The 115,343-nt window shown below is 66.1% G+C and carries 92 protein-coding genes, 1 tRNA gene and 1 pseudogene (2 of these 94 only partly in view); 50 read left to right on the top strand and 44 right to left on the bottom strand.

Annotated elements, in window-relative coordinates:
• From FHS79_RS01865 to dnaK, 3 genes are all read right to left on the bottom strand, one after another.
• A protein-coding gene (locus FHS79_RS01865) for a glycosyltransferase family protein (RefSeq protein WP_184194501.1) crosses the window boundary here: on the bottom strand, window positions 1-216 show its 5' portion. Its footprint begins 171 nt before the window's first position; the window shows 216 of its 387 coding nt (coding positions 1-216); its start codon is at window positions 214-216; the stop codon falls past the left edge of the window.
• A 99-nt stretch (window positions 217-315) separates the two neighbouring features.
• On the bottom strand, window positions 316-1,473 hold the full coding sequence (gene dnaJ, locus FHS79_RS01860) for a molecular chaperone DnaJ (protein ID WP_184194498.1): 1,158 nt from the start codon (window positions 1,471-1,473) through the stop codon (window positions 316-318).
• A 63-nt stretch (window positions 1,474-1,536) separates the two neighbouring features.
• Window positions 1,537-3,432, bottom strand: coding sequence for a molecular chaperone DnaK (gene dnaK, locus FHS79_RS01855; protein ID WP_184194495.1), 1,896 nt, complete (start codon window positions 3,430-3,432; stop codon window positions 1,537-1,539).
• Window positions 3,433-3,610: 178 nt separating this feature from the next.
• Between dnaK and FHS79_RS01850 the strand changes: the two genes are divergently transcribed.
• Window positions 3,611-4,069, top strand: a complete 459-nt coding sequence (locus tag FHS79_RS01850; protein ID WP_184194492.1) for a copper chaperone PCu(A)C domain-containing protein — start codon at window positions 3,611-3,613, stop codon at window positions 4,067-4,069.
• Window positions 4,056-4,532 (top strand): vgr related protein, encoded by a 477-nt coding sequence (locus tag FHS79_RS01845; protein WP_184194489.1) that lies wholly within the window; start codon window positions 4,056-4,058, stop codon window positions 4,530-4,532. The genes FHS79_RS01850 and FHS79_RS01845 overlap by 14 nt, the downstream gene beginning before the upstream one ends.
• Before the next feature lie 27 nt (window positions 4,533-4,559).
• On the opposite strand, the gene FHS79_RS18635 is transcribed toward FHS79_RS01845, so the two are convergent.
• Window positions 4,560-5,327: a PEPxxWA-CTERM sorting domain-containing protein gene (locus tag FHS79_RS18635; RefSeq protein ID WP_243452571.1), complete on the bottom strand. Its 768-nt coding sequence runs from the start codon at window positions 5,325-5,327 to the stop codon at window positions 4,560-4,562.
• Window positions 5,328-5,459: 132 nt separating this feature from the next.
• Window positions 5,460-6,344 carry an alpha/beta fold hydrolase gene (locus FHS79_RS01835; RefSeq protein WP_184194486.1) on the bottom strand — a complete coding sequence of 295 codons (885 nt, stop codon included), beginning with the start codon at window positions 6,342-6,344 and terminating at the stop codon, window positions 5,460-5,462.
• Window positions 6,345-6,457: 113 nt separating this feature from the next.
• Here FHS79_RS01835 and FHS79_RS01830 point away from each other — a divergent pair, with 113 nt between their 5' ends.
• Window positions 6,458-7,099, top strand: coding sequence for a TetR/AcrR family transcriptional regulator (locus tag FHS79_RS01830; RefSeq protein ID WP_184194482.1), 642 nt, complete (start codon window positions 6,458-6,460; stop codon window positions 7,097-7,099).
• On the opposite strand, the gene FHS79_RS01825 is transcribed toward FHS79_RS01830, so the two are convergent.
• Window positions 7,096-7,473, bottom strand: coding sequence for a histidine triad nucleotide-binding protein (locus FHS79_RS01825; RefSeq protein ID WP_184194479.1), 378 nt, complete (start codon window positions 7,471-7,473; stop codon window positions 7,096-7,098). The genes FHS79_RS01830 and FHS79_RS01825 overlap by 4 nt on opposite strands.
• 99 nt (window positions 7,474-7,572) lie before the next feature.
• Here FHS79_RS01825 and FHS79_RS01820 point away from each other — a divergent pair, with 99 nt between their 5' ends.
• Both FHS79_RS01820 and rho read left to right on the top strand, forming a co-directional pair.
• A complete protein-coding gene (locus tag FHS79_RS01820; protein ID WP_184194476.1) occupies window positions 7,573-7,875 on the top strand; it encodes an alkylphosphonate utilization protein in 303 nt (100 codons plus the stop codon).
• A 152-nt stretch (window positions 7,876-8,027) separates the two neighbouring features.
• Window positions 8,028-9,284 (top strand): transcription termination factor Rho, encoded by a 1,257-nt coding sequence (gene rho, locus FHS79_RS01815; protein WP_184194474.1) that lies wholly within the window; start codon window positions 8,028-8,030, stop codon window positions 9,282-9,284.
• A 96-nt stretch (window positions 9,285-9,380) separates the two neighbouring features.
• Here the strand turns inward: rho and FHS79_RS01810 are convergent, their stop codons facing one another.
• On the bottom strand, window positions 9,381-9,731 hold the full coding sequence (locus FHS79_RS01810; RefSeq protein WP_184194471.1) for a UrcA family protein: 351 nt from the start codon (window positions 9,729-9,731) through the stop codon (window positions 9,381-9,383).
• Between the two features lie 251 nt (window positions 9,732-9,982).
• On the opposite strand from FHS79_RS01810, the gene FHS79_RS01805 reads away from it, so the two are divergent.
• A complete protein-coding gene (locus FHS79_RS01805) occupies window positions 9,983-10,408 on the top strand; it encodes an RrF2 family transcriptional regulator (protein WP_184194468.1) in 426 nt (141 codons plus the stop codon).
• Here the strand turns inward: FHS79_RS01805 and FHS79_RS01800 are convergent.
• On the bottom strand, window positions 10,405-10,857 hold the full coding sequence (locus FHS79_RS01800) for an META domain-containing protein (RefSeq protein ID WP_184194465.1): 453 nt from the start codon (window positions 10,855-10,857) through the stop codon (window positions 10,405-10,407). The genes FHS79_RS01805 and FHS79_RS01800 overlap by 4 nt on opposite strands.
• Entirely contained in the window at window positions 10,858-11,298 is a 441-nt protein-coding gene (mscL, locus tag FHS79_RS01795; protein ID WP_184194463.1) for a large conductance mechanosensitive channel protein MscL, read from the bottom strand. It abuts the gene before it with no gap.
• 125 nt (window positions 11,299-11,423) lie between these two features.
• Here mscL and FHS79_RS01790 point away from each other — a divergent pair, with 125 nt between their 5' ends.
• The 3 genes from FHS79_RS01790 to FHS79_RS01780 are packed head-to-tail and all read left to right on the top strand — an operon-like array spanning window position 11,424 to window position 13,536.
• A complete protein-coding gene (locus FHS79_RS01790) occupies window positions 11,424-11,987 on the top strand; it encodes a LemA family protein (protein ID WP_308430111.1) in 564 nt (187 codons plus the stop codon).
• Window positions 11,987-12,868 (top strand): TPM domain-containing protein, encoded by an 882-nt coding sequence (locus tag FHS79_RS01785; RefSeq protein ID WP_184194457.1) that lies wholly within the window; start codon window positions 11,987-11,989, stop codon window positions 12,866-12,868. The genes FHS79_RS01790 and FHS79_RS01785 overlap by 1 nt, the downstream gene beginning before the upstream one ends.
• Window positions 12,868-13,536 carry a TPM domain-containing protein gene (locus tag FHS79_RS01780; protein ID WP_184194455.1) on the top strand — a complete coding sequence of 223 codons (669 nt, stop codon included), beginning with the start codon at window positions 12,868-12,870 and terminating at the stop codon, window positions 13,534-13,536. The genes FHS79_RS01785 and FHS79_RS01780 overlap by 1 nt, the downstream gene beginning before the upstream one ends.
• Window positions 13,537-13,549: 13 nt before the next feature.
• Here FHS79_RS01780 and FHS79_RS01775 read toward each other — a convergent pair whose 3' ends face one another.
• The 3 genes from FHS79_RS01775 to FHS79_RS01765 all read right to left on the bottom strand — a co-directional run bounded on the left by FHS79_RS01775 (window position 13,550) and on the right by FHS79_RS01765 (window position 15,953).
• The gene (locus FHS79_RS01775; RefSeq protein WP_184194452.1) at window positions 13,550-14,164 is read right to left on the bottom strand and encodes a glutathione S-transferase family protein; all 615 of its coding nucleotides are present in this window, start codon (window positions 14,162-14,164) and stop codon (window positions 13,550-13,552) included.
• A 95-nt stretch (window positions 14,165-14,259) separates the two neighbouring features.
• Window positions 14,260-14,586 (bottom strand): hypothetical protein, encoded by a 327-nt coding sequence (locus FHS79_RS01770; protein ID WP_184194449.1) that lies wholly within the window; start codon window positions 14,584-14,586, stop codon window positions 14,260-14,262.
• A 62-nt stretch (window positions 14,587-14,648) separates the two neighbouring features.
• Window positions 14,649-15,953: an MFS transporter gene (locus tag FHS79_RS01765; protein ID WP_274603641.1), complete on the bottom strand. Its 1,305-nt coding sequence runs from the start codon at window positions 15,951-15,953 to the stop codon at window positions 14,649-14,651.
• A gap of 372 nt (window positions 15,954-16,325) precedes the next feature.
• Between FHS79_RS01765 and FHS79_RS01760 the strand changes: the two genes are divergently transcribed.
• From FHS79_RS01760 to FHS79_RS01750, 3 genes are all read left to right on the top strand, one after another.
• The gene (locus FHS79_RS01760; RefSeq protein ID WP_184194444.1) at window positions 16,326-17,591 is read left to right on the top strand and encodes a metal-dependent hydrolase family protein; all 1,266 of its coding nucleotides are present in this window, start codon (window positions 16,326-16,328) and stop codon (window positions 17,589-17,591) included.
• Between the two features lie 40 nt (window positions 17,592-17,631).
• The gene (locus tag FHS79_RS01755; RefSeq protein WP_184194441.1) at window positions 17,632-19,431 is read left to right on the top strand and encodes a DUF885 domain-containing protein; all 1,800 of its coding nucleotides are present in this window, start codon (window positions 17,632-17,634) and stop codon (window positions 19,429-19,431) included.
• A gap of 82 nt (window positions 19,432-19,513) precedes the next feature.
• Complete coding sequence (locus FHS79_RS01750) at window positions 19,514-20,197, top strand: DUF2490 domain-containing protein (RefSeq protein ID WP_184194439.1); 684 nt, start codon at window positions 19,514-19,516, stop codon at window positions 20,195-20,197.
• Here the strand turns inward: FHS79_RS01750 and lepB are convergent.
• From lepB to pyrE, 4 genes are all read right to left on the bottom strand, one after another.
• Window positions 20,194-21,015: a signal peptidase I gene (gene lepB / locus FHS79_RS01745; protein WP_184194436.1), complete on the bottom strand. Its 822-nt coding sequence runs from the start codon at window positions 21,013-21,015 to the stop codon at window positions 20,194-20,196. The genes FHS79_RS01750 and lepB overlap by 4 nt on opposite strands.
• Window positions 21,012-21,434: a holo-ACP synthase gene (acpS, locus tag FHS79_RS01740; RefSeq protein ID WP_341534400.1), complete on the bottom strand. Its 423-nt coding sequence runs from the start codon at window positions 21,432-21,434 to the stop codon at window positions 21,012-21,014. Before acpS ends, lepB begins: the two co-directional genes overlap by 4 nt.
• Window positions 21,431-22,180, bottom strand: a complete 750-nt coding sequence (locus tag FHS79_RS01735; protein WP_184194433.1) for a pyridoxine 5'-phosphate synthase — start codon at window positions 22,178-22,180, stop codon at window positions 21,431-21,433. Before FHS79_RS01735 ends, acpS begins: the two co-directional genes overlap by 4 nt.
• A gap of 94 nt (window positions 22,181-22,274) precedes the next feature.
• Window positions 22,275-22,856 carry an orotate phosphoribosyltransferase gene (gene pyrE / locus FHS79_RS01730; RefSeq protein WP_184194430.1) on the bottom strand — a complete coding sequence of 194 codons (582 nt, stop codon included), beginning with the start codon at window positions 22,854-22,856 and terminating at the stop codon, window positions 22,275-22,277.
• A 137-nt stretch (window positions 22,857-22,993) separates the two neighbouring features.
• Here pyrE and FHS79_RS01725 point away from each other — a divergent pair, with 137 nt between their 5' ends.
• Complete coding sequence (locus FHS79_RS01725; protein ID WP_184194427.1) at window positions 22,994-23,968, top strand: CsgG/HfaB family protein; 975 nt, start codon at window positions 22,994-22,996, stop codon at window positions 23,966-23,968.
• Window positions 23,969-23,977: 9 nt separating this feature from the next.
• Here FHS79_RS01725 and FHS79_RS01720 read toward each other — a convergent pair whose 3' ends face one another.
• Together FHS79_RS01720 and rpoZ are read right to left on the bottom strand one after the other, a co-directional pair.
• Window positions 23,978-26,113: a RelA/SpoT family protein gene (locus tag FHS79_RS01720; RefSeq protein ID WP_184194424.1), complete on the bottom strand. Its 2,136-nt coding sequence runs from the start codon at window positions 26,111-26,113 to the stop codon at window positions 23,978-23,980.
• A gap of 138 nt (window positions 26,114-26,251) precedes the next feature.
• The gene (rpoZ, locus tag FHS79_RS01715; RefSeq protein ID WP_184194420.1) at window positions 26,252-26,593 is read right to left on the bottom strand and encodes a DNA-directed RNA polymerase subunit omega; all 342 of its coding nucleotides are present in this window, start codon (window positions 26,591-26,593) and stop codon (window positions 26,252-26,254) included.
• 229 nt (window positions 26,594-26,822) lie between these two features.
• On the opposite strand from rpoZ, the gene rpsD reads away from it, so the two are divergent.
• The 6 genes from rpsD (at window position 26,823) to FHS79_RS01685 (ending at window position 33,709) form a co-directional block, all read left to right on the top strand.
• Window positions 26,823-27,434: a 30S ribosomal protein S4 gene (gene rpsD / locus FHS79_RS01710; protein WP_184194417.1), complete on the top strand. Its 612-nt coding sequence runs from the start codon at window positions 26,823-26,825 to the stop codon at window positions 27,432-27,434.
• Between the two features lie 443 nt (window positions 27,435-27,877).
• On the top strand, window positions 27,878-30,472 hold the full coding sequence (locus tag FHS79_RS01705) for an Rne/Rng family ribonuclease (RefSeq protein WP_184194413.1): 2,595 nt from the start codon (window positions 27,878-27,880) through the stop codon (window positions 30,470-30,472).
• Between the two features lie 151 nt (window positions 30,473-30,623).
• Complete coding sequence (gene cobA / locus FHS79_RS01700; protein WP_243452570.1) at window positions 30,624-31,406, top strand: uroporphyrinogen-III C-methyltransferase; 783 nt, start codon at window positions 30,624-30,626, stop codon at window positions 31,404-31,406.
• Window positions 31,391-31,681 carry a DUF2849 domain-containing protein gene (locus FHS79_RS01695; protein WP_184194410.1) on the top strand — a complete coding sequence of 97 codons (291 nt, stop codon included), beginning with the start codon at window positions 31,391-31,393 and terminating at the stop codon, window positions 31,679-31,681. The genes cobA and FHS79_RS01695 overlap by 16 nt, the downstream gene beginning before the upstream one ends.
• Window positions 31,681-33,321, top strand: a complete 1,641-nt coding sequence (locus FHS79_RS01690; protein ID WP_184194407.1) for a nitrite/sulfite reductase — start codon at window positions 31,681-31,683, stop codon at window positions 33,319-33,321. The genes FHS79_RS01695 and FHS79_RS01690 overlap by 1 nt, the downstream gene beginning before the upstream one ends.
• The gene (locus FHS79_RS01685; protein WP_184194404.1) at window positions 33,314-33,709 is read left to right on the top strand and encodes a DUF934 domain-containing protein; all 396 of its coding nucleotides are present in this window, start codon (window positions 33,314-33,316) and stop codon (window positions 33,707-33,709) included. Before FHS79_RS01690 ends, FHS79_RS01685 begins: the two co-directional genes overlap by 8 nt.
• Window positions 33,710-34,051: 342 nt before the next feature.
• On the opposite strand, the gene FHS79_RS01680 is transcribed toward FHS79_RS01685, so the two are convergent.
• The 4 genes from FHS79_RS01680 to FHS79_RS01665 form a co-directional block, all read right to left on the bottom strand.
• On the bottom strand, window positions 34,052-38,167 hold the full coding sequence (locus FHS79_RS01680) for a multiheme c-type cytochrome (protein ID WP_373289712.1): 4,116 nt from the start codon (window positions 38,165-38,167) through the stop codon (window positions 34,052-34,054).
• 7 nt (window positions 38,168-38,174) lie between these two features.
• A complete protein-coding gene (locus FHS79_RS01675) occupies window positions 38,175-39,914 on the bottom strand; it encodes a hypothetical protein (protein ID WP_243452585.1) in 1,740 nt (579 codons plus the stop codon).
• Between the two features lie 106 nt (window positions 39,915-40,020).
• Window positions 40,021-41,991: a heme-binding protein gene (locus tag FHS79_RS01670; RefSeq protein WP_184194395.1), complete on the bottom strand. Its 1,971-nt coding sequence runs from the start codon at window positions 41,989-41,991 to the stop codon at window positions 40,021-40,023.
• A complete protein-coding gene (locus tag FHS79_RS01665; protein ID WP_243452569.1) occupies window positions 41,988-43,322 on the bottom strand; it encodes a cytochrome c family protein in 1,335 nt (444 codons plus the stop codon). Before FHS79_RS01665 ends, FHS79_RS01670 begins: the two co-directional genes overlap by 4 nt.
• A 285-nt stretch (window positions 43,323-43,607) precedes the next feature.
• Between FHS79_RS01665 and FHS79_RS01660 the strand changes: the two genes are divergently transcribed.
• Both FHS79_RS01660 and FHS79_RS01655 read left to right on the top strand, forming a co-directional pair.
• A complete protein-coding gene (locus FHS79_RS01660; protein ID WP_184194390.1) occupies window positions 43,608-44,417 on the top strand; it encodes a helix-turn-helix transcriptional regulator in 810 nt (269 codons plus the stop codon).
• A gap of 53 nt (window positions 44,418-44,470) precedes the next feature.
• A complete protein-coding gene (locus FHS79_RS01655) occupies window positions 44,471-45,082 on the top strand; it encodes a LolA family protein (RefSeq protein WP_184194388.1) in 612 nt (203 codons plus the stop codon).
• A 227-nt stretch (window positions 45,083-45,309) separates the two neighbouring features.
• Here FHS79_RS01655 and FHS79_RS01645 read toward each other — a convergent pair.
• From FHS79_RS01645 to FHS79_RS01635, 3 genes and pseudogenes are all read right to left on the bottom strand, one after another.
• Window positions 45,310-46,725: pseudogene (locus FHS79_RS01645) on the bottom strand (flavin monoamine oxidase family protein).
• A complete protein-coding gene (locus FHS79_RS01640; protein ID WP_184194379.1) occupies window positions 46,722-47,096 on the bottom strand; it encodes a c-type cytochrome in 375 nt (124 codons plus the stop codon). The pseudogene FHS79_RS01645 and the gene FHS79_RS01640 overlap by 4 nt, the downstream one beginning before the upstream one ends.
• Entirely contained in the window at window positions 47,093-47,590 is a 498-nt protein-coding gene (locus FHS79_RS01635; protein WP_184194376.1) for a DUF1330 domain-containing protein, read from the bottom strand. Before FHS79_RS01635 ends, FHS79_RS01640 begins: the two co-directional genes overlap by 4 nt.
• Before the next feature lie 63 nt (window positions 47,591-47,653).
• On the opposite strand from FHS79_RS01635, the gene FHS79_RS01630 reads away from it, so the two are divergent.
• Genes FHS79_RS01630 through FHS79_RS01620 form a run of 3 tightly spaced genes read left to right on the top strand, consistent with a single transcriptional unit; the run spans window position 47,654 to window position 50,035 of the window.
• Window positions 47,654-48,442 (top strand): exodeoxyribonuclease III, encoded by a 789-nt coding sequence (locus tag FHS79_RS01630; RefSeq protein WP_184194373.1) that lies wholly within the window; start codon window positions 47,654-47,656, stop codon window positions 48,440-48,442.
• A 10-nt stretch (window positions 48,443-48,452) separates the two neighbouring features.
• Window positions 48,453-49,526 (top strand): GTP cyclohydrolase II, encoded by a 1,074-nt coding sequence (locus FHS79_RS01625; protein WP_341534399.1) that lies wholly within the window; start codon window positions 48,453-48,455, stop codon window positions 49,524-49,526.
• Window positions 49,523-50,035, top strand: coding sequence for a L,D-transpeptidase family protein (locus FHS79_RS01620; protein WP_373289710.1), 513 nt, complete (start codon window positions 49,523-49,525; stop codon window positions 50,033-50,035). The genes FHS79_RS01625 and FHS79_RS01620 overlap by 4 nt, the downstream gene beginning before the upstream one ends.
• Before the next feature lie 2 nt (window positions 50,036-50,037).
• On the opposite strand, the gene FHS79_RS01615 is transcribed toward FHS79_RS01620, so the two are convergent.
• From FHS79_RS01615 to lnt, 9 genes are all read right to left on the bottom strand, one after another.
• Window positions 50,038-52,374: a transketolase gene (locus FHS79_RS01615; protein ID WP_184194370.1), complete on the bottom strand. Its 2,337-nt coding sequence runs from the start codon at window positions 52,372-52,374 to the stop codon at window positions 50,038-50,040.
• The gene (locus FHS79_RS01610; RefSeq protein WP_184194367.1) at window positions 52,374-53,309 is read right to left on the bottom strand and encodes a ribose-phosphate pyrophosphokinase; all 936 of its coding nucleotides are present in this window, start codon (window positions 53,307-53,309) and stop codon (window positions 52,374-52,376) included. The genes FHS79_RS01615 and FHS79_RS01610 overlap by 1 nt, the downstream gene beginning before the upstream one ends.
• A gap of 41 nt (window positions 53,310-53,350) precedes the next feature.
• On the bottom strand, window positions 53,351-53,770 hold the full coding sequence (gene mutT, locus FHS79_RS18630; protein ID WP_274603640.1) for an 8-oxo-dGTP diphosphatase MutT: 420 nt from the start codon (window positions 53,768-53,770) through the stop codon (window positions 53,351-53,353).
• Between the two features lie 5 nt (window positions 53,771-53,775).
• Entirely contained in the window at window positions 53,776-55,200 is a 1,425-nt protein-coding gene (locus FHS79_RS18625; protein WP_243452568.1) for a M48 family metalloprotease, read from the bottom strand.
• Window positions 55,201-55,245: 45 nt separating this feature from the next.
• Window positions 55,246-56,199: an acetyl-CoA carboxylase carboxyltransferase subunit alpha gene (locus FHS79_RS01600; RefSeq protein WP_184194364.1), complete on the bottom strand. Its 954-nt coding sequence runs from the start codon at window positions 56,197-56,199 to the stop codon at window positions 55,246-55,248.
• Between the two features lie 38 nt (window positions 56,200-56,237).
• The gene (locus tag FHS79_RS01595; RefSeq protein WP_184194361.1) at window positions 56,238-57,425 is read right to left on the bottom strand and encodes a glycosyltransferase; all 1,188 of its coding nucleotides are present in this window, start codon (window positions 57,423-57,425) and stop codon (window positions 56,238-56,240) included.
• Window positions 57,426-57,434: 9 nt separating this feature from the next.
• Window positions 57,435-58,124, bottom strand: coding sequence for a tRNA (guanine(46)-N(7))-methyltransferase TrmB (gene trmB / locus FHS79_RS01590; RefSeq protein ID WP_184194655.1), 690 nt, complete (start codon window positions 58,122-58,124; stop codon window positions 57,435-57,437).
• Window positions 58,121-59,386 carry a methionine adenosyltransferase gene (locus FHS79_RS01585; RefSeq protein ID WP_184194358.1) on the bottom strand — a complete coding sequence of 422 codons (1,266 nt, stop codon included), beginning with the start codon at window positions 59,384-59,386 and terminating at the stop codon, window positions 58,121-58,123. The genes trmB and FHS79_RS01585 overlap by 4 nt, the downstream gene beginning before the upstream one ends.
• A gap of 107 nt (window positions 59,387-59,493) precedes the next feature.
• A complete protein-coding gene (lnt, locus tag FHS79_RS01580) occupies window positions 59,494-61,185 on the bottom strand; it encodes an apolipoprotein N-acyltransferase (protein WP_184194355.1) in 1,692 nt (563 codons plus the stop codon).
• Between the two features lie 142 nt (window positions 61,186-61,327).
• Here lnt and FHS79_RS01575 point away from each other — a divergent pair, with 142 nt between their 5' ends.
• Window positions 61,328-62,086: an ATP-binding cassette domain-containing protein gene (locus tag FHS79_RS01575; RefSeq protein ID WP_184194352.1), complete on the top strand. Its 759-nt coding sequence runs from the start codon at window positions 61,328-61,330 to the stop codon at window positions 62,084-62,086.
• Window positions 62,087-62,093: 7 nt separating this feature from the next.
• Window positions 62,094-63,656: an ABC transporter permease/substrate-binding protein gene (locus tag FHS79_RS01570; protein WP_184194349.1), complete on the top strand. Its 1,563-nt coding sequence runs from the start codon at window positions 62,094-62,096 to the stop codon at window positions 63,654-63,656.
• Window positions 63,657-63,665: 9 nt separating this feature from the next.
• Here the strand turns inward: FHS79_RS01570 and FHS79_RS01565 are convergent, their stop codons facing one another.
• From FHS79_RS01565 to FHS79_RS01550, 4 genes are read right to left on the bottom strand one after another with little or no spacing between them, the layout of a single operon-like run.
• Window positions 63,666-66,479: a M16 family metallopeptidase gene (locus FHS79_RS01565; RefSeq protein WP_184194346.1), complete on the bottom strand. Its 2,814-nt coding sequence runs from the start codon at window positions 66,477-66,479 to the stop codon at window positions 63,666-63,668.
• A 47-nt stretch (window positions 66,480-66,526) separates the two neighbouring features.
• Window positions 66,527-67,459: a pepsin/retropepsin-like aspartic protease family protein gene (locus tag FHS79_RS01560; RefSeq protein ID WP_184194343.1), complete on the bottom strand. Its 933-nt coding sequence runs from the start codon at window positions 67,457-67,459 to the stop codon at window positions 66,527-66,529.
• A gap of 36 nt (window positions 67,460-67,495) precedes the next feature.
• Window positions 67,496-69,163, bottom strand: a complete 1,668-nt coding sequence (locus FHS79_RS01555) for an NAD+ synthase (protein WP_184194340.1) — start codon at window positions 69,161-69,163, stop codon at window positions 67,496-67,498.
• A 9-nt stretch (window positions 69,164-69,172) separates the two neighbouring features.
• Window positions 69,173-70,786, bottom strand: coding sequence for an amidohydrolase family protein (locus FHS79_RS01550; protein ID WP_308430087.1), 1,614 nt, complete (start codon window positions 70,784-70,786; stop codon window positions 69,173-69,175).
• Window positions 70,787-70,852: 66 nt separating this feature from the next.
• On the opposite strand from FHS79_RS01550, the gene plsY reads away from it, so the two are divergent.
• The 10 genes from plsY to FHS79_RS01500 all read left to right on the top strand — a co-directional run bounded on the left by plsY (window position 70,853) and on the right by FHS79_RS01500 (window position 82,427).
• Entirely contained in the window at window positions 70,853-71,440 is a 588-nt protein-coding gene (gene plsY, locus FHS79_RS01545) for a glycerol-3-phosphate 1-O-acyltransferase PlsY (protein ID WP_341534398.1), read from the top strand.
• Window positions 71,437-72,549 (top strand): DNA-processing protein DprA, encoded by a 1,113-nt coding sequence (gene dprA, locus FHS79_RS01540; RefSeq protein ID WP_184194334.1) that lies wholly within the window; start codon window positions 71,437-71,439, stop codon window positions 72,547-72,549. The genes plsY and dprA overlap by 4 nt, the downstream gene beginning before the upstream one ends.
• Window positions 72,550-72,627: 78 nt before the next feature.
• Window positions 72,628-75,234, top strand: coding sequence for a type I DNA topoisomerase (gene topA / locus FHS79_RS01535; RefSeq protein WP_184194331.1), 2,607 nt, complete (start codon window positions 72,628-72,630; stop codon window positions 75,232-75,234).
• A gap of 36 nt (window positions 75,235-75,270) precedes the next feature.
• Window positions 75,271-76,341, top strand: coding sequence for a DNA replication/repair protein RecF (gene recF / locus FHS79_RS01530; protein ID WP_184194328.1), 1,071 nt, complete (start codon window positions 75,271-75,273; stop codon window positions 76,339-76,341).
• A gap of 84 nt (window positions 76,342-76,425) precedes the next feature.
• Window positions 76,426-78,045, top strand: a complete 1,620-nt coding sequence (locus FHS79_RS01525) for a SulP family inorganic anion transporter (protein ID WP_184194324.1) — start codon at window positions 76,426-76,428, stop codon at window positions 78,043-78,045.
• Window positions 78,042-78,680 (top strand): carbonic anhydrase, encoded by a 639-nt coding sequence (locus FHS79_RS01520; protein ID WP_184194321.1) that lies wholly within the window; start codon window positions 78,042-78,044, stop codon window positions 78,678-78,680. Before FHS79_RS01525 ends, FHS79_RS01520 begins: the two co-directional genes overlap by 4 nt.
• A 62-nt stretch (window positions 78,681-78,742) precedes the next feature.
• On the top strand, window positions 78,743-79,846 hold the full coding sequence (locus FHS79_RS01515; RefSeq protein ID WP_184194318.1) for an SDR family oxidoreductase: 1,104 nt from the start codon (window positions 78,743-78,745) through the stop codon (window positions 79,844-79,846).
• Window positions 79,847-79,916: 70 nt separating this feature from the next.
• Complete coding sequence (locus FHS79_RS01510) at window positions 79,917-80,663, top strand: SRPBCC family protein (protein WP_184194315.1); 747 nt, start codon at window positions 79,917-79,919, stop codon at window positions 80,661-80,663.
• A gap of 27 nt (window positions 80,664-80,690) precedes the next feature.
• The gene (locus tag FHS79_RS01505; RefSeq protein WP_184194312.1) at window positions 80,691-81,863 is read left to right on the top strand and encodes a zinc-dependent alcohol dehydrogenase; all 1,173 of its coding nucleotides are present in this window, start codon (window positions 80,691-80,693) and stop codon (window positions 81,861-81,863) included.
• Window positions 81,864-81,872: 9 nt separating this feature from the next.
• Complete coding sequence (locus FHS79_RS01500) at window positions 81,873-82,427, top strand: PRC-barrel domain-containing protein (RefSeq protein WP_184194309.1); 555 nt, start codon at window positions 81,873-81,875, stop codon at window positions 82,425-82,427.
• 15 nt (window positions 82,428-82,442) lie between these two features.
• On the opposite strand, the gene FHS79_RS01495 is transcribed toward FHS79_RS01500, so the two are convergent.
• A complete protein-coding gene (locus tag FHS79_RS01495; RefSeq protein ID WP_184194306.1) occupies window positions 82,443-82,595 on the bottom strand; it encodes a hypothetical protein in 153 nt (50 codons plus the stop codon).
• A gap of 141 nt (window positions 82,596-82,736) precedes the next feature.
• On the bottom strand, window positions 82,737-83,465 hold the full coding sequence (locus FHS79_RS01490; RefSeq protein WP_184194303.1) for a PRC-barrel domain-containing protein: 729 nt from the start codon (window positions 83,463-83,465) through the stop codon (window positions 82,737-82,739).
• 194 nt (window positions 83,466-83,659) lie between these two features.
• Here FHS79_RS01490 and FHS79_RS01485 point away from each other — a divergent pair, with 194 nt between their 5' ends.
• From FHS79_RS01485 to FHS79_RS01475, 3 genes are read left to right on the top strand one after another with little or no spacing between them, the layout of a single operon-like run.
• On the top strand, window positions 83,660-85,732 hold the full coding sequence (locus FHS79_RS01485) for an autotransporter assembly complex protein TamA (protein ID WP_184194300.1): 2,073 nt from the start codon (window positions 83,660-83,662) through the stop codon (window positions 85,730-85,732).
• On the top strand, window positions 85,729-89,904 hold the full coding sequence (locus tag FHS79_RS01480; RefSeq protein ID WP_184194297.1) for a translocation/assembly module TamB domain-containing protein: 4,176 nt from the start codon (window positions 85,729-85,731) through the stop codon (window positions 89,902-89,904). Before FHS79_RS01485 ends, FHS79_RS01480 begins: the two co-directional genes overlap by 4 nt.
• Window positions 89,905-89,906: 2 nt before the next feature.
• On the top strand, window positions 89,907-90,974 hold the full coding sequence (locus tag FHS79_RS01475; RefSeq protein WP_341534397.1) for a YihY/virulence factor BrkB family protein: 1,068 nt from the start codon (window positions 89,907-89,909) through the stop codon (window positions 90,972-90,974).
• A 24-nt stretch (window positions 90,975-90,998) separates the two neighbouring features.
• Here FHS79_RS01475 and FHS79_RS01470 read toward each other — a convergent pair whose 3' ends face one another.
• A complete protein-coding gene (locus FHS79_RS01470) occupies window positions 90,999-93,461 on the bottom strand; it encodes a hybrid sensor histidine kinase/response regulator (RefSeq protein ID WP_184194294.1) in 2,463 nt (820 codons plus the stop codon).
• Between the two features lie 114 nt (window positions 93,462-93,575).
• A complete protein-coding gene (locus tag FHS79_RS01465) occupies window positions 93,576-95,429 on the bottom strand; it encodes an HAD family acid phosphatase (RefSeq protein WP_184194291.1) in 1,854 nt (617 codons plus the stop codon).
• Here FHS79_RS01465 and FHS79_RS01460 point away from each other — a divergent pair.
• The 8 genes from FHS79_RS01460 (at window position 95,412) to treY (ending at window position 112,622) form a co-directional block, all read left to right on the top strand.
• Window positions 95,412-95,849 carry a hypothetical protein gene (locus FHS79_RS01460; protein ID WP_184194288.1) on the top strand — a complete coding sequence of 146 codons (438 nt, stop codon included), beginning with the start codon at window positions 95,412-95,414 and terminating at the stop codon, window positions 95,847-95,849. The genes FHS79_RS01465 and FHS79_RS01460 overlap by 18 nt on opposite strands.
• A gap of 132 nt (window positions 95,850-95,981) precedes the next feature.
• Window positions 95,982-98,996 carry a maltotransferase domain-containing protein gene (locus tag FHS79_RS19265; RefSeq protein ID WP_207792177.1) on the top strand — a complete coding sequence of 1,005 codons (3,015 nt, stop codon included), beginning with the start codon at window positions 95,982-95,984 and terminating at the stop codon, window positions 98,994-98,996.
• Window positions 98,993-102,205 (top strand): maltose alpha-D-glucosyltransferase, encoded by a 3,213-nt coding sequence (treS, locus tag FHS79_RS01450; protein ID WP_243452567.1) that lies wholly within the window; start codon window positions 98,993-98,995, stop codon window positions 102,203-102,205. Before FHS79_RS19265 ends, treS begins: the two co-directional genes overlap by 4 nt.
• Complete coding sequence (gene glgB, locus FHS79_RS01445; protein ID WP_184194282.1) at window positions 102,205-104,388, top strand: 1,4-alpha-glucan branching protein GlgB; 2,184 nt, start codon at window positions 102,205-102,207, stop codon at window positions 104,386-104,388. Before treS ends, glgB begins: the two co-directional genes overlap by 1 nt.
• Window positions 104,385-106,484, top strand: coding sequence for a glycogen debranching protein GlgX (gene glgX / locus FHS79_RS01440; protein WP_184194279.1), 2,100 nt, complete (start codon window positions 104,385-104,387; stop codon window positions 106,482-106,484). The genes glgB and glgX overlap by 4 nt, the downstream gene beginning before the upstream one ends.
• The gene (treZ, locus tag FHS79_RS01435) at window positions 106,481-108,193 is read left to right on the top strand and encodes a malto-oligosyltrehalose trehalohydrolase (RefSeq protein ID WP_184194276.1); all 1,713 of its coding nucleotides are present in this window, start codon (window positions 106,481-106,483) and stop codon (window positions 108,191-108,193) included. Before glgX ends, treZ begins: the two co-directional genes overlap by 4 nt.
• The gene (gene malQ, locus FHS79_RS01430) at window positions 108,190-110,199 is read left to right on the top strand and encodes a 4-alpha-glucanotransferase (protein WP_184194273.1); all 2,010 of its coding nucleotides are present in this window, start codon (window positions 108,190-108,192) and stop codon (window positions 110,197-110,199) included. Before treZ ends, malQ begins: the two co-directional genes overlap by 4 nt.
• A complete protein-coding gene (treY, locus tag FHS79_RS01425) occupies window positions 110,196-112,622 on the top strand; it encodes a malto-oligosyltrehalose synthase (protein WP_184194270.1) in 2,427 nt (808 codons plus the stop codon). Before malQ ends, treY begins: the two co-directional genes overlap by 4 nt.
• A gap of 239 nt (window positions 112,623-112,861) precedes the next feature.
• Here treY and FHS79_RS01420 read toward each other — a convergent pair.
• Window positions 112,862-112,936: transfer RNA gene (locus FHS79_RS01420), tRNA-Gly, on the bottom strand.
• A gap of 168 nt (window positions 112,937-113,104) precedes the next feature.
• Between FHS79_RS01420 and trxA the strand changes: the two genes are divergently transcribed.
• The 3 genes from trxA to FHS79_RS01405 are packed head-to-tail and all read left to right on the top strand — an operon-like array spanning window position 113,105 to window position 114,890.
• On the top strand, window positions 113,105-114,010 hold the full coding sequence (gene trxA, locus FHS79_RS01415) for a thioredoxin (protein ID WP_184194267.1): 906 nt from the start codon (window positions 113,105-113,107) through the stop codon (window positions 114,008-114,010).
• Between the two features lie 8 nt (window positions 114,011-114,018).
• Window positions 114,019-114,702: an LON peptidase substrate-binding domain-containing protein gene (locus tag FHS79_RS01410; RefSeq protein WP_184194264.1), complete on the top strand. Its 684-nt coding sequence runs from the start codon at window positions 114,019-114,021 to the stop codon at window positions 114,700-114,702.
• Entirely contained in the window at window positions 114,699-114,890 is a 192-nt protein-coding gene (locus FHS79_RS01405; RefSeq protein WP_184194261.1) for a Trm112 family protein, read from the top strand. Before FHS79_RS01410 ends, FHS79_RS01405 begins: the two co-directional genes overlap by 4 nt.
• 7 nt (window positions 114,891-114,897) lie before the next feature.
• Here FHS79_RS01405 and FHS79_RS01400 read toward each other — a convergent pair whose 3' ends face one another.
• A protein-coding gene (locus FHS79_RS01400; protein WP_184194258.1) for an FAD-dependent monooxygenase crosses the window boundary here: on the bottom strand, window positions 114,898-115,343 show its end. 784 nt of this gene lie beyond the right edge of the window; the window shows 446 of its 1,230 coding nt (coding positions 785-1,230); the start codon falls outside the window, past its right edge; it ends in the stop codon at window positions 114,898-114,900.

The following is a 115,343-nucleotide window of genomic DNA, read 5'->3' as shown; positions in this document are numbered from 1 at the left end:
GACAAGGGCGAAGGGGACTGCGGGGCCGGCGCCGGTGGAAAGGATGACATCGGGCCGCTCGCGGCGAAGGATGCGGAAAGCCTCCCACAGATTGACGAAGAAGCGCCAGTCCCGCTCGGAGTGGACGATGAAATCCGTGCGGCCGACCATGTCCGGCGGCAGCAACGCCTTGTCGTTGAGCACGTAGAAATGCGCGTGCGCGGCATAGGCGGGCATGAGCGCCCGCACTTCGGTCAGATGACCGCCGCAAGACGAGACGATGCAGATTTTCACACGTCCGCCCTAGCGGTTGCCCGGCAGCGGGGGAAGACCACCCTAATCGGTCAGCTCGTTCCAGGCGTCGCGCAGCTTGTCGAAGAAGCCCGATTGGCGGGGCGTGTTCTTGCCACCCTCCTCGGCTTCGAGCTGCTGGAACTCCTGGAGCAGCTCGCGCTGCCGCTTGGTGAGCTTGACCGGGGTTTCCACTTCGATCTGCACCACCAGATCGCCGAAGCCGCCGCCGGCGACGCCGCCATTGAGCGCCGGCATGCCGCGGCCGCGCACGCGGAACTGCTTGCCGGTCTGGGTGCCGTGCGGAATCTTGATGACCGCGGCATCACGGTCCAGCCCGGGCACTTCGATCTCGCCACCAAGCGCTGCGGTGGTGATGGAAATGGGGGCGGTGGTGAACAGCGTCGTGCCTTCGCGCTTGAAGAAGCTGTGCGGCTTCATGTGCACGAAGATGTAGAGATCGCCCGAAGGCCCACCGCGCGCACCGGCTTCGCCTTCTCCCGCGACACGGATACGGGTGCCGTCATCGACGCCGCGCGGAATATTGACCGACAGGGTGCGGCGCTTGTCGACGCGGCCCGCACCACTGCATGTGTCGCACGGATCGGCGATGACCTGGCCGGTCCCATGACAGGCCGGGCAGGCGCGCTCGACCATGAACAGCCCCTGGCGCATTCCGACCCGGCCCTGGCCCTGGCACGTGGTGCAGGTGCGCGCCGAGGTGCCGGGCTTGGCGCCGGTGCCGCCGCACGGCTCGCAATTGACTGCGGTCTCCACTTCAAGGCTGGCGGCCTTGCCGACGAACGCCTCTTCGAGGTTGAGTTCGAGATCGTAGCGCAGATCCTGCCCGCGCGCAGGGCCGCTGCGGCGCTGGCGACCGCCGCCACCGCCCATGAACTCGCCGAAGATGTTCTCGAAAATATCGGAAAAGCCGCCGAAATCCTGGGGTCCAGCGCCACCGCCGCTTGCCTGCTGGGTGTAGGCGGCATGGCCGTAGCGATCATAGGCGGCGCGCTTCTGAGCGTCCTTCAGGCAATCATAGGCTTCGCTGATCGCCTTGAAACGCTGTTCGGCGGCCGTGTCGCCGGGGTTCTTGTCGGGGTGCCAGCGCATGGCCAGCCGGCGGTAGCTGCTCTTCAGCGTGGCATCATCGGCGCCACGCTGCACTTCGAGCAGCTCGTAATAGTCGATGTCGGTGCTCATGGCCGGTGCGATCCCCAGAACCCTGCCGAGCCGTGAGCATCGTCACGACCCGGCGCATGGGGCTTACTTCTTGTCGTCTTCGACGTCGGAGAATTCGGCGTCGACGACATTGTCGTCCTTCGGCGCTTCGGGCGTCGCTTCAGGAGCAGCGGCTTCGGCCTTGTAGATCGCCTCGCCGAGCTTCATCGCCGCCATCGACAGCGTGCTCGTCTTAGCGGTGATCGCCTCGGCATCGCCCGAATCGAGCACGCCCTTCAGATCGACGATCGCGGTTTCGATCTCGGTCTTCACCGCGGCTTCCAGCTTGTCGCCATGCTCGGTGAGCTGGCGCTCGGTGGTGTGGACGAGGCTGTCCGCCTGGTTGCGGGCTTCGGCCACGGCGCGGCGCTTCTTGTCTTCCTCGGCAAAGCGCTCGGCGTCCTTGACCATCTGGTCGATATCAGCAGAGCTGAGACCACCCGAAGGCTGGATGCGGATCTGCTGCTCCTTGCCGGTGCCCTTGTCCTTGGCGCTGACCGCGACAAGGCCGTTGGCATCGATGTCGAAGATCACTTCGATCTGCGGCACACCGCGCGGTGCGGGCGGAATGCCGACCAGATCGAACTGGCCGAGCAGCTTGTTGTCCGCTGCCATTTCACGCTCGCCCTGGAAGACGCGGATCGTCACGGCCGACTGGTTGTCGTCGGCGGTGGAGTAGGTCTGCGCCTTCTTGGTGGGGATGGTGGTGTTGCGGTCGATCATCCGGGTGAACACGCCACCCAGCGTCTCGATGCCGAGCGACAGCGGCGTCACGTCGAGAAGCAGCACGTCCTTCACGTCACCCTGCAGCACGCCGGCCTGAATGGCGGCACCCATGGCGACGACTTCATCGGGATTGACGCTGGTGTTGGGCTCCTTGCCGAACAGCTCCTTCACGAATGCACGCACGCGCGGCATGCGCGTCATGCCGCCGACCAGGATGACTTCGTCGATTTCGCTGGCCTTGATGCCGGCTTCCTTGATGGCATCGAGGCACGGCTTGCGGGTGCGCTCGATGAGGTCGATCACCAGCTTTTCGAGATCGGTGCGGGTGATGGCCTTCACAAGGTGCTTCGGCCCGGTGGCGTCGGCGGTGATGAAGGGCAGGTTGACTTCGGTCGAGGCCGAGGAGCTGAGCTCGATCTTGGCCTTTTCCGCAGCTTCCTTGAGGCGCTGCAGCGCCAGCTTGTCCTTGGTGAGATCGATGCCTTCGGCCTTCTTGAAGTCTGCCGCGAGGAACTCGACCATCTTGGCATCGAAATCCTCACCGCCGAGGAAGGTATCCCCGCTGGTGGACTTCACTTCGAACACGCCGTCACCCAGCTCGAGCACCGACACGTCGAAAGTGCCGCCGCCGAGATCATAGACGGCCACGGTCTTGGCTTCGGTCTTCTTGTCGAGGCCATAGGCAAGGGCAGCCGCGGTCGGCTCGTTGATGATGCGCAGCACTTCGAGGCCAGCGATCTTGCCGGCATCCTTGGTGGCCTGGCGCTGGGCGTCGTTGAAATAGGCAGGCACGGTGATCACGGCCTGCGTCACGGTCTCACCCAGATAGGCCTCGGCGGTTTCCTTCATCTTCTGCAGGATGAAGGCGCTGACCTGGCTGGGGCTGTATTCCTGGCCGCCGGCACCAACCCATGCATCGCCATTGCCGCCCTTGACGATCTTGTAGGGCACCAGATCGGCGTCCTTCTTCGTCATCGGATCGTTGAACGAGCGGCCGATGAGGCGCTTGACGGCAAAGATGGTGTTTTCGGGGTTGGTGACCGCCTGGCGCTTGGCCGGCTGGCCGACGAGACGCTCACCATCCTTGGTGAACGCCACCTGGCTCGGCGTGGTGCGAGCGCCTTCTGCATTCTCGACAACCTTGGGCTGGCTGCCTTCCATCACCGCCACGCAGCTGTTGGTGGTACCCAGATCGATTCCGATAACCTTGGCCATGTCTGTCCCTCTTGCTTCCGGCCCGTGCACTGACGCCCCATGCGGCGGCGACAGCCATCGTCCGTCATCTGTTGTTCAAGTGAGGCGGATATAGGAAGCGGCATTTCGCGCTGCAAGGAGGCGGTGACAGGCCTTGTTGAAACGCCTAGTGCAGCGATCCGAACACAGGAGACCCATCGTGCGTACCCACTTCGCGATCGCCCTTGCCCTGGCTCTGCCGATGCCGGCCGTGGCAGCACCGGCTGCCGATGGCATCAAGGGGGCGTGGGTGCGGATCAATCCCGCACCTGGCCGACCGGCCGCGGGCTATTTCAGCTTCACCAATGGCAACAAACCCGATGTGCTGGTGGGCGCCGATGCGACGGGTACCGACACGAAGGTTGCCCGGGTTGAAATGCACCAGATGACGATGGACGGCGGGGTGATGAAAATGTCCGCCATCGGCAGCTTGCCGATCAAGGCCGGCGAAACGGTCGAGTTCAAGTCGGGCGGCTATCATCTGATGCTGTTCGGCCTCGAAAACCCGGGCAAGGCGGTGCCGATCACGCTGCGTTTCCAGTCCGGCGCGCGGATCAGCGCGCTTGCCGAAGTGCGCAGTGCGGGCAGCGCGCAGCCCAACCCGCATGCCGGCCACTGACACCCAGCTGATCCGCAACCTGACCGGGTCCGAGCGGGTCCTGCTGGCCAGCGTGTTCGGGACGACGCTCGATGCCGATCCGGTGACGATACGGCGGCAGAAGTGGTGGATGCTGCAACCGTGGTGGATCACCATGGCACCCGATGGCCATGTCTGGTGCCATCCCAACGGCCCCAATTGGTCGCCATGCTATGCCTCGGATCGGCTCGGGATGCAGGCGCATTTCATCCACGAACTGACGCATGTGTGGCAGCACCAGCATGGGATCAACCTGTTGCTGAAGCGGGCACCCTGGGCGCCTTATCGCTACCGTTTGCAGGCAGGAAAGCGCTTTGCGGATTACGGGATCGAGCAGCAGGCCTGTATTGTGGCGGATGCATTCCTGCTGCGCGCGGGCCGACCGGTGGCGGGCGGCTCGCTCGCGGCTTATGCCGAGATCCTGCCCTTCGGCGACTGGGGCTGACCCTGTCGCCAAAGGGCAGGAGCAGGATCAGGCAACGACGGTGCGCTGGCGGCGACGCATCGAAGCGCCGACAAGGCCGAAGCCGGTAAGCAGCATGGCCCAGGTCGCCGGCTCGGGAACGGTGTAGCCGCTCAGCGCGTCGAGACGATAGCCTTGGCCGAGATCGCCGCCGAAGCTGACATCACCGCCGACGGCGGTGGTGAACACATAACCGAAATAGGGGGTGAGGACGGGATTGTTGAATGTGAGCGAGACGGTGCCGCCATTGGCGTTCGTCGAGGTGAAGCTGGCAGCACCATCGAGGCCCTGGGCGATGCGCGCCGGAAGGCCGGTGGTGAATCCGATCGAGGTCAGCGCGCCGAGCGCATCGACGCCATAGATGCGCAGTGTATCGTTGGCGTCGACCGAAGAAAGCTTGAGGCCGGTCAACCGCAACGCCTGCGATGCATTGGTGGTGATGAGGATCGCCTCACGCAGGGACGCGCTGTTGGTGTCGATCTGCACCGTGTCGCCGCCGCCGGTCACGCCGATGCCCGGGACGGTGGTGCGGATGGTGAGAGCAGCACCCCCTGCCGTGGTGGAAAGCAGCTGCGACACATTGGTCAGGGCGGTGGTGTGCGCGGGGGTGAAGCGACGGGCTACGGCCGTGAGGGTCGCGCCATCGCCGGCGGCAGTTGCCGACTTTGACGCCACATTGGCGGCAGAACCTGGCGTGCCGAACGCCCATGTGGCTGCACTGGCAGGCGTTGCCAGAAGCGGAACGATTGCAATGGCGGCGGTCAACAGGTGTTTCATCAATATCCCCCTGAAATCATGAATTGGTTCCCTAATGCGTTACGCAAAATTACGCAATATGACCTTATGTTAACTCTTGTACGCTGCGGGGGCTTGTACGCGGCGTCGGCAGATATGGTTGCAACGGCAGGATCAGCCTCGCATCGCGTGATCCGCAACCCGCGCGAGCAGGATATCGAGTGCCGTTGCCGCGGCCGGCTCCGCAAGGGTGGGCGCATGGCCGACGCGCGGCACTTCTGCGACCTGCATATCCGCAAGGCGGCGCGCCATTTCGGCCTGGCTTGCGGCTGTCAGCACGTCCGAAAGTGCGCCGCGCAGGCTGAGCACCGGTAGTCCGGCGAGCTTGTCGAAGGCCGTCCACAGGTCGATGCCGGCATCGCGGCCGGGCAGCCTGAAAGGCTCGGCGATACGCGGGTCATAGTCGAAGATGATCCGGCCCGAGCCGGAGAGGCGGCACAGCCGGTGGGCATGGGCGAGCCAATCGGCGAGGCCCCAATCGGGATGGATCTGTGCCGCGCGGCTCTGCAGGTCGCGTGCGGCGTGCACCCAGGTGGGCCAGCTTGCGGCGCGGCCGACATTGGCGCGCAGCCGCGCCATTCCCTCCGCCTCCAGCGCGGGGCCGATGTCGTTCAGCACCACGCCGGCCATGGCGGCGCGGTGGCCGGTGGCGAGCTGCATCGCCAGCAGCCCGCCCACCGAATTGCCGATCACCACGAAGCGTTGCAGCCCCGCGGACTCTATCAGCCGGCCGAGATCGAGGAGATAAGTGAGCGACACATAGGTGAGGGAGTCCTTCGGCCAGGCGGATTCGCCACGTCCGCGCAGATCGACGGCGACCAGCCGCCAGCGGCCTGCCAACCGTGCTGCAAGCGCCTCGAAATCGGCGGCGTTGCGGGTGAGGCCGGGAATGCACAGAAGGGCGGGACGGTCCGTCGCGCCCGGCCAGTCGCGATAATGCAGGCGCAGGCCGTCATGCGACCAGTACCAGCCGTCTCGATATGCCGCATTCAACGCCATTCCCCGCCCCGACTTTGAAGTTTTTTGACTTTTACTCAGATGGCAGCGTATAGGACCGGGGCCCGGGGGCATAGGAAAGAAGCATAGTGGCCACACGCGCGATCGATTCCCGTTTGTCTGAAACCCGTGCCGAGTTGCGTGTCGATAGCCGCGCCCGGCGCTACGACCCTGCCGAGACCAAGGCGCGCGTGCTTGCCGCAGCTTATATGCTGTTCTCCACCAAGGGTTTTACCGCGACGGGCACGGCGGATATCGCGCGTGAGGCCGATGTGTCGGAGGGCTCGATCTTCTATCATTTCGGCTCCAAGGCGAAGCTGCTGGCCGAGCTCGGCCGGCGCCACGGTGAGCTGATGATCGCCTATATGGAAGGCAATGATGCGCTTGAGGACCTGGAGCCCGGCATCATCGTGCCGCGGGTGTTCGAGTTCGTGCGCACAAACACCATGTGGGAGAACATGGGCGGAGACCCGTGCGACGCCAGCCCGCGCGTGAAGATGATGAAGAATGCCGATGTCGAGCCCTTCTACCATGCCGCCAAGGACACCGTGGTGGAGTGGGTACAGCGGCACATGCAGGCGGCTTTCGCCAAGCGCAGCATCACCGGCATCGAGATCGATATTGCGGCGTCCTTCACCCATCATTTCGTTGGCGAAGCGATCGACCGGATGTTCTGCACCGACGATCCCGCCGAGCATGCGCGCATCGAGCGCGAGACGGTGCGCTTCATGCGCGCTGCGTGTGGCTATGTTGTTTAACGGCTGAGCATCGCGCCGAGCGGCTTGCCGCCGAAGATATGGATGTGCAGGTGCGGCACCTCCTGGTGCGCATCAAGGCCGGCGTTGGCGAGCAGCCGGTAGCCCGGCACCTCCAGCCCGAGCGCCTTGGCCACCCGCCCTACCGCGCGGACGTATCCGGCGATTTCCGCATCCGGCGCCTGCGCCGAAAAATCTGCCCAGCTTCGCCAGCGTCCCTTGGGGATGACGAGCACATGGGTGGGCGCCTGGGGGTTGATGTCGTGGAAGGCGAGCGACCACTTGTCCTCATGGACCTTGGTGCAGGGGATCTCGCCGCGGAGGATGCGCGCGAAGATGTTGTTGTCGTCATAGTCGCCAAGCGCTTCGACGGGCATGGGGCAAGGCCTTTTTCTGATGGGTTTTCCGCAGAGTGGCGGGTGCGGCTTGCCACTGCAAGGGGCGGGGCGCATGGCAGGCCCCGAAGGATGATCGGCATGAGCGACGATGACTATGTCTATGACGACGACAGTGGTGAATGGATGCCCGCGGCCGAACTGGCGGCGAAGCAGGCTGCTGCCGGACGCGTCGAGGTGCGCGATTCGGTTGGCAACCTTCTCGCCGATGGCGACCAGGTAACGCTGATCAAGGATCTCGACGTCAAGGGCGAAGGGCAGACGCTCCGGCGCGGCACGCTGATCAAGTCGATCCGCCTCACCGGCGATCCACAGGAGATCGATTGCCGCTTCGATGGCATCAAGGGGCTCGTGCTGCGTGCCGAGTTCGTCAAAAAGCGCTGAGCCGCTCGGCCATGGCCTTGACCGCGAAGGTCTGAGCCCCTAATTCCGCAGCGTCCGCACCCGTCCTGGCGTGCGGCCGGCTTTGATCCTCCATATCAGCCCATACAGCGCCCGCTTCATGCCGCCGCTGTCTTTTGCAAAGACCCCCTTTCATGCATCTCCATGACCTGAAGAAGAAGACCCCCGCCGAACTCGTGGCCATGGCCGAGGAGCTCGAGGTCGAGAACGCCTCGACGCTGCGCAAGCAGGACATCATCTTCGCCATCCTCAAGACCACGGCGGAAGCCGGCAACGAGATCACCGGCTCGGGCACGATCGAGGTGATGCCCGATGGGTTCGGCTTTTTGCGCTCGGCCGAGAGCAACTATCTCGCCGGCCCCGATGATATCTATGTGAACCCGCAGATCGTCCGCCGCTTCGGGCTGCGCACCGGCGATACGGTCGAGGGCGAGATCAAGTCCCCGGCCAATGGCGAACGCTATTTCGCGCTCAACCGCGTGGTTTCGGTCAATTTCGATCAGCCCGAGGCAGTGCGCCACCGCGTCAACTTCGACAATCTCACGCCGCTCTATCCGGAAGAGAAGCTCAACCTCGAGAATTACGATCCGACGATCAAGGACAAGACCGGCCGGATCATCGATGTCGTCTCGCCGCTCGGCAAGGGGCAGCGTTGCCTGATCGTCGCCCCCCCGCGCGTCGGCAAGACGATGATGATGCAGAACATTGCCCGGGCCATCAGCGCCAACCACCCCGAATGCTATCTGATCGTGCTGCTGATCGACGAGCGGCCCGAGGAAGTGACCGACATGCAGCGGACGGTGAAGGGCGAGGTGATTTCCTCGACCTTCGATGAGCCGGCGACGCGGCATGTGCAGATTGCCGAGATGGTGATCGAAAAGGCCAAGCGGCTGGTCGAGCACAAGCGCGACGTGATCATCCTGCTCGACAACATCACCCGCCTGGGGCGCGCCTACAACACGGTGGTGCCGAGCTCGGGCAAGGTGCTGACCGGCGGTGTCGATGCCAATGCGCTGCAGCGGCCCAAGCGCTTCTTCGGTGCGGCGCGCAACATCGAGGAAGGCGGCTCGCTGACGATCATCTCGACGGCGCTGATCGACACCGGCAGCCGGATGGACGAGGTCATCTTCGAGGAATTCAAGGGCACCGGCAACGCCGAAATCGTGCTCGACCGCAAGATTGCCGACAAGCGCGTGTTCCCGGCGATCGACATCGGCAAGTCGGGCACCCGCAAGGAAGAGCTGCTGGTGGACAAGAACACCCTCACCAAGATGTGGGTGCTGCGCCGCATCCTGATGCAGATGGGAACCGTGGATGCAATCGAGTTCCTGATCGACAAGATGAAGGATTCGGTGACGAACAAGGACTTCTTCGACGGCATGAACCACTGACGCCGACCTGGTGAGCAGGACCCCCGCCGGGCGAGGGAGGGATCGGGAGATGCGAAGGCCCTGCTCGTCCGGGAAGCGCCGGAGCAGCCTGACCGATCAACCGACCGGATCGACCGAAGGGCGCGCGGTGGCGGCCATGCGTGCCGGCTCGGTCGCCTTGATGGCGTCGCGGATGCACTGGCTCTGATGGGTGCGGTCGGCGATGGTGTCACCGCCGTTGGCGCAAACTGAGCGGGCGGCCGCGCGCAGCCGGGTGTCGAGGCGCTTGTGATCGACGGTGCTGGCGAGGTTCAGATCACCGATCGCGACCTTGACGCTGCGCGGTGCATCGACCTGCTGCGCCTGGGCGGGGCCGGCAGCGGCGCCGATGCAAAGGGCTGCACCGATGACGGTGCCGACAAGACCGAAAGCGGCGCGGCTGGCGGTCGACTGTGCGAAAGCGAACATGATGTATCTCCTGTTTGGGACTGCACCGGACCATCCGGCGCCGTCATGCCAGGAGCTTTGCACAGTGCGTGCCAGTTTTCGGTGCGTGCATAGAGTCATGTAAAAACAACAGCTTATCTGTAACGTGCGCTAGATCAGCAATACGCACGTAACATTCTAGTCCAGACATTTGGGAGATTTTACCAAGTTTGCGGATATGTTTTCAGCTGGCTGCGCTTGCTCCTATCCCTAGCTTGTGCATAGAGTTGAACATGTTGACCCAGCGCTCCCGCTATGCCTTGCGCGCCCTCATCTTCATTGCGCAATCGAACAGTGCTGCTCCAGTGCCGATCTCGGTGATTGCCGCCGACCAGAAATTGCCGCGCAAATTTCTCGAGATCATTCTCCTCGAGCTCAAGCATGGCGGGCTGGTGAACAGCTACCGCGGCAAGATGGGCGGCTATCGGCTGGCGCGGCCGGCGAGCGAGATCAGCTTCGGCGAAATCATTCGCTTGATCGAAGGGCCGATTGCGCTGGTGCCCTGCGTATCGGTGAGCGCTTATCAGCGCTGTTCGGACTGTTTCGAGGAGACCAGCTGCGTCATCCGCAAGGTAATGCTCACGGTGCGTGACCAGACGGCAGCGATCCTCGACACCACCACCCTCGCCGATCTTTCGCTCGAACGGCTTGCCGCTTAAGGCTTTGCCCGTCGCAGCTTGATCGCACGGCCGTCGCTGGCCTTGAGCAGTGCAGCCCCGCTGGCATCGAATGCCACGATGGTGACAGCCTCCAGCGTTGTCAGGAACTTTCCCTCGAATTCCATCAGCGCCGGCGCGCAGCCCATGCGGGTGGAGGCAAGCGGGCCGAACTTCACGGCAGCGCCATTTTGCTGCCAATCGCCGGTGAAGCGGTTGCAGCCCGAGCGACCGGTGACGCGGCTCGTCCCGGCGTCCCCGGGATCGAAGGTCAGGTCGACGCGGACGCTTGCGACCATGCGGCCGCCGTTGAGATCCTCGACCAGCCAGGGCCCGCCTACGAGGGTGCCACCGAGCGGCGGTGGCTCGCCCCTTGCGAGCCGTGCCGCTTCGCTGGTGCTGCAGGACGCCAGCAGCATTGCGCCGAGAAGACCGAAGAGCGCTCGCCGCATCTACAGGCTCCGCTTGCGCAGCTCATCGCGGATTTCCGCAAGCAGGGGTTCCTCGGCGCTCGGGCCGGGCGGGGGCGCTGGCGGCGCCACGGCCGGCCTCATCAGCCTGTTGGCAATGCGCACGAGCATGAAGATCACGAAGGCGACGATGACGAAGTTGATGACCTTGGTGATGAAGGCGCCGTAGCCGAACAGCGGCACGCCGGCGGCCTTGAGCGCGTCGTAATCGGTCAGCGAGCCGGCATAGTCGGACGGCACGGGGCCGAGCATGATGAACTGGCTGGAGAAATTGACGCCACCGGTGAGGAGGCCGAGCACCGGCATGATCAGCTCTTCGGTGAATGAGGTGACGATCGTGCCGAATGCGGCGCCGATGATGACAGCCACCGCCAGGTCGAGCACGTTGCCGCGGGCAATGAAGGCCTTGAACTCCTGAAGCATGGTCACCCCCTGTTGAAACCGCCGAGCGCACACTATCTTGTGTCGGACCGGTTGTGGTCAACCGATGTTTGCTTTTGAGGGGACGCTTGATGGCCGCCGTTTTTCGCCGAATTGCCCAGCTCGGGATGCTCACCGCGATGACGGTGACCCTGTCCGGCTGCGGTATCAACACCATTCCCACGCAGGAAGAAAATGTGAAGGCCAAGTGGGGCGATGTGGAAAACCAGTACCAGCGCCGCGCCGATCTGATCCCGAACCTCGTAGCCACGGTGAAGGGTTTTGCCGCCCAGGAGCGCGAAGTGCTCGAAGCGGTGACCCGCGCCCGTGCCAGTGCCACGCAGGTTACGGTCGACCCTACCAAGCTTTCCGATCCCGCGCAGATCGCGGCCTTCGAACAGGCGCAGGGCCAGGTTGGCTCGGCACTGGGCCGGTTGCTCGTGACGGTGGAGAAGTATCCCGAATTGCGCTCAAACGAGAACTTCCTGCAGCTGCAGTCGCAGCTTGAAGGCACCGAGAACCGCATCACCGTGTCGCGCCGCGACTATAATCAGGCCGTGCAGGCCTACAACACCGAGATTCGCACCTTCCCGGCGATCATCGCGGCCAAGGTGATCTATGGTGCCGAGCCGATCGCGCCGTTCAAGGCGACGACCGCCAATGCCCAGACGGCGCCGGCCGTCGCCTTCTGATGGCCGGACGACGGCCGCAACCGGGGCCCGAATGGCGGCGCAAGGATGACGAGCGCCAGCGCAACTATGCGTCGGAAAGCCGGCTGAGCCGTATCGCGCTGATCCTCTTTGCCGTTGCCAGCCTCCTTGCGCTGGTGCTCGGCATCGCGGGCGAAGCGCGGGCCCAGCCGGCCTTTCCGAAGCTGGAAGGCCGGGTAACCGATGCAGCCGGCATCCTGACGCCCGAGACGAAGGCGCGGCTGGAAGGCGAACTTGCGGCGCTGGAAGCGGCGACCGACCAGCAACTCGTGGTGGCAACGGTGCCCGACCTCATGGGCTATGAGATCGAGGAATATGGTTATCAGCTCGGCCGCAACTGGGGCATCGGCCAGGCGGAGAGCGACAATGGCGCGATCCTGCTGGTGGCGCCGAACGAGCGCAAGGTGCGCATCGAAGTGGGCTATGGCCTCGAGGGCGTGCTGACCGACGCAATGACGTCGCAAGTCATTCGCCGCGCCATCATTCCCAAGTTCAAGGCCGGGGACATGGCGGGCGGGATCGAGGCTGGCACGGCTGAACTCGTCCGGCTGCTGCAACTGCCGCCGGAAGAAGCCGCAGCGGCAGCGCTGGCTGCCAAGGCGCGCGCCGAAGAGGCGGAAGCCCCCAACGTGTTTGCGGTGATCATGTGGATCCTGATCATCGTCATCTGGATATTTTTCGCCGTGGCGCGCGGCGGCCGCGGCCGTCGGCGCGGCAGTGCGGTCATCTGGGGGCCGGGTATCGGCGGCGGCTGGGGCGGCGGCGGCGGCGGCGGCGGTGGTGGTGGCTGGGGCGGCGGCGGTGGTGGCTTCGGCGGGGGCGGCGGCGGCTTCGGCGGCGGCGGTTCGTCGGGGAGCTGGTGATGCTGTTCACGGCCGAGGATCACCAGCGCATCAGCAGCGCGATCAAGGCGGCCGAGCGCGCGACGTCGGGCGAGATCGTCGTCATCGTGTCCACCCAGCCGCAGCGCTATCTGGCAACCGCACTCAGCCTGGCAGCGCTGCTGGCGCTGGCCTTGCCGTTCACTGCGGTGGTGTTCGGCTGGTCACCCGCCGACCTCTTGCCGGACTGGGACTCGCTGACGCCGCGCGATCATGAGCGTCGCAGCCTGGAGGCGCTGATCGTCATCCAGGCGGTGACCTTCGGCGTGGTGTTGGGGCTCGGGTGGTTCACGGCGCTTGGCCGCGTGCTGACGCCGCAGGGGTTGCGGCGCGACCGGGTGCATCGCACGGCCCTTGCGCAGTTTCGCGCGCGTGGGCTCGATGCCACGGCGGGCCGCACGGGTGTGCTGCTCTATGTCGATGCATCGGACCATATTGCCGAGGTGGTGGCCGATGCCGCAGTGTTCGCCAAGGTGCCCGCCGACCATTGGGCGGACACCATCGATGCGCTGACAGCTGGCATGAAGGCCGGCAAGCCCGCCGAGGGAATGACCGCTGCCATCCACCTTGCCGGTGGTGTCCTTGCTGCACATTTCCCGCCGACGGCTGGCGACTTCAACGAGCTTCCCGATCATCTGATCGAGATCTGACGCACGCTGGCCTTCAGGCGGACGCGCTCGGGCGGGCAGCGGCACGGGCCTGCCATTCGGGCAGCCAGCTGGCTGTCGATGGCATGGGCTGTCCAATCTGCGCGCCGAAATCGACGAACGCCAGCAGCAGGATGTCGGCCATGGTGAAGCGGTCTCCGCAAATGCATTGGCGACCCTGCATGAGCCCATCAAGCCAGAGCAGTTTCTCCTGCGCCATTGCCTTGAGTTCGGCTGCGGCCGATTCGGAGACGAGCGTCATGCGCGGTGCGAACATGCGGCGACCTTCGGACGCGCGAAAGCCGTTGGCCATGGGTTCGAGAATGTAGAGATCGATGCGCCGTACCCACATGCGCGTCTCGGCGCGCTCTTCGGGCGTGCTGCCGATCAGGGCCGGGGCGGGGTGGATGTCTTCAAGATACTCGATAATTGCGGTGATCTCGGCGATGCAGGCGCCATTGTCGAGTTCGAGTGCGGGTGTACTGCCGCTGGGATTGCGCGCGAAATGCTCGGGCGTGCGGTTGGCGCCGCCCATGATGTCGATGGTTTCCATCGGGATCGCCAGGCCTTTTTCCGCCATCGCAATGCGCACGGCGCGCGGGTTCGGGCCGATCGAATCATAGTATTTCATGGTATCACTCCCCTTCCCGACAGTCTGAAAACCGGGAAGGGGAGTGATGCTTGTTGGCCGGACACGCGTCAATCACGTGTTCGACAAGGGGGAAATCAGCGACGCGTGAAAACGCGACGGCGGCCTTCGTAGCGATACTCGCGGCCGCGATCGTCGTAATAGTAACGATATCCGGAACGGTCTTCGAACCGGTTGCGATCCTCGGTAACGATGCCCAGCACGGCACCGGCTGCGGCACCGATCGCCGCACCTGTCACGACATTGCCACCGGTCACAGCCGCGACGCCCGCGCCGCCGGCGCCGCCGATGGCAGCACCCTGCAAGCCGCGTGATGGGCGACGCTCACCGAACTCATTGGTGGTGCATCCCGCGAGCGTGATGCTGGCAGTGATGGCCATGGCGGCGAGCTTGAGTAAATTCATGCGCAGTCCCTTTGGTATTGGCATTACGAATGGGACAACCGGCCTTGCAGCAAAGGGTTCCGTCAGCTGCGAGCAGCCAGCGCTTCGGCATTGCGCGCCTGGGTTTCAGCGGTGATCGGCCAGCCGCGGATGATCAGGCCGCCGATTCCGGCGATCAGGACCGGCGGCACGATGAACAGGAAGGTGAGGGCGGTGATGGCGTTTTCGCTGTTGGCGGTGCCGAGCGAGGGATCAAAGCCGATCAGCCCGAGCAGCGGATAAGTGAGGCCGACCGGAATGGCGTAGCCCAGCTTCTGCACTGCGGTGAGGAGGGCATAGAAGAGGCCGGTCTGCTCCTTGCCCGAGCGCAGGGTCTCGGCATCCGAATAGTCCGCCAGCATGGCGCGCAGAAGGAAGGCAGGGGCGACATAGGGAATGCCGGCCAGCGCCATGCCGAGCGAGGCCAGCGCCATGTCGTCTCGCGGGATGAACAGCGTGCCTGACTGGCAGATCATGTAGAGGCCCACTGCCCACAAGATCGCCCGGTGCTTCGAGGTCCGGCGGGCCAGCGCCATCCAGAAGGGAGCCGCGACCAGCCCTGCCACGAAATATGGAATGAGCAACAGGCTCGCCTGCGCCGGCGTGTAGCCGCGAGCTGCTTCGAAGAAGAACAGCAGCAGTGCGCCGGCAATGCCGGGGGCGAGGTTGGCAAGCAGGTCGACGATGAGCAGCCGGCGCAGCAGCGGCATGCGGAACGCATCGACCATCTCCCGCCAGCCATGGGCATGGCCGGCATCGGATCGGGAGAGGCGCTCGGGCACGGCGACGATGTTGAGAATGATCGTCGGCACCAGCGCTGCGGCGATGATGATCCCCATGGTCTGGATGCCGGTGGCGCGATCCGCGCCGAACAGCGCCGCACTTGCCGGTGGCACTGCCAAAATGGCGAGCATTCCTACCATGTTGAACGCCATCCACCAGCCAAAGATGCGCGATCGCTCGTGATAATCATCGGACAGCACGGCTCCCCACGCCATGTGCGAGACCAGCACGACCGAATAGCCGACATACATCAGCATCAGCCCTGCAAACGCCATGGGCCCCGAAATGCCCGGCTGCGCAAAGAACACCGCCAGCACGCCGGCGAAGAGGATCATGGCCCCCCCGCCCAGCCACGGCCGGAACCTCCCGAGCCTGCTCTTCGAGCGGTCGATGAGCACGCCCAGGATCGGATCGAGCGGCACATCGATGATGCGGACGATGAAGAAGATGAGGCCGACAACGCCGATATCGAGCCCGAGCGACCCGGCATAATAGGGCGGCAGATGCACGACCACAGGAAGCCCCACCGCCGCCAACGGCAAGCATGGTGCACTGAACGCAAGCAACCGGCCAATCGGCAAACGCAACCTGTTCTCTCCCCTGATACGACCTTCGGCGAGCGCCGATGGAATGGCAAGCCAACGGATAAGCGAGGGCCGTCGATGTTAAGGAAACTTGGCATCGAGGTAGCCAGGTAATTGTCAGGACAAGCTGATGTTCAAGCCAAGGCGCTACATGATCGAGCTAGGTGGGGCGTTGCTGCTCTATGCCGTGTTGCGGCCGCTATGACCCGACGTTGCCGCTGGCCTTTGCCATAGCCCGGCTGTTCGAAGGTCGGATCGAAGATGTTTTCCAACCGTGATCGGCCGCAGGACTTTCATCGTCCCGATATCTGGCTAGAGTCCTCCGCAATCACAACAGGTTGGGGACTGTATATCATGATCGCGCGGATGATGCTGGCAGCGGTACTGCTCGCCGGGCCGGCGCAGGCCGAGACGGTGGCGATCAAGGCCGGCCGGCTGATCGTGGATGCTGCCAAACCGGCGCTGGGGCCGTCGACGGTGATCGTCGAGAATGGCCGGATCGTGGCGGTGCAGCCGATCGACCGTCCGATCCCGGCGGGGGTGCGGGTGATCGACCAGTCCAGCCGCACGGTGCTGCCGGGGCTGATCGACGCGCATGTGCACCTGACCGGCCAGCCCGACCAGCCATTCTGGCGCGAAGCCACCGACAGCGACGAAAAGGCCGTGGCGGTGGGCCTCTACAATGCGCGCGTCACGTTGAAGGCCGGCTTTACCACGGTGCGCGATGCCGGCGCGCCGGGCATTGCGGGCTATGCGGTGCGCGATGCGATCCGAGACGGCATGTTCCCCGGGCCACGCATCCTGGCGGCGGGGTCGGCGCTTTCGATCGTCGGCGGGCATGGTGATGTTTCGGGCTTCCGGCCCGAGGTGAATGCAGCGCTTTCGGGTAGCAGTGTCTGCACCGGAGCGGTCGAGTGCGCGGCCAAGGTGCGCCGCGCCTCGCAGCTGGGGTCGGACGTGATCAAGATCACCGCCACTGGCGGCGTGCTCAGCCAGCAGGGCCGCGGATTGGGCCAGCACTTCACCGACGAGGAAATGAAGTCGATTGTCGATACGGCCGCATCGCTCGGGCTGAAGGTGATGGCGCATGCGCACGGCGCGCGCGGCGTGGAGGCGGCGGCGCGCGCCGGGGTGGCGAGCATCGACCATGGCACCTTTGCCGATGACGCAGCGGTGAAGGTGATGGCAGCGAAGGGCAGCTGGTATGTGCCCACGCTGATGGCGCTCGTCGGGATCGAGGAGCGGCTCGGCAAGGGCGTCTATACGCCGGTGGTGGAGCAGAAGATTCGCGAGACGCTGGCGGTGCGCGGCAAGGCACTGGCGGCGGCAGTGAAGGCCGGGGTGAAGATCGCCTATGGCACCGACAGTGCCGTCTATGCCCATGGCCGCAACGGCGAGGAGGGTGCGGAGATGGTGAAATATGGCGGCATGACTCCGCGCGCCGTGCTGGTTTCCGCCACTTCGGGGGCTGCCGAACTGCTCGGTGTGAGCAGCGAGACCGGGACCATCGAACCCGGCAAGGCTGCCGATATGATTGCAGTCGATGGCGACCCGCTCACCGATGCCCGCGAGCTTGCCAAGGTGAAATGGGTGATGGCGCGCGGCGAGGTGCTTGAGTAAGGCTGCCTTGGTTGACTGATACAGTAGACGGGATTTGACGATGCGCAGCGTGTTTTTGGCCGCGGTGGGCTTTTGCTTGATGGTGCCGCTGGCGGCACCTGTCAGGGCGCAGGCTGCGGAGGCGCCGGCCGACGAGGCCAGCCGGCTGCGCAAGCTGTTTGCCGATTCGGACGAAGCGGCGTTGAAGCGCAGCCCGCTTTCCGCACTGTTCCGCGGCGACCAGCGATACGCCGACCAGCTGGGGGACTTTTTTTCCGATGCCGCGCTCGACGCGCAAAAAGCCGCGGCGGAGGCCGATCTGGCCGCGCTCAATGCGATCGACCGCGACAAGCTCTCGGCTCAGGACCGGGTGAGCTATGACGTGTTCCGCTGGCAGACCGAGACCAATCTCAAGGGCTTTGCACCCGAGCTCGTCGCTGCGACGCAGGGCCGGCCGATCGACCATATGCGCGGCATCCACACCTTCATTCCCGATATCTCTACCGGGGAGAGTGCAGCCCCGTACAAGACGGTCAAGAATTACGAGGATGGCCTCAAGCGGCTGACGAGCTTCGCCTTTCAGCTTGATATGGCGACTGCGCGTTTCCGCCAGGGCATGGCGGCGGGCGTGGTGCAGCCGAAGCTGGTGACGACCAATGTCATCGGCCAGCTCGACACGCTGCTGGTTGGCGGCACCGCGGCTTCGGTGATGATGAAGCCGGTCGGCAAGTTTCCGGACAGCTTTTCCGCTGCCGACAAGGCACGGTTGTCCGCAGACTATGCCAGGGTGGTGGGCAGCGAGGTGAACCCGGCACTGGCCCGGCTGCGGGACTTCCTGAAAGCCGAGTATCTGCCAGTGGCGCGCGACAGCGTCGGGCTTTCGGCCATGCCGGGGGGTGCGGCGCTCTATGAATATCTGATCCAGACGAACACCACGACCGACCTGACGGCAAGCGAGATCCACGATCTTGGTCTCAAGGAAGTCGCACGCATTCGCCAGGGCATGGGTGCGGTGCAGAAGCGCATGGGAGTGAAGGGCGAGCTTTCCGATTTCTTCACCTTCATCCGCACCGATCCGCGCTTCAAGCCGAAGAGCAAGGACGATCTGCGGCTGCGCTACGAGGCAGTGGGCAAGCGGGTGAACACCACCGTGGGCAGCCTGTTCAGCACGCTGCCCAAGGCGCCGCTGGAGATTCGTCCGGTGCCCGAATTCCGCGAGAAGAATGATGCCGCCGGCTCCTACCAGTCGGGTACGCCCGATGGCTCGCGGCCGGGCATCTTCTACTACAACACCTATGACCTGCCCTCGCGCACCACCCAGGGCATCGAGACGCTGTATCTTCATGAAGCCGTGCCGGGGCATCATTTCCAGATCAGCCTGGCGCAGGAAAACGAGGCGCTGCCCGCGTTCCAGCGCTTCGGTGGCAACACCGCCTTTGTCGAAGGCTGGGCGCTCTATGCTGAAAGCCTGGGGCCGGAGCTCGGCATGTTCAAGGACCCGATGCAGTTGCAGGGCCGCTATGATGACGAGATGCTGCGCGCCATGCGCCTTGTGGTCGACACCGGTCTGCACGCCAAGAACTGGGGCCGCGATCAGGCGATCGAATACATGATGGCAAACTCGGCGATGGGTCGTACCGATGCCACCATCGAGGTGGAGCGCTATATCGCCATGCCCGGGCAGGCGCTTGCCTACAAGATCGGCCAGCTGACGATCAGCCGGCTGCGCGCCGATGCCCAGGCGAAGCTGGGCCGCACGTTCGACATCCGCGCCTTTCACGAACAGGTGCTGATGACCGGCGCGCTGCCGATGGCGGTGCTGGAGAAGAAGATGGCGGATTGGGTGGCAGGGCAGCGCTGAGAGCCCGGCCTTGGCGTGGATCTCGAAGTTTGCCGGGTGCGTGTCGTTTTATCGACATATTGCGTGCCTAGGGGGCGGCAGCATGATCCGAAGCGCCCGAATTGCCAGCCTGCGACGGCTGGGCTGCCTTGCCATCCTGTCCCTGGCCGCACCTGCACACGCCGACGAGCAGGTCTGGTTGGCTGGCATCGCGCAGGGGCCGATCAAGGGAAAGCTCATCACCTGGATCGAGGTCCAGCCGCGCTTCACCGATGGCGGGGACCGGTTGGGGCAGACGATCCTGCGGCCTGCGGTCGGCGTGCAGCTCAATCCCGCGGCGACGCTGTTGCTCGGCTATGCGTATGTCGAGAGCAATCCGGATGGGCTGCCGGCGCGACGCGAGCATCGCACCTGGCAGCAGGCGCAGGTGCGGCTGGCGGGGACACCGGGCAAGGCGGTGCTGGTGTCCCGCACGCGGCTCGAACAGCGATTTCTTGAAGGCGCAGACGAAGATGGCTGGCGGTTGCGGCAGTTTCTGCGCGGCCAATACTGGCTATCCGAGAAATGGTCGCTGATTGGCGTGTCGGAGGCATTTGTCGGGCTCGATTCGACGCGTTGGGGGCAACGATCGGGCTTGGAGCAGGTGCGCAATTTTGCGGCCGTCGGCCATGCCATCACCCCCCGCATCACACTGGAGGCCGGCTATCTCAACCAGCGGCTGGTGCGGCCGGGCGCGGACGGCACCAACCATGTCCTCAACCTCAACCTGTTTTACAGGCTGGGCTAATTGTTGAGGCCGATGAGATAGCGGTCGGTTCGGACGGCACCGAGCCAGGTCATCGGGTTCCAGTCGGTCGAGCCATCGAGCGAGAAGGTGATGAACTCGGCGCGGCCGACGACATTCTCGATCGGCAGCATGCCGAGACCGTCGCGGCTGACATCGAAGCGGCTGTCCTGGCTGTTGTCGCGGTTGTCCCCCATCAGGAAGACATGGCCTTCGGGGACGATGACTGGCGGGGTATTGTCTTGCGGCATCTCGCCGACATCGAGGGTGAGATAGCTGCGACCGCCGGGCAGCGTCTCGCGCCAGGTGGGGTAGCGGCAAACCTGGGTGCCGGCCGCACTGGTGGCACGGTACTGGGCATCGACGATGGTGAGGCAATCCGAATTGGGGCTCACGGCAATCTCGGTGTCCGCGACGCGTTCACGCTGCACGGGGACGCCGTTGAGCCAGAGCGCGCCATCCTTCATCTGCACGGTGTCCCCGGGCAGGCCGATGACGCGCTTGATCCAGTCGACATGGTCGCGCGGTGCCTTGACGATGGCGATGTCTCCGCGCGCCGGCATGCTGCCGAGCAGCCGGCCCTGGATCGGCGGCAGCACTTCGATGGAGGGCGACAAATAGGAATAGCCATAAGGGAATTTCGACACGATGAGCCGGTCCCCGATGAACAGCGTCGGCAGCATCGAACCGGAGGGGATGTAGAAGGGTTTGGCGATGAAGCTGTGCACCGCCAGCACCGCGAGCACGAGCAGGAAGAGCTGCCAAAGCTCGTGTGCCCAGTTGGTCGGCTTCTTTGCCACGGTGGTGGATGCCTCGGTCATTCGGGACTCGCGGTAATGAGAACGATCGCCTGCGCCCATGGATGGTCGTCGGTGATTGTCAGATGAATGGTCGCCCTATGCCCGATGGGGGTGATTTGCGCCAGCCTTTGCGCCGCACCGCCGCCGAGCTGCAGCGTCGGGGCGCCCGAGGGGAGGTTGATCACCCCCATGTCCTTGAAGAACACGCCGCGGCGGATGCCGGTGCCGAGCGCCTTTGCACACGCCTCCTTGGCGGCGAAGCGCTTGGCAAAGGTGGCGGCGCGGGTGAGTACGCGGGTATTGGCCTTCGCCTGTTCGACATCGGTGAACACCCGGTCGATGAAGCGGGCGCCGAAGCGCTCGATACTCGATTCGATGCGGGTGATGTTGCACAGGTCCGATCCGAGCCCGAGCACGACGATGCCTGCGGGAATGTTCACGCGCCCCGCTCGGGACGAGCAATGCAACGCGCTTCGTCCATCAATGCACGCATCTGGCGGATGGCTTGCGCCAGGCCGATGAACACCGCTTCGCCGATGAGGAAATGGCCGATGTTGAGCTCGGCGAGCTCGGGCATCGCCGCCACCGGCGCCACATTGTCGAAGGTGAGGCCGTGGCCGGCGTGGATCTCGAGGCCAAGCGACACGCCAAGCGCAGCTGCTGTGTGCAGCCGCTGCAGCTCCACTGCCACCTGTTCGCCGCTGGCATGGGCATAGGGTCCGGTGTGCAGTTCGACCACCGGTGCGCCCAGGGCTGCTGCGGCGTGGAGCTGGTCGGCATCGGGCGCGATGAACAGGCTGACACGCGAGCCGTTGGCGCGGAGCTGCCGCACGATGGGGGCAAGCGTGTTGTGCAGCCCGGCGGCATCGAGCCCGCCCTCGGTGGTGCGCTCGGCGCGGCGCTCGGGCACGATGCAGGCGGCGTGTGGCTTGGCGGCGAGGGCGATGGCGAGCATCTCGTCGGTGGCTGCCATTTCGAGGTTGATCGGCAGGCGCGTGGCGGCCGCCAGCCGCGCCAGATCTGGATCGGTGATGTGTCGCCGGTCCTCGCGCAGATGGACGGTGATGCCATCGGCCCCCGCTTCTGCGGCCACGATCGCGGCGCGCACCGGATCGGGATGCAGCCCGCCGCGCGCGTTGCGGATGGTCGCGACATGATCGATGTTGACGCCCAGCCTCAACATCATGCGGGTCCCTTGCTGCACATTACTGGCGATTTGGCCTTGTGAACGCCGGCGACGGCGAGTGGTGCAAGGACCATGGAAACGACTGCGGTCGATCTCATGCCGCACGGCTCCCAGGCTTTACCGCCGGGAGCGCTGCCAGTTCGGGCGGGAGTGCGTCGGGGGCGTAGCTCGGCACGTCGAGGCGCAGCAGCGGCGTGAAGGGAACGCCGAGATCGGCAGTGCCATTCGAGCGATCGACGAGCGAGGCGGCGTGGATGACATCGCCGCCAGCGGCGCGCACGGCGGCTATCGCCTCGCGGCTCGAGAGGCCGGTCGTAACGACATCCTCCATCAGCAACACCTTCTGCCCCGGTGACAATGCGAAGCCGCGGCGCAGCTCGAACGTGCCGGTGGGGCGCTCGACGAACATTGACAGCACGCCGAGGGCTCGTGCCAGTTCGTGCCCACAGATGAGGCCTCCCATCGCCGGCGCCACGACGACCTCGACCTGAGCTCTGACAGACTCTGGCAGCCGCGAGGCAAGCGCTTCCGCCAGCCGGGCGGCGCGGGCCGGGTCCATCAGCACCCGTGCGCATTGCAGATAGCGAGGCGAGCGCAGCCCGGAAGACAGGATGAAATGCCCTTCGAGCAACGCTTCGGCGGCGCGGAATTCGGCAAGGATGTCGTTGTCGGTCATGCGCGATCCCTAGCACCGTCGCACACGACGTCAAAAGCAACATCTTGGCGCATCCCCTTCCCTTTCCGATGCGTAATTCGTTTGTCTCATGCGCCAGAGTTTGGCAAAATATCTGGGCTGTTGCGGGGGTGTATCGAATGAAAATCCAAATTGCTGGTTCCGTGGTGTTTGCCGCTGTCGCACTGATGGGGCTTTCGAGCCCGGCGGCTGCGCAAATGAAATCCAAGGCAGGCAAGGAAATCGAGAAGGATCGCGCCCAGAAGACAGCAGAACTTCCGATTTGCGCCAAGCCGCTCGGCACATTGGCGCTTGCCGAGCCGGAAAATCTGGAAAACCGCTGGTGGACGAGCCTCGGCCTCAGCTCGCCCGAGGCGCTGATCCGCGTTTATGTCCAGCAGTCCAAATGCTTTCGCCTCGTCAATCGCTCCAACCGCGGCATGGCTGCGATGCAGCAGGAGCGCAGCCTTGCTGCCGCCGGGGAGACGCGGCGAGGTGGCACCTTCGGCAAGGGGCAGATGGTGGAAGCCGATTTCACGGTCATCCCCGATATCGTCACGAGCAACAACAACAAGGGCGGGCTCAAGATCGGCAGCCTGATCGGCGGGTTCGTGCCGGGGTTTGGCGGCGCGTTGCTGGGTGGGCTCGATATCAAGAAGCGGTCGGCCAATGTCATCCTCAATGTCGTCAACAACAAGTCGTCCGAAGAATTCGTGGCGGAGGGCCAATCCAAGAAATCCGACCTCGGCTTTGGCGCGGGCGGCGGCTTTTTCAGCGGAGGGTTTCTCGGCGCCGGCGGCGCATCGGGCTATGACAATACCGAAATGGGGCAGGTGATCGCGCTGGCCTATCTCGATGCCTATACCAAACTGGTCAATGATCTTGGTGGGCTCGAGAATGCCATTGGCGGGCAACAGGCCGAGCGTGCAGTGGCGATGAAGAATTCGGGTCGGATGTTCACGACCGCCGACATCAAGTCCAAGGTCCTGAAGCCGCTTGATTCCGGCGCCATGCTCTATCCGACAGGCAACAAGCTCAATGGCTTGTGGGAGGTGGAAGACGAGCTTGGCAGCAAGGGCTGGGTGCCCGAAGTGGCGATTGCGATCGCGCGGTAGCGTCTGACCTCAGCCGCGTATCCGCTCCACGCTCACCACCGCCGGCAGCTTGCGCAGGGCGGCAATGATGGCGGTGAGCTGCTGCAGCCCTTCCACTTCGATATCGATGATATCGGTGTGGAATTCGCGGTCGCGGTGCTTGAGGCTGAGGTTCACGATGTTGGCACGTTCGGCGGCCAGCACGGACGTCATCGCCGCCAGCGCACCGGTCTGGTTGTGGACGACGACAGCGAGCTGCGCCACCGCACCATCGCTTTCCTCGCCCCAGCCGACCTCCTGCCATTCGCCGGTCTCGTCCGAAAGCACCGAGCAATCAATGGCGTGGACCATGATCGGCTGGCCAGGGTGGCGCACGCCGACGATCCTGTCTCCGGGCACAGGATGGCAGCAAGGGCCGAGTTCGAACGCCATGCCGGCGGAGAGCCCCTGGATACTGACCGCCGCCGGCCCCGGCTTGCCGCGCTTGGTTCGGCGCGGGCGGGCACCGGCGGTTGAACCCGGAACCAGCGCCTCGGCAACCTGCTCGTCGGAAAGGTGGCCGGCGCCCAGCGCCAGTTCGAGCGCAGTCTGGTCCGCCAGCTTCAACCGGCTGAGGGCGCCGGCCATCGTCTCGCCATCGAGGTTGAACTTCATCCGCTTGCACAGCGCTTCGAGCAGCTTGGCGCCCATTGCCACCCGCTCGCTCATGGCCTTTTGCCTGACATGCCGGCGGACTGCGGCGCGCGCCTTGGCGCTGGCGACGAAGCTTTCCCACGCCGGATCGGGTGTCTGGTGCTTGCCGCGCAGGATCTCCACCTGGTCACCATTGGCGAGCACGGTGCGCAGCGGCACGACGCGCCCATTGACCTTGGCACCGACGCAGGATTCGCCGAGATTGGAATGAACGGCATAGGCAAAGTCCACCGGTGTCGAACCCTTGGGCAGCTGGTGGAGCGCACCCTTGGGAGTGAAGACGAACACCTGATCCTGGAACATCGCCAGCTTGGCATTTTCCAGCAGCTCTTCGGGACTCGCCGCATCGGTGAGCACTTCGAGCAGATCGTCGATCCACGGATAGGCCTCGCGGGTGGCGGCCGGCGAGGAGCCCTGCTTGTAGGCCCAATGTGCTGCCAGCCCGAGCTCGGCTTCCTCATGCATCGGCATGTCGCGGATCTGCACTTCGATGCGGGTGTTTTCGCCATAGACCAGCGTCGTGTGAATCGAGCGATAGCCGTTGCGCTTCGGTGTGGAGATGAAATCCTTGAAGCGACCCGGCACCATCTTCCAGCGTCGGTGCACCGCGCCCAGTGCCGCATAACAGGCGGCCTCGTCGGGCACGATGACGCGAAAGGCGATGATGTCCGACAGCTGTTCGAAATCCAGCCCGCGGCCCTGCATCTTGCGCCAGATCGAATAAGGGCGCTTCTCGCGGCCGGTCACTTGCGCTTCGATGCCGCGTTCGGCGAGGAGGACGCCGATCGCCTGGGCGACATGATCGAGGTCGGTGCGGGCCTTGCCGGGCCGCTCGCTGGCACCAGCCGAGGCGCGCAGCCGTGCCAGCCGTGCGGTGATCGACGCGTGCGCCTCGGGCTCCAGATGCATGAATGCCAGCTCGCTCAGCTCGTCCATGAAACCGTACATGCCGATGCGTTCTGCAAGCGGGGCGTAGATGTCCATCGTTTCCCGGGCGATGCGGCGACGCTTGGCCTCGTTCTTGATGTGATGCAGCGTGCGCATGTTGTGCAGCCGGTCCGCCAGCTTGACGAGCAGCACGCGGATATCGTTGGACATTGCCAGCAGGAACTTGCGCAGGTTTTCGGCCTGCCGCTCGCTGTCCGTCTGCGCCTCGATGCGGCTGAGCTTGGTGACACCGTCCACCAGCCGACCCACGCTGGCGCCGAACAGCCGGTCGATCTGCTCCTGGGTGGCGACGGTATCCTCGATGGTATCGTGGAGAATGCCGGTGGCGATCGTCTCGTCGTCGAGCTTCAGCTCGGTGAGGATGCCCGCGACTTCGATGGGATGGCTGAAATAGGGATCGCCGCTGGCGCGCAACTGGCTGCCATGCGCCTTCATCGAAAACACATAGGCGCGGTTCAGCAGGTCCTCATCCGCATCGGGATCATAGGCCTTTACGCGCTCAACAAGTTCATACTGCCGCAACATGGTGGGATATTGGGCGTGGTTTCAGCCGGGCGCAAGCAACTATGCCTCCGGCGGCTGGGGCCTCGGGCCCCAGACCCCAATAGTTAAGCTCGGTCCTCAAAATGGGGTCTGGGGCCCGAGGCCCCAGCCGCCGGAGGCTTACTCGTAATCGGGTCCGAGGTTCTGGTTGCGCGGAGGCTGGGCGGCAGTGATGCGCAGCGCTTCGGCCAATGCGGCGAGCGAGCCGATCGCGTCCGGCGTATCGTCATCGTCGGCGACCATCTTCTGCATCGAGACGATGAGCGCTTCCTTGATGAACGCCGGAGACACGGTTTCATCGGCGATCTCACGCAAGGCGACGACGGGGTTCTTGTCCCGATCGCGGTCGATGGTGAGTTCGGCACCGCTGGAGATGGCGCGCGCGCGATTGGCAGCGAGCAGCACGAGATCGAAACGGTTGGAAACCTTGTCGACGCAATCCTCGACGGTGACGCGCGCCATGGGCAGAACTCCGGAATCTTGAATAGGGGGGCGTCCTGCCGCGTGAGCGCTGCCGAGTCAAGCAATTCGGCTTGACCGGACGGGGCTGCGGGACTAGCAGGCTCGCTTCGCAATTGGCCCTGCACCCCCGGTGAAGCAGCGGCCGCGCCTGGCAGATGGCCGTGCGGTGCGAGGCCGGGGCTTGAAGGCGAGGGCATTTTGCCGCCGCCCAGCAGCAGGTTGGACCATCATGAGCAAGCGCCATAGTTCGAAGTACAAACTCGATCGCCGCATGGGCGAGAACATCTGGGGGCGCCCGAAGTCCCCGGTCAACAAGCGTGAATATGGGCCCGGCCAGCACGGCCAGCGCCGCAAGAGCAAGGTGTCGGACTTCGGCATCCAGCTCAAGGCCAAGCAGAAGCTCAAGGGCTATTACGGCGATGTGACCGAGAAGCAGTTCCGCAAGGTCTATGACGAAGCGGTGCGAATGAAGGGCGATACGTCGCAGAACCTGATCGGTCTGCTCGAGCAGCGTCTCGACATGGTTGTCTATCGCGCCAAGTTCGCGCCGACGATCTTTGCCGCACGCCAGATCGTCAACCACGGCCATATCCTGGTCAATGGTCGCCGCCTCAACATCGGCTCGGCCAAGATCAAGCCGGGCGATGTGGTCGAGCTGGGGGCCAAGGCCAAGGACATGGCGCTGATCCTCGAAGCTCAGTCGCTGACCGAGCGTGACGTGCCGGAATATGTCGCAATCGATGGCCCCAAGGCCACCTATGTGCGCGTGCCGACGCTCGACGAAGTGCCGTATCCGGTGAAGATGGAGCCGAATCTGGTCGTCGAATTCTATTCGCGCTGACCCTTCGCTTCAGTCGTCTTGATGAAAACCGTCGGATACCGAACAGGTGTCCGGCGGTTTTTGCTTTTGCCCAGCACGAGAAATTTCGCGGACTTGCAGCCGCGGGCTGGCACTGCTACTCATTTGCTGTCAGCGGTTTGTCCGCTGCGCTCCCTGAAGGTTCGTCCTGTCGCCTTGATCGGCGGTGTTCGACGAATCGGCCGGGGAGACACGGGCGCCGCGCTGCGGCGGCCCGATTTGATGATCGAGGGGCGGAATGCACGGTAGCAGCATGAGCAGGACAGGAGCAGGCGCAAGCGACCTGCCGACGTCCGCGCGCGCTGGTCACGCCGTGGCCGCCCTGTGCGCATCGCCTGTATTTTTGTCATTCAGTTCAAACATCCAACAATTTAGCCCCCGCCCTGCAGACACTGAAGGGCGGCCGAGGGCCATGGAGCACCATAATGTCACTTCGCATGCTTATCGACGCCCGCCACCCGGAGGAAACCCGGGTCGCCGTGGTCAACGGCCAGCGCATCGAGGAATTTGATTTCGAGGCGGCGGATCGTCGCCAGCTCAAGGGCAATATCTACCTCGCCAAGGTCACAAGGGTCGAACCCAGCCTCCAGGCGGCGTTTGTGGAATATGGCGGCAACCGCCACGGCTTCCTGGCCTTCTCCGAAATCCATCCCGATTATTACCAGATCCCGCGCGAGGACCGCGAAGCGCTGCTGCGCGAGGAAGCCGAGCTGGCGGCCGACCATGACGACCACCATGACGACGAGGATGAGGACGAGGGCGAGGGCGAGGGGGTATCCGAGACCGGCGGCCAGCATGACGAGCCTTCGGATGCGCTGCGCCGCAAGCGCCAGTCACTGCGCCGCCGCTACAAGATCCAGGAAGTCATCCGCCGTCGCCAGGTGCTGCTGATCCAGGTGGTCAAGGAAGAGCGTGGCTCCAAGGGTGCTGCACTCACCACTTATCTCAGCCTTGCCGGCCGCTATTGCGTGCTGATGCCCAACACCGCGCATGGCGGCGGCATCAGCCGCAAGATCGCCAACCCGGCCGATCGCAAGCGGCTGAAGACGATCATGGCCGATCTGAAGCTGCCGCAAGGCATGGGCGCCATCGTGCGCACCGCCGGGCTCAAGCGCTCGGCCGACGATATCCGCCGCGATTTCGATTATCTGACGCGGCTGTGGGACGAGATCCGCGAGCGCACATTGGGCAGCATGGCGCCGGCGCTCATCCACCAGGATTCGGACCTCATCAAGCGCGCGATCCGCGATGTGTACAACCGCCAGATCGAGCAGATTCTGGTCGAGGGCCCCGAGGGCTATGAGGCGGCGACGCGCTTCATGTCGATGCTGATGCCGGGCCATGTCGCCAAGGTGGTGGAGTATGTCGACAATGTGCCCCTCTTCCAGCGCTTCGGCGTGGAGGCACAGCTCGAGGGCATGTACCAGCCGGTCGTGCAGCTGAAATCGGGCGGTTATATCGTCATCAACCCGACCGAGGCGCTGGTTTCGATCGACATCAACTCGGGCCGCTCCACGCGCGAATATGGCATCGAGGAAACCGCGACCAAGACCAACCTCGAAGCCGCCGAGGAGATCGGACGTCAGCTCAGGTTGCGCGACATGGCCGGGCTGGTGGTGATCGACTTCATCGACATGGAAAACAGCGGCAACAACCGCAAGGTCGAGAAGGCCATGAAGGAGGCGATGAAGAACGATCGCGCTCGCGTGCAGATCGGCCGTATCTCGTCCTTCGGGCTGATGGAAATGAGCCGGCAGCGGCTGCGCACCGGCGTGCTCGAAGCCAGCACCCATATCTGCCCGATGTGCGAGGGCACCGGCATGGTGCGCTCGGTGGCATCGGCCGCCCTTGCCGCACTGCGTGCGCTCGAAGCCGAGGCGCTGCGCGGCCGCGCCAGCGACTTCACGCTGCGCGCCAGCGAAGCGGTGGCGGTTTATGTGCTCAACAAGAAGCGCATCGAGCTGGCCGAGCTCGAAGAGCTTTATGGCGTGACGATCCACACCGTCCCCGACGACGACTTCATTGGCCCGAACTTCGTGATCGACGCCGCCGGCTCGCCGCCGAGCAAGAAGGTGGAGATGGCAGCGCTGCCCGCAGTCGTGCGGATCGAGGATGATCCTGATGATGTGGCCGATGCCGATGACGATTCGGACGGCGAGGACGATGGCGAGGCACGCGAAGAGCGCCGCGAGCGCGGTCGTGATGGGGGCCGCGAGCGCGGTGGCCGGGGCAAGCGCCGCCGTCGCCGCGAGCGTGATCCCGCCGATGCCGAGGCTGGCGATGCACCCGAGGGCGAAGAGGCGCCCGAAGCGGCTGAGGATGCCGATGCGTCTGAAGAGATCATCGCCAGCGCTGCCGACGAAACGCCGGCTGAGCGGGACCGCAAGCGTCGCCGTCGTGGCCGCCGTGGTCGTCGCAATCGCGATGGCACCATGGAGGCTGGCGACAATGCGGCCGCCGCAACCGATGAGGATGCCGATGGCGAAGTGACTGCCGAAGCGCCTGCTGCTGCCGAAACCGAAGAGGCCCGGCCGCGTGGTCGTCGCCGTCGCGGTGGTCGCGGTGGATCGCGCGGCGCCGAGACAGCAGCCGCCGCAGCCCCCGAAGAGGAGGCCATCGTCGAAGCGCCGGCCGCGCCGGAAGCGGTTGAAGCCGATGCGCCCAAGCCGCGTGGCCGTCGCCGCAAGGCCGATGCCGTCATTCCGGAAGCCGTAGTGGTGGAAGAGCCCGTGCCTGCGCCCGTGCCTGCGCCCCTGGCCGAGGAGCCGGCTGCCAAGCCGCGCCGCGCTCGCAAGCCCAAGGCAGCCGAAGCAGCACCCGAGCCGGTGGTCGAAACGCCGGTTGCAGAGCCTGCAGAGCCGGAAGCTGCGCCCAAGCCGAAGGGCCGCCGCAAGGCTGCGCCCAAGGTGGCAGAGGCAGAGGCTGTGGAAGCACCAGCCGAAGCCGAAGCCGAGGCACCTGCGGCCGAGGCTGCACCGGCCTCCCCGCGAAAGGGTTGGTGGCAGCGCACCTTCGGCTGACGCTCCGCCGGGCGGGCGGCTGATGAACTGACGCCGCCCGGGGCAACACCCCGGGCGGCGGCGTTGCACAGCGCGGCCAAAACCCTTTCTAGGCAGCGGCATAGATTCTCTCGTTGGCGCTGCTGGCCCTCTCTGGCCTATTCCGCCGGTCATGATGGTTAGCAACACAACCGGGCGGGTCTTCCTCGTCGGCGCCGGGCCCGGTGCCGTTGACCTGCTCACGCTGCGCGCTGCACGGCTGCTCGGGGAGGCAACGGCCGTTGTCCATGACGGACTGGTGAGCGACGCGATCATGGCGCTGGTGCCGGCCTCGGCATTGCGCATCTCGGTCGCCAAGCGCCGCGCGCGGCACACGCTTTCGCAAGCGGCCATCGGCGATCTGCTCGTCGAACTGGCCTTGGCCGGTCACGCCGTGGTGCGCCTCAAGGGTGGCGACCCCTTCATCTTCGGCCGTGGCGGCGAAGAGGTTGATGCCTGTGCGGCGGCCGGGGTTCCGGTCGAAGTCGTGCCCGGCATCAGCAGCGCGCAGGGTGCAGGTGCAGCAACGCTGATGCCGCTCACCCACCGCGACCATGCTTCGATCGTCAGCTTCGTCGCCGGCGAGTGTCGCGGGTTGGCGGCGCAGAACTGGGTCGGCCTTGCCGGCCCTGGCCGCACGCTGGTGATCTACATGGGGTTGGCGGGCTCGGAAGCGATTGCCGACAAGCTGATCGCCGATGGCCTGACGCCCGACACGCCGGTGGCGGTGATCGAGCGCGCCACCAGGCACGACCAGCGGCTGTTCCGCTCACTCCTCGCCGATCTTTCCGGGCTCATCGCCCGCGCCGGCGTCACCTCGCCTGCGCTCATCATCGTTGGCGCCGTCGCCCGCCTGGGCGTAGCCGATTCCGAAATCCTGACATTAGCCGAGGCCGCACCATGCCCCATATCCTGACCGGAAACCGCCTCGAGACGGGCGACGTGCTGTGGTGGGACGGGAGTGACTGGACGCTGCATATCCGCGAGGCAGCACTGATCGAGCCCGCCGCGATCGAGGCGCTGATCGCCGAAATGAAGCCCGCCGAGCGGATCAACGATCTTGCCGCGGTGGAAGTGACGGTGGAAGGCGGCAGCTACCGCCCGACCACGACGCGCGAGCGCGTGCGCGCCATCGGGCCCAGCGTGCGCCCCGATTTTGCCCTTCCAAGCCTGCCTGTGGACACCATCTGATGTATCGCTACGACAAGATCGACCAGGCCATCGTCGATGCCCGGGTTGCCGAGTTCAAGGATCAGGTGGCGCGCCGCCTCAACAATGAAATCACCGAGGACCAGTTCAAGCCGCTGCGGCTGATGAACGGGCTCTACCTGCAGCTGCACGCCTATATGCTGCGCGTCGCCATCCCCTATGGCACGCTCTCGGGCACACAGATGCGGATGCTGGCGCACATCGCGCGCAAATATGATCGTGATTACGGGCACTTCACCACGCGCCAGAACATCCAGTACAACTGGATCAAGCTCGAACAATTTTCCGATCTGCTCGACGACCTGTCCAAGGTCGAGATGCACGCCTTCCAGACCAGCGGCAACTGCATCCGCAACATCAGTTCGGACCAGTTTGCGGGTGCTGCCGCCGACGAGGTTGCCGATCCGCGGCCTTATGCCGAGCTGCTGCGCCAATGGTCGACGCTGCACCCCGAATTCAGCTTCCTGCCGCGCAAGTTCAAGATCGCCGTCATCGCGTCCGAAGCCGATCGCGCGGCGATCCAGCTTCACGATATCGGGCTGCAACTGCGCAAGAACGACGCCGGCGACCTGGGCTTCCGCGTCTGGGTCGGTGGCGGCATGGGGCGCACCCCGGTGCTCGCCAAGGTGATCCGCGAGTTCATCCCCGTCAGCCAGTTTCTCAGCTATTCGGAAGCGATCTTGCGCGTTTACAACCGCTATGGCCGCCGCGACAATATTTACAAGGCACGCATCAAGATCCTGGTGAACGAGCTTGGCATCGAGGAATTCACCCGGCAGGTCGAGGACGAATGGGCGCTGCTGCAGCCGCTGGCGCTCGATGCGCCGCAGAGCGAATATGATCGGATCATCGCGCAATTCCCGGATCCGGCGTTCGATCCGGCCGCACCCGACAGCATCGATGTGTCCAACCCCGAATTCGGCGCCTGGGTGGATCAGAACACGCATTTCCACAAGCAGCGCGGCTATGCGAGCGTGACCATCAGCCTCAAACCGCCGGGCGGCATCCCCGGCGATGCCTCCTCGGCGCAAATGGACATCATTGCCGATCTTGCCGAACGCTATGCGCATGACGAAATCCGCGTGACGCACAGCCAGAACCTGGTGCTGGCGCATGTCCGCAAGGTCGATCTCCACGCGCTCTGGACAGTACTGCGCGCCGCCGGGCTGGCCACCGCCAACCTCGATCTCGTCACCGACATCATCGCCTGCCCCGGCATGGATTATTGCACGCTTGCCAATGCGCGCTCGATTCCGATCGCGCAGAAGATCGCCGCCAAGTTCGAGAATGATGGCGCTGCCCAGCGCGACATCGGCGAGCTGAAGATCAAGATTTCCGGCTGCATCAACGGCTGCGGGCACCACCACGCCGGGCACATCGGTATCCTCGGCGTCGACAAAAAGGGCGAAGAAGCCTACCAGCTGCTGCTCGGTGGCTCGGGCGCGGAAGACGCCAGCTTGGCCAAAATCCTCGGCCCCGGCTTCGACGAGAACGGCATTGTCGACGCCGTCGACCGGCTGATCGGCTTCTACAAATCGGCGCGCACCGGCCCCGATGAGCGCTTCCTCGATGCCTATCGCCGGCTCGGGCCCGCCCCCTTCAAGGACGCCGTCTATGTCTGATCCGCAGATCGCCACCCTCGCCGAGCTGCTCGCCGGCGCCAATAGCAGCGCCGTGCGGATCGAACCCGGCGACGACGCCCGTGCCCTGCTGCCACACCTCGGCCAGCTGACGCTGGTGGAGGTCACTTTCCCGAAATTCCGCGACGGCCGCGGCTACTCGTCAGCGCGTATCCTTCGCGAAGCCGGCTTCACCGGCACGCTCCGCGCCGCCGGCGATGTGCTCGTCGACCAGCTCGGCTTCATGGTCCGCGCCGGCTTCGACGACTTCGCCCCCGACGTGCCGCTCGATCCGGCGGTCGTGGAACGCACGCTGGCGCGCTACCCCTTCGTCTACCAGAAAGCCGCCGACGCGCGGGCCCCGGCTTGGGCGCTGCGCGAGGGCGCCTGACAGGGGTTCAGGATGCCTCCGGCGGCTGGGGCCGGCGGCCCCAGACCCCGGGTGTTGGCGTCTAAGCTGATATCGACTCATCCGTTGTCGGGTCGCGCTCCGAAGCAATAGAAGCCGCGTTCCTGTCATCTACCACCTGCATTGAGGCATGCATCAATGGCGGCTAGTCTGCTTACTGATCATCCGATCCAGCCACCGACGACTGCAGACAAGAGCACTGCGATTAAGAACGCATGTTCACAGCATCGGTGTAAGTTTCCGCATGCGACACTTGCAAGTGGGCGGTGGATGACGCGAAACACAAGGGGTCTGGGGCCAAGGCCCCAGCCGCCGGAGGCCCGCTTACTTCCCAGCCACACGTAGCGGCGACCAGTTCGCCATATTCGGCACGTCGGACACAAAGTACGGCTCACCGTTCGGGCCGATGAAGAGTTTTTGCATTTCGGCGCGGGTGAAGGGGCGGGAGCCGAGGCGGCCGACGACGGCGACCTGGTGGCCGCTTTCGTCGACGGCGCGGTCGCGGTCGAGGCCCTTGGCGATGGCGAGTGCGGGCTGCTTGGTGCGCCGATACGCGATGAGTTCGGGCTTGGGGGCGGCGGAGAAGCCGTAGAAGTTGGGCTGACTTTCGGGGGACTGGAGCTGGAGGACTTTCATGCCGTTCCGGCCGTCCGCGACATAGGCGAAGAGCGAGGCGTTGGTGCTGCCGAGCACGACGTCCTCGGCGTCGGTGAGCCGGCCGTCGGCGGTGTAGCGCATGTAGACGGTCGGGCTGCGCGGCGTCTTGACGTCGACGATGACGAGCCCTTCGGCCTTGGCGGCGACATAGGCGTAGGTGCGGCCGATGTAGACGCGGCGGGCATCGGCGATGGGGACGGTGGCGGATGCGATGTGCACCGGGCGGGCGAGGCGGGTGACATCGAGCAGCTCAAGCCCGCGCGCGGTGGTGACCCAGAGGTAGCGGAACTGCACCGAGGAGCCGCGCGGATCGGCGAGCGGCACGCTGGCGGTGATCTTGGGGTCGGCGGGATCGTCGAGGTCGATCACCACCATCGCTGACGGGGTGGCCACATAGGCGAAATGGCCGGCGAGCGTGATGTGGCGGGCACCGGTGAGGGCGCCGCCGGGGTTGAAGGCGGTCGTGCCGTCCTTGAGCTTGAGGCGGCGGAAGAAGTTGTTGCGCGGCTCGCCGTCGTTGAGCGTGTCGATATCGGTCATGATCAGGCCTTCGACCGCATCGGTGATGAAGGCGTAGCGGTAGATGGGGTGAAAGGGCTGCTCCTGGTTCATGCCGCCGAGCGGATCGGCGGGGACCTTGCCTTCGGCGCGGAGCGCCTGTTCGGCCATCATCTTGTCGTTGCGCACCACGGCGATCGGCTGGGTGGTGGCGATCGCCATGCAGGTGGCGTTTTTCGATTTGATATGGGTGTTGTGGCCGAGCGGCGAGAAGGGGGCGGTGACGATGCGCTCGGAGACGCCCTTGTTGCCGATGTTGGCGATATCATAAGCGCGGAAGCCGCCCTTGCCCTCGGCGACGAACAGATATTCGCCGCGGTTCTGGATGCAGCGCGCCGCCCCGCCGGCACCCTGGTGGACGTTGGCGATCTCCTCGATCGAGTCGGTTTCGCCCGACAGCTTCTTGTCGAAGGTCTTGCCGCGGGTCCAGTTGATGAGCTCGCGGCCGTTTTTCTCGACATGCTGCTTGTAATAATCGGGGTAGGCGAAGCGGTGGAGATAGGAGCCGAACACCGCTTGCGGCTCGCCGAATTCGGTCACGCGCACGGCTTCGAAGCCGCCATCGAGGCCGACCCAGGTGTTGAGGCCGATGAAGTTGATGAAATTGGTGCCGGTGAGCATCAGCTGCGCCATGATGGCGTTGTTGTCGTCCTTCTCGCTGACATGGCAATCCGAGCAGGTCTTCGTCTCTTCCTTGCGCACGGTGTGCGGGAAGTGCGGGGCGAAGGCCTGGGAGGAGAAGCCCGAAGCGGCGATCGGCGGTTGCTGGATGTAGATGCGCTCGCGGTTGATGTTGGTGCTGGTCAGGATCAGCGCCGAGCTTGAGCGGATGGGGGCGACGATGCCACCCTTGCTCGTCTGGTGGCGGCCGAGCTGGAACATGTCGTCGCGCGCCACCTGCGGGTTGTAGGTGGCGTAGTTGCGCGTCTCCTGCTCCTCATATTTGTGGGTGCCGGACTTCCAGTTTGCCTCGATCGGCAAGTGGCAGCCGCCGCAGCTCGTGGTCCAGCTCAGATGGCAGGTGAAGCACGCCATATTGTCGTCGTCATGCGCACGGTCGCCCTTTGCCACGCCGGGGCCGAAGCCGGTGTTGGCCTTGCCGATCAGTTTCGCCCGCGCCGATTTCTCGTTGAAATCGGGGTGGCCGCGGGTGACCGAATCCTTGACGAGGCTGAGCGTCCATTCGAGCTTGGGGTCGCTCACCGAGCGCTGCACCAGCCTGCGAACACCGCCTTCATCCAGCCACTCGAAGCGGCGGCGGCCATCGGGGTTGCGGATGAGGCTGAGGTCCTTGCCTTCGGGGCGCGCGGCGATGTTGGAGGTGCGCAGGCTCGGATAGGCATCGGCGGTGCCGTGGCAATCCTTGCAGCCGATCTCGACGGCGTTGGCGACTTCGCCATGGATGAAGCCATTGCCATGGCCATCCTGAGCGAAGTGGCAATCAACGCACTGCATGCCGACTTCGGCATGGATCGAGAGCATATGGACCGCCTTGCCGTTCTGGCCGCTGCCGCCCTGTTCGGCAGACTTGGAGGCGGGGGCGGCGAACAGATCGGCGCCGGTGCGGTTGAACTTTTCGGGATCGTTGTTGGCAACGATGTTGCCCTTGGCATCGAGCAGATTGCCGTCGCGGTCGCGCTTGTAGACGGCGCGGAAGTTCCAGCCATGGCCATGATAGTCGGCGAACTGCGTGTCCTTGCCCAGCCCGTTGCGGTCCGCAACGGTGCGCAGGAAGTCCATGTCGCGCCACAGCCCGCGCGCCGCGGCGGCCTCGGGGTTGCGCTCGTTGGTCTCGCGGGTTTCGGCGGCCGTGGGGTAGAATTGCTGCTTGTAGGTGCGCTGATAATCCGCGTCGCTCATGCCCTCGGGGCGGGGCAATGCGTTTTCAGGGCCGGGCCACATGTTGGGGGCGTCACTCTCGTAATCCCACATGGTGAAGCCGTAGAAGCTGTTCACGAACACATTGGGCTGGTGCATGTGGCAGTTCATGCACTGCGCGCTGGGGATGGCGCGGGTGAACTCGTGGCGCAGCGGGTGCCCCGGCTCCTCGCGCTTGATCGTCGGGTCGGCGGTGATGCTCGTCCCGTCCCGCCCGTATTTGGCATAGATGGTCGAGTGCTTGGGATCGCGGTCATTGGCATAAACCGAGTGGCAGGCGCCGCAGCCCGAGGTGCGATAATCACCGGGCTGGTCGTTGGTGCCCATGAACCAGGTGAAGGGATCGTTGAGGCGCGTCTTGTGGATGTTGATGACGGGCACGGCGATGCGCAGGCCGGTTCCCGCACCCCGGTTGGACTGGCGGATATCCGGGCGTCCGGGCTCCTCCAGCCGCTGGATCTGGCCGAGCGAGTTGGGCAAGCCGATTTCGGGGAAGATGGGGTTGATGTTGCGGCCACCGCGCTCGAACACACGAAAGATGTCGGCGGGCGGCAGCACCTGCCAGGCCGGCAGCGGCACCATGAACGGCAGCGCACCGCGCGCCCGCTCGGCATCTGTAAGGCCGGTCTTGCTGCCGACGAGCGGCGAGAAGAAGGCGGCGGGCTCGGAGGGAATGGCGTGGCCATCCTTGACCGCGCCATGGCCCTCGCCGTGCATGTCCTCCAGGATCTTCGGCGTCCCCTCGCGGGTGTATGATTCCCCAAAAATGTAGTTCTTGTAGGGCGCGATGCCGTTGTTGTAGGCCGCTCCGCCGAACAGCATGGCGCCGGTGGCCATAAGGCTCCGCTCGGCGGCTTCGATTGTGCCGAGATGGCAGGCGCCGCACGCCTCGCGCGCCACCCGATAGTCGGACGGGTTGACGAACTTCACGAACTCGGGCGATTCCTTGTTGAGCAGCGTGTAGCTGCGCTTGGGGTTGGCCGAGGACGGCCAGTGCCAGCTTTCGGGGTAGCGCGGCAGCACATGCGCTTCGGCCATCAGCTTGTCATAGGCCGGGTCGGTGCGCGCCAGCGCTGCGGGGGCGATGATCTTCACATCGCCGCCGTGGCAATCGGTGCAGCCGAGCACCACCGAGGTGGCGGCGTGCATCGTCTTCTGGTCCGATGCGGTGTGGCACGAGATGCAGCCGGCACTCTTGGCGTCGGCAGCTTCCCAGCTCTGTGCCTTGGGGGCGGGGGCGGCGATCACACGGGCGTAGTTGCGCGTTATCGGCTTCTCGCCTTCACTGGCGATACTGACTCCCGCCAGCGCCAATGCTGCGACCAATGCGAACTTGAGCCCCCTCATGCGCATATCAATAGGCCAGCACGGCGTTGAAGAGCACCGAATAATAACGTTCGTTCCGCGGCGAATTGGCAAAAAGGTCCTTGAAGCCCTTGCCGGGCTGCAGGATGGCGCCCGAGAGGCGGAAGACGAGGTTCTGGTTCATATTGGGCCGGTAGATGGTCGCCAGGCTCAGGTCGGCGCCGATTTCGCGCGGAATGCTCCCTTCCACGCGCAGCGCCTGCAGCGTCGCGGTGTTGGCAAACCACAGGTAATTGGCGTTCGCCGTCACCCGCAGCTCGGGCAGCACCTCGAAATCGGCACCAGCACCCAGCAGCATCGTGCCGGGGTTGGTGAAGTTGGACTGGCCCTGCTCCTTGGACGAGCGCAACGTGTTCAAGATGCCGTTGCGGCCATTGACGGCAATGGCGCGGCCGCCGCCGGCAAAGGGGATGGTCTGGCGGATCCAGTAGCTGGTGTCCGAGCCGGCGAACTGCGGGTTCTCGAAGATCGTGTCATAGCCGCTGTCGGTATTGTCGAAGGGGTTGCCGTCGCCGCTGGCGTAAAGGCCCGAAAGGCGGACGCGGATCCAGTTGAAATCGATGCTCGGCTCGGCAGCCACGAAAAAGGCGCGGATGTTCGACGGCCGGCCGGTGAAGATGTTGTTGCGGTTGGTGCCGAGCAGATAGGTGGCCGATGCGGTGAGGTTGATGCGGCCGATGCGGCCATCGGCATTGTAGCTCAGGTAAATGGCATCGTAGTTCCGCCCGCGCAGCTCGCCGATGAGGGCGGGGCGCACCGGGAAGCCGTTGGTATCGACCTGCACATCGCCCCGCTCACGATTGATGTTCCATGTGGCCGACAACTGCGAGGTGAGGCCCGGCAGCGGCAAATCCTGCCGATAGACATTGGCGGTGAGCACGACATCCCGGCGCGGGGTGCGCGAGATGTCGTTGAGGCCCGAGTTGGTGTCCTTTTCCAGCCGCCAGAAGGCAGCGAGATTATACTGCAGCCGGTTGTTGTCGCGCGTGCCGAACAGCCGCACGCCCAACTGGTTGTCCTGGAACAGGAATCCGCGAAAATCGCTGCTGAACGGCTGGATGCCGACGCGGACCGAGTCGAAATCATAGCGGTCCGAGGTGTTGCGCAAGTGCTTGTCGTAGAACAGCTCCTGCACGCCGACGAACACGCGCGATCGCACCGAGGGGCGCGACGGCTCCACCAGCAGCACCCGCCGCTCGGACACATCGACAAGGTTGTACTGCACCGCCACCGCGGCGCGCAGCTCGTAATCGGGCGGCTTGAACGCGGTCGAGCCCTTGGTAAGGGCGGCGCCGACGATGAAGGTTTGCGCGAACACCGTGCTGTGCTGGCGGCCGAACACGTCGTTGTTGCCGGGGCGCTCGGTCGTCTGGTTGCCGACCGGGGTGGGGAAGCTGCGCGGCTCGGCGACGGTGTCGGAGATCATCGTCAGCTGGAAGAACTTGTCGGTGGTGCCGCACAGTGGCCGATCACCCTTCAGCGTGTTCTGGTTATAGGGGTCCCTCCAGTTCGATTTTACGAGCCCCAGCGTCTCCACCAGCCGCCAGCGATCGGGCACCGGCAGATGATCGCGCGGATAGTTGCTGTCCTCAGGCAGCGCTACCGCACCCGGGTTTTGCTGGCGGACACGGTCTTCCAGGTCGCGGCTGAAAAGCCCTGGCCGGCGGCGACCCTCGATCGGCGCGTTGAGGGCCTCGCCGCCTTGGCTAGCCTCCGGCTCGGCGGCCATGGCATCGTTCGCCGGCGCCAGCCTGTCGTAGCAATCGAACCATTTCGAAAATGGTCCCGCCATCGCCGGGGTGGCCAGCCCCAGCATGGCGCATCCCAGGAGGAGCCTAGAGCGCCTGACAGGCATTCTGCTCGGCCGTGTCGACAAAGGGGGCGAAGGGGCAGTTGACGAAGCGCAGGCGGACCGAGTTGCCGCCGGGTACGGGGACGACGATCTGGTCTGCGCGGATGGCGGCTGGCGGCAGGCCGATGCCGCCCACCCGCACCCCGGCGTTGTGCAGGCCGAGGAAGCTCACCATGTCATCCTGGTCGATGCCGTCCCCCGAAACGCCGATCGCCCCGACCAGCGTGGCGCCGCGGTAGATCGGCACCGCGCCCGGAAAGATCTGCAGCCCGTTCGCCAGCCGGTTCGATCCCCCCGGATGGTTGGGCAGGAAGATGCAGCGCGCCAGGTTGATGTTCCCCAGCGATGCGGCGAGGTTCTGCACGATCAGCGCCGATTGCAACCCGTTGGAGAAGGGCGAGAACAGTGCCAAGGGCCTCGAAAGCGGCCCCGGTGCCCGGCCCAGTTCGCCATCCGGAAAATACGGCCGTGCCACCAGCCCCAGGGCGCGGTTGGAGACCGCAAAACGGCCATCGAAGCTGCCATTGGCACCAGCGAAGAACAACGCCAGCCGCTCCGCGAAATCGCGCACATTGGCGTCGGGCGTGCCGATCGCGGTCTGCACGGCGCCAAGCTCGGCCGACGCACGCGATCCGGAAAAGAAGGCCACCGACCGCGCTTTCTGCAAGCTCACATCGATGCCGAAGATCGGCGCATCGGGGGCTCGCACCAGCCCAAGTGCCACGCCGCGCGTGTCGACCACCGAAATCGACACCTCGCCCCGGCTGTCGAGCGGCTGCCGGATCTGCGCGCGCGATCGGCTCATGATCTTGAACGCTTCTTCCAGCACAGCGCGCACTTCGGTGGCGGTGAGCGGCGTGGCCACCTCCGCCGCATCGGTGCCGCTGCGCACCGGATAGCGGTTGTTGCCCGCGCCGTCGCTCAGCACATAGGCATCGGGATGGTTGAATTCCGCAGTTGTCGCCGGCCGCACGCCGCTCGCTTCGTCGCCATAGGGTGTGCCGGCGATGAGCCCGCCGCCGGTGAAGCCGTTCACCGCAACCAGCGACCCTGCGGTGGTCAGCAGTCCGGTGCTGGCGCTCGCCGGGTTGACGCGCAACCCCTCGGCCTTGGCATCGCTGTAGCGCAGCAGCGTGCCGTCCACCGAAATCCGCTCGGCCCGCACCGTTTCGGGTGCCGGAAACGCCGTGGTGCCGGCCAGCGCAATAAACTCCTCATCATCGACATCGATGTCGACGACCTCCGGGTCGAACCCATAGTCGCCGTCGCCCATCACGCCGACGCCGCCCACGACCACGCCATTCTTGTAGAGCGGAAAGCCCCCGGCATCCGCCGCCAGCCCGAGCGGCGAACGCTTGGGCCCGATCATGGGCGACCCGACGCCGAAGCGCGTGTTCAAGTCAGAGCACGGCAACTGCGAAAACTGCACCCCGAACAACGGCCCCGATTCCAGCCCGCGCGTGTTGGCGCTTGGAGGGAAATGCTCCTGCACGATCATCGATGCGGTCCGCGTCGAGAAGGCATTGCCGCCGCTGGAAAGATAGGCGCCGGTTATCGCCTTGGCGATCGCCGCCAGCTCGGCGCGAAACTCCACATTCTGCACATCGAGGCTGCCCGCCGCACCGCCGGGCCGCGCCCTTGCCATCGGCCGCGCGCCATTCATCCGATAGACCGCCAGCACATTGCCCACCCGGTCGACCACGGCCACCACCACCGGCAGCCCGCGCGCCTGTGCCTCGCCCACGGCTCGGGCGATCACGCTCTGCACGTCCGCCGTTGTCAGCGCCTCAGCGGCCGGCTTTGCGAACACGCTTGTCGGCACCGCCGGCGTGACCGCGCCGCCGCCGGGCGTGCCGCCGGAAACCGGGCTCGGCGCACCACTTCCGGTCTCGCCCGTTCCCCCGCCGCATCCGGCAAGCAGCAGCGCCAGCAACGATGCCCCCACCCACTTCATTGCAGCGCCCGGACCTGCCCGGCGACACCGGCAAGTGCCGAACGCAGCGCAGCCGGCTCATAGGCATTGGCATCGCGTGCCGCAGCATAGGCACGATCGAGCGCGGGTCGCATTGCGGCGGCCTGGGCGGGGGTGATGCGCCGATCCTTGACCAGGCTGGCAATGAGCGTGTCGGCGGCCATGACCGCCTGGGCGCCGCCCTGATAATCGGTCAGCCGCGCGGCATCGCCTTGCAGCACGGCATCGAGCATCGCGAAGGTCTGGCGCTCGTCGAAACGCGCGGCTTCGAAGCTGGCGGCGAGCTTGTCGGCGGTGGCGGCGAGTGCCGATGCGGCCTTGAGGGCGCCGGCACGGTCTCCGCCCAACGCTGTATGGAAGCTGCGGGTGCGGGCATCGAGCTCGCCAGCGAGTGCGGGTGCTGCCACCTTGGCGGCTGCCGCCAGCATGATCAGGCTTTCGTCGTTCCAGACGACATTGCCCGGCGGAATCGGGCGCGCCGGGTTGGTGCGACCGGCGACGCCCACGGTCAGGTCATCGGAGAAGGTGCGATGGCACGAGCGGCAATCGAAAAAGTAGAATTCGGGAAAATTGCCGGCGGCGCGCGGCGGATAGAGTTTCAGCGCGCGGCTGACCGCCATTGCCTGGCCCACCGCCCAGATCTTGATGCCGGGCTGGATGCCCTTGCGCGCCGCGTAATCGCTGTCCTCATCATGGTGCGACTGCAGGCTGGTGAACAGATCGAGCTCGAAGGCGATGCGCGGGTGGCCGGCGGCCATGATGCGGTGGGTGACGAACTGGCCGGGCTTGGCCGAGCCATAATGGCAATCGAGGCACACACTGGCACGAACGCCGGGCTCGTTGATCGGCCACAGCCCGCGCGCCACATTGTCGGCGTGGCTGGCGCCCACGGCGGCATGGCTGGCGAGCCAGTTGACCGAACCGCCGCCTGAACCGCCATGGCAGGCTTCGCAGCCGACACCGTCCGATTGAAGGAAGCGCGGCCCGCGGCCTTGCGCCGGGTCACCATGGCAGGCGATGCATTCGGACGATGCCTGCGGATCACCGATGCCCAGCGTCCGTGCGATATCCTGCGATCGGCGGCCAGTCAGCACGGCCCAGGCGCGCGAATGCGTGCCGGTGAGGCTGGTGGGGTCCTGCCACACCATCAATTCGTTCTGACGCACCCGGGGGCCGGTCGCTTCCTGCCGGCCGTGGCAAGTGGTCGAGCCACAGCTGGCAACTCCCTGGTGCATGGCGGAATCGTGCCGGGCAACGGCTGGCGGTGCGGCTGCGAGCGGCGCCGGGCCTTGGGCGCCCAGGGCCAGCAGCATGACGGCAAACATCGCAACAAGTCGCCGTCGCGGCGAAGCGACACTGCGGATTGCTCCCGAACCCTGCCATCCGCCGGTCATTGCTGCCCCTGTGCCCACCCTGTGACATACGGTAGCAAAGCCCCGGACGGATGCAAAGCAATGACGATCTTGCCGCAGATGGAGGATTGACCCATGCCGCGTTGCGGCCCTAGTATTTTTACCAAGTCCGACCAGCAGGCCGGGACATAATCATGCACAGGGCCCGCCAGATGGCCCGGCATCAACCATGATGGGGAGAGACTGATGGCCAGCGCCACGACGATCGCCAATGAACTCGGCCAGCGGCTCGATGCCGTCACCGTGACCAGCCTGGCCGATATCGGCCGCGCGGCCGAGGCGTTGCGGGACATTACTGCCGATCTGGCCGATCTGCGCATCGCGGCGTGGGACAATATCGCCTCCAAGCAGCCGATGTGCGATGCCGAAGGCCGGGTGCTCGCCGCCAGCGTGTTCGGCTGGTGCCCCGATACCGAATGCTGGTGGACCGATTCCCGCCTTGCGCTTTCCTCACCGCTCCCCCGCGCCTGCCGCTACGAGAGCGACCCGTTCTGGGCCAATGCCCAGGGCTTCCACACCCGCCAACCCAACCGCTACCTCGACCAGATCTCGCTGCATGATTTCGAGAAGCGCGCACTCACGCGCGCCGCCATCGTGGCGCCGGTGCATCTGCCGTTCGGGCAGATCGGCATCGTCAATTTCAACAGCCGCGACCCGGCGCGCGATGATCTTTCGGCCGAATACGAGAGCCATGGCGATCTGCTCAGCCTGCTCGCCCAGCGCTTTGTGGCGGGCTATGCCAAGGCCAACCGCACCCGGCCGAACCATGGCCGCCACAATTTGCCGAGCGATTGCCAGCTGACCAAGCGCGAGGTCGAATGCCTGCGCTGGGCGAGCTTCGGCAAGACCGATCGCGAGATTTCGCTCATCCTGTCGCGCAGTCACGCCACGGTGCGCTTCCATATCCAGAACGCCGGCGAAAAGCTCCACGCGGTGAACCGCTCGCAGACGATCTTCAAGGCTGCGCAGTTGGGCTTTCTTGGGGTTGCCGCTTGAGTTGATGCCCGAGTTCATCAATGCGTAAGTTCAGCGGGCGCAGAGAGTCGTTCATGAAACACGCCCTCGCTCCTTTTGCTGCCGCACTTGCTCTTGCTTCGGCGGCTCCTGTCGCTGCCGCACCGGCCACATTGGCCGACGTGTCACGGTCACTTGCCGCCACCACGAGCATGACTGCGAGTTTTACCCAGACCGGGGCCGATGGCCGGTCGCTTACTGGCAAGATGGCGCTGGCACGCCCGGGCAAGGTTCGCTTCGAATATGACACCGCAAAAATCCTGCTCGTCGGCGATGGTCGGTTGCTGAGTTTTGTCGATTATTCGGTACGGCAGGTGAGCCAATGGCCGGTCAAGTCGACGCCGCTCGGCATCCTGCTTTCGGCAGAGCCCGATCTTTCCGGCGTCGCCACAATCATCGGCGGCAGCGACGAAATGGTCATCGTGGAAGCGCGCGACCCCAAGCGCCCCGAATTCGGCACGCTGGCAATCCGTTTCACGCGAGAGGCCGGCGCGCCTGGCGGCCTTGCGCTTTCTGGATGGACTGCACGCGATGCGCAGGGGGGATCATCCGAGATCCGCCTGACCGAGGTGCGTTACAATGCAGACCTCAAAAAGGCCGACTGGTCGTTCCGCGACCCACGCCGCACGCCCTCGCGTGCGGGCTGATCAGACATTGTCGTCTTCGTTTTCGAATATTGTTCAGCGTCATGGTTTCTGATGTCAGTCGTTCATGCGCCCGCAAGCTAGTGTTGGTATAACGGCTTCACGAATGGCGCAGCTGCTGGAGTTCGCCCCCTGTTATCCAGCAGTGCTAAACGCGCCATTCCATGCGTGACGAGCGCAGACCCGACCCCCGCACCATGCCCCCGGTGCGGGGGTCAACTGTTTCTGGGTCATAGCAGCCCCATGACGTCGATGGCGGCACGCTCGCCGCTTTCCATTGCTCCTTCCATGCCGCGCGCCACCCGTGCGGTGTGCTCGCCGGCGAACACCAGCCGCCCTGCAGCCTGCCCGATTGCATCGGCGCATGCACCGATCTGCCCGGGTGCCCAACAGGCATAGGCTCCGCCTGCCAAGCTGTTGCGCCCCCAACTGACCAGCCTGAGCGGCTTCAGCGCGCCACGCGCTTCTGGCTGCAGGGTCTCGATTGACGATTGCACCGCTTGCATCGCAGCGACTTCGGGCATGGCGTCAAGCGCTTCAGCCCGACGGCCCGACACAAAGGCCAGCAGCGAGGTGACCGCGCCGTCCGCGCCGTTGCGAAGAGGGAACAGCCGCCCTGCCACGGTGTCCGTCCACATGCCCGGCCCCGATTCGCCCCACCAGATGCGCTCTACTCAGAAGTGGACCTGGGTGACGGCATTGTAGGGGAGTGAGTCAATAGCATGCCTCTGTGCCCGGGGCAGGAGCGGACGAATCACCACGCGACGTAGGGCGGGCGCCGGAAGCGCCATCACTGCGGCACGCGCGTGCAGTCGCTGGCCATCGGCAAGCTGCACATCGGCACCCTGCGTATCGACATCGATAGCAGCCACGCGCGCGCCGAAGCGCACCGGAGTCTTGAGGGCTGCCGCCATGGCCGCAGGAATCCGGTCGTTGCCGCCCACCGCCCCGAAGATGCCGGGACCGGCGGCGATCATGCCGGCGAGGCTGGTCTGGATTTGCATCGCCATCAGCGCGTTGAGGTCGGTCGCGTCGCGCGCATAGCCGGGATTGATGCCGAAGCCGAGGCGCAGTGCCGCGTCGCTCCAGCCCTGCGGTGCAAGCAGTTCGGCCACTGCGATATCAAGACGTGTAAACGCGGGTGCGCGCCAATCCTCAGGCCCCTTGAGCGGATTGAGCGCACGCAGGGCAGCGCTGCCGGCCACCCAGGGAGGCAGCGCGCGCAGCCGACCGGCGAAAGGGTTGGCGGCATCGCCCTCCCATGCATTCTGCGCAATCAGCCGGCCGCCGAAGGCGATCCGCAGGCCGGCCGCGGCAGGATCATTGGCGTCTGTGCGCCGCAGCGCCACGCCGAGGCTCTCGGCGCGGTCGACCAGTCGCGCATAGCCGCGGCCGATCACATTGGCACCGGCTTCGGGGGTGCCGGGCACTTGCGGCAAGCTCAGCACCCGCCCGCCGACGCGCTGCGAGGCCTCCAGAACCTGCACGCGCAACCCATGCTCCTCAAGCAGCAGGGCTGCATTCAGCCCGGCCAGCCCGGCGCCGATGACGATCACATCGAGCCCCGCCGTAAGCCCCGCGCTCCGGGCGCGGACCGGGACCGCACTCGCCACGCCCGCTGCCAGCAGGGCGCGGCGCGAGATCATTTGGTATTGGCCTCCAGCCAGCCGATCACCGCCCCCCGGTCCTCGGGCTTGGCGATGCCGGCAAACACCATCCTGGTGCCGGGCACCAGCGTTGCCGGGCCGGCCAGATATTTGTCGAGGGTCGGCTTGTCCCACACCAGTTTTGCGCCCCTCATCGCGTCAGAATAGCCGGCGAAATCGGTGTCGGCTGCCTTGGCACCGATGACGCCGTGCAGATTGGGCCCGATCTTGTGCGGCTCGCCGGCCTTGAAATTGTGGCAGCTCCGGCACTGCAACGCGAGACTGCGCCCGCGCTTCATCGTCGGGTCGGCATCTGCCATCTGCGCTGCCGCAGGGCTCGCGAGCAGGGCTGCCAGCAGAATGAGCTTCACTTCGGCTTGTCCGCAATTTGCGGCACGCCGGCCGCCAGCTCCGGCGTTGCCGTCTTGATCGGCCCGAGCTTGGGCCACCACGCCGACACCCCCGGAGGCGGGGCGGCTTCGGGATAGACCGTCACGGTGAAATCCCCGGCGCTCGGGTCCAGCCGCAGCAGCTTCAGCCGCTCCTGATACTCCCTCGAATACCAGAACGTCCTGGCATGCGCGAAGCAGGGGAACCGGACCATCAACATGCTCTGCTCAGGCGGCGGGGTGCCCTCGAAGGTGGCGATGCTGCGCGGCACGTTGATGTAATAGCCGCCGAGCTTGTCGTAGAGGCCCGAATCCCGGATTGCGGCGCCATAGGCGCGAATCCGCGTCCAGTCCTTGATGTCACCTGCCACCAGCATGATCACTGGCTTGTTGTCGCACACATCAGGATCGAGTGAAGGCGGCGGCGCCTGTGACAGCGCCGGAGCCGAGAGGAACAGGAGCATGAGAGCGCGCATCGCGCGGAGTGTCGCGCGCGCGGACCCTTTTCGCAAGGCCGCGGAATCCCTAAGGCTGGACCGATGAGCATCACCATCGCCAGCTGGAACATCAATTCCGTTCGTTTCCGCATCGATATCGTCGAGCGCTTCCTGGCCGAGACCGGCGTGGATATCCTGTGCCTCCAGGAAACCAAGGTGATGGACGATGCCTTTCCGCACGCCGCCTTCGAGGCGATGGGCTATCGGCACCGGTTGCTCCACGGCCAGCGGATGCACCATGGCGTGGCGATCCTGTCCAGGATCCCGCTCGCGGAAGCCCGCCGCAACGATTGGCAGGACAATGGCGAGGCGCGCCACATCGGCGCCCGGCTGCCGAACGGACTCCTGATCGAGAATGTCTATGTGCCCGCCGGTGGCGACATTCCCGACCGGTTGCTCAACCCGAAGTTCGGCCAGAAGCTCGATTTTCTGGGCCGCATGACCGACTGGTCGGCCGCCCTGCGCGAACCGACGCTGATCGTGGGAGATTTCAACATCGCCCCGCTCGAATGCGATGTGTGGAGCCACAAGGCGCTGCTCGATGTCGTCAGCCACACGCCCCTCGAGGTGGAGACGCTCGAGCGCTTCCAGGCGAGCCATGGCTGGGTCGATCTCGGCCGCCGCTTCATCGCCCCGCCCGAACGGCTCTACACCTGGTGGAGCTACCGCGCCGCCGACTGGAAGGCCTCTGATCGCGGCCGGCGGCTCGACCATATCTGGGCCTCGCCTGACCTGGCGCCGGCCGCAAAGGCGTTCCTGGTGCTGGAGGATGCCCGCAACTGGGGCAAGCCTTCCGATCATATCCCGCAGATCGTGACGCTCGATCTGTGACGGGGGACCTGTGACGCTCGCCGCCGATTATGCCGGCATCGCCGCGTCGGACGCGCTGCGCCGTGGGCAGATCGTGCGGGTGGGCAGCCTTGCCGTGCTTTCGGCCGAGCTGGCCGATGACGCAGCGCTGGCAGCGCTCGAAACCCGGTCACGTGCCGGGCTGATCATCACCGCGCGCCGGGCTGCCGTGCTCAACCTGGCCAACCAGATCGCTGCTGCAGCGGCCGATCCCGAGCCGGTATGGGTCGAGCGGCCGGCATGGCTCGATCTCGAAGCCAGCCGTGCCGTCGCCGACCCGGTGCTCGATCTCGCCACGCCGATGAAGGGCCCGTTCCGCACCCGGCCGCTTGGGGAGGATACCGATTCGGGTCGCGCGGCCATTACGCTGGCGAAGCACGCCGGGTTGATCCCCGCGGTTTATGCCGTGCCGCACGGCGCTGCGGAGGCGGTCGTTGAAACATCCGCTGGCCTTGCCCTCGCACTTCCAGCGCAAGCGGCACGACTTCGCATCGCCTCGCGCGCCCGGCTGCCGCTGGCGCTGGCCCCCGACACACAGGTCGTGGCCTTTCGCAGTGTCGATGGCGGCCCCGAGCATCTGGCGCTGCTCATCGGCGATCCCAACCCTGTCACCACCGTGCTCTCCCGGCTGCACAGCGCCTGCCTCACCGGCGATGTGCTCGGCAGCCTGAAGTGCGATTGCGGGCCGCAGCTGCACGCAGCCCTTGCTGCCATCGCCGCCAACCCCGGCGGCGGCATCCTCCTCTATCTGCAGCAGGAAGGCCGCGGCATCGGGCTCATCAACAAGCTGCGCGCCTATGCCCTGCAGGACCAGGGATTCGACACGGTCGACGCCAACACCCGGCTGGGATTCGAGCCCGACGAGCGGGACTTCAGCATAGCCGCCGCCATGCTGACAGCGTTGGGCGTGCGCAGCGTGGAGTTGCTCACCAACAACCCGGACAAGGTGGCCGGCCTCGCCGCGCACGGTCTCACCGCGTCGCGCCGCGCGCATGCCATGCCGCCCAACCCGCACAACCATGCCTATCTCGCCACCAAGCGCGACCGGCAGGGGCACCAGCTTTGAGCAACCTGACCGCCAGCATCGGCGCCGGTACCCTGACATTCGACAGTGAGACTGTACCTGCGCGCTTCGGGCGCAACGGGGCGTGCGCAGCGGAGGCCAAGCGCGAGGGCGACGGGATGACGCCATATGGTAGCTGGCCGCTCCGCACACTTCTGCTGCGTCCTGATCGCGCGCTGGCGGCACCGAAGACGCTGCTGCCGTGGCGCTGGCTGCGCCGGAACGACGGCTGGTCGGACGATGCGGCCGACCCGGCGTACAACCGGCCGGTTCAGCATCCGCACGACTTCAGTGCCGAGCGGTTGTGGCGTGATGATGGCGCCTATGATGTGGTGCTGGTACTCGGCCACAATGATGCGCCGCCGGTGCCGGGGCTGGGCAGCGCCATCTTCCTGCACTGCGAACAGCCCGATGGCCGCGCCACCGAAGGCTGTGTGGCGGTGGCGCGCGATGTGCTGCTGCGCTGGCTTCCGCTGTTGGCGTCGAATGCCGCGATCGAGATCGGCAAATAGCGTCAGTCCAGCAGGCTTGCCACGGCATCGACAATGGCGTCGGCATCGAGCCGATAGCGATGAAAAAGATCGGGCAGGTCGCCGGTCTGGCCGAAACTGTCGGTGCCCAGGGGTGCCACACGGTGGCCGCGCACGCCGCCGAGCCAGCTCAATGCCGAGGGTGAGCCATCGAGGATGGTGACAAGCCCGGCGCTGGCAGGAAGGGCTGCGAGCAGTTCATCGACATGCGCAAGCTGTGCCGCGGCGCCGGTCCAGCGCGCCGCGTTTGCGGCGGACCAGCCACGGTGCAGCAGATCGGGCGAGGTGACGACGAGAAGCCCCAACTCGGGCATGTCTTCGGCGAGCAGATCGGCGGCCGCAAGCACCTCCGGCGCGATGGCGCCGGAGAAGGCGATTGCGGCGCGGGTGTGCGAGCCGGGGGCGCGCAGCCAATAGCCGCCCTTGAGCGCAGCCGCACGCCAGGAATCGTCTGCGCGCACCGGCTGCGCAATGGCGCGGGTGGTGAGGCGCAGATAAACCGAGCCGCCGTCCACTGCCTGCATGTGATGGAAAGCCCATTCCATCATCGCCGCCAGCTCATCGGCGAACGCCGGCTCGAAGGCGGTCAGCCCTGGCTGGCCCATGCCGATGAGCGGCGTGTTGATCGACTGGTGCGCACCCCCCTCGGGCCCCAGCGTCAGGCCGGACGGCGTGGCGACGAGCAGGAAGCGCGCATCCTGGTAACAGGCATAATTCAGTGCATCGAGCCCGCGTGAGATGAAGGGATCATAGACCGTGCCCACCGGCAGCAGCCGCGTGCCGAACAGCGGTGCCGCCAGCCCGGTGGCAGCGAGCATGAGGAACAGGTTGTTCTCGGCAATGCCCAGCTCGATATGCTGGCCGGCCGCGTGCGCAGCCCATTTCTGCGCCGAGGGAATTTTGGCGCCGGCAAACACGTCCTTCAGTTCCTGCCGGCGGAACAGCCCGCGCGCATTCACAAAGCCGCCGAGATTGGTCGAAACAGTCACATCGGGCGAGGTGGTGACGATCCGGTCCGCCAGCGGGTGGCCCGACTTCGCCAGATCGAGCAGGATGCGCCCGAACGCCGCCTGGGTCGCCTGTTCCGCCCCCTCCGGCACGGCAAGTGCGGGGACAGGAACCGGCGCCGCCAAAGGCTCAGGCGCATGTCCAGCCAGCGAACAGCCATCCACCACCGCTTGCAATTCAGCGGCACTATTGTCCCCCAGCCCGCCCCAGCGCGCCCATTCGTCACCCTCGGATATCCCGAGATCGGCCCGCAGGGACGCGATCTGCCCGGGGTTCATCAGCCCCGAATGATTGTCCTTGTGGCCGGCAAAGGGCAGCCCCATGCCCTTGACGGTATAGGCGATGAACATCACCGGCCGCTCGTCCTGCGCTGCCAGCTCGAACGCCTCGATCAGCGTCTCGATGCAATGGCCACCGAGATTGGTCATCAGCGCCGCAAGTGCCGCATCGTCATGCGCCGCCACCAGCGCCAGTGCCGCCGTATCGCCTGCCATGTCGGCGTTTAGCCGCGCACGCCACGCAGCGCCCCCCTGATAGGTGAGGGCGGCATAATCGGCATTGGGGCAGGTCTCGATCCAGTCCTGCAGCGCCTGGCCACCGGGCTTTCGGAAGGCCGCCTGCAGGCGCTTGCCGTGGCGCAGCGTCAACACTCGCCAGCCGCAGGTTTCGAAAATATCGTCGAAACGCCGGAACATCCGGTCGGCGGTGGTGCTGTCGAGCGACTGGCGGTTGTAGTCGACGATCCACCAGCAGTTGCGCAGATCATGCTTGTAGCCCTCGATCAGGCACTCGTAGATATTGCCCTCATCGAGCTCGGCATCGCCCATCAGCGCGATCATCCGCCCGGCATCGGCTTCCGCCAACTGGCCATGCGCGATCAGATAATCCTGCACCAGGCTGGCAAATGCCGTCACCGCCACGCCGAGGCCGACCGACCCGGTGGAGAAATCGACCGGGATCACGTCCTTGGTGCGGCTGGGGTAGCTCTGCGCGCCACCAAAGGCGCGAAACGCCTGCAATTGCTCAAGGCTTTGCTGGCCGAGCAGATAATGGATCGCGTGCAGCACCGGCCCGGCGTGCGGCTTCACCGCCACCTTGTCCTGCGGCCGCAGCGCATGGAAATACAGGGCGGCCATGATCGCGGTGATCGAGGCGCAGCTCGCCTGATGCCCGCCGACCTTGAGACCATCGCGGCTCGGGCGCAGGTGATTGGCGTTGTGGATCGTCCAGGCCGAAAGCCAGCGCAGCCGCGTGTCGAGCGCCTCCAGGGCAGCAATCCGCGCGGCGCGGCTGTCGGTGGCGGTCTCCAGCATCAGTCGAACAGGCTCGATACCGAGCTTTCCTCGCTCGTGCGGCGCATCGCTTCGGCGAGCAGCGGTGCAATGGTGATGCGGCGAATCTTGCTCGCGGTCTTTACGCTGTGCACCGCGGCAATCGAATCGGTAACGACGAGTTCGGTCAGCGCCGAGCCTTCGACGCGTGCAACCGCCCCGCCCGACAACACACCATGGGTGATGTACGCCGTGGCACCACGCGCGCCGGCTTCCATCAGGGCGGCTGCCGCGTTGCACAGCGTGCCGCCCGAATCGCAGATATCGTCCACCAGAACGCAATAGCGGTCCCGCACATCGCCGATGATGTTCATCACTTCCGATTCGCCGGCGCGCTCGCGACGCTTGTCGACGATCGCCAGCGGCGCATTGCCGAGCCGCTTGGCCAGCGCGCGCGCCCGCACCACGCCGCCGACATCGGGAGAGACGACGGTGATCGCATCGCGCGGCAGCCGGGTGGCGATGTCCGATGCCATCACCGGGGCGGCATAGAGATTGTCCACCGGGATGTCGAAAAAGCCCTGGATCTGCCCGGCGTGGAGATCGACGCTCAGCACCCGATCAGCGCCCGCCACAGTGATGAGATTGGCGACCAGTTTGGCGGAGATCGGCGTGCGCGGCCCCGGCTTGCGGTCCTGCCGGGCATAGCCGAAATAGGGGACGACCGCCGTAATGCGCCGCGCCGAGGCGCGCTTCAGCGCATCGATGCAGATCAGCAATTCCATCAGGTTGTCGTTGGCGGGGGCAGCGGTCGGCTGCACCACGAACACATCCTCGCCGCGCACATTCTCATGCACCTCGACGAAAATTTCCTCATCGGCGAAGCGCCGCACCGAGGCTTTGGTCAGCTCCATGTCGAGATAATGGGCGATCGCCTGGGCGAGCTCGGGATTGCCATTGCCTGCCAGAATCTTCATGCGCGCCGCCCTTTGCTTGGAGTGGGCGGCATAGCCGCCTGCTACCGGCTCGGCAATGTCACGCGCGCGTCACATGCCGCGATGATCGCCGGTACCAGCGGATAATCGGCCGACGGCATCGCCAGTTCCGCCAGATCGCACGCTGCCACCCATTGCAGCCGCTGGTTGAGCCGGCCTCGTGGTTCCCCGCGCCACTCGCGCACGCCGAACAGCAGCATGACTAGGTGAAAGGTCGGATAGGCGTGGCTCACAAAGCCGAGCGGTGTAGGCGACCCGATGGTAACACCCAGTTCCTCGTCCAGCTCGCGCGCAAGTGCGGCTTCGGGTGTTTCGCCGGCCTCGATCTTGCCGCCGGGAAACTCCCAAAGCCCCGCCATCGTGCCGCCCGCCGGCCGCTCGGCAACCAGCACCCGGCCCTGCGCGTCGATCAGCGCGCCTGCGGCAACCTGGACGATGCGCACGTCGCTCAGCCGCGGACGATCAGCTTGACGCGGCTTCCCGGCACCAGGCGCGTATTGGCAGCAATGCCGTTCAGGATGGTGAAGCGCGCCACCTTGTCGTCGGTATAATCCATGCGCGCCGCAAGGCTCGCTACGGTGTCGTTTGCGCCCACACGCACCACGCTGACCCGGCGGCCACGGATGCCGGCAGTTTCCTGCGGTGTGAGGCGACGTACCGAGTTCAGCAACGTCTGGAAACCCGGGTCGCGGCCGGCAGGCGCGATCATAAGCATCTGATACCAGGCATTGTCGTTCCAGCGGTACACCGCGAGCGTGGCATCGACCTCGCCACTGTTCGACCGCTGCCGCACCGAGGACACTGCCGTCTCGATGCCGTTGATCCGCCTGATCTGCACCTGTGGGGCGGACTGCGCGCCGGCCGCCGCCCATATCCTTGCCGAATAGGCGGCAAGCGTCTGGCCTTCGGGCTGGCCACCGGTGGACTGGAATCGCCCGGCATTGCCGCGGGCGCCGTTGACTGCCGTGGGTGTGTTTTCGAGCACGAAACCGCTGGGCGCCTCGAATGCCAGCCCCAGCTGCGGGTGGCGGAAGCGCGTGCCCTCGATCACGCCCTGGGTCGCGTCGTCATCATAGGGCAGGCCGTCGATGGCATCGAGAAAGGTGTCGCGGTTCATTGCGCGTGCGCCCGCACGCGCAGTGAAGGTCTGCGCCTCCTTGCGAATGCGCGCTACGCGCTCATTGTTGGCGGGGTGGGTGGAAAGCCAGCTCGGCCCGGACCCTGATCCCTTCCCGGTCAAACGTGCTTCGAGGCCGGTCTGTGCGCCGAGCGAATTGAGTGAGCTGGCGCTCGACATCGGGTCATATCCAGCCTGGGCCAGATAGCGAAGACCCAGGCTGTCCGCCTGCCGTTCCTGTTCGCGACTGAAGCCGAGGGTATAGAGTTGCGCGCCGGTGTTGGCGAGCTGGCCAACGATGTTGGAGCCTGTCACTGCCCCCAGGATCGCCGCGCCGATGCCGCTGATCGTGGAGCGTTGCTGCCGGCTCTGCGAGTGCCGGGCGGCGACATGGCCAACTTCGTGGCCCATGACGAAGGCCAGTTCGGCCTCGTTGCTGAGCAGCGCCAGCAGCTGCCGCGAAATGTAGACATAGCCGCCCGGCAACGCGAAGGCGTTGTTGATATTGGAGTTGAGCAGCGTGACGGTATAATCCTGTGGCCGCGCCGACATGCCGGATTGCCCGGCAATCCGCTGGCCAACGGATTTCACATAATCCGCAGCACGCCCCTGCATGGCGCCGCCGAACTGTTGCAGCAACTGCGGGTGCGCCTCGATTCCGATCTTGCGCTCGCTGGTGGAAAAGCCTGGCCCTTGTGCCGCCGACGCGCTGGCAAGCAGCGCGAGCGGAATGAGGGCGAGTGAAATCTTGCGCAAGGTGGTGCTCCCGAAGCTGTTGCCCCCCGGCAAATTGAAATCACGCTAGAGCGTGCGGCCCATGGCAAGGAATTTTGCACGCCGGCCCTTGCGCAATGCTGAACCGTCGAGCGTCAGCAGCGGCGCCAGCTCGGTGGCCAGCGCCATCGCCAACGCCGCTACGGCGGCGCGGGGATCGCGGTGTGCACCGCCCAGCGGCTCGGCGACAATCGTATCGATCACGCCCAATTTCTTCAGGTCACCCGCCGTCACCTTCATCGCATCCGCGGCGTCGGCGGCATGGCTGGCGGCCTTGTCGGCAGTGCGCCACAGAATCGACGCGCACCCCTCGGGCGAGATCACCGAATAAATGGCATGCTCGAACATCAAAACGCGGTCCGCCGCCGCCAACGCGACTGCACCCCCCGAGCCGCCTTCGCCGGTAATGGCCGTGATCAGCGGCACAGGTGCTTCGAGGCACGCCTGGGTGGCGCGCGCGATCGCCTCGGCCTGGCCGCGCTCCTCGGCATCGAGCCCGGGAAAGGCGCCCGCGGTATCGACCAGCGTGATGATCGGCACACTGAAGCGCCCGGCCAGCTCGATCAGCCGGATCGCCTTGCGATAGCCCTCGGGCCGTCCCATGCCGAAATTGTGCTTCACCCGGCTGGCGGTGTCGTTGCCTTTCTCATGGCCGATCACCATCACCGGCGTATTCTGCCCGCGCAGCCGACCGAGCCCGCCCACGATCGCATGATCCTCGGCAAACGCCCGGTCACCGGCCAGCGGCGTGAAATCCTCGACCAGCCCGGCCACGAAATCCTTGAAGTGCGGCCGCGCAGGATGCCGGGCGACCTGCGTCTTCTGCCAGGGCGTCAACCGCGCATAGGTCTCGGCCAGCAGCCGCCGCGCCGCCCCCTCGGCATGCCGCGCGCCCGCCTCGTCCCCGGCTGCGCGATAATCATTGGCCCGCGCCTGGATCGTCGCGACCGGCTTTTCGAAATCAAGATAGGTGCTGCTCACGGTTCCAGCGACTAGGCAAGTTCGTGCGTGCGGTCAATCTAGAGGAGGCGCAGCGCGCGTGCCATGCGCCTTCCCAGCGTCGCGGCGACGGCTGGAGCGTCATAGGCAGCATAGCGCGCCCTTACCGTCGCCGCCGCTGCGCGCTCGGGGGCATCATCGTCTGCAAGCGCATCCAGCGCATCGCCGATCGCGTCCGCCGTCCACGCCGCAGGCCGGCGGCCAAGGCCGCGGGCTTCGAGCTGGCGGGCATGCGTCTCAGCTTCAAGCATGTCGGGGAGCAGCAGCATCGGCGCACCGTGGCGCAGCGCATCGAGCGACGAGGCATGGCCGACGCGGGTGACGAACAGGCGCGCCTCGGTGAGCGCGCGAGCGATGTCGACCGGTTCCACCTCGTGGCGGATGGACTCGGGCAAGCGGCCCGCAAACGGCCTGCCGCTCACCCAAACCGTCGGCCAGCCCCGCACCGCCAGTGCTTCCACCAGCGGTGCGGCCTGTACCCGCTCGAAAGGCAGATAAACGAAGATACGCGGCGCGCCTGCCGGTGCTGATGGCCAGTCGGGCGGGGCGGCCAGTGCCAGTCCGTCCATCGGACCATAATAGTCGCTGTCGCGGCGCCCGGCACTGGGATCAACCTCGGGCCAGCTCGTCACGAACGGCGTGGCGGTGGCAAGCAGCTCGCGCACGCTGCCCAGCATCGGCGCCTTGAAATGCCGGCACACCGCCCGGATCACGCGGTTGGCCACGGCATCATCGGCCGCTTCCGGCCCGCGCACCCAGGGCATGATGCTCGGCATCGGGCCGGTGGCAGGCGGGCAGCTGAACGGCGAGCCCAGCCGTGCCGACGGCAACCGGGCCACATGCGCCGCCAGGAGGCTTGCCGGGGCATGCTCGCCGTAAATGCCCACCGGCCGCACGAGCTCGAACAGGGTGAGCCAGGCGCGGACGATCTCGATTAGCCCCTCCTCGCTCATGAAGCCGCCATCGCCGATCACCTGGCCATAGCTGAAGGTGGGCACGGCAATCCGCTGCCGCACCCAGAGCGGCGCCTGCACGACCCTTGAAAAGGCCGGAGGGCCATCTCCCCAGAGCGTCGGAGGTGTCACGACATCGCGGGCCGCAAGCCAGCTCTCATGTCCCATGGCCGCCAGCGCGCGCGCGGCGGGCACCATCAGGCTCAGATGGCCGTTGCCGAGCCCCAATTCCCAACATGCCAGCAGCCGCGCCATGCGCCGAGCTTAGCCGATGCGGCGATAACGGAAATACCAGACTTGCTTGCCCTCGCGCAGCGCCTTCTGCTCGTAGCGGGTCGGCGGCCAGTCGGCAGGGCGGTGGTCCCAGTCCGCCGGGCTGCTGGCAAGCCATTCGAAATCGGCAGTGTGCTGCATCTGCATCAGCGTCCAGTGGCAATAGACCGGATGGTCGGTGCCGACCCGCAGCTCCGCCCCCGGCTTCAGCGCCCGTGCCAGCAGCGCGAGTGGCCCCGGGTTGACGAAGCGGCGCTTGGCATGGCGCACCTTGGGCCAGGGGTCGGGATGCAGCAGGAAGGCGCGGTCAAGGCTGGCGGGCGGCAGCCGGTCGAGCACATCGAGCGCATCGCCATGGTGCAGCCGCACATTGTCCACCCGCGCTTCGCGGATGCCGGCGAGCGCCCCCACCACGCCATCCAGAAACGGCTCGGCGCCGATGATGCCGACATGCGGATGCGCGGCGGCCTGTGCCACCATATGCTCGCCGCGGCCGAAGCCGATCTCAAGCCACAGCGGGCGCGCATCGCCGAACACTGTCTCGGCCGTCACCGGGCCTTCGACGGCAATCTCGAGATCGGGCAGATCGGCTTCGAGCATCGCCGCCTGGCCGATGCGCAGCTTGTGGCCGGCGCGGCGACCGTAGAGGCGGCGGATGGTGGTGGGGTCGGACGCAGTCAGATAGCGCCCCTCAGTGTATCGACCAGATCGAGCCGTTCCCAGGAGAAGCCGCCCTCGTCATCGGGCGTGCGGCCGAAATGCCCATAGGCTGCCGACCGCTGGTAGATCGGCTTGTTGAGGCCGAGCCGGGTGCGGATGCCGCGCGGGGTGAGCGCGAAGCCGAGCTTGGCGCTATCTGCCAGGATCGCTTCGATCCGCGCCTCGGCCACGGTGCCGGTGCCATGCAGGTCGACATGGATCGACAGCGGTTCGGCGACGCCGATGGCATAGCTCAGCTGGATGGTGCAGCGCTTGGCAAGCCCGGCCGCCACGATGTTCTTTGCGAGGTAGCGGGTAATATAGGCCGCCGAGCGATCGACCTTGGTCGGATCCTTCCCGCTGAAGGCGCCGCCACCGTGCGGGGATGCGCCGCCATAGGTGTCGACGATGATCTTGCGACCAGTCACGCCGGCATCGCCGTCGGGTCCGCCGATCTCGAAGCGGCCGGTGGGGTTCACATGGATAACCGTGTCGTCGGTGATGAAGCCGGCGGGCAGCACATCGTTGAACACGCCCATCACATAGTCGCGAAGCGTCTTGTACTTGGCGGCATCGCCACCGCTCTCGACCGTGCCATCGGCCTTCGTGTTTTCCCAAGGGAGGCAATAGTCAACTGCGTGCTGGGTGGAAACGACGAGGGCCATCGCGCGCACCGGCACTTCATTCTCATACTGCAGCGTCACCTGGCTCTTCGCGTCGGGCTCGAGGAAGGGAGCAGCACCCGAGTGCCGGTCCGTGGCCATCCGCTCGAGGATCTTGTGCGAATAATAGAGCGTGGCCGGCATGTAATCGGGGGTCTCATCGGTCGCATAGCCGAACATGATGCCCTGGTCCCCGGCACCCTCGTCCTTGTTGCCGCTGGCATCGACTCCCTGGGCGATATGCGCCGACTGCGGGTGCAGATGATTCTCGAAGTGCAGGTTCTGCCAATGAAAGCCGTCCTGCTCATAGCCGATGCGCTTCACCGCCTGGCGGACCACGGTCTGGATCTCTTCCTGCGCGCCTTCCGCCCAGTTTCCCTCGGAATCGATCATGCCCAACCCGCGCACTTCGCCGGCAAGGATCACACGGTTGGTGGTGGTGAGTGTCTCGCACGCCACCCGCGCCTGCGGGTCCTTCGACAGGAACAGATCGACCACTGCGTCCGAAATCTGGTCGGCCACCTTGTCCGGGTGCCCCTCGGACACAGACTCGCTGGTGAAAATGAAGGAAGTGCGTGTCATGTTCGAATCCCACCTCTGGAGTTTGCAGGGGTGCTACATGCCGTCTGGTCGCTACGCAAGGGGCATAAAGATTGCTTTATATGAAAGCAAAGCTTTCGCTTGCCGGCTTACAGGACCGTTCTGCGCCTCCACAGCACGACGCCCGAGATCAGCAGCAGCCCGGAAAGGCCGAGGGGGATTTGATCGCCGTAGATGGCATAGGGTGTGGCCGGAAGTGGCGGCGGCAGCGTGGTGCGAATGAAGCCGCTGATGCCGGCGTCCTGCTGCGCGAATATGCCCCCTGACGGCCCGATCACCGCGCTGATGCCGGTCGGCGTGGCGCGGGCCAGCGGAAGCCCTTCCTCGATCGAGCGCAGCCGTGCCTGTGCCAGATGCTGCGGCGGGCCAGTGGGGCCGAACCATGCATCGTTCGATATGTTGACGATCCATGCTGGGCGCTGGCCATATTCGGTCACGCGGCCGCCAAAGATGATCTCGTAGCAGATCATCGCACTGAACGGCGGGATGCCGGGCAGGGAGAACGTCTTCGGTCCCGGCCCAGGCGCGAAATCGATGCCGCCGGGTGCAAGCCGCGCCAGGCCGATCGTCTCCATGATGCCGCGCGCCGGAACATATTCGCCAAGGGGCGTCAGATGTGCCTTGTCATAGCGCGCCAAGATCCGTGCGCTCGCATCGAGCACGAAAAGGCTGTTGCGCAGCTTGTCGATGTTGCCTGCGGCATCCCGCTCTGCAGCAACGCCGCCGAACAGCAGCAGATCGCGTGGCCGCAACACGGTTGCAAGTTTGCGGCGCAGCGCAGGGTCTTCCTCCGGGAGCCCGAACACGGCGGATTCGGACCAGATCACCAGATTGGGTCGCTCTGCCAGATCGGCGCCGGCAAGCGTTTCGGAAATCGTGCTGCCCACTTCCTGCTCTGGCGGATTCTGGTCACCGCCGCTGCGCTCCGCGTTCTCGTCGACGCCCGCGAACGGGGCTGCAGCTTGCTGGTCCGAACGTTCCTCTTCCACCGCTCCGCCCATTGTCGAATCGGCCACCGCCTCGCGAGTGATCGCGAGGTAACGCTCCAGATGTCTGGCGTTGGCGCCCTCATCATATTTCTCGTCCTGGCCGATGTTCGGCTGCACGATGACAAGGGTCGGATTGTCGGGGAAATAGACGTTCTGGATATAGGTTCGACCGATCAGGCCGCTGAGCAGCATGAAGGCGGCAATGGCAACGCCCACCCCGCGCTGGGTGAGGGTGCGCTGCGGCCCGAGCAGCAGCCACAGTCCCCCGCCGGCGATCACCATCAAGCCGCTCAGTCCTTGAGCCCCGATGTCACGCGCCAGCTGCGCGATGCCTGGTGACGCCAGCCAGGCCACCCCCAGCGGGTTCCAGGAAAAGCCGCTGAACAGCACGCCGCGGAGCCATTCGGTAATCATGAAGGCACCGGCGAGCACCAAAAGCCGCGCCAGCCCGGGCTGCGGCAACGCGCGTGCCGCCACAGACGCAATCATCGGATAAAGCGCGAGGAATGCAGATAGGCCGAGCACGGCTACCCAGCCCATCGCCGCCGGCATGGCCGACTGGAAGGTGAAGGCGGTGGCGATCCAGGTGAGGCTGGTGGCGAACATCGCAAAGCCCCAGACCCAGCCTGTTGCAGCAGCGTTGCGGCGTGAGGGGGCGGTATCGACCAACCCCACGAGCATGGCAGTGCCGAGGATGGCGAGGATCCAGAAGTCGGTTGGCGCAAAGCCCAGCGCCGTTGCCACCCCGGCGGCAAAGGCAAGCGGCAGGCGCAGGCGAGGATCAAGAAACATGCGCGAAGCAGAGCCTTTGGTTTGGATTGTGACGAGCAATCAGCTTCGCTTTAGCGGCCGATCGGCGTGATTGCCAATGACCTTGCGCCATGTGCGGCCGCGCACCCTTGCCGAAGCCGCGCCAGACCGGCAACAACCTCCGATGGCCGTCACCCTCGAATATGAGCGGATCAACATTTCGCGTGGCGGCCGGCCGGTGCTGGTCGACATCGATCTCGTGCTGCCTGCCGGCGGACTGGTGGCACTCACCGGCGCATCGGGGGCCGGAAAGACGACGCTGCTGCGGATTACCAACCGCCTGCTAGCGCCCGATTCGGGCCGGCTGTTGATCGACGGCGCCGATGCCGCGAACGAGCCGGGGCCGCAGCTTCGCCGGCGCATCGGCTATGCAGCGCAGGGCGTGGGGCTGTTTCCGCACTGGACGGTTGGAGACAATATCGCGGCCGTGCCATGGCTGAACGGCATGGAACGACAGGGGCGCGACCGTCTCGTGCTGGAAATGCTCGATCTGGTGGAACTCCCACAAAGTTTCGCCAGCCGGATGCCAGCGGCACTTTCCGGTGGCCAGGCAAGCCGGGTGGGGCTTGCGCGCGCGTTGGCGGCACGCCCCGGCCTGCTGTTGCTCGACGAGCCCTTTGCGGCTCTCGATCCCGAAACCAGAAACGAGCTCGCCGACCGGATTGAAGCGCTCCACAAGGCTCAGGGGCTGACAACGCTTTTGGTGACGCATGATCTGGCCGATGCGCTCACCCGTGCCACGCGCATCCTCGTGCTCGACGGCGGCAGGCTCGTTGCCGATGCCACGCCGGCAGCACTGGTCGCTGATCCGCATCCGGCGGTTCAGGCGCTCATCGCCTCGCCGCTCGACCAGGCGCGGCGGCTGGTGCGTCTGACCGAATGACTGCGGCATGATTGCCAACGCCGCCTGGGACAGGGCGATCGGCATGTTGCCCGACCGGATGGCAGCGCATCTCGGCGTGAGCGCCGCTGCCGTCGGGCTGGCGCTGCTCATCGCGGTGCCGGTGGTGCTGGTGATGGCCGGGCGCCCCCGGCTGCGCGCCGCCGTGCTCACCGCCGCCGGCGTGGTGCAGACGGTGCCCGCGCTGGCGCTGCTGGCGCTGTTTTATCCGCTGCTGCTCGCCTTGTCCGCGCTCACCGAGCGGCTGGCCGGCTTCGGGGTGCCCGCGCTCGGCTTCCTGCCGTCGATGCTGGCGCTCACCCTTTATGCACTGCTGCCGCTGCTGCGCGGCGGGGCGGACGGGCTGGCGAGCGTGCCCCCTGCCACGCTCGATGCCGCCGATGGCATCGGCATGACGCGCGGCCAGCGGCTGCTGCATGTCGAGCTTCCGATGGCGGCGCCCATCATCATCGGTGGTCTGCGCACCGCTGCGGTCTGGACGATCGGCGCTGCCACGCTCGCCACCACCGTCGGCCAGAAATCCTTGGGAGACCTCATCTTCGCCGGGCTGCAGCTCGAGGATTGGGCGCTCGTCGTTACCGGCTGCCTCGCCGCCGCGGCGCTTGCCATCATCACCGACATGGCGCTGTGGCGGGTGGAGACCGGCATCGCCGCCCGCAAGTGGCGCAAGGCCGGGCTGGGCGGCGCCCTGCTCGCTGCCATGGTGGCGGCGGTGCTTGCGCTGTGGTGGAATGCCCGCCCGCCCGAAACCGCCGAGCGCCCGGTGGTGGTCGGCGCCAAGAGCTTCGGCGAGCAGTATATCCTTGCCGAGTTGATCGCTTCGCGGCTGCGCGAGCAGGGGCTGGCGGTCACCGTCCGCTCCGGCCTCGGCTCGGCGGTGGCATTTCGCGCGCTCACCGCCGGCGACATCGATCTCTATGTCGATTATTCGGGCACGCTCTGGTCGAACGCCCTTGGACGCACCGACGTCGCCCCGCGCGCCAGCATGATCGCCACGTTGCGCACCGAACTGCCCAGGCGCCACAAGGTGCAAGTCGCCGCCGTGCTCGGCTTCGAGAACGCCTATGCGCTGGCGATGCAGCGCACCGATGCCGAACGGCTCGGCATCGCCAGCCTCGCCGATCTCGCGCGCCAGTCCGACCGGCTGCGCCTCGCCACCGACACCGAATTCCAGAGCCGCGAGGAATGGGCGGCACTGCAGCGCGCCTATGGCCTGCGCTTCGCCCGCCTCACCGCCTATACGCCGACGCTGATGGTCCGCGCCCTCATAGGCGGCGAGGCGGATGTGATGACTGCCTTTTCGTCGGATGGCCGCATCGCCGCCGACGACCTGACGCTGCTCACCGATCCCGCCGGTGCGCTGCCGAGCTATGATGCCATGCTGCTCATCGGTCCCACCCGCCCCGATCTCGCCCGCCGCCTGCAGGCCCTCGAAGGCCGCATCGCGGTGGAAGCGATGCGCCAGGCCAATTGGCAGGTCGATCGCGCCACTGACAAGCGCACGCCCGAACAGGCGGCGCGCTGGCTGGCGGGGCGGATCGCCGAAAAATAGACGCCGGCTCTACTCTTTCAGCAGCCCGTTCGCCGGCCGCACCGGACCCAGCCCAAGCGCTTCAAGCCGCTTCGCCTGCGTCTTGGCATCCCCCACGATCACATAGGTCATCCGCTGCGGATCGAACCATTTGCGCGCCAGTTCGGAAACGCGCGCGGTCGTCATGCTCGCCACCACCTCGGCTTCGCGGGCCACGAAATCGGCTGGCAGCCCCAGGTCGCCGATGCCGGCAAGCAACCCGAGCTTGGCGCCCTGTGATTCGAAGGCCCGTGCGCGCGACTTCACGAGAAAGCTCTTGGTCACCGCGAGATCGGCATCGGTGAAAGTGGCGGGATAGTCCCGGACAATCTCCCGCACCAGCTGTGCCGCTTCGAGGGTGACATTGGCACGCACCGGGCTGAAGATCTGGAAACCGCCTTCACGCGATCCCCCGCCAAGCCCCGAGCGGATGCCATAGGTATAGCCCTTGCCCTCGCGCAGCTGCTGGGTGAGCCGCGAGGCAAAGCCGCCGCCGCCGAGGATGTAGTTGGCCACCTGCACCGGATAATAGTCCGGGTCCGCCCGCCGCATCGCCGGGCTCCCGAACAGCAGCACCGACTGCTTGGCATCGGGAAGATCCTGGAACCACAGCGCCGGCGCCTCGGGACGCTTTGCCAGCGGCCATTCGGGGATGGCGACGGGGTTGCCGGTCCAGGCGCCAAGCGGCGCAAAGGCAGCCTGCGCCGCCGCCTGGTCGACGGCACCCACCACCCGCAGTCGCGCACTCGCCGGCGAGATGTTGCGCGCATGAAAGGCCTTGAGGTCGTCCATCGTCAGCGCCACCACCGAGGCCGGCGTGCCCAGCTCGTCCTGGCCCAGGATATGGTCGGGGCCATAGGTCACGCGCGCCATCACCGCCACAGCCAGCTGCGCCGGCTGCGCCTTGTTGTCGGCGATCTCGGCAAGCGTCGCCGCCTTGACGAGCGCCAGCTCGGCCGGGTCCCAGCGCGGCTGGGTCAGCACCTCGGCCACCAGCGCGGCGGTGGCCGGCAGGTTGCGATCCAGCGTGGTGCCGCTGATGATGATCCGCTCATCCCCAGCCTCGGCCTCGAGCGTGGCACCGAGCGACTTCAGAGCATTTTCCAGCTCGGCCGCGGTCTTCGTCCGCGTGCCGCGGGTGAGCATCTGTGCGAGCAGGCTCGCCGCTCCCGGCTTCTTCACATCATCGAGCAGCCGACCGCCATCGATGCTCAGCTGGAAACTGACCAGCGGCAGTTCGTTGTCGACGATCCCCGACACCGGCAGCCCGCCCGCAAGTGCTGCCGTCCAGATCGCCGGTTGCGGCACGCGTGGTTGCGGGCCGGCCGGCGGCTCGACCGTGCGGTCGAAGCTGGAGGGCGTCCGCGCATAGGGCTTCACCCCAGCCTTGGGGTCGACCTCGGCCTCGGCGCCCTGGACGATCTTCTCCTCCTCGATCACCGCCTTTTGCGAGCCCGCCAGTGCCAGCACCGCCCCGCCCTTCGGCAACGCGCTCACCGCCACGTGCGGCCGCAGCGCGCCCCCCGAGCGGAACACCCGGCCATAGACGCGCATCACATCCGCGGCGGTTACCGCACGCAGCCGCTCCAGCCGGTCATCGATGAAGTCGGTCCGCCCGGTCATCGCATGGTAGCGGGCAATGCTGTCCGCCTTTTGCAGCACGCCCTGAAAGCTCCGGTAGAAGGCCGCCTCCTGCGTGGTCTTGACCCGCGCCAGCGCCGTCGCATCGACGCCGTTCTTCTCGAAGCGGTCGAGGGCGGTAATCAGCCCCGCCTGCACCTTGTCGAGTGGTGTGCCCTCGAAGGCGCGAATCTGGATGAAGGCATCGCTCGCCAGTTCGCCATCATAGACGAACGCCTCGACCTTTTCGGTCAGCTTCATTTCCTCCACCAGCACGGCGGTCAGCGGCGAGTCCCGGCCATCGGTGAGCAGCTCGAGCAGCACTTCGAGTGCCGGGGAGTCTGGGTCGGCAATCGGCGGTGCGGGAAAGCCCAGTCCAAGCTGCGGCAGTTGCGCGAAATTGTCCTCATATTGCAGGCGCTTTGTCGTTGTGAGCCCGGCTGGCCGCGGCTTCTCGCGCGCGAAATCGCCTGCCGACTTGTATTCGGCGAAATAGCGCTCGGCGAGTGCACGCACCTGCTGCGGGTCGACATCGCCGGCCACCACCAGCGCGCTGTTGGCGGGCTGGTACCAGCGGGCATAGAAATCCTGCACATCACCCAGCGTCGCTGCATCGAGATCGGCGAGCGAGCCGATCACCGGCCAGCTATAGGGGTGGCTGGCGGGGTAGAGCGCCTTGGCCATGATGAGCTCCATCTGGCCATAGGGGCGGTTGTCATAGCTCTGCCGCTTCTCGTTCTTGACGACCTGCTTCTCCTTGGCGAGCACCGGCTCGGACACGGTCTTGATGAAGAAGCCGAGCTTGTCCGCTTCCGCCCATATCATCTTCTCCAGTGCATCATTGGGCACTGCCTGGGCATAGATGGTCACGTCACGGTCGGTGTTGCCGTTTGCCCCCGAGCCACCGATGCGCGCGCTCAGCCGGTCGAGCCCGCCGGTCCCGAGATTCTCCGAATCGAGGAAGAACAGATGCTCGAACATGTGCGCAAAGCCGGTGCGCCCCGGCGTCTCGCGCGCCGAGCCGACATGCGTGGCCAGCGCCACCGCCGCTACCGGATCGGACTTGTCGACATGCACGATCACCTTGAAGCCGTTCGCCAGCGTGAAGGTCTCGGTCGGCAGCAGCGGCGCTGCAAGTGCCGGGGTCGTGAACAGCGTGGCGGCGAGCAGGACGGAACGGAACATCAAGGCACCTCGGCGAATGGTTCCGGTTGTTTGCCCGAGGCCGAACGTCAGGGCAATGCGGGGCAAGTGAGGCTGATCTGGAGTGGCTCGCGCTGCCAGCCGATCTCGGCGCAGGCGGCCAGCCGGTCCTGCGCGATGGTGAGCTTGGCCCAGCGCGACTGGCTTTCCACCCGCCCGGTCACCACCAGTTCGTCGCTGGGTGCGGTGTCCTCGGGAATCGTCGTGCGGCCGCTCCAGTCGAAGATGCGCGCTGCCACACGGTCGATTCGTACACCGGCCATATCGACCGGCCGGCCGAAGCGTACATCGCGAACCGGCCGCTCGACGGCGCGGCTGATGCGCAGGTCACGGCGCGGTCCGGTCAGCCGGCCATCATGCGCCTCAGCCAGCCAAGCTGCCGCCGCCGCAGTGGCCACGCTTGTCGCCATGCTTGTGTCGATCACGATATCGACCGTGTTGCGGCCCAGCGGCAAGCTGCCGAGCAGCCCGCGCCCGCCCTCCCAGCGCATCGGCAGCACGGTGGTGCGGTCATTCGGCGAAGCAGGGCGGGCAACCAGTCGCACCACATCGTGCGGAAGCTGGCGCGGCGAGATCAGCCCGTCGGCGCCGTCGACATGGTCGGCATCGCTCCACGCCAGCGTGAGCGGCAGCACGCGGCCGGCGTAATCGAGCGGCAAGTCGATGGTATCCTCGCGCAGCTTCACCTTGCCGACCTGGATAGTGGCCCGGCCTCGCTCGGGCTTGCGCCGCCCGATGCGAAATGCAGGGTCGGCCAGCCCCAGCCGGCGCGCGGCACTGGCGTTGAGCTCGACCGATCGGGTGGCACCGGGGTCCACACGAAGGCGCAGCGGCTGGCCTTCGAAGGTCATTGTTACCACCGGCGTCGTCATCGGCAGCATCAGGGGCGGCAGCGGCTTGTCGCGCGCAGACGCCATCGTTGTGGTGACGAGGAGCAGGGGGAACAACATTCGACGGTGCATGAGTAAGCTCATACAGCTGTCGCTTCGGCGCTGCAATCAAGCGGTGCGGAACCCATGGGTGATCGGATAGCGCCGGTCACGGCCGAAGTTGCGGTGGCTGATCTTCACACCCGGCGGCGCCTGGCGGCGCTTGTATTCGGCCAGATGCAGCAGCCGTTCGATCCGCGCGATCAACGCCGGGTCGATATCCTGCGCCGCCAGCTCGGCTGCTGATTGGTCGTTCTCCACCAGTCCGATCAGGATGCGGTCGAGCAGGTCATAGGGCGGCAGACTGTCGTCATCGCGCTGGTCGGCGCGCAATTCGGCAGAAGGGGGCCGGGTTATGGTGCGCTCGGGGATCACGATGCCTTGCGGGCCTTCCGATCCTGCAAGGGCGAGGCGCGGCCGGTGTGCATTGCGCCAGCGGGCGAGCTTGAACACCGTGGTCTTGTACACGTCCTTCAGCACCGAATAGCCGCCGGCCATGTCGCCATAGATGGTGGCATAGCCCACCGACATCTCGGACTTGTTGCCGGTGGTGAGCAGCATCGGCCCGAACTTGTTGGAGAGCGCCATCAGCGTGAGGCCGCGGATCCGCGACTGGATATTTTCTTCGGCGGTGTCGGCGCCGCGGCCCTTGAAGCTGTCGGCCAGCATCGTCTCGAACGCGCCCATGGCGGGGCCGATGGGGATGGTGTCGAGCCGACAGCCGAGCCGCTTCGCTGTCTCGGCGGCTTCCTCCAGGCTCAAGTCGGCGGTGTAGGGGGAGGGCAGCATCACGCACCATACCCGGTCAGCGCCGAGCGCATCGACCGCAACCGCGGCGGTCACTGCGCTGTCGATGCCGCCCGAAAGCCCCAGCACCACGCCGGGAAAGCCGTTTCGGTTCACATAATCGCGCAGGCCGATGATCATGGCGTGCCAGATATCCGCCGGGTCCTCGTCGAGCACGGCGCGGGGGCCGGGTTCGCAACTGAAATGGCCGGAAAAGGTCGGCCTGGTCCAGTGGGTGAGCACGGTTCGCTCCTCCCAGTCGGGCAGTTGCACGACGATGCCGCGATCGGCGTTCATCACGAAGCTCGACCCGTCGAACACCAGTTCGTCCTGCCCGCCCATGCGGTTGAGCCAGGCCATCGGCAGCCCGGTCTCGCCCACACGCGCGACCGCCACCGACAGCCGCTTGTCCACCTTGCCCATCTCATAGGGCGAGCCATTGGGCACCAGCAGCAGCTCCGCACCGGTTTCGGCGAGGCACTCGGGCACATCGGGAAACCACACATCCTCGCAGATCGGCACGCCAAGCCGCGCGCCCCGAAACGCCATCGGCCCCGGCAGCGGCCCGGACACGAACACCCGTGCTTCGTCGAAAGGCCCATAGTTGGGGAGGTTGTGCTTGAGGCTGATCGAAAGCTTGCCGCCATCGAGCAATGCCGCCGCATTGTGCAGCCGGCCCTCCGCGCGCCACGGCAGCCCCACGAGCAGCGCCGGGCCACCATCCTCGGTCACCGCGCGCAGCCGCTCGAGCGAGGCCGCCGCTGCCTCCACAAGCGCTGGCTTGAGCACCAGATCCTCGGGCGGATAGCCGACCAGGCTCAGCTCGGGCGTGGCGACCAGATCGGCATCGGGCTGGCTGGCACGCGCGGCAAGAATGGCATCGGCATTGGCCGCCAGATCGCCGACGCGCGCGTTGAGCTGGGCAAGCGCGATGCTGAGCCTTTTGGTCATGGCCCGGCTTTAGGGCGCTGCCGGTGCGGCTGCAACGGCAGCCTTGGCCGCAGCCACATCGCGCGCCACCGATTCGAGCAGCGCGGGCGCATCGAACACGATCCCGTCGCGGATCGTCCATCGGATGCCGCCAATCCGCTCCTGGGTGTTGGTGGCATCGTTCAGCCGCTCGGTGCCGGTGCCATAAAGCGTCTTCAGATTGGCGAGCGGATTTTCCTTCGTCACCACCAGGTCGGCGCGCATCCCCACCCGCACCAGCCCGAAATCGGGCTCCATCCCCTTGGGCTCCATCAGCGTCGTGGCTCCGTTGATCGTGGCGGCCTGCAGCACTTCGAGCGGCGCAAAGCCCGCTTCCTGCAGCAGTTCGAGCTCGAGGATATAGCCGAAGCCCCAGCTCTGCCAGATGAAGCCGGGGTCCGAGCCAGCCGTCACCCGGCCGCCCATGTTCTTGTAATCATTCACCAGCCGCATGTAGCGCTCATAGAATTTGCGCCAGTTCACCTCGTCCTTCGTCGTCCAGTCGAAGAAGTAGCTGCCATGGTTGTCGCGGTTGGAGAGGAAGAAGCCGCGCAAGATCGGCGGGGTGTAACGCTCGTGCCAATCGGCATTCTTGGCGCGCATCAGGTCGCGCGATGCCGAGTAGATGTTGAACGTCGGGTCGAACACGACCTTGTTGGCTTTTTGCGCCGCCAGATACGCCTTCCACTCGGGCCCGCCGGGCTCGTGGATCTGGTTCCAGATTTCGGCGATGCCACCGAAGCGCTGCTGCTCGTTGTTGAAATTATAATCCGCCGGCGTGTCCTGCACCCGCCTGTCCTTGAGCATCGATTCAAAGTGTCCGTAAAAATGCGTGATCGTGTTCAGCCCGGCGTCCCCGGCGTCACGACCGTTGAACTCGGCGATATTGGGCTGGCTCAGATGCGCCACCGTGCCCAGCCCGACCTTCTTCGCTTCATCGATCGCAGCGCGCACGATCGCCGGCGTCTCGTCGCCGCGATTGAAGAATTTGATGCCATCAATGCCGGCTTTCGCCGCCCAGCGCACCCATTCGCGCGCCTTTTCGGGCGTCTGGACGCGCCCGCCGGTCCAGCCCGAACCCAGCGTCTGATAAACGAAAATCCGCGGCGCCGAGATTGTCCCCGCCGCTGCACGCCGCTTGTCGTCGAGCGCCAGGGCAGCATTGCCACCGTAGAGCGGGTTGCCGCGAATCGTCGTCACGCCATGCGCCAGCCACAGCCGATAGGCATAGCTCGGGTCGGGCATCTTCTGCGCATCGCCCTGGTGGCCGTGCATGTCGACAAAGCCCGGCATCACGAACATGCCGCTGGCGTCGATCTCGCGGGTGGCGCCCGCCGGCGGCCGGCCGGGCTTCATCGGCAGCCCCGGCGTGCCGGCACCACGAATCTCGGCGATGCGGCCGTCCTTGATCACGATATCCGCCGGCCCATAGGGCGGCCCGCCGTTGCCGGTGATGATCGTCGCCCCACGGATGACCAGGCTGGGATATGGTCCCTCGCCCTCGCTGGCCTTGCGATCGGCAAGCGGCAGCATCGCTTGCGAGAACGCGGGAGCGGCCAGCACCGCCAGCATCGTCACCACCAGAACCCGAACCCGCATCGTCATCACCCCCATCGTCACGCCAGCATAAGGCCTTGGCGCGGGCTTTCAATTGCGGCTAGCTTGGGTTCCGTGGACGGGGCGCAACTCATCTGGTTTCTGCCGGGCTATCTGCTCGGCTCGATCCCGTTCGGGCTGCTGCTGACGCGGATGATCGGCATCGATATCCGCAGCGTCGGCTCGGGCAACATCGGCACCACCAATGTGCTGCGCACCGGCAACAAGCGGCTCGCTGCCGCCACGCTGCTGCTCGATGCCGGCAAGGGCGCCGCTGCCGTCCTGCTGGCGCGGTATTTCGCGGGCGATGGTGCCGCAATGCTCGCCGGGCTTGCCGCCTTCATCGGCCATGTCTGGCCTGTGTGGCTCAAGTTCCGCGGTGGCAAGGGCGTGGCAACGCTGCTCGGCGTGGCGCTCGCCGCGGTGCCGCTTGCCGGGCTGGCGGCACTTCTCACCTGGCTCGGCGGCGCCCTGCTCACCCGCTTCTCCTCGGTCGGCGGCATGGCGGCCGCCGTCGCTGCCCCGCTTGCTGCGCTCGCGATGGGCAAGACTCATTCGGCGATCACGCTGGCGATCATGGCCGCGATCCTTATCTGGAAGCACCGGGACAATATCGTCCGGCTGCGCGCCGGCACTGAAAGCCGGATCGGCGCCAAGGGATGAATCTCCCAGCCGATGCGGTCGCAAGGCTGCGCCTCATCCGCACGCCCAGCATCGGCCCGGTCACCTATCGCCAGCTCATTGCCCGCTTCGGCGACGCTGCCGCCGCCCTCACAGCGCTCCCCGATCTCGCAGCACGCGGAGGCCGCCGGCTCGAAGTCGCCACCGCTGCTGCCGCTGAGGCCGAGCTGGACCGGCTGGCAGCGCTCGGCGCCACCGCCATCTTCATTGGCACCCCCGCCTATCCGGCCCTGCTCGCCGCCACCGAAACGGCGCCGCCGATGCTCGCCGCCCATGGCCGGCTCGATCTGCTCGAGGCTCCCGCCATCGGCATCGTCGGCGCGCGCAATGCGTCGGCTGCCGGCATGCGCCTCGCCCGTCGCTGGGCCACCGAGCTTGCCGAAGCCGGCATGGTCGTCGTTTCGGGCCTGGCACGCGGCATCGACACCGCGGCGCATGAGGGAGCACTTCTCGCCGGCGGCACCGTCGCGGTCATCGCCGGCGGCATCGACATTGCCTATCCGCCTGATAATGCAGCCCTCATGGCGCGACTCGCAGAGGGTGGCCTCATCCTCGCGGAACAGCCGCCGGGCGTGGAGCCGCAGGCGCGCCACTTCCCGCGCCGCAACCGCGTCATTGCCGGAATCGCCGCCGGCACGCTGGTCATCGAGGCCGCTCCCCGCTCGGGCTCGCTCATCACCGCACGGCTGGCTGCTGAATTTGGCCGCGAGGTTATGGCCGTCCCCGGCAGCCCGATCGATCCGCGCGCCCAGGGCTGCAACACCCTTATCCGCGAAGGCGGCACGCTGGTGCAATCGACCGCCGATGTCCTCGAAGCGCTGTCGGCGTTCGATGCCCATGGCGCAGGCGGCACGCTCGGCGGCCGTTTCCAGCTTGCCGATGCCGGGGCCGCTTTCATGCCCGTCGCAGCCGAAGCTCCTGCGGATGCCCGGCCGCTGCTGCTGGGGCTGCTGTCCCCCGCCCCCGTCGCCGTCGATGAGCTTGTTCGCCAGTCGGGGCTTGCCTCGGCGGTCGTCGCGCATGTGCTGCTCGATCTGGAGCTGGAGGGCGCCGTGGCCCGCCATGCCGGGGGTCGCATCGCAACCGCGTGACAATTCTGTTCGCTTGACGCATGGGCGGCTCGCTCGTCACCCTCGCGCGTACGTGTGAGAGAAAGTATCAGGCCGGACATGCAGCTCGTCATCGTCGAATCGCCCGCAAAGGCGAAGACCATCAACAAGTATCTGGGCAGCGATTACGAGGTGCTCGCAAGCTTCGGCCATATCCGCGATCTCGCGGTGCGCGATGGCTCGGTGGACCCCACCAATGATTTCGCGATGGACTGGGAGGTTTCCGCCGACCGCAGCCGCCAGCTGAAGGAAATCGGCGACGCCGCCAAGCGCGCCACCAACGTCATCCTCGCGACCGATCCCGATCGCGAAGGCGAGGCGATCAGCTGGCACCTGACCGAATGGCTGGTGAAGAAAAAGCTCATGCCCAAGGGCGGGGCACAGCGCGTCACCTTCAATGCCATCACCAAGGATGCCGTCACCTCGGCCATGGCCCGCCCCCGCGAGCTCGATACCGCCCTCATCGATGCCTATCGCGCACGCCGCGCGCTCGATTATCTCGTCGGCTTCACCCTTTCCCCGGTGCTTTGGCGCAAGCTGCCCGGTGCGCGCAGTGCCGGCCGCGTGCAATCGGTATCGCTGCGGCTGATTTGTGAGCGCGAATCGGAAATCGAAGCACATGAAGCGCGCGAATACTGGACGGTGACTGCCGCAATGGCATCCGCCGCCGGCGACGCGTTCGGCGCCAAGCTCGTCGGCCTCGATGGCAAGAAGCTCGAACAGTTTGACCTGAACACCGAAGCTCTTGCCGAAGCGGCCCGCGCTCGCGTGGCAGCAGCCAAGGTGAGCGTAACGAGCGTCGAGACCAAGCCCGCGAGCCGCAATCCCTATGCGCCCTTCACCACCTCGACGCTGCAGCAGGAAGCCTCGAAAAAGCTTGGGCTTTCCGCCGACCAGACAATGCGCCTCGCCCAGCAGCTCTACGAAGCCGGCCGCATCACCTATATGCGGACCGATGGCGTGCAGATGGCGCCCGAAGCCATCACCGCCGTCCGTGCCGTCATTGCTGAAGATTATGGTCGCGGACCGGATGTGCTGCCTGAAAAGCCGCGCCACTATGCCACCAAGGCAAAGAACGCCCAGGAAGCGCATGAAGCCATCCGCCCCACCGAGCTCGCCGCCCGCCCCGCAAAAGGGGCTGCCAGTGAAGCCGATCGCCTCTACGCGCTGATCTGGAAGCGCACCGTCGCCAGCCAGATGGCCAGCGCCCGCATGGAGCGCACCAGCGTGCTCCTCGAAGATGCCGGCCGCACCTTGGCATTGCGTGCCAGCGGCCAGGTCATCATCAGCCCCGGCTTTCTCGCCGTCTATACCGAAACGCGTGAAGACGTGTCCGCCGATGAAGAGGCCGATGATGACGACCGCCGCCTGCCGCGCCTCACCCAGGGCGAAGCCTGCGCCACCCGCAGCGCCGAGGCCAAGCAGAGCTTCACCCAGCCGCCGCCGCGCTACACCGAAGCCAGCCTCGTCAAGCGCATGGAAGAACTGGGTATCGGCCGCCCCTCCACCTACGCCTCGATCCTGCAGGTGCTCAAGGATCGCGCCTATGTGAAGCTCGAGGCCAAGCGCTTCCACGCCGAAGAAAAGGGCCGGCTGCTCACCGCTTTCCTCGAACGCTTCTTCGATACCTATGTCGGCTATGATTACACCGCCGGCCTCGAAGGCCAGCTCGACGAAGTGTCGGCCGGCAACCAGGACTGGGTGGCGCTGCTGCGCGCCTTCTGGGCCGATTTCGAGGCGCGTACCAAGGAAGTGCTTGAGATCCGGCCCTCCGACGTCACCAAGGCGCTCGATGAATGGCTCGAGCCGATGCTCTTCCCCGAGCGCGCCGATGGCGAGGACCCGCGCCTCTGCCCAAGCTGCAACAATGGCCGGCTGGGGCTTAAGACCGGCAAGTTCGGCGCCTTCATCGCCTGCTCGAACTATCCCGAATGCCGCTACACGCGCCAATTCGGGACCGAGGGCGGTGCCAAGGAATCGAACGGCCCGATGCTGCTCGGCATCGATCCCGCCTCGGGCGAGCCGGTCACGCTCCGCGATGGCCGCTTCGGCGCCTATGTACAGATCGGCGAGGCCGAAAAGCCGCCTCGCGCAAGCATTCCCAAGGACATGCAGGTCGCCGGCCCGGACGATCTCGACACGGCGCTCAAGCTGCTCAGCCTGCCACGGACCATTGGCAACCACCCCGAAACCGGCGAACCGATCACTGCCAGCATCGGCCGCTATGGGCCGTATCTGGCCCATGCCGGCAAATATGCCCGCCTCACCGGCAGCGCCGAAGTGTTCGAGACCGGCATGAATGCCGCCGTCGTCAAACTCGCCGAAGCCGCTGCCGGGCGGCCGGCGCGGGGCACTCCGCAGCCACCGTTGAAAGAACTGGGAGCGCACCCGACGAGCGGCGCCATGATCAAGCTGCTCAGCGGCCGCTTCGGGCCATACTTCTCCGATGGTACCACAAATGCCAATGTGCCCAAGGGGTTGGATGGCATGGAGATTGCTTTTGAAGACGCCGTGGCGCTGATCGATGCTCGCGCGGCGATGCCATCGAAGGGCAAGAAAAAGCCTGCCCGCAAGCCGGCTGCGAAAAAGCCCGCGGCGAAGAAGGCCGGGACAAAGGCCGCTGCGGTGAAGAAGACGGCGACGAAGAAGAAGGCGCCGGTGACCTAGGTGGCCCGGGCTCTGCATCGCTGCTAGGACGCCTCCATGGTGGCCGTGACCCGATTGGCGTTGACCGATGTGCGCAGCCATGCGGCCTTGGCACTGGAGGCGGCGCCCGGGCTGGTGGCTATCACTGGCGAGAATGGGGCAGGCAAGACCAACATACTGGAATCGGTGAGTTTATTGGCACCCGGCCGGGGTCTGCGCGGGGCTTCGCTGGGCGAGGTGGCACGGATCGGTGGGGCGGGAGGCTTCTCGATTGCGGCCACCTTGATGGCCGCTGGCGGCGCGGTGGAGCTTGGCACCGGCACGCTGGCGACAGCGCCCGAGCGCCGGGTGGTGCGGGTGAATGGTGCCGCGAGGCCCGCGAGTGCGCTGGGGGAATGGGTGTCGGTGGTGTGGCTGACGCCTGCGATGGACCGGTTGTTTGCGGAGAGTGCGGGAGGTCGGCGGCGGTTTCTGGACCGGCTGGTGCTGGCGCTGCACCCCGGTCATGCGCGCGAAACCTTGCGCTACGAGGCGGCAATGAGGGGTCGCACACGGTTGCTCACGGGGCATCCAGGGGCTGACTCGGGATGGTTGGGGGCACTCGAGGGGGCAATGGAGGAGCATGGCGGCGCCCTGTTGCGGGCGCGGGCGGACACTGTGACCGCGCTTTCCGAAGCCCTGGCCGACGCACCCGAGGATGGCTTTGCGCGGCCGCTGCTGCGGCTGGAGGATTCAACCCCGGCCGACCTGGCGGCGGCGCTGAAACGCAACCGGGGGCTGGATGCGGCGGCGGGGCGGGCCCTGATCGGGCCGCACCGGGCCGACCTCGGGGTGGTGCATGCCGGAAAGGGGATGCCGGCGGGGCTGGGCTCGACCGGCGAGCAGAAGGCGCTGCTGATTGCCATCGTGCTGGCCCATGCTGCACTGGTGCGGGCACGGACCGGGGAACCACCGCTGATGCTGCTCGACGAGATTGCCGCCCATCTCGATGCGCCGCGGCGCACGCGGCTGTTTTCGCGACTGGCGGAAACGGGCGCACAAGTGTGGATGACGGGCACCGACCGGTCGCTGTTCGATGCGGCCGATGGCGCCACGCGGTTCGATCTGCCGAATCGCTTGCAGCAATAATATAGAGTGTCATTTGCGCTTCCGGCCATAATTTGCTCTTTAGCGACGTGTGGCCGGCAACGGCGTTGTTACTGGGTTTGATGAATGAGAAGCGTGTTTGCCAGCTGGCGGAGCGATCTGCCTGCCTCGATCGTGGTGGCACTGGTGGCCTTGCCGCTGTGCCTCGGGGTTGCGGTGGCGAGCGGCGCGCCGCCGCTTTCGGGGCTGATCGCGGGCATCATGGGCGGGATCGTGGTGGGAGCGCTGAGCAAATCGGCGCTTTCGGTTTCGGGGCCTGCGGCGGGGCTGACGGCGATCGTGTTCACCGCCATCGAGACGCTGCCCTCGCTTGAGGCCTTCTTTCTGGCGGTTTGCCTCGCTGGTGTCCTGCAGCTGATCTTTTCGGTGTCGCGCGGCGGCGTGCTGGCCGAGTTCGTGCCATCGTCGGTGGTGATCGGCATGCTGTCGGCGATCGGGCTCATCCTGATCCTGAAGCAGCTGCCCTATGCGATCGGCTATCGCGGTGATTTCGAGGGGAGCTTCTCGTTCTTGCAGGCCGATGGCGAGAACACCTTCTCGGAGCTGGGAGCAATGCTGCAGCGGGACATCGCCCTAGGCGCATTGCTGGTGGCGCTGGCGAGCATTGCCTTCCTGTTCTGGTGGGACAAGGCGCGGCCCAAGACCGGTGCGTTGAAGCTGCTGCCGGGGCCGCTGGTGGTGGTGGTCGTGGCGGTGGCGGTGAACACCGGGTTCGGGCTCGGTGCGCCGGGGCTGCGGATCGGTGCCGAGCAGCTGGTGCAGGTGCCGGTCGCGGTGAGCCGCGCCGAATTTGCCGCCCTGCTGACGTTTCCGGATTTCAGCCAGATCGGCAACACGGCGGTGTGGACGGTGGCGCTGACGCTGGCGATCGTCGCCAGCCTCGAAACACTGCTCAGCGTGAAGGCGGTGGACGAAATCGACCGCAAGCGGCGGGTGACCGACAAGAATCGCGAACTGCTGGCGCAGGGCGTCGGCAATCTGGCGTCGGGCCTGATCGGCGGCCTGCCGGTGACCAGCGTGATCGTGCGCTCCTCGGCGAATGTGGAAGCCGGTGCCGACAGCAAGCTCTCGACAATGCTCCATGGTGGCTGGCTGCTGCTGGCGGTGGTGCTGGTGCCGACGATCATCAACCTGATCCCGCTGTCCGCACTGGCGGCGATCCTGATCCAGACCGGCTACAAGCTCGCCAAGCCGAGCCTGTTCGTGGCGCGCTGGAAGCAGGGATACACGCAGTTCATTCCCTTTGTGGTGACGGTGGTGGCGATCCTGTTCACCGATCTGCTCATCGGGATCGGCATCGGGCTGGTGGTGGGTTTCGGCTTCGTGATCGCGCGGAACTTCCGCACTGCTATCAGCTATGTCGAGCGCGAGGACATGGTGATGGTGCGCGCACGACGCGACCTCTACTTCATCCACAAGCCGCAGCTGCAGGAAGCGCTGCTGAGGGTGCCCGAGGGCGCCGAGCTGATCATCGATCTTTCGAGCACCAGCTTCGTCGATCTCGACAATGTCGACATCATCAACGGCTTCATCAAGGGTGCTCCCTTCCGTGGCATCAAGGTGCGGCTGAAGGGCGATCCGGCGGGCCGCACGGCACCGCTCATCAATGCGCCGCTGATCGGGGTGATGGGCAGCAGCATCCGCGCCGGCGGGCCGGCTGCGGCACTGGAAGGATCGGCAGCATGAGCGAATACAAGCAGCTGATCCTCGCCAACATGGCGTGGCAGGTGGAAAAGCATCAGGACGATCCCGATTATTTCAGCCGCCATGCCGGGCCGGAGAATCCGGTGTTCCTGTGGATCGGCTCGTCGGACAGCCGGGTGGTGCCCGAGCGCATCACGCGCTCGCCGCCGGGCAGCCTGTACATCCACCGCAACCTCGGCAACCTCGTGTCCGAAAGCGACCTCAACCTGATGTCGGCGGTCGAGCATGCGCTCGTCGACCTGGGGGTGAAGCACATCATCGTGTGCGGCAACCATGACTGTGTGACCCTCGGCCGGGCGCTTCGCGGTGACGCCAAGGACCTGATCGACCAGTGGCTGGCGCCGGCGCGCGAGGTGTATGACAACCATCTCGAAGAAATCGATGCCATGTCGGACGAGGAGAGCCGGCTATCACGCTTTGTCGAGTGTAACGTGCGTGACCAGCTGGTGCGGCTCGCGCGCTCGGGGCCGGTGCAGGCGGCATTCGCGCGCGGCCAGGACGTGAAGCTGCACGGCTGGGTCTATGATTTGCGCGATGGCCTCATCAAGCCATTGATGGAGCTCGATCGCCACTCGGATCTGGCCGATGTGCCGCGGCCTACGAGCGTGCTCGTCTGATTTTCGGCTGAACCATCGCGGGGGTGGCCGGTTCTGCTTGGGACACAAGCGGAGCCGAGACCATGCCGATTTCCCTGAAGCCACTTGCGCAGCAGCGCCTTGTCATCACGGGTGCGACGAGCGGCATCGGGCTGGCGATTGCGGAAGCGGCGGTCGAGGCCGGCGCACGCGTGCTGCTTGCGGCGCGCAACGCCGATGCGCTGGCCGAAATCAAGCAACGGCTGGACAGCCGGCAGCTCGCCGACAAGGTGGTGACGCTGGCAGTCGATGTGGCTGACCCCGATTATGCCGAACGGCTGGTGGCCGAAGCGCGGACGCGGTTCGGTGGCTTCGACACCTGGATCAACGATGCCGCCGCAGCCACCTTCGGCACGCTGGCCGAGACGCCGATCGAGGACCATCGGCGCGTGTTCGAGGTTGGCTATTGGGGAACGGTGACGGGCTCCCTGGCGGCACTGGCGCATCTTCGCGCCAAGAGCCCGAATAGCGGCCTTAACGGGGGCCCGAACGGGAGCGGTGCCATCATCAATATCGGCAGCGTGCTGAGCAACCGCGCGATGATCCAGCAGGGGCCGTATTCGGCGATGAAACATGCGGTGAAGGGCTTCACCGATGCGCTGCGCACCGAGATCATGGAAGCCGAGCTGCCGATATCGGTGACGCTCATCAAGCCGGCGGCGATGCATACGCCCTATCCCGACCATGCGCGCAACCGCATGGATACGCCGGCGAAACTGCCACCGGTGGTCTATGATCCGCGGCTGGTGGCGCGCGCGGTGCTGTTCGCCGCCGAGACCCCGCGCCGCGAACTGACGGTGGGTGGCTTCGGGGCGGGGGCTGCGTTGGGAGACATGCTGTTCCCTGGGCTCCTCGACAAGGCGATGGCGCTGTTTGGCACCAGGGTCCAGCAGACCGACCGCGAAACGCCGCCGGAGACTGAAGACAATCTTTATGAAGCGCGGTCCGATGGAAACATCGAGAACGACGAGCCGCAATATGTGCGCCGGCAGAGCCTGTGGCTGGAAGCGCAACTGCGCCCGCTGGCGGCCGTCGGAATCGCCGGCGCCGGGTTGGGCTTGCTGGTTGCGGGTCTTGCTGCGGCACGGCATCGCGCGCCGGACCGTGCCGCACGCCGCGCCCGGTATTTCGCCCGATACCGCAAGTGATGCAATTGCGGCCGGCGGAACTATCCCGGCAGCCCGGCGATTGAACCCGAGAATAAGGAAAGGTGAAGGAATGGCGGATATCGATGGCGCTCTCGCGCCCCCCGGAACCCGGCTGTCGCCGCGCAAGAACCTGAAACTTGCAGAGCGCGGCCTTTCGATGGCGGCCGGCTCGTTGCTCGGCGTGCTCGCTGCGCGGCAACAGGGCGCCGCCGGCGTGATGCTCGGGCTGGCGGGATCGCTGCTGGTGGCGCGCGGCATGTCGGGCGCTGCACCGGCGAAGCGGCTGCTGGGCCAGCGGCCCGACGAGGCCGAGGTTGCCAAGGCGGCCGGCTGGAAGAGTGCAGCCGTCGCATCACGATCGGTGACGATCAATGCGCCGCGCGCGGTTGTGTGGCGGCGCTTCCGCGACCTGCGAAGCTGGCCCGACTGGGCGGTGAACATCGAGGCGATCGGTCCTTCGGCGAATGGATCGCGGCTGCGGTTCACCACGCAGGATCCGTCCGGCCCGGTGCAGTGGACCGGCGGCGTTACCGAGGAACGCCCGGAGGAACTGCTGGCGATTTCATCGGATGAAGGATCGGCAGTGCCGGTCCGGGTGCGCTACGAATTCCATGATGCGCCGGGCGGCCGCGGCACCGAGATTCATGCAGCCGTGGCTTACGAGCCTCCCGGAGGCAGCCTTGGCCGCTATGCCGCGAAGCTGACGCAGCGTGAGCCCGGCATCCAGCTGCGACGCGATCTGAAGCGTTTCAAGAGCCTGATCGAGACCGGCGAAATTGCTGTCAACGATCCGCAGGGCACCGAACCAAAGGCCTGAACAGGCCGTCAAACCAAGGAGTTTCCGATGCGCGCAGTCCGCTGGCACGGCAAGAAAGATGTAAGGGTCGATAATGTGCCCGATCCCGAGATCGTCAATCCGCGCGATGCGATCATCAAGGTGGCGTCCACCGCCATCTGCGGGTCAGACCTGCATCTTTATGATGGCATGATCCCCTCGATGCAGGCGGGCGACATCCTCGGCCATGAATTCATGGGCGAAGTGGTGGCGCTCGGCCGCGGCGTGACGAACCTGAAGATCGGCGACCGGGTTGTGGTGCCCTTCACCATCGCTTGTGGGCAGTGCTTCTTCTGCGAGAAGACGCTGACTTCGCTTTGCGACAACAGCAACCCTGCCGACAACCAGGATCTGGCCGAGGCCAGCATGGGGCATTCGCCATCCGGCCTGTTCGGCTATTCGCACATGCTCGGCGGCTACGCCGGTGGGCAGGCCGAATATGTGCGCGTTCCCTTTGCCGATACCGGCTGTTTCAAGGTGCCGGCGCATCTGACCGATGACCAGGTGCTGTTCCTGTCGGATATCCTGCCGACCGGCTGGATGGGGGCGGAGAATGCCGATATCGAGTCCGGTGACACCGTGGCGGTCTGGGGTGCGGGGCCGGTGGGGCAGTTTGCGATCCGCTCGGCTTTCCTGCTCGGCGCCGAGCGGGTGATTGCCATCGATCATCGCCCCGGCCGACTGGCGCTCGCGGCGGAAGCGGGTGCGGAGACGATCGACTTCGAGAATGTCGATGTGATGGCAGCGCTCGCCGAGACGACCGGGGGCCGCGGGCCGGACCGGTGCATTGATGCTGTCGGCATGGAAGCGCATGGGCTGGCGATCGACAATATCGTCGATCGCGGCAAGCAGGCGGTGGGTCTGGGAACCGACCGGCCGCATGTGCTGCGCCAGGCGATCGTGGCGTGCCGCAAGGGCGGCACCATCTCGATGCCCGGTGTGTATGGCGGTCTTGTCGACAAGCTGCCGATGGGCGCGTTCGTCAACAAGGGGCTGACGCTGAAGACTGGGCAGACGCATGTGCATCGGTACATGGCGCCGCTGCTCGCGCGCATCGAGAATGGCGAGATCAAGCCCGATGTGATCATCAGTCACCGGCTGTCTTTGCGCGATGCACCGGGCGCCTATGACAATTTCCTCAACAACCAGGATGAGTTCACCAAGGTGGTGCTGCAACCCTGAGTCACTGCGATGGCCCCGCACGAGGTTGCAGAATGGCTGGCACCCGCCGCGACGATGATCGCGGCGATGATGACGGCTTCCAACCTCGGCGCGCGGCTGACGGGGTGGGGCTTTGCAGTGTTCACGCTAGGATCGCTGTGCTGGATCCTGATCGGGCTCGAGAGCGATCAGACCGGGCTTGTGGTGACCAACGGTTTTCTGACGCTGGTCAATGCGGTCGGGGTATGGCGCTGGCTCGGGCGCCAGGCGCGCTATGAAGAGGTTGCAAAGACGGCTGAGGACGAAGCCTGTGGTGCTGCACCGGTGGTGCGAGTGGCCGGGCTGATCGGGCGCGATGTGCTCGACCGTGATGGACAGTCGGCCGGCGAGATCGTTGAAGCCATGGTCGATTGTTCAAGCGCCTCGGTGGCGGAGATCATCGTGCGTGTTGGCGGCGTCGCAGGTGTGGGCGAGCATATGGTGTCGCTCGCGATGGCCGATGTGAGGCTGGGCAGTGACACGATCCGCGTCGGCCTTTCGGCCGAGGAGATCGCGGCACTGCCGCACCTCGATCAGAAGGTCTGACGCGCGTCAGAGCAATCAGACGGAGCCGTCTTCGGTGGGGGGACCGCCATCCTTGGGCGCGCGGTTGGAACGCTTGCTCCAGTAAATAGCGAAACCGATGACGAGAACGAGAAAGACGGCGACCAACGTGAACAGGTTGAGCGACGGCAGAAGTGTACCAGTGTCCATGGTCTTTATCCTTCCAAATATTGCTGAGGACCAACGGTGGGTGGTGACCATTGTTCCACGGGATGCGTCAATTTGCGCCGACATGAAAAGTGCCGCCCGAGATGTCTCCCGGGCGGCACTGATATGGCGTTTCAGGCCTTGTCAGCGTTTCGGATTTCCGAAGGTGCTGCCGCCCTCACGATCGAGTTCATACGGCCGCTCGCCGGCACGGTCGCCATCGGGGATGACATTGCCGGTGCGCGCCTGCTGCTGCTCGGGGCTGTAGAAACCGGCCTTGGTGCCCGATTCGGAACTGCCGGTGTTGGTGCCGTAGCCGCCGGTCTGGCGGCCGCCGCCATGGCCGTCGCCGCGGTCTTCCGTGGCGCCGAGGTCATTGTCCTCGGCGTTGCGGCGTGACTGGGCGGCCGTGCTGTAATAGCCGAGCGGACGGCTCTTGCCATCGTTGAGATCGCTGCGCTCGGGATTGTCTTCCGACAATTCCCGGTCGCTGAGGCCGCTGCCATAGTAATTCTGGATGTCGCCGCCGCTGGAATAATCGGCGGTGTCGAGCTCGTCGCGGCCGTAGGATGGAGCCTCGCTGAGCTGCTCGCGACCCAGGTCGACGCGGTAGCCGTCGAGGCCGGTGTCATAGTCCAGCAGGTCCCAGGGCAGCGGGTGGTATTTTTCGCCGATGCCGAGGAAGCCGCCGAATGACATGACGACATAGGCGACTTCGCCGCTGACCTTGTCGATCATGATCGAATCGACGCTGCCGAGCTTTTCGCCCGAGGCGTTGTAGACGGCAGTACCTTCGACCTTGTCGGCGCTGATCAGCGATCCGTGTTCGCGGCGGTTGCCGACTGCGGTTTCGCCTTCGATATGGTGAGACATCTGATGATCCTTCCCATCTGGAATTGCGGCCGCTGTTGCGACCAGCTGAAAGACCAATTGCGGGATGGGATGTCGGTTCCGGACCGCTGCGATGGGGCGTGGTGCGTTGGCGTCGCATCGCCTGATGCGCTGGAAATCGCGACTGCGAAACTATCGCGGGAACCCATTGCCGGTTTTCCGATTACAGGGGGTTCATGTCGGGTGTTTTCCATGGACTGGCGGCGCGGCCGCAGCGCCCGTTTGGGTTTTCGTGCGCCTTGGCGTTGGCGCTGATGGCGTCGGCTGTCCATGCGCAGCCGGTTCCTGAAGTCGCCCAGACCGATGCCGAGGTCGACCTGCCCCCTGATCTTGCAGGCGAGGTGCCGCCGCTGGCGCCGCTTGAGCCTGCGGCGCCGCTGACACCCCCCGAGACGATCGTTCCTGAAGCCGAGCTGGCCACACCGCTCGCCCCGCTCGACAGCGTGACCGTGCCGGAGGCGCTGGCGGCCACGAACGATCCCGATTTGCCTGATGTGCGTTACCGGCTGGAAACGACGGGGCTCGAAGAGATCGGGCTGGAAGGGCGGTTCCGGGACTTGTCGGCGTTGCTCGAGGGCGGGCGAAAGGCCGGGAGTGCGGCACAGGTTGGCGCGCGGGCGGATGTCGATGTCGAGATGGCGGAGAACCTGCTGCGTTCGCAGGGCTATTATGACGCCGAGGTGAGTGCGGTTGTCGGGCCGCTGCCGGGCGAGGATGGCGAGCTGCTGATCGCGCTGACGGCGACCCCGGGCAAGCGTTACACGCTGGGGGACATCGATATCACCGGGCTGGAGCCCGAGCCGCTGGCGATTGCGCGCAATGCGCTCGACCTGGCGCCGGGCGCGCCGATCGTGGCGGATGTGATCGAGGCGGCGGAGGCCAATGTGTCGTTGCGGCTGCCCGAGCAGGGATGGCCGTTCACCCGCGTCGGCGCGCGGGATATCGTGCTCGATGATGTGGACTTCACGGGCGACTATACGTTGCCGGTGGATGCGGGGCGCAAGGGGCGGTTCGGGCGCATCCGGCTGCCGGGCGATGCCGAGGCCGACAATGTTTTCGATGTGGAGCACATCGAAATTCTTCCGCGCTTCGAGGTGGGCGAGATTTTCGACAGCCGCCGCGTCGACGACCTGCGGCAGGCGCTGATCGCCACCAATTTGCTGCAGACGGTGTCGGTGGAGCCGGTGGCGACGGGCGAGATCGACGCCGAGGGGATCGAGACGGTCGACCTGCTCGTGCGGCAGTCACGCGGGCCGGCGCGCAACCTTGCGGCCAATGCCGGCTATGGCACCGGCGAGGGGGTGCGGTTGAGCGGCAGCTGGACGCACCGCAACCTGTTCCCGCCCGAGGGTGCAGTGACCGGAGCGGTGGTGGCGGGCACCAACGAGCAGAGCCTGCGCGGGCAATTCCTGCGGTCGAATGCCGGGCAGCGCGACCGGGCGTTCCAGATCGGTGCATCGGTGGCGCGACAGCGGTTCCAGGCGTTTTCCGCCGAGACGATCCAGCTAAACACAAACCTTTCGAGGGTGAGCACGCCGATCTGGCAGAAGCGCTGGACCTGGTCGCTGGGGGGCGAGCTGATCGCCTCGCGCGAAAGCGTGTTCGACCCCGAGCGCGACACCGAAGTGCTCGACCGCGACCGCGGGACCTTCTTCATCGCGGCGCTGCCGACGCAGCTCGGCTATGACCGGTCGAACAGCCTGCTTGATCCGACGCGCGGCTTCCGGATCACGGTGCGGGCGAGCCCGGAGGCGCAGAAGCGTGCCAGTGCCGGGTTCGACAGCTACGGCCGGCTGCTGCTCGAAGGCAGCGCCTATTTTCCGGTGATGGAATCGCTGGTGCTGGCGGGGCGGGCACGGGTGGGGTCGATCATGGGTGCGGCGCGCGACGAGATTGCGCCATCGCGGCGGCTCTATGCCGGTGGCGGCGGCTCGGTGCGCGGTTTCGGCTTTCAGGAGCTGGGTCCGCGCGGGCCTGACAACCGGCCGCTGGGCGGGCGTTCGCTGACCGAATTCGCCTTCGAGGCGCGTTACCGGTTCGGCGATTTCGGGGTGGTGCCGTTCATCGATGCCGGGCGTGTTGGCGAGGATTCGACGCCGTCGCTCTCCGGCATGCGCTACGGCGTGGGCATCGGTGCCCGCTATTATACCAACTTCGGGCCGATGCGGATCGACGTCGGCACGCCCTTGAACCGGCAGCCGGGTGAATCGCGCGTGGCGCTGTATATTTCGATCGGGCAGGCGTTTTGACCGCGCGGAGGGTTCTGGGCTGGGTCGGCGGCATCATTGTCGGGCTGCTGATCCTGGTGGCGGTGCTGCTGGTGTTCCTGAACACGGCTGCCGGCAAGCGCGTCCTGCTCGGGCAGCTGGCCGGCTTCACCATGGCGAATGGACTGAACTACCAGGCCGAGGCGATCGACGGCTCGATCTATGGTCGGATGACGATCCGCGGGCTGGAAATCCGCGATTTGCGGGGATTGCTGGTGACATCGCCGGCGGTTCTGGTCGACTGGTCCCCGACGGCGCTGTTCGACGGGCTGCGGATCGTGCTTTCGGAGGTCGATGCTGAGACGATCACCCTGCTGCGCTCCCCTTCGATCAACCCTTCCGACCCCGATGATCCACTGCTCCCCGATATCGATATCGAGATCGGGCGGTTGCGCATCGGCAGTTTCGTGATCGAGCCGGCGGTGACAGGACAACGCCATGCCGTGCGGCTGGCGGGTTCGGCGAGCATTTCCGATGGCCGCGCCGTGGTGGCTCTGGATGGGGCTGCACGGCAGGGCGCGGGGCTTGCCGGCGGTGACACGCTGGTGCTGCGGCTGGATGCCGTTCCCGAAGACAATCGGCTCGATGTCGATGTGCGGCTGGCTGCTCCGGTCGGCGGGCTGGTCGACGGCTTCGCCGGTCTGGGCCGACCGCTGACCGCGCGCATCGCCGGCGAGGGGAGCTGGGCGCGCTGGCAGGGCAGGTTGACCGCTGGCAGCGCGGGCACCAGCCTCGCCGATGTCGCGCTGACCGCCGCCGATGGCACCTTCACCGCCAAGGGCCGCACCGACCCCGGGGCGTTGCTGGAGGGGCCGGCACAGGCAATGCTGCGAGCGCTCGACCTCGACATCACGGCGCGGGTTGCCGAGCGCCGTGTCAATCTGGTGGCGCGCATCGGCGGTGACGCTTTTGTGGCGGAAGCCAGCGGGCTGGTGGACCTTGGGGAAAGCCGCTTCGAGAACGTCGTGCTCGGCGCGCAGCTGCTGCGGCCGGGTGTGCTGGCAGAGGATCTCGGCGGCGATGATGTGCGGCTGGCGGCAACGATCGATGGCGGCTTCGGCACGCCGACGATCGCCTACCGCATCAGCGCCGCCATGCTGCGCTTCGATGCGACGAAGGTCGAGGGGCTGGTGGCGAGCGGGCGTGCGACGATCGACTCCGAGCGTATCCTGGTGCCGGTGACGGCGCGGGCGCGGCGGGTGACCGGGCTCAATGCGGCGGCCGGCGGGCTGTTGACCAACCTTGCCATCGACGGTGATCTGGCCTGGTCGAACGGTCAGCTGCTGTCGGACAATCTGCGGCTGCGGTCGGACCGGATCGACGCCACGGCGATCATCATCGCCGATGTGGCCGAGGGTCGTTATGCCGGGACGCTCAAGGGCCGGGTGAACGATTACCGCGTCGAGGGGCTGGGCCGGGTCGATCTGGTGACCGATGCGCGGTTGGTGACGCTGCCGGCGGGCGGCTTCGGGATCAACGGCACAGCGCGGATCGCCACGCGGACGATCGAGAATGAAGCGCTTCGCGAGCAGCTTGGCGGCAATGCAATTGTTACGGCCGGCTTCGGCTATGATCCGGCAGGCGCCGCGACGCTCAACAATCTGCGGCTGACGTCGCCGCTGTTGCGGATCACCCAGGGCAGCGGCAGCTACCGCACAGATAGCGGGCGGATTGCCCTTGATGTGCGGGCGATCTCGACGACCTATGGACCCGCAAGCATCGTCGCCTCGGGCACGCTCGACCGGCCGGTGGCGCAGCTGCGTGCCGAGCGCCCCGGCCTCGGGCTTGATGTGCGCGACCTTGTCGCCGATCTTACCGGGTCCGCGGCGGGCTATCGGATCGTGGCAAGCGGTGGCTCGGCCTATGGCCCGCTGACGGGCGATGTGCTGGTGCGGACCGGGCCGGTGCTTGCTGTCGACATCAACCGGGCGCGGGTGGCGGGAATCGATGCGCGCGGCAGCGTGCGGCAGACGCCGGCCGGGCCGTTTGCGGGAGCGATCACGCTCGATGGCTCGGGCATCGCCGGCACCGTTCGACTGGCGGCGGCGGATGCCAACCAGCGCGCCGATGTGAATGTCCGCGCCCGCTCGGCGCAAATCCCGGGCGATGTGCCGATCACCATCGGCAGCGGCGCCGCGCAGGCCACGGCGATCCTGTTTCCCGAGGCGCCGTCGATCACCGGCAGTGCCGATCTTTCGGATGTGCGCTCGGGCACGTTGCTGGTAGCGCGTGCGCGCAGCCGCTTCGATTATCGTGGTGGCAGCGGCAATGTCTCGCTCGTGGCCAATGGCAGTGCTGCATCGCCGTTCAACGTTGCTGCCCAGGCGCAACTGGCGCCCGAGCGCATCGTCGCCAACGCCAATGGTGCGTTCAACGGCATCGCCTTCCGGCTGGCTGCACCGGCGGTTGTCACGCGCGCCGCTGGCGAATGGCGGCTGGCGCCGGCGACGATCGTGTTCCCGCAAGGGCGGGCGCGGGTTGCGGGCCGATATGGTGCGCAGACACAGCTCAATGCCGTGCTCGACAGCGTCGACCTGGCAATCGCCAACATCTTCGTGCCGGGGCTGGGGCTGGGCGGCAAGGCTTCGGGCAGCATCGATGCGACGCTGGCCGATGTGCCGAACATCGACGCGCGAATCGATGTCGCCGGGTTCACCCGCACCGCGGCCTATACCATCTCGGCGCCGGTCGACATTTCGACGACGGCGCGGCTCTCCGGCGCGGGAGGCGCCGTCAGCGCCGCGATCCGCCGCGGCAGCGCCACCATCGGCCGGTTGCAGGCGCGGGTGGGGGCGTTGCCGGCTGGTGACGGCATTGCAGCGCGGCTGATGACGGCGCCACTTTCGGGCGGGATTCGCTATGGCGGGCCGGCGGAAGTGCTTTGGGCGATGGCCGGCATCGGCGGCCAGGACGTGACGGGGCCGATTGCCATCGCCGCCGATTTCGGTGGCCGGGTGGAAGCACCGCAGCTGACCGGCACGATCCGCGCCAATGCGCTGCGCTACACCAACCAGGATTATGGCACGGTGATCCGCGATATCGCATTGCAGGGCCGCTTCAGCCAGTCCCGCTTCCAGCTGACATCGCTGACGGGCCGCGCCGGTGATGGCACGGTGGCGGCGAGCGGCGTGGTGGGGCTTGATGCGGCGAGCGGCTTCCCGGCGGATCTGGACGTGACATTCGACCGGGCGCAGCTGGCGCGCGGCGATGCGCTGGGTGCGCAGGCGACGGGTGCGCTGAAGATCACCAATGGTCCCGACGGTGCGCTGGTGCGCGGGACGATCGACATTCCCGAGGCGCGCTACGAGATCATCCGCACCGGCGAATCTGAGATTCGCCAGCTGGCCGGGGTACGCCGCAAGACGTCGGCAACGGCGGCGGGGGCAGGTGCGGCTTCGCCGGCGGGAGAGTCTACGCCACCGCCGCCGGGCCCTGCGACGCTGCGGCTCGATGTGCGGGTGCGAGCGGACAACCAGATCTTCGTCAGCGGCATGGGGCTGGAGGCCGAATGGGAAACCGACATGCGGATTACCGGAACGGCGGCGGCACCGCGGATCATCGGCCGGCTCGAAGTGATCCGCGGCACCTACAGCTTTGCGGGGCGGCGGTTCGAGCTGGGTCAGAATGGCGCGATCGTCTTCGATGGCGGCGCGTTCACCAACCCCGAACTGTCGCTGTCTGCCGAGACGACGGTGGAGGGGGTGACGGCGATCATCAACATCGGTGGCCGTGCGCAGGCGCCGCAGATCACTTTCACATCCTCGCCCAACCTGCCGCAGGACGAGGTTCTTTCGCGGCTGCTGTTCGGAGCTTCGGTCACCAACATCTCGCCGATCCAGGCGGTACAGCTGGCGGCCGCACTCAACTCGCTGCGCGGGTCGGGGGGCGGACTCAACCCGCTGGGCAAGCTGCGCTCGGTGACGGGGGTGGACCGGCTGCGCGTGCTCGGTGAGGACAAGACGACCGGGCGCGGCACTTCGGTGGCGGCGGGCCAGTACATCAGCAACAACATCTATGTGGAAGTCATCACCGATGCGCGCGGCTTTACGGCGACGCAGCTCGAGATCGGGCTGACGCGCACGCTCAGCCTGCTCAGCTCGACAGGCTCATTCGGTGGCTCGAACGTCACGCTGCGGTTCGCCAGGGACTATTGACGGTGGCGACGCCGCATCTGCCGCCCTGGGCCAGCTGGTTGCCGGACCGGGTGACCGCGCCGGTGGTGCGCTGGAGCCTGCGCCGCGACCGGCGCCGTGCCGCCGAGGCGGCCGATCCGGAACTGCGCGGCGTCAATGCCCGCTCGCCGAGGGAATATTCGGGGGTGGCGTGGAAGGCGATCCTGCGGCGCGTATGGCTGGCCAATGGCGACCGCAACCTCAGCCTGCTCGCGGCCGGGGTGGCCTTTTATGCGTTCCTGTCGTTCGTGCCGCTGCTGGCGGCGCTGGTGTTGAGCTATGGCCTGATCGCCGATCCGGGGACGGTGGCGCGGCACATGAACACGATCATCGAGCTGGTGCCTGCCGATGCGGCGCGGCTGATCTCCGAGCAGCTTGTGAACCTCACCACCACGGCGGCGCGGCAGAAGGGATTCGGGCTGGCGATGGCACTCGGGGTGTCGGTGTTCGGCGCCACGCGGGCGTCGCGGGCGATGATCACCGCGCTCAACGTGATCTACGAGCAGCATGACCAGCGCGGAGTCATTGGCGGCATGGCCGTATCGGCGCTGCTGATTGTCGGTGCGATCCTGACCGGCATTGTCGGCATCTTTGCGGCGTCGATGCTGAGCTGGGCCGGGCGGCTGCTGGCGAGCTTCGGCGACACGGTGGTGCTGATGGTGCAGGGCATGACCTGGGTGGTGGCCGGCGGGCTGTGCTGCCTGGCGATCGGCGCCATGTACCGCTTTGCGCCCAATCGGGAGAGCGCGCATTGGAGATGGCTGAGCATCGGCTCGGTGGCTGCAACGGTGCTGTGGCTGGTCGCCACGCTCGGCTTCGGCGTTTATGCGGCGCAGTTCAGCAACTACAACGCCACCTATGGCTCGCTGGGGGCGGTGGTGGTGCTGCTGATGTGGCTCTTTGTTTCGGCCTATGCGATCCTGATCGGCGGGCTGATCAATGCCGAGACCGAGCGGCAGACGGCGCAGGATTCGACCACGGGCCCGGCGCGGCCGATGGGCCAGCGCGGCGCTGTCGTGGCCGACATGAGTGCGGCGGAGGGAGACGGTTGAGGCCCCCCATCCTGCGGCGCCTGTTTATGGCGTCGTGCGGGGGAGGTAGAGCCTGACCGCCGTGCCGCGACCGGGCTCGGAGGCGATCTCGATGCCGCCGCCCGACTGCTTTACGAAGCCATGGACCTGGCTGAGCCCGAGCCCGGTGCCCTGCCCGACCGGCTTGGTGGTGAAGAAGGGCTCGAAGACCCTGGCGCGCACCTCCGGCTCCATGCCCTTGCCATTGTCGGTGACGCAGATGACGACATAGTCCCCCGCATCGACGCTTTCCGAAAGCTCGGCGCCTGCGAGCGTTGCGTTGCTGGTCTCGATGGTGAGGCGGCCGCGGCCGTCCATGGCGTCGCGGGCGTTGACGGCGAGGTTGAGGATGGCGTTTTCGAGCTGATTGGGGTCGACGATGGTCGGCCAGATGCCGGTGACGAGGGTGCAATCAATGCTGATGCCCTTGCCGAGCGAATGGGCGAGCAGCGAGCGCAGGTTCTCGATGAGCGCGTTGATTTCGACGCGAGCCGGCGAGAGCGGCTGCTGCCGGGCGAAGGCGAGCATCCGGCGGGTGAGTCCTGCAGCGCGCATCGCGGCATCCTGGCCGACCTCGATGAACTGCAGCACCGAGGGATCATCTTTCGAGAGCTTGCGTTCGAGCAGGCTGAAGGCGCTGGTGATCAGGCTCAGCATATTGTTGAAATCATGCGCGATCCCACCGGTAAGCTGGCCGAGTGCATCCATCTTCTGGCTTTGCCGGAGTGCGTTTTCGACCTTGAGCCGCTCGGTGACCTCGGTTTGCACCCGTGCTTCGAGAACGTCGTTGAGCGCCTTGAGCGCGGCTTCGGCGGCGCGCTGCTCGGTGACGTCGGTATGGACGCCGACCCATTCGATGATCCCGCCCTCGGCATCGAGGATGGGCACGGCGCGGACCGAATATTGCCGCCATTCGCCATCGAAGCGGCGGACCCGATGTTCGTGGACGAAGATGCGCCGTGCATCGACGGCGGCGCGCCATGCGGTCACGGTGGCGGCGGCATCATCGGGATGCACGGCCGCTGTCCAGCCATAGCCGGCATATTCGTCGGGCATCTGGCCGGTGAGGGCCTGCCAACCGGGCTGCTCGTCGACCATCTCGCCTTCGGCACTGTTGGTCCAGACGATTCCCTGCACGGCGCCCACGGCGGCGCGGAAGCGGTTCTCGCTGGTCTGGATCCGGCGCTCGGCTTCGTGACGATCGTCGATGTCGATGACCGAGCCGACATAGCCGAGAAAGATGCCGTTGGTGCCGCGGCGCGGGCCGGCGCTGTCGAGGACCCATCGGTAGCTGCCATCGGCAAGGCGCAACCGATATTCTGTGCGGAATGGCCGCTCGGCGGCATTGGCCTGGACGAACTCCGCGGTCACACGGGGCTTGTCGTCGGGATGGGTCGCATCGAGCCAGCCCATGCCCAGCGCGTTTGCCGGTATCTGGCCGGTCTCCTCGAACCATCGGCGGTTGAGATAGGTGCATCGACCATCGGGCTCGGTCACCCAGATCATCACCGGCGCATTGTTCGCCATGTTGCGGAAATGCGCTTCGCGTTCGGCGGTCGCCTGAGCGGCACGCCGGCTCTCGGTGACATCGGTCCCCTGGCAGAAGATGCCGGTGATTTTGCCGGCTTCATCGATCACCGGCGCGAAGACGAAGTTGAGGTAATGCTCGTCGGGCGCTTCGCCGTGGCCGCGGTCGAACGCCAGCCGATGGTGGTGCCCGACATGCGGCTTGCCGGTCGCATAGACCGAGTCGAGAAGGGCGATGAACCCCTGGTCGGCGGCTTCGGGGATCGCTTCGGCTGCAGTGCGGCCGATGAGGCCGGGATGGCGGAGCAGTTGCATGCAGGCGCGGTTGGCCAGCTCGAAGCGATGCTCGGGGCCGCGCATCACGAACATGACACCGGGGCCCTGGTCGAACAGGCGTCGCATGCGGTCGAGTTCGCGGCTGACGCGGCGCTCGACCTCAAGCTGCGCCACCCTCTCCGTGCAGATGCCGAAGACGCCGCCGACGGCATTTTCGGCAGTATCGTCTTCGATCGGGCCGTAGCTGTAGGTCCACCAGCTTTCTTTGAGGCCTCCGCTGCGCAGGATCGGCAGGCGACGGTTTTCCTGCCAGATCGAGCCGCTGCCATCGAAGACGAAGTTGATCTGCGGGCCGATATCTTCCCAGATCTCGGCCCAGGCCTCCTCGGCAGGGCGCCCGAAGATTGCCGGGTGTTTCACATCGCTGAGCAGCGCCTTGTAGGCATCATTGTAGAAGCAGCGATGCTCCGGGCCCCAGAAGATGAACACCGGGTGCAATGTGGTGAGCATGATGCGCACGGCAGCGCGGAGCCCGGGCGGCCAGCTTTCCGGCTCGCCAAGCGGGCTCTCGCTCCAGTCGAAATTGCGAAACAGGGTCGGCATTTCCCCGACGCCATCGAGAAAATGCTTTTCGGGCCGTGCCAGTGATTGATCGGTTGCTGCCATTTATCACCATCTTAACGTGTCGATGTGGCATCGTGGTTAATCGAAAAACTGTCCGCACCTTGTCCACAAGTGCACAACCGTGTCACGAAACTTTGCATCGGTTGCATCCCTGCATCAGGGTTGCACGGGCCAGGCCCATAGGTCCACGCCGAGCAGGCAATGATCCGACAGCACGGCATCCGCCGGCGCGTCCGCCATCGGCACATGGACCAGATCGCGGCGCAGGGTGGCTAGCGGCCCGCCCAGCACGATATTGTCGATGAAGGCGGTGTAGCGCTCACCGGCGCGGCAGCGGCGATAGGCCTGCTGGTCGGTCACGCGTGCCACGGGGGATGCGCTGCGCAGCGCCGCCCACAGGCTGTCCGGAGCCGGCAGCGCAGCGTCGGCCTCGAGGCGGCGGTTGAAATCGCCGAGGATGGCAAAGGCCTCGCCGCTGGCGTTCCGGTCCGCCGCCCAGCGCGCCAGCACCGGCACCTGCGCCTGCAGCCGTGCGCAAACCGGATTGCCGGCATTCGAAAGCGGCAGGTCGAAGCAACCGCTCTTCAGATGGACCGAGAGCAGGCGGATGGCCTGGCCGGTCCCTGGCCAGAGCGTGATGTCCGCGCCGGCGCGGGCGGCACCGTCATCATCGAGCGCCGCCAGATCGCCATTGCAGCGGAAAGGGATGCCGGCGCGCACCACGAAGCCGGTCTTTTGCGGATGGGCGCGGGCGACGAAACAGGCCGGCACATGGCCGGGGAACACCAGCAGGGCCGCCTCGGGGCCATCGACTTCCTGCACCGCCACCACATCGGCCCCGGCGCGCGCGGCATAGCCGGCCATGAGCGCCAGATCGGTGGCATCATGGCGCGCTACCGGCGGGTAGGGATCGCGCGGGCAGGGCAGGGCTCGAACCGCGCTGGGCGGCTGGCCCTCCACGCAGCGGGCCAGCAGCGCATCGCGCGTTTCGGCCGGCATCAGCCATTCCATGTTCCATGTCGCCAGCCGCAGCCGCTGGGCACCGCCCGGCAGCACCAGCCGGGCCTGCTTGGCGGCCAGTGCCGCATCGGCGCAGGCCTGGTCGGCAAGCCACGGGCTGCTGCAGGCGATGCGGCTGCCCTGTCCGCGTTCCCAGCTGCCATAGGCCGGGTTGGGCAGCACGAACCAGTCCCGCCCGGCGTGGCTGGCCAGCGCTGCGAGCGCGCTCTCCGGCCGCGCCATGGTGGCGGCGACGGTGCCGCTGCGGCCGATGCTGTCGATCAGCGCCTCGGCTTCGCTGCGCGGCAGGAAGTCGCCGAGATCGTCCCCCACCAGGGCTGCGATGCGATAGCGGCGGGCGATGTGCTGGCGGCGAGCGGTCTTGTCCGCCCAGCCCTGCTGGTCGCCGCGCAGCAGCAGCGCATCGGAGTCGGCGGCGAAGGGCAGCCCCAGCCGCTCGAGCACTGCCTGCGTGTGACGCCGCGCCGGGCAATCGGGATGCGGGGCAACCGCCGGTGCGGTGGCCGCCGGGCATTCCCGGTTGGATATGTAGAACACGCGGAACCCCATCCGCGCTGCGGCCTGCAGTGCCACCACCGCGCCCGGAACGGCGAATTGCTCGTCCACGCGTGTCAACCAGCGCTGCCAGCGGGCTTCGTCGAAGGCGAGGCCGGTGGGCGCCTCGGCATTGGCCGGGCTGTTGTCGAGCACCGTTTCATCGAGATCGACGATGATGGCGGGAGGGCGGCGGCGTGACTTTTCGGCCGGCTGCTCGCTCTCCACAAGCGCCTCGCCGCTGCGCTTGAGCGCCGGCAGGCGATCGGCGAGCGCGCGCCACTGGCCTGCCGCCACCAGCCCGTATTCCGGTGCCTTCTGCATCCAGAGCACCGCATCGAGGTTGGCGGTGCTCGACGGCGCGGGAGCGGCGACCGCCGGGCTGCCGAGGGTGCTGGCGAGGAGGAGGGCGGACGCGCGAAGGAGGGCGCTGGCTGCATGGCGATGACGATTCATGTGCATCGTCTCCCACGCTTCCGCCCGGCCAACAAGCGCGATGGGGACTGCCGGCAGGTGTCTTCGGGCGGGCGAAAGATCGAGCCCACCAGCGGTCGACTGGACGATGTACGCTCCTCATGCGCGCCCGCCATGACGCAGGCGCAAGCGGGTCGATGCCATGCCTGCGTCATATCGGAAGAACGCAAAGCTCATCAAATACGCGTCAGAGCCAATACTCCACGCCAATTCAAATTCATTCGGGTGCGTCCGGAAGATACATCATCAGCACTGGCACACACCATGAAATTGTGTTGCGTCATCAAAATGATGCATATCGTGCATTCTTGCCCGACAAGGGCTGAACAACCGCCGATATTTTATTGGTCTTTTCGTGATCAGATGCCGGCATTTCGCTCGGCATGGCAGCGGCGGATGTGAATCTTTCTCCGCGTCCGAGGGGAACGTCTTCGTACGACGAGCGCTTATCAGAATATCCAGATCCTTCGGAGATATCTTTTGCGCCCGCTCGTGCCCAGTTTCCTGTCGATTCCGTCCAGCCCGGGCACCAAAGTGGATCGACCTGATATCACGGCCCTGGCAAGCGGCGCCGCAGCAGGTTTCGGCGCCCTCCTCTGGCCCATGGTGCAAGGGCTTTTCGGAGCGTCGGACGAGCTGTCCGACGGACTGGCCCGACATTGCGAGGATGCGGGCCTCGTCTTGCTGCACGAGATCGACGTCTCGAGATTTCCCGTCGATCACCCCCTGGTCTCGACACAGCCGTCGCTGTTCGCGCTGCGCCGGACGGCTGACCGTGAAGGACCGGTCGATCCGCGCCTCCCCATGCCTGCATCGGGAGAGGCGCTTGCTCGGCTGCGCGCCGAAGGTGCAGCCGAGGCGTTGCTGCCGGCGATCGCCAGCAGGCTGATCGAACTGCTGGACGCCGGAGCAAGGGGTTTCGTCTTCGACCGGGCCGACACAATCGCGCCGGCCTTGCTTCAGGAGCTGATCACGCGGTTGCGGTCACACCAGGGCGATGTGCTGCTCATCGCCCGCAGCCATGGTCTGGCGGGCGAGGCCGCAGCGGCGCTGCGCGGTGTCGGGCTCGACGGCCTTGTCTCGTCGTTTGGCACTTGGGATTTGCGCTCGGTGGCGCTGGTGGAGGAACGGCACGCCGCCGGCGCGGCCATGGCGTTGATCGCCGAGCCCAGCGCCGCGCAGCTCGCCGATAGCCAGATTGCCCGCACCTTGGCCGCTGCCGCCGCCACTTCCGATGGGCTGATCCTGCCGCTCGACGTGATGCAGCGATATCCCCGAGAGGCGAAGCGGGCCATTGAAATTTCCAGGGAGGTAAGTGGCGTCGGCGGTGAAACGCGGCGGCTGAATGGTGCCGGGAGCCCGGTGACTGCGCTGCTGCGTGCAGACACCGGCGATGTGCGCGATTGTGGTGCTGCGATGCTGGTGCTGATCAACACCACCGACAGGGCCTTGCCCGCGCCGGCATCGGGGGATCTGCTGTCGGCGGCGGGGGCAGCGTTCGAGGCTTTTGGCGGCGATGCCTTCGCCGACCTTGAGCCCGGCGAGGTTCGGTTGCGAACTGCCGAACGCGCAAGACCGATCCTTCTCGACCGCGCGCACAACGGCGCCGCTGGTGCTGCGATGATGCCGCGGCTCGTGGTGGAGGATGTTTCGCCCTTCGTCGAAGGCGGGTTTCCGGTGAAGCGCGTCGTCGGCGAAGCGGTGATTGTCGAGGCATCGATCTTTGCCGATGGGCATGAGCAGCTGGCTGCCGAGCTGTTGTGGCGCCCTGCCGATGCCGCCGAATGGTCGGTGGTGCCGATGGAGGAACTGCCGAATTATCGGTGGGAGGCGCGCTTTGCGACCACGCGGATGGGGCGGCACGAATTCGTCGTTGAAGCATGGCTCGACCGCTTTGGCGGGTTTGCGCGCGATTTCCGCAAGAAGCTCGATGCCGGGGTGGCGACGCCGGTCGATCATGCCGAGGGTCGGCTGCTTGTCGCCGCGGCGCGCGACCGATCGAAGGGTGCGCTGAAGAAGGCGCTGGGCGCATTCGCCACCGGCTTGAAGCGTGATGACGATGCCGGCTTGCTGCTTTCGGACGCGCTGGCGGCAGCGATGGCCGAGGCCGATGACCGCCCGCATCGGCTGCGCTCGGCGGTGCAGCCGCTCGATGCCGAAAGGCTGAGCGCGCGCTTTTCGAGCTGGTACGAGCTTTTCCCGCGGTCGCAATCGATGGTGCCCGGCCAGCATGGCACGTTCGACGATGTGGTGCAGCGCCTGCCCGCGATCCGCGACATGGGTTTCGATACGCTGTATTTTCCGCCGATCCATCCGATCGGCACTGCCAATCGCAAGGGGCCGAACAACACGCTGACGCCGGCGCCGGGTGACCCGGGCAGCCCTTATGCGATCGGCGCGCCCGAAGGCGGGCATGATGCGATTCATCCCGAGCTCGGCAGCCTTGAGGATTTTCTGCGGCTGGTAGCTGCGGCGCGCGACCATGGCCTCGAGATTGCGCTGGACTTCGCGATCCAGTGTTCGCCCGACCACCCCTGGCTGAAGGAGCATCCCGGGTGGTTCGCGTGGCGGCCCGATGGATCGATGAAATACGCTGAAAATCCGCCGAAGAAGTATCAGGATATCGTCAACGTCGAATTTTACGCCAGGGATGCGGTGCCGGGGTTGTGGACCGCGCTGCGCGATGTGGTGCTTTTGTGGATCGAGCGCGGGGTGAAGACCTTCCGTGTCGACAATCCGCACACCAAGACGTTGCCCTTCTGGGAATGGATGATCGGCGATGTCCGTGCGCGGCATCCCGAGGCGATCTTCCTCGCCGAAGCCTTCACCAAGCCGGCGATGATGTATCGGCTGGCCAAGGTCGGCTTTTCGCAAAGCTACACCTATTTCACCTGGCGGGACGAAAAGGCCGAGCTGACGGATTATATCACCGAGCTGACCACAACGGCCCCGCGCGAATATTATCGGCCGCATTTCTTCGTCAATACGCCGGACATCAACCCGCTGTTTCTGCAAAGCTCCGGCCGGCCGGGGTTTCGCATCCGCGCGGTGCTAGCGGCGACGCTTTCGGGGCTGTTCGGCGTCTATTCCGGGTTCGAGCTGTGCGAGGCGGCACCAGTGCCGGGCAAGGAGGAGTATCTCGATTCCGAGAAATACGAGCTCCGCCAGCGCGACTGGACCGCTCCGGGCAACATCATCGCCGACATCACGATGCTCAACCGCCTGCGGCGGGCATACCCTGCGCTGCAGACGCATCTGAACACGCGCTTCTACGTCGCGCACAACGACCGGATCCTCTGGTTCGGCAAGCCCGCACCCGATGGTGGCGACATGATCCTGGTGATGGTGAGCCTCGATCCGCACCATGCACAGGAGGCGGACTTCGAAGTGCCGCTGTGGGAGTTCGGCCTGTCCGACACTGCCGCCATCGCTGTCGAGGATCTGGCCGAGGGGCACCGGTTCGAATGGCGCGGCAAGACGCAGCACATCCGCCTCGAACCCGAACAGCCCTATCGCATATGGCGCATCGCGCCGGGAGACACCGCATGAGCGCGCTCGACCAGGACCCCCTCTGGTACAAGGATGCGGTCATCTACCAGGTGCACGTCAAGTCCTTCTTCGATTCGAACGATGACGGCATCGGCGATTTCGGCGGGCTGATGGCCAAGCTCGATTATATCGCCGAGCTTGGCGTGACTGCGATCTGGCTGCTGCCATTTTATCCCAGCCCGCGCCGCGACGATGGCTATGACATCGGCGAATATCGCGCGGTGAGCCCCGACTACGGGACGATGGACGATGCCCGTGCCTTTATCGAGGCGGCGCATGCGCGCGGCATGCGCGTTATCACCGAGCTGGTGATAAATCATACATCTGACCAACATCGGTGGTTCCAGGCGGCGCGCAAGGCGCCTGCCGGCAGCCCCGAGCGCGATTTCTACGTCTGGTCGGACAATGACAAGCTGTATTCCGGCACGCGGATCATCTTCTGCGACACCGAGAAATCGAATTGGACGTGGGACGACGAAGCGCAGGCCTATTTCTGGCACCGCTTCTATTCGCACCAGCCCGACCTCAATTTCGACAACCCCAAGGTGCTTGAAGAAGTCCTGTCGGTCATGCATTTCTGGCTCGACGCCGGGGTGGACGGGTTGCGGCTCGACGCCATCCCCTATCTGATCGAGCGCGACGGCACCTCGAACGAAAATCTGCCTGAAACGCACGATGTGCTGAAGAAGATCCGCGCCAATCTCGATGCGCATTACCCCGACCGGATGCTTCTGGCGGAGGCCAACATGTGGCCCGAGGACACCCAGCAATATTTCGGCGACACCAATGACCAGGGCTATGGCGACGAATGCCACATGTCGTTCCATTTTCCGCTGATGCCGCGGATGTACATGGCGGTGGCGCAGGAGGACCGGTTTCCGATCACCGACATCATGCGGCAGACGCCCGAGATTCCCGAAAACTGCCAATGGGCGATCTTCCTGCGCAACCATGACGAGCTGACGCTCGAGATGGTGACCGACGAGGAGCGCGACTATCTGTGGAACACCTATGCTGCCGACAAGCGCGCGCGGATAAACCTGGGGATCCGGCGCCGGCTGGCACCGCTGATGGAGCGCGACCGGCGCCGCATCGAGCTGATGAACGCGCTGCTGCTGACGATGCCGGGGACGCCGGTGCTCTATTATGGCGACGAGATCGGGATGGGCGACAATGTCTATCTCGGTGACCGGGACGGGGTGCGGACGCCGATGCAATGGTCATCGGATCGCAATGGCGGCTTTTCGCGCGCCGATCCCGCCAGCCTGACCCTGCCGCCGATCATGGACCCGCTCTATGGCTTCCAGGCGGTGAACGTCGAGGCGCAGGAGCGCGACCAGCACTCGATGCTCAACTGGATCAAGCGGATGCTCGCGGTGCGGCGCGAGTATCGCGCCTTCGGGCGCGGCACGCAGCGCTTCCTGCGGCCTGCCAACCGCAAGATCCTCGCCTATCTGCGCGAGAAGGATGACGAGGTCGTGCTGTGTGTTGCCAATCTGGGGCGCACCGCGCAGGCGGTGGAACTGGACCTGCATGAATATGTCGGCCGCACGCCGGTCGAGCTTTCGGGCAGCGCGACCTTCCCGGCGATCGGCCAGCTGCCCTATCTCCTCACATTGCCGCCCTATGGATTCATCTGGTTCAAGCTGTCGAACGACAAGACGGCGCCGCAATGGTCGAGTGCGGCCCCCGGTGCCGAAGTCGAGCGCCATACCTTCGTGCTTCGGCCGGATCTTTCGGGCGTCACGCAAGGCCGCAACGTGCAGGTGCTCGAGACCGAAATCCTGCCAGCCTATGTCGCGCATCGCCGCTGGTTCGGGGCCAAGGACCAGACGATATCGCAGGTTCGTGTGGGGCGGACGATTCCGATGCCCGGCGTGGCCGACCTGATGCTGACGTTGATCGAAGTGACAACCGACGCGGGCACCCAGGCCTATACGCTGCCGCTCGGCATCGCCTGGGAAGGCGAGCACCATGGGCCTTTCGCTTCGAACCTGGCGGTTGGCCGGGTGCGCAGGGAACGCCGGGTGGGGCTGTTGACCGATGGCTTTGCCGTTGCAGCCTTTGCGGAAGCGGTGGTGGGCGCGCTCAAGCGCAATGATGAAGTGGCCGTTGAGGGTGGCAACTTGCGCTTCGCCGGAACCGACGCGCTCGACATCGAACCCGATGCGGCACCCGAGTGGATCGGCGCGGAGCAATCCAACAGCACGATGGTGCTGGGCCGGCGCGTGGTGCTCAAGCTGCTGCGCAAGGTGCAGCCGGGCGTTCACCCCGATGCCGAAATGGTGCGCCATCTGGCCGCCAATGGTTTCGAGAATGTGCCTGCCATTTCCGGCGAGGTCTGGCTCGACGAGGGCGACCGCTCCACGCTGCTGATGCTGGTGCAGCGCTTCGTCTACAACCAGGGCGATGGCTGGGAATGGACGTTGGGCATGCTCGACCGGCTGGCGACCGATGCCGACTGGAGCTCGCAAAACTACGAGAATTTCGCCCGCAATGTCGGCGTTCGCCTTGCTCAGATGCATGGCGTTCTGGCGGCGCCGAGCGACGATATGGCCTTTGCTCCCGAGCGGATGAGCCTTGCCGATGCCGACACGCTTTCGGGGCGGATCGAAGGCCAGTTCGACAAGGCGCTGGCGGCATTGGCCGCCGCATCATCGGCTGACGGCGATACGGAGGCTGTCGCCGATCTTCGCGCCAACCGAGCCGACATCATGGCGCGGATCCGCGCGGTCGCGCGGCACGCCGAGGGACGCACCCGCACGCGCATCCATGGCGACTTGCATCTGGGCCAGATGCTCGTCACCGGCAGCGACGTGATGCTGATCGACTTCGAAGGCGAGCCGGTGCGATCCCTCGAAGAACGGCGCGCCAAGGACCTGCCCGAACGCGACGTGGCCGGCATGCTGCGCTCTTTCGACTATGCCGCTGCAGTCGCCGAGCGCGCCCGCCCGGCGATGGCCGAGTCCGAAGAGGCACGCACCGACGCCCGCTACGAGGTGTTCCGAGAGAGCGCCTGCCGGGCCTTCATGGAGGGCTATCACGGCGTTTCGGAGACAATCGACGACCGGCTGCTCGACCTGATGGTGCTCGAAAAGGCTGCCTATGAAGTTGTCTATGAAGCCGCCAATCGCCCTGCCTGGATGGGCGTTCCCGCAGCGGGACTGGCCCGCGCCGCCGCGCGACTGTTGCAGGAGGATGGCGCGTGATGGCGCGCAACTCCCTCTCGGCTGCCACTGCGGCACTGCTCGAAAGCCGGCTGGATGATCCTTTCGCGGTGCTGGGCGCCCATGACGGCGAGGTGCGTACCTTCCAGCCCGGCGCCGAGGCGTTGTCGCTGATCGCGCGCGACGATGGCCGACCGCTCGGCACGCTTGAAGAATCGGCGCCGGGGCTGTTCGTCGGCAGGCTGGCCGAGACTGTGCCTTATGCGCTGCGGATCGCCTGGCCGGGCGGGGCGATGCAGGAGACCGAGGACGCCTATGGCTTCGGGCTGGTGCTGGGCGAACTCGACCTGCACCTGTTCAACGAGGGCCTTCATCTGGAACTCGGGCAGGTGATGGGCGCCCATCCGCGGCAGATGGATGGCATCGACGGCGTGGCGTTTTCGGTGTGGGCGCCCAACGCGCGCCGCGTCTCGGTGGTGGGCGATTTCAACGGTTGGGACGGTCGCCGCCATCCGATGCGGCTGCGGCAGAGTGCCGGCGTGTGGGAGCTGTTCGTGCCGCGGATCGGCGCGGGCGCGCACTACAAGTTCGAGATTGCGGGTGCCGATGGCAGCATCGTCCAGAAGGCCGATCCGCTGGCGCGGCAGACCGAATTGCCGCCGGCGACGGGATCGATCGTCGCGCCGCCGCCCGATTATGCCTGGTCCGATGGCGACTGGCTGGCCGAGCGCGCCGCGCGCCACGCCCCCGATGCGCCGATCTCGATCTACGAGGTGCATCCCGCGTCCTGGCTGCGACCGGACGGTGACCCGACGGGAACGCTCGACTGGCAGGCGCTGGGCGATCGGTTGATCCCCTATGTCGTCGACATGGGCTTCACCCATATCGAACTGCTGCCGATCATGGAGCATCCGTTCGGCGGGTCCTGGGGCTATCAGCCGTTGTCGCAATTCGCACCTTCGGCGCGGTTCGGGCGGCCCGACCAGTTTGCGGGGTTTGTCGATGCCTGCCACCGCTCGGGGATCGGGGTGATCCTCGACTGGGTGCCAGCGCATTTCCCGACCGATGTGCATGGGCTGGCGCATTTCGATGGCACGCCGCTCTATGAACATGCCGATCCGCGCGAGGGCTTCCATCAGGACTGGAACACGCTGATCTACAATCTGGGTCGGCGCGAAGTGTCGGGGTTTCTGCTCGCATCGGCGTTTTGGTGGCTCGAGACATTCCATATCGACGGGCTGCGCGTCGATGCGGTCGCGTCAATGCTGTATCGCGATTACAGCCGCAACGCCGGCGAATGGGTGCCCAACATCCATGGCGGCCGCGAGAATCTGGAATCGGTCGCCTTCCTGAAGCGCATGAACAGCGTGGTGGGGGAGCGTTTTCCCGGTGTGATGACCATCGCCGAGGAATCGACCGCCTGGCCGGGCGTGTCGGCGCCGGTGGCGCAGGGCGGCCTCGGCTTTTCGTACAAATGGAACATGGGCTGGATGCACGACACGCTCCAATATGCCGAGCGCGACCCGCTGTATCGCCGCTGGCACCATGGCGAGCTGACCTTCGGGCTGGTCTATGCCTGGTCGGAGAAGTTCGTGCTGCCGATCAGCCATGACGAGGTGGTGCACGGCAAGGGATCGCTCATTGGCAAGATGCCCGGCGATCGCTGGCGCAAGTTTGCCAATCTGCGCGCCTATTTCAGCTTCATGTGGACGCATCCGGGCAAGAAGCTGCTCTTCATGGGCTGCGAGATCGCGCAGGACAGCGAGTGGAACCATGATGCGCAGGTGGCGTGGCAACTGCTCGACGAGCCCGACCATGCCGCGATGCAACGGTTGCTGCGCGATCTCAACCGCCTTTATGCCGAGCAGCCTGCGCTGCACGCGCGCGACGCCGAGCCGGCGGGCTTCGAGTGGATCGTTGGTGCCGATGCCGAGCGCAGCATCCTTGTCTATGCACGCCACGGCAACACCGGTGATTCACCATTGGTGGTGGTGATCAACATGAGCCCCGATCCCCATCACGGCTTTCGCATCGGCATGCCGCGCGCCGGTCGCTGGCGCGAAGTGCTCAACAGCGACGCCGACATCTATGGCGGTGGGAACATCGGCAATGCCGGCGTGGTGCACGCCCGAGCCGAGCCGGCGGACGGCCAGCCGGCCAGTGCCGATATCGTCGTACCGCCGCTTGCCGGCCTTTTGCTTCGCTTTGAAGGAACCGGCAGTTGAATTCCCTTCCCGATCGGCTCGAATCCGGGTCCGCCTATCCGCTGGGCGCCTCGTTCGATGGCCTGGGCGTCAACTTCGCGGTGTTTTCGGCGCATGCCGAGAAGATCGAGCTTTGCGTGTTCGATGAAGGCGGGCGGCGCGAGCTTCGCCGCTATGAGCTGCCCGAATGGACCGACGAGGTCTGGCACGGCTATCTGCCCGACGCCGGGCCCGGGATGCTCTACGGTTACCGGGCGCATGGCCGCTATGCGCCTGAGGAAGGGCATCGGTTCAACCCGAACAAGCTGCTGCTCGACCCCTATGCGCGCAAGCTCTCGGGCCCGGTGCGCTGGACCGATGCGCTGCACGGGTATCAGGTGCGCTCGAAGCGCGAGGACCTGAGCTTCGATCGACGCGACAGCGCGGTGGCGATGCCCAAGGCGGTGGTGGTCGACGAACATTTCGACTGGTCGCGTGACCGCAAGCCGAACACGCCCTGGTCCGAGACGGTGATCTACGAAGCGCACGTCAAGGGCCTCACCAAGCTTTTCGACCTGGTGCCGCCGCGCGAGCGCGGGACCTATGCAGCACTGGGCCACCCCAAGGTGATCGAGCATCTGCAGCGCATCGGCGTGACCGCGCTTGAACTGATGCCGATCCACGCCTTCACCCAGGACCGGTTCCTGCTGGAAAAGGGGCTGAACAATTATTGGGGCTACAACACGCTGGGCTTCTTCGCGCCCGAGCAGAGCTATTTCGCGACCGACACGCAGCATGAGCTTCGCCGCGCGGTGCGCCGCCTGCATGCGGCGGGGATCGAGGTGATCCTCGACGTCGTCTACAACCACAGCTGCGAAGGATCGGAATTGGGGCCGACGCTCTCGTGGCGCGGGCTCGACAATGCCACCTACTATCGGCTGCTTCCCGACAATCCGCGCTACTGCATCAACGATACCGGCACCGGCAACACCTTCAACCTCACCAAGGCGCGGGTGATCCAGATGGTCGCCGACAGCCTGCGCTATTGGGCGACGAGCTTCGGCATCGATGGCTTCCGCTTCGACCTAGGCCTGACGCTGGGGCGCGAAAACCATGGCTTCGACCCCGGGGCCGCGTTTTTCGATGTGTTGCGCCAGGACCCGGTGCTGGGGCGGCTGAAGCTGATGACCGAGCCCTGGGACATCGGACCGGGCGGCTACCAGCTCGGCAATTTTCCACCGTCCTTTGCCGAGTGGAACGACAAGTATCGCGATACCGTGCGCAGGTTCTGGCGCGGCGACGAGGCGCAGCGCGGCGAGCTGGCAGCACGGCTAGCGGGATCGGGCGACCTGTTCGACCGGCGCGCGCGGCGGCCCTGGGCGAGCATCAACCTCATCGGCGCGCATGACGGCTTCACGCTGGCGGACACCGTGGCCTATGAGCAGCGCCACAACGAAGCCAATGGCGAGGACAATCGCGACGGCCATTCGGAGAATTATTCAAGCAACTGGGGGGCGGAAGGCCCGACGGACGACCCCGACATCAACGACGCGCGCGCCCGCGTGATGCGCTCGATGCTGACGACGCTGCTGACATCGCTGGGCACCCCGATGCTGGTGGCAGGCGACGAGTTCGGCCGCACCCAGCACGGCAACAACAACGCTTATTGCCAGGACAATGAGACCAGCTGGCTCGATTGGGAGCAGGCGCGCTCGCCGGCGGGTGAGGCGCTGATCGACTTCACCGCGCGGCTGACGGCGCTGCGGCGGCGCTTCCCGATGCTGCGTGCCGGCAACTTCCTCTATGGCGACGGCTCTCCGGGGCAGGGGATCGACGACCTCGAATGGTGGGACGAGCGCGGCCTGCAATTGTCTTCCGAGGATTGGGACAACCCCCAGGGCCGGGCGCTGGTGATGCGCCGGTCGGTGCGGCTTGAAACGGGCGAGATCGAATCGGTGACGCTGCTGTTGAACGCCTGCCCCGAGCCCTTGATGTTCCGGCTGCCGCCGCCCGATGGCGCGCGCATCGTGATGATCGACAGCGCCAGACCCGATCAGGGCGAGATCGAGGTGATCCACCATTATGAAGTCGGCCCGCAGGGTGCGGCATTGCTGACCTGGAAGATGGCCGTCGAATGACCGAATGGGGTGCATCGCTCACAGGGCCCGGCCGCGCCCTCTTCCGGCTATGGGCGCCCGATTGCGACGCGGTAACGCTCGAAATCGCCGGGGCACCACCACTGGCCATGACAGGTGAGCGCGGTGGCTGGTTCGGCGCCGAGGCGGCGGCGCGGGTGGGCACGCGCTATCGCTTCCGGCTCAATGCCGATCTCGTGGTCCCCGATCCCGCAGCCCGCGCACAATCGGGCGGCGTCCATGGTTGGAGCCTGGTGATCGATCCCGACGCGTATCGCTGGAAGAATGACGGCTGGCGCGGGCGACCCTGGGAAGAGACGGTGATCCAGGAGGTGCATGTCGGCACGCTGGGCGGCTTTGCCGGGGTTGCCGAAACGCTGCCGCGGCTCGCGGAACTGGGTGTCACCGCGATCGAGCTGATGCCGGTCAACGCGTTCGCCGGTACGCGGAACTGGGGCTATGACGGCGTGCTGCCGTTTGCGCCTGCCGAAAGCTATGGCACGCCCGATGACTTGAAGGCGCTGATCGACCGGGCGCATGGTCTGGGGCTGATGGTCTTTCTCGATGTGGTGTACAATCACTTCGGGCCGGACGGGAATTATCTGGGCGCTTATGCCGGCGGCTTTTTCGATGCCGACGCCAGCACGCCCTGGGGCGGCGCGGTCGCGGTCGAGTCGCCAGCGGTGTTCGCCTTTTTCCGCGAGAATGCGCTGATGTGGCTGGGCGAGTATCGCTTCGACGGCCTGCGTTTCGATGCCGTCCATGCGATCGGCAATCCGGCGTTTCTCGACCGGCTGGCAGGCGATCTGCGGGCGGCGACGGGGCCGGACAGGCATGTCCATCTGGTGCTGGAGAATGAAGCCAACGACCCCGACCACCTGACGCCGGGGCGGTATGACGCGCAATGGAACGATGATTTCCACAATGTGGTGCATGTGCTGCTGACCGGCGAGAACAGCGGCTATTATGCGGATTTTGCTGCGCGCCCCGCCGAGCGTCTGGCGCGCTGCCTGGCCGAGGGTTTCATCTATCAAGGCCAGGGATCGCCCAACCACGCCGGCACCCCGCGCGGCAAGCCGAGCGGGCATCTGCCGCCCACGGCGTTCGTTTCGTTCCTGCAGAACCACGACCAGATCGGCAACCGCGCCATGGGCGAGCGGCTGACGCTGCTGGCCGATCCGGCGAAGCTGCGCGCGGCCACTGCGCTGCTGCTGCTCGCGCCGCAGATACCGCTGCTGTTCATGGGCGACGAGACCGGCAGCCGGTCGCCATTCCTGTTCTTTACCGATTTCGATGCCGACCTTGCCGATGCGGTGCGCGAGGGACGGCGCCGGGAGTTTGCCAAGTTCGAAGCCTTCGCCGATCCGTCGGCGCGCGAGCGAATTCCCGATCCCAATGCGGAAACCACATTTGCGCAGTCCCGCGCGGCGCCGGGCCCGGATGCCGACGCATGGCGGGCGCTGTACGCGCAGCTGCTGGCGTTGAGGCATGCCGAAATCGTGCCCCGCCTGCGCGGCGCGCGCGCGCTGGGGGCCGAGGCGATCGGCGACGGTGCCGTGGTGGCGCGCTGGCTTATGGGCGACGGGGTGACGTTGACGCTCGCGATCAACCTGGCGGACGCGCAGGTGGTCTTCCCCGACATCGCCGCGCCGTTGTTTGCGCTGGGTGAACCCGGTGCAGAGGGCAGCTTCGCCGCCTGGATCGGCCGATGAGCATGCTCCACGCGCTGGCCACCGCCGCAGGGTTGCAGATCGAATGGGAGGATGCGCTCGGCCAGGCGCAGCGTGTGTCGGACCGCTCGCTCGTCGCGATCCTGGCGGCGCTCGGCTACAAGGCCGACAGCGACACCGCGATTGCCGACAGTGCGGCGCGCATCGCGCACGACCGGGAGATTGCCTGCAACTTCGTGTCGGCGGTGGTGGGCGAGCCGCTGCTGCTGCCTGCAGCGTGCGGCGCTGCCGGGCCGGCCGAGCTCGTCCTGGAAGATGGCAGCCGCCAGCGGGTCGTTGTCGAGGCGGTGGGCGCCGGGCTGCGTGTGCCGGCGATCGATACCATCGGCTATCACCGGCTCACCATCGGCACGCGCGAAATAAGCGTCGCCATCGCTCCGCCGCGCTGCTTTACGGTGGAAGATGCGGCGGGCGGGCGGCGGCTGTGGGGGCCGGCAGTGCAGATTGCCGCGCTGCGCTGCGATGCAGGCAGCGCGTTCGGCGATTTCGGCACATTGGCGGATGCGGCGCGGGCCTTTGCCGCACGCGGTGCCGATGCGATCGCGATCAGCCCGGTCCACGCGCTGTTCCCCGCCGATGCCCGACGCTTCAGCCCCTATGCGCCTTCGACGCGGCAATTCTTGAACGTTCTCCATGCCGATCCGGCGCTGGTGGGGGGTGAAACGGCGGCGGCTGGCGCCGGCGAGTTGATCGATTGGGAGCAAGGCATCCCGGCGCGGCTGCATGCCCTGCGCCAAGCTTATGACCAAAGGTCCGATGCGGTGCGCGCCGCCGCCGCCGCCCATGCCCAGCAGGGCGGGGCCGATCTCGAGCGCCATGCGCGGTTCGATGCTCTGCACGCGCACTTCTTGCAGACAATCGGCGCGCAGGGCTGGCGTGACTGGCCCGTCGCCTATCACGACCCCGATGGGAACGCTGTGGCGCGCTTTGCAGCCGAGAATGGCGAGACCATCGGTTTCTACCGGTTTCTGCAATGGCTGGCGAAGCGCAGCCTCGATGCGGCACAGCGTGCCGCCATCGATGGCGGCATGGCGCTGGGGCTGATCGCCGATCTGGCGGTGGGGATGGATCCGGGTGGCAGCCATGCGTGGAGCCGGCCCGATGACCTGCTGACCGGCCTGTCGATCGGCGCGCCGCCCGACCTGCTGGGGCCGGACGGGCAGACCTGGGGCATCACCGGTTTTTCACCGCTGGCATTGCAGCGCACCGGCTTTGCGCCCTTCATCGCGACGCTGCGCGCAGCGCTCGACCATGCCGGCGGCATCCGTATCGATCATGCGCTGGGCCTGCGCCGGCTGTGGGTGGTGCCCGAAAATGCTGTGTCGGCCGAGGGCGCATATCTGGAGATGCCGATGGATGATCTGTTCCGGCTGATTGCGCTTGAATCGCATCGTGCCCGCGCGGTGGTGATCGGCGAGGACCTCGGCACCGTGCCCCCGGGCTTCCGCCCGGCGATGGACGAAAAGGCGATGCTGGGCATGCGCGTCCTGTGGTTCGAGCGTGACGATGCGGGGGGCTTTCAACCTGCCGACAGCTACGCGCACCACGCTGCCGCGATGACCGGCACGCATGATCTGCCGACCGTCGCCGGCTGGTGGTGCGGGCGCGATATCGAATGGCAATGGCAGCTCGGCCGCACGTCGCGCGCGATCGATCAGGCCGCCGACCATGCCGCCCGCGATGCAGAACGCGCCGCATTGTGGCAGGCACTGGTCGCCGCCGGCGTGGCGCACGGCGCGCAACCCGCCCCCGAAAACGCCGGCCCGGTTGTCGATGCAGCGCTGGCATTCATCGGTCGCACGCCTTCGGTGCTGGCGATCGTGCCGATGGAAGACATCATCGGCGCTGTCGAACAACCCAATCTGCCCGGCACGATCGACGAGCATCCCAATTGGCGGCGCCGTCTGCCGGGATCGACCGCCGAGCTGCTCGAAAACCCCGTCGTTGCAGCACGCCTGGCGGCATTCGATGCCGAAAGAAGACGATGACTCCACGCGCCACCTATCGCCTGCAGTTCCACCAGCACTTCACCTTCGCCGATGCCGAGGCGCTGGTGCCCTATCTCGCAGCGCTTGGCATCAGCCATTTATATGCCTCGCCGATCACCACTGCGCGAGCGGGATCGACCCATGGCTATGATGTCGTCGATCCGACCCGCATCAACCCCGAACTCGACGGCGAGGCGGCGTTTCGGCAGCTTGTCGCGGCGCTGCGCGCGCACGAAATGGGCATCATCATCGACATCGTGCCCAATCACATTGGTGTCGCCGGTGGCGGCAACGGCTGGTGGAACGACGTGCTGGCGCGCGGGCAGGCAAGCGACCATGCGCGAACATTCGACATCGACTGGCGCCGAAAGCTCGTGCTGCCGATCCTCGGCGATCCGCTGGCTACCGCACTTGCGCAGGGGGACATTGCCATCGCGCACGACGGCGACGGCTGGCATGTCTTGGCCTATGGCGAACATCGCCTGCCGATCCGCCCCGAGGATCAAGACGGCCTCGATGCGTCGGCAGACGTCGGCGCGTTGCTGGGTCGCCAGCATTACCGGCTGGCGTCGTGGCGCACCGCCAATGACGATCTCAACTGGCGGCGCTTCTTCACGATAAACGACCTGGCCGGCGTTCGAATCGAAGACGCGGACGTGTTCGAGGCGGTGCACGCGCTGTACTTCCGCCTCTACCGCGAGGGCCTGATCGACGGGGTGCGGGTCGATCATGTCGATGGCCTCACCGATCCCGCAGGCTATTGCCGAAAGCTGCGCGCCCGCCTCGATGCCATCGAACGCCCGGCAGACGCCCCTGCCGGACCCGCCTATATCGTTGTCGAAAAAATCCTGGGGCCGGGCGAGCCACTGGCAACCAATTGGGGCGTCGACGGCACCAGCGGCTATGATTTCATGGCGGAGGTTGCTGCCCTGCTGCACGCGCCGGACGGTGAAGTGCCTCTCGGCGCCCTGTGGGCAGCTGTCAGCGGCCGAAGTGCGGCTTTCGCTCCCGAGGAGCTGCGCGCCCGCCAGGACATGCTGTCGTGGCAGTTCGAGGGCCAGCTCACGGCATGCGTTGCGGCGTTTGTGTCTATCGCGGCCCCGTTGGGCTTCACGGCTGCAATGCTGCGCCGCGCTGTCGAGCGGCTGCTATGGGTGTTCCCGGTTTATCGCACCTATGGCACCGGCAAGGATGCCCCGGCAATCGATGCGCCGATCCGCGCCGAGGCTCGCCGCCGCGTCAGCCCCTTCGTGCCGCCGGGCGAGGCGCCCGTCGTCGATGCTGTGCTGGGCTGGCTTGCCGGGACCGGCCCGGGGGACGCAACCGCGGTCGCCGACGCGGTGCGCCGCTTTCAGCAACTGTCGGCGCCAATCGCAGCTAAGGCCGTCGAGGACACTGCCTTTTATCGCCATGGCCGGCTGCTCTCGAACAACGACGTCGGATTCGATGCTGCCTGCTTTTCGCTGCCCATCGAGCGCTTTCATGCCGTCGCTGCAGCGCGCGGACGGGATTTTCCGGGTGCCATGCTCGCCACCGCGACCCACGATCACAAGCGCGGCGAAGATGTCCGCGCGCGGCTGGCGGTGCTGAGCGAAATTCCCGATATTTGGCGGGACCATGTGGCCGGCTGGGAGCGCAACATGTCGGAGGACGGCATCGACCCGGCCGATCGCTACATGCTCTACCAGACATTGTTCGGAGCATGGCCTGAAGCCCTGCAGACGAACGACCGCGCAGGCCTCGCCGCGTTCGCCGCGCGGGTCAATGGCTGGCAGCAAAAGGCATTGCGCGAGGCAAAGCTGCGCTCGTCATGGGAAGCGCCCGATGCAGACTATGAATCGCGCGCCCATCGGCTCGTCGAACAGATGCTCGATCCGGGCGCAGGACTGCCATTTCTGGCCGAAATGGCTGAACTGGTTGCATTCGCAATGCCAGCGGCCCAGGCCAACACCCTGGCGCAGACGACGCTGCATTTCACCCTGCCCGGCGTGCCCGACCTGTATCAAGGCGCCGAGTTGCTCGATCTGAGCCTGGTCGACCCCGACAATCGCCGCGCGGTCGACCATGATCGCCGGCGCGCAATGCTGGACGGCGGGGCAACAAGAAAGTTTGCCCTCATCCGGGCGCTGCTCGCGATGCGGCGGTCAGATCCGATGCTGTTTGCCAAAGGCAGTTACACACCGGTTCAGGCCATGGGGCCGCGCGCGAACAACGTGTTCGCCTTCGAGCGCCATCATGGCCCGTCGCGAGTCGTTTGCGCCGTGGCGCTGCGCTGTGCCGCACCACTTGTCGGCACCACCGCGCTCGTCCCGCCGGAATCATGGTGGGGCGACACCGTTCTGCCGATCGATGGCAAGATGGTCGCCGTCGCCGCAATCTTCACCAGCATGTCCGTCCACGTTCAGATGATCGACGCCCGCTGAGCTGACCCCCTGATTTTCCTCCACGATCGATCAGAGTTCGGCCCTTGAAGAGGACGGACGATGAAGCGAACGAGGTTTACGGAAGAGCAGCGGATGTGGTCGCTGGAGGCGTAGGAGCGGAAGCTGACGCGGCTGTTGGCGGACACGATGTTCGACAATGCGGCATCAAAGGACTTTTATCGAAAAAGGAGCGTCGCTCCAGTTTTCCTCAGCATCTTCGTTTGAAATGGGAGAAAAATTGGAGCGGGCGAAGGGATTCGAACCCTCGACTTCAACCTTGGCAAGGTTGCGCTCTACCCCTGAGCTACGCCCGCTCGACCACTGCAGTGGTGAGGCGCGGCCCTAGCACCGGCCGCACCGGCAATGCAAGCCCCAATCACGTGCGACCCCGCATCACCCGCCGATTGCCGCTTCCTCCCTTGGCAATTCCGCCCCTGTCGCCCCATATGTGAGGAGTATCAGGATTCGACCGGAGATTTCCCTTGGCCAGCCTCGCCACCGCCGCCACTGAAAAGGCCAGCATCGAAGCCTTTCGCCGCGATGTCATCGAAGCCAGCAAGACTGCGCTCGTGCTCGTCGATTTCTGGGCGGAATGGTGCGGGCCGTGCAAGACGCTGGGGCCGTTGCTCGAGAAGGTGACTGCCGCAAAAGCCCCGCGGGTGAAGCTGGTGAAGATCGACGTCGACAAGAACCAGGCGCTTGCCGCGCAATTCCGCATCCAGTCGATTCCCACCGTCTATGCCTTTCTCAATGGCGCACCGGTCGATGGCTTCCAGGGTGCGCTCGGCGAGCGCGAATTGACTGCCTTCATCGATCGGCTGCTTGCCGGCGCCCCGCCCTCGGCTGACGAGGCCGACCAGGAGGCGGAGATTGCGGCGCTCGTGCAGGCGGCCGAGCAGGCGAGTGCCGCCGGGGCGCATGCCGATGCGCTCGGCATCTTCGGTGCGATCCTGCAGGAATTGCCCGAGCGGCACGACATCACCGGCAAATATGCGCTGGCGCTGCTGGCCGCCGGCAACGCGCAGGGGGCGGCTGATGCGCTTGCACCCGTGCCCGCCGATTTCAAGGACGAGGGTGTGGTGAAGGCGCGCGCCGCGGTGACGCTGGCACTCGATGCGACGCCGGTCGACGATCTCGCCGGGCTCGAGGCGCAGCTGGCCGCCGCACCCGACGACCATGCGCTGCGCTACGAGCTTGCCGGAGGCTATATGGCGCGCGGCGACCGCGATGCTGCTGCCGATCATCTGCTCGCCATTGTTGCCGCCGATCGCAGCTGGAACGAGGCGGCGGCACAGGCCAGGCTGCTCAAGCTGTTCGAGGCCGCCGGGCTCGGCGACCCGTGGAGCATCAAGGTACGGGCGCGGTTGCGCTCGATTCTGTTCGCATGAGTGAAGACATGAACGATTACACCAGTGATGTGGCCACCACGCCATTGCCGAGCGCGGTGCCGGTGTTTCCGCTCACCGGCGCGCTGCTGTTTCCGCGCGGGCTGCTGCCGCTCAACATCTTCGAGCCACGTTACCTCGCGATGGTCCGCGACGCGATGGAGGCCAAGGGGGCAGCCAGCCGGATCATCGGCATGATCCAGGCGCGTGGCGAGGGGAGCATTGCGGGTGAGTCGCCGCCGCTGTTCAACGTCGGCTGCCTCGGCCGGATCACCGATTACCGCGAGACCGATGACGGGCGCATCCTGATAGCGCTTGTCGGCGTGTCGCGCTTCCGCGTCGGCGCCGAGCTCGATCGGCCGACGCTCTACCGCCAGGTGCTCGCCGATTACCATGGCTTCGGGAGCGATCGTGACGAGCCGAGCGCGCTCGGCCCCGCTGCCCGCGCCGGGCTCGAGGATGTGCTGCGCAGCTATCTCGATGCGCAGGGCCTTGCTGCCGATTGGGAAGCGGTGAAGAACGCCGATGACGAGTCGCTGGTCACCACGCTCGCCTGTGTGTGTCCGTTCGATCCGGCCGAAAAGCAGGCGCTGCTCGAAGCGTCGGACCTGCCCGAGCGCGCGGCCACGTTGACGGCGCTGATGACCTTTGCCGGAAACCCCGCCGGGCGTGGTGACCGGCCCACACTCCAGTGAGTGCACCGGCCGCCATCGACAGCAAGCTGCTGGCCATTCTCGTCTGCCCGATGACGCGCACATCGCTGCGGCTCGATGCCGAGCGGCAGGAGCTGGTGTCGGACGTGGCGGGCCTCGCCTATCCGATTCGCGACGGGACGCCGATCCTGCTCATCGAAGCGGCGCGCGAGTTGCCGCAGCAAGCGTAATCCGCTTTCAGACCAGCTGACCCTGCAACAGCGCCGGCAGCGCGCCGGTTTCGCCGCGCGCCTCGGCCATGAAGCGGGCTTTCAGTGGCGGCACGCGCTCGACGGCGGCAAGGCCGAAGCGGCGGACGGCGGCGGGGAGGCGACCGGGGACGGCGAACAGGCGGTTGAGTCCGTCGGTGACCGCGCCCACCATCGAATTGTCGAGCCGGCGCCACGCGGAATAGCGTGCCAGCACATCGGGGTGGCCCAGATCCTGTCCGGTGCGGGCGGCTTCGACGAGCACCTGCACAAGGGCGGCGACATCGCGGAAGCCCATGTTGAGGCCCTGGCCGGCGATGGGGTGGATGCCGTGCGCCGCATCCCCGGCCAGCACGAGGCGCGGGCGATAATATTCGGCGGCATGGTGATAGCCGAGCGGCCAGACCGCCTGCGGGGCGATGACCTCGACTTCGC

Origin of the sequence: Polymorphobacter multimanifer, assembly GCF_014205635.1 — a bacterium.
GTDB classification, from domain to species: Bacteria; Pseudomonadota; Alphaproteobacteria; order Sphingomonadales; family Sphingomonadaceae; genus Sandarakinorhabdus; species Sandarakinorhabdus multimanifer.
This window is presented reverse-complemented; position numbering and strand designations above follow the sequence as displayed.

Bases quoted from the DNA above. Each gene is read 5' to 3' on its own strand.
- dnaJ (WP_184194498.1), bottom strand. From the start codon at position 1,473: ATGAGCACCGACATCGACTATTACGAGCTGCTCGAAGTGCAGCGTGGC.
- dnaK (WP_184194495.1), bottom strand. From the start codon at position 3,432: ATGGCCAAGGTTATCGGAATCGATCTGGGTACCACCAACAGCTGCGTG.
- FHS79_RS01845 (WP_184194489.1), top strand. From the start codon at position 4,056: ATGCCGGCCACTGACACCCAGCTGATCCGCAACCTGACCGGGTCCGAG.
- FHS79_RS18635 (WP_243452571.1), bottom strand. From the start codon at position 5,327: ATGAAACACCTGTTGACCGCCGCCATTGCAATCGTTCCGCTTCTGGCA.
- FHS79_RS01835 (WP_184194486.1), bottom strand. From the start codon at position 6,344: ATGGCGTTGAATGCGGCATATCGAGACGGCTGGTACTGGTCGCATGAC.
- FHS79_RS01825 (WP_184194479.1), bottom strand. From the start codon at position 7,473: ATGCCCGTCGAAGCGCTTGGCGACTATGACGACAACAACATCTTCGCG.
- FHS79_RS01820 (WP_184194476.1), top strand. From the start codon at position 7,573: ATGAGCGACGATGACTATGTCTATGACGACGACAGTGGTGAATGGATG.
- rho (WP_184194474.1), top strand. From the start codon at position 8,028: ATGCATCTCCATGACCTGAAGAAGAAGACCCCCGCCGAACTCGTGGCC.
- FHS79_RS01810 (WP_184194471.1), bottom strand. From the start codon at position 9,731: ATGTTCGCTTTCGCACAGTCGACCGCCAGCCGCGCCGCTTTCGGTCTT.
- FHS79_RS01805 (WP_184194468.1), top strand. From the start codon at position 9,983: ATGTTGACCCAGCGCTCCCGCTATGCCTTGCGCGCCCTCATCTTCATT.
- FHS79_RS01800 (WP_184194465.1), bottom strand. From the start codon at position 10,857: ATGCGGCGAGCGCTCTTCGGTCTTCTCGGCGCAATGCTGCTGGCGTCC.
- mscL (WP_184194463.1), bottom strand. From the start codon at position 11,298: ATGCTTCAGGAGTTCAAGGCCTTCATTGCCCGCGGCAACGTGCTCGAC.
- FHS79_RS01790 (WP_308430111.1), top strand. From the start codon at position 11,424: ATGCTCACCGCGATGACGGTGACCCTGTCCGGCTGCGGTATCAACACC.
- FHS79_RS01785 (WP_184194457.1), top strand. From the start codon at position 11,987: ATGGCCGGACGACGGCCGCAACCGGGGCCCGAATGGCGGCGCAAGGAT.
- FHS79_RS01780 (WP_184194455.1), top strand. From the start codon at position 12,868: ATGCTGTTCACGGCCGAGGATCACCAGCGCATCAGCAGCGCGATCAAG.
- FHS79_RS01775 (WP_184194452.1), bottom strand. From the start codon at position 14,164: ATGAAATACTATGATTCGATCGGCCCGAACCCGCGCGCCGTGCGCATT.
- FHS79_RS01770 (WP_184194449.1), bottom strand. From the start codon at position 14,586: ATGAATTTACTCAAGCTCGCCGCCATGGCCATCACTGCCAGCATCACG.
- FHS79_RS01760 (WP_184194444.1), top strand. From the start codon at position 16,326: ATGATCGCGCGGATGATGCTGGCAGCGGTACTGCTCGCCGGGCCGGCG.
- FHS79_RS01755 (WP_184194441.1), top strand. From the start codon at position 17,632: ATGCGCAGCGTGTTTTTGGCCGCGGTGGGCTTTTGCTTGATGGTGCCG.
- FHS79_RS01750 (WP_184194439.1), top strand. From the start codon at position 19,514: ATGATCCGAAGCGCCCGAATTGCCAGCCTGCGACGGCTGGGCTGCCTT.
- lepB (WP_184194436.1), bottom strand. From the start codon at position 21,015: ATGACCGAGGCATCCACCACCGTGGCAAAGAAGCCGACCAACTGGGCA.
- FHS79_RS01735 (WP_184194433.1), bottom strand. From the start codon at position 22,180: ATGATGTTGAGGCTGGGCGTCAACATCGATCATGTCGCGACCATCCGC.
- pyrE (WP_184194430.1), bottom strand. From the start codon at position 22,856: ATGACCGACAACGACATCCTTGCCGAATTCCGCGCCGCCGAAGCGTTG.
- FHS79_RS01725 (WP_184194427.1), top strand. From the start codon at position 22,994: ATGAAAATCCAAATTGCTGGTTCCGTGGTGTTTGCCGCTGTCGCACTG.
- FHS79_RS01720 (WP_184194424.1), bottom strand. From the start codon at position 26,113: ATGTTGCGGCAGTATGAACTTGTTGAGCGCGTAAAGGCCTATGATCCC.
- rpoZ (WP_184194420.1), bottom strand. From the start codon at position 26,593: ATGGCGCGCGTCACCGTCGAGGATTGCGTCGACAAGGTTTCCAACCGT.
- rpsD (WP_184194417.1), top strand. From the start codon at position 26,823: ATGAGCAAGCGCCATAGTTCGAAGTACAAACTCGATCGCCGCATGGGC.
- FHS79_RS01705 (WP_184194413.1), top strand. From the start codon at position 27,878: ATGTCACTTCGCATGCTTATCGACGCCCGCCACCCGGAGGAAACCCGG.
- cobA (WP_243452570.1), top strand. From the start codon at position 30,624: ATGATGGTTAGCAACACAACCGGGCGGGTCTTCCTCGTCGGCGCCGGG.
- FHS79_RS01695 (WP_184194410.1), top strand. From the start codon at position 31,391: ATGCCCCATATCCTGACCGGAAACCGCCTCGAGACGGGCGACGTGCTG.
- FHS79_RS01690 (WP_184194407.1), top strand. From the start codon at position 31,681: ATGTATCGCTACGACAAGATCGACCAGGCCATCGTCGATGCCCGGGTT.
- FHS79_RS01685 (WP_184194404.1), top strand. From the start codon at position 33,314: ATGTCTGATCCGCAGATCGCCACCCTCGCCGAGCTGCTCGCCGGCGCC.
- FHS79_RS01680 (WP_373289712.1), bottom strand. From the start codon at position 38,167: ATGAGGGGGCTCAAGTTCGCATTGGTCGCAGCATTGGCGCTGGCGGGA.
- FHS79_RS01675 (WP_243452585.1), bottom strand. From the start codon at position 39,914: ATGGCCGCCGAGCCGGAGGCTAGCCAAGGCGGCGAGGCCCTCAACGCG.
- FHS79_RS01670 (WP_184194395.1), bottom strand. From the start codon at position 41,991: ATGAAGTGGGTGGGGGCATCGTTGCTGGCGCTGCTGCTTGCCGGATGC.
- FHS79_RS01665 (WP_243452569.1), bottom strand. From the start codon at position 43,322: ATGCTGCTGGCCCTGGGCGCCCAAGGCCCGGCGCCGCTCGCAGCCGCA.
- FHS79_RS01660 (WP_184194390.1), top strand. From the start codon at position 43,608: ATGGCCAGCGCCACGACGATCGCCAATGAACTCGGCCAGCGGCTCGAT.
- FHS79_RS01655 (WP_184194388.1), top strand. From the start codon at position 44,471: ATGAAACACGCCCTCGCTCCTTTTGCTGCCGCACTTGCTCTTGCTTCG.
- FHS79_RS01635 (WP_184194376.1), bottom strand. From the start codon at position 47,590: ATGCGCGCTCTCATGCTCCTGTTCCTCTCGGCTCCGGCGCTGTCACAG.
- FHS79_RS01630 (WP_184194373.1), top strand. From the start codon at position 47,654: ATGAGCATCACCATCGCCAGCTGGAACATCAATTCCGTTCGTTTCCGC.
- FHS79_RS01615 (WP_184194370.1), bottom strand. From the start codon at position 52,374: ATGCTGGAGACCGCCACCGACAGCCGCGCCGCGCGGATTGCTGCCCTG.
- FHS79_RS01610 (WP_184194367.1), bottom strand. From the start codon at position 53,309: ATGAAGATTCTGGCAGGCAATGGCAATCCCGAGCTCGCCCAGGCGATC.
- FHS79_RS01595 (WP_184194361.1), bottom strand. From the start codon at position 57,425: ATGGCGCGGCTGCTGGCATGTTGGGAATTGGGGCTCGGCAACGGCCAT.
- FHS79_RS01585 (WP_184194358.1), bottom strand. From the start codon at position 59,386: ATGACACGCACTTCCTTCATTTTCACCAGCGAGTCTGTGTCCGAGGGG.
- lnt (WP_184194355.1), bottom strand. From the start codon at position 61,185: ATGTTTCTTGATCCTCGCCTGCGCCTGCCGCTTGCCTTTGCCGCCGGG.
- FHS79_RS01575 (WP_184194352.1), top strand. From the start codon at position 61,328: ATGGCCGTCACCCTCGAATATGAGCGGATCAACATTTCGCGTGGCGGC.
- FHS79_RS01570 (WP_184194349.1), top strand. From the start codon at position 62,094: ATGATTGCCAACGCCGCCTGGGACAGGGCGATCGGCATGTTGCCCGAC.
- FHS79_RS01565 (WP_184194346.1), bottom strand. From the start codon at position 66,479: ATGTTCCGTTCCGTCCTGCTCGCCGCCACGCTGTTCACGACCCCGGCA.
- FHS79_RS01560 (WP_184194343.1), bottom strand. From the start codon at position 67,459: ATGCACCGTCGAATGTTGTTCCCCCTGCTCCTCGTCACCACAACGATG.
- FHS79_RS01555 (WP_184194340.1), bottom strand. From the start codon at position 69,163: ATGACCAAAAGGCTCAGCATCGCGCTTGCCCAGCTCAACGCGCGCGTC.
- FHS79_RS01550 (WP_308430087.1), bottom strand. From the start codon at position 70,786: ATGACGATGCGGGTTCGGGTTCTGGTGGTGACGATGCTGGCGGTGCTG.
- dprA (WP_184194334.1), top strand. From the start codon at position 71,437: ATGAATCTCCCAGCCGATGCGGTCGCAAGGCTGCGCCTCATCCGCACG.
- topA (WP_184194331.1), top strand. From the start codon at position 72,628: ATGCAGCTCGTCATCGTCGAATCGCCCGCAAAGGCGAAGACCATCAAC.
- recF (WP_184194328.1), top strand. From the start codon at position 75,271: ATGGTGGCCGTGACCCGATTGGCGTTGACCGATGTGCGCAGCCATGCG.
- FHS79_RS01525 (WP_184194324.1), top strand. From the start codon at position 76,426: ATGAGAAGCGTGTTTGCCAGCTGGCGGAGCGATCTGCCTGCCTCGATC.
- FHS79_RS01520 (WP_184194321.1), top strand. From the start codon at position 78,042: ATGAGCGAATACAAGCAGCTGATCCTCGCCAACATGGCGTGGCAGGTG.
- FHS79_RS01515 (WP_184194318.1), top strand. From the start codon at position 78,743: ATGCCGATTTCCCTGAAGCCACTTGCGCAGCAGCGCCTTGTCATCACG.
- FHS79_RS01510 (WP_184194315.1), top strand. From the start codon at position 79,917: ATGGCGGATATCGATGGCGCTCTCGCGCCCCCCGGAACCCGGCTGTCG.
- FHS79_RS01505 (WP_184194312.1), top strand. From the start codon at position 80,691: ATGCGCGCAGTCCGCTGGCACGGCAAGAAAGATGTAAGGGTCGATAAT.
- FHS79_RS01500 (WP_184194309.1), top strand. From the start codon at position 81,873: ATGGCCCCGCACGAGGTTGCAGAATGGCTGGCACCCGCCGCGACGATG.
- FHS79_RS01495 (WP_184194306.1), bottom strand. From the start codon at position 82,595: ATGGACACTGGTACACTTCTGCCGTCGCTCAACCTGTTCACGTTGGTC.
- FHS79_RS01490 (WP_184194303.1), bottom strand. From the start codon at position 83,465: ATGTCTCACCATATCGAAGGCGAAACCGCAGTCGGCAACCGCCGCGAA.
- FHS79_RS01485 (WP_184194300.1), top strand. From the start codon at position 83,660: ATGTCGGGTGTTTTCCATGGACTGGCGGCGCGGCCGCAGCGCCCGTTT.
- FHS79_RS01470 (WP_184194294.1), bottom strand. From the start codon at position 93,461: ATGGCAGCAACCGATCAATCACTGGCACGGCCCGAAAAGCATTTTCTC.
- FHS79_RS01460 (WP_184194288.1), top strand. From the start codon at position 95,412: ATGGCGATGACGATTCATGTGCATCGTCTCCCACGCTTCCGCCCGGCC.
- FHS79_RS01465 (WP_184194291.1), bottom strand. From the start codon at position 95,429: ATGAATCGTCATCGCCATGCAGCCAGCGCCCTCCTTCGCGCGTCCGCC.
- treS (WP_243452567.1), top strand. From the start codon at position 98,993: ATGAGCGCGCTCGACCAGGACCCCCTCTGGTACAAGGATGCGGTCATC.
- glgB (WP_184194282.1), top strand. From the start codon at position 102,205: ATGGCGCGCAACTCCCTCTCGGCTGCCACTGCGGCACTGCTCGAAAGC.
- treZ (WP_184194276.1), top strand. From the start codon at position 106,481: ATGACCGAATGGGGTGCATCGCTCACAGGGCCCGGCCGCGCCCTCTTC.
- malQ (WP_184194273.1), top strand. From the start codon at position 108,190: ATGAGCATGCTCCACGCGCTGGCCACCGCCGCAGGGTTGCAGATCGAA.
- treY (WP_184194270.1), top strand. From the start codon at position 110,196: ATGACTCCACGCGCCACCTATCGCCTGCAGTTCCACCAGCACTTCACC.
- FHS79_RS01410 (WP_184194264.1), top strand. From the start codon at position 114,019: ATGAACGATTACACCAGTGATGTGGCCACCACGCCATTGCCGAGCGCG.